At 69.8% G+C, this 83,770-nt stretch carries 78 protein-coding genes (1 of these 78 running past the window's edge); 36 read left to right on the forward strand and 42 right to left on the reverse strand.

Annotation, left to right across the window (positions count from 1 at the left end):
* The 4 genes from J2Y70_RS17280 to J2Y70_RS17295 form a co-directional block, all read right to left on the reverse strand.
* On the reverse strand, window positions 1–1,565 hold the 5' portion of the coding sequence (locus J2Y70_RS17280) for a multidrug efflux RND transporter permease subunit (RefSeq protein ID WP_309920255.1). Its footprint begins 1,609 nt before the window's first position; only the first 1,565 of its 3,174 coding nucleotides appear in the window; the start codon lies at window positions 1,563–1,565; the stop codon falls past the left edge of the window.
* 162 nt (window positions 1,566–1,727) lie between these two features.
* Entirely contained in the window at window positions 1,728–2,921 is a 1,194-nt protein-coding gene (locus tag J2Y70_RS17285) for an efflux RND transporter periplasmic adaptor subunit (protein ID WP_263394797.1), read from the reverse strand.
* Between the two features lie 11 nt (window positions 2,922–2,932).
* Entirely contained in the window at window positions 2,933–3,706 is a 774-nt protein-coding gene (locus tag J2Y70_RS17290; RefSeq protein WP_263394798.1) for an SDR family NAD(P)-dependent oxidoreductase, read from the reverse strand.
* Window positions 3,703–3,927 carry a hypothetical protein gene (locus tag J2Y70_RS17295; protein WP_263394799.1) on the reverse strand — a complete coding sequence of 75 codons (225 nt, stop codon included), beginning with the start codon at window positions 3,925–3,927 and terminating at the stop codon, window positions 3,703–3,705. Before J2Y70_RS17295 ends, J2Y70_RS17290 begins: the two co-directional genes overlap by 4 nt.
* Before the next feature lie 130 nt (window positions 3,928–4,057).
* Between J2Y70_RS17295 and J2Y70_RS17300 the strand changes: the two genes are divergently transcribed.
* Window positions 4,058–5,146, forward strand: coding sequence for a LysR substrate-binding domain-containing protein (locus J2Y70_RS17300; RefSeq protein ID WP_309920261.1), 1,089 nt, complete (start codon window positions 4,058–4,060; stop codon window positions 5,144–5,146).
* A gap of 142 nt (window positions 5,147–5,288) precedes the next feature.
* On the opposite strand, the gene J2Y70_RS17305 is transcribed toward J2Y70_RS17300, so the two are convergent.
* The 13 genes from J2Y70_RS17305 to J2Y70_RS17365 form a co-directional block, all read right to left on the reverse strand.
* Entirely contained in the window at window positions 5,289–5,984 is a 696-nt protein-coding gene (locus J2Y70_RS17305) for an OmpA family protein (protein ID WP_309920264.1), read from the reverse strand.
* Window positions 5,985–6,087: 103 nt separating this feature from the next.
* Window positions 6,088–7,542, reverse strand: a complete 1,455-nt coding sequence (locus tag J2Y70_RS17310) for a wax ester/triacylglycerol synthase family O-acyltransferase (protein WP_309920268.1) — start codon at window positions 7,540–7,542, stop codon at window positions 6,088–6,090.
* A gap of 146 nt (window positions 7,543–7,688) precedes the next feature.
* On the reverse strand, window positions 7,689–9,113 hold the full coding sequence (locus tag J2Y70_RS17315) for a deoxyribodipyrimidine photo-lyase (protein ID WP_309920270.1): 1,425 nt from the start codon (window positions 9,111–9,113) through the stop codon (window positions 7,689–7,691).
* A gap of 94 nt (window positions 9,114–9,207) precedes the next feature.
* Window positions 9,208–10,365: an HD domain-containing phosphohydrolase gene (locus J2Y70_RS17320; protein ID WP_309920273.1), complete on the reverse strand. Its 1,158-nt coding sequence runs from the start codon at window positions 10,363–10,365 to the stop codon at window positions 9,208–9,210.
* Window positions 10,362–11,468, reverse strand: coding sequence for an HDOD domain-containing protein (locus tag J2Y70_RS17325; RefSeq protein WP_309920276.1), 1,107 nt, complete (start codon window positions 11,466–11,468; stop codon window positions 10,362–10,364). Before J2Y70_RS17325 ends, J2Y70_RS17320 begins: the two co-directional genes overlap by 4 nt.
* A 3-nt stretch (window positions 11,469–11,471) precedes the next feature.
* The gene (locus J2Y70_RS17330; RefSeq protein WP_309920278.1) at window positions 11,472–12,605 is read right to left on the reverse strand and encodes an ATP-binding protein; all 1,134 of its coding nucleotides are present in this window, start codon (window positions 12,603–12,605) and stop codon (window positions 11,472–11,474) included.
* A 2-nt stretch (window positions 12,606–12,607) separates the two neighbouring features.
* Complete coding sequence (locus tag J2Y70_RS17335; RefSeq protein WP_309920281.1) at window positions 12,608–13,717, reverse strand: FIST N-terminal domain-containing protein; 1,110 nt, start codon at window positions 13,715–13,717, stop codon at window positions 12,608–12,610.
* Between the two features lie 174 nt (window positions 13,718–13,891).
* Window positions 13,892–15,310, reverse strand: coding sequence for a replicative DNA helicase (locus tag J2Y70_RS17340; protein ID WP_263394808.1), 1,419 nt, complete (start codon window positions 15,308–15,310; stop codon window positions 13,892–13,894).
* Between the two features lie 260 nt (window positions 15,311–15,570).
* Window positions 15,571–16,125 (reverse strand): NADPH-dependent FMN reductase, encoded by a 555-nt coding sequence (locus J2Y70_RS17345; RefSeq protein WP_263394809.1) that lies wholly within the window; start codon window positions 16,123–16,125, stop codon window positions 15,571–15,573.
* A gap of 69 nt (window positions 16,126–16,194) precedes the next feature.
* The gene (locus J2Y70_RS17350; RefSeq protein ID WP_309920287.1) at window positions 16,195–16,857 is read right to left on the reverse strand and encodes a glutathione S-transferase family protein; all 663 of its coding nucleotides are present in this window, start codon (window positions 16,855–16,857) and stop codon (window positions 16,195–16,197) included.
* A gap of 49 nt (window positions 16,858–16,906) precedes the next feature.
* Complete coding sequence (locus tag J2Y70_RS17355) at window positions 16,907–17,446, reverse strand: GNAT family N-acetyltransferase (RefSeq protein ID WP_309920290.1); 540 nt, start codon at window positions 17,444–17,446, stop codon at window positions 16,907–16,909.
* Between the two features lie 57 nt (window positions 17,447–17,503).
* Window positions 17,504–18,667, reverse strand: a complete 1,164-nt coding sequence (locus J2Y70_RS17360) for an acyl-CoA dehydrogenase family protein (RefSeq protein WP_309920293.1) — start codon at window positions 18,665–18,667, stop codon at window positions 17,504–17,506.
* 104 nt (window positions 18,668–18,771) lie between these two features.
* On the reverse strand, window positions 18,772–19,584 hold the full coding sequence (locus J2Y70_RS17365; RefSeq protein WP_309920296.1) for a glycine zipper 2TM domain-containing protein: 813 nt from the start codon (window positions 19,582–19,584) through the stop codon (window positions 18,772–18,774).
* A gap of 176 nt (window positions 19,585–19,760) precedes the next feature.
* Between J2Y70_RS17365 and J2Y70_RS17370 the strand changes: the two genes are divergently transcribed.
* The 5 genes from J2Y70_RS17370 (at window position 19,761) to J2Y70_RS17390 (ending at window position 22,211) form a co-directional block, all read left to right on the forward strand.
* Window positions 19,761–19,994 (forward strand): DUF6116 family protein, encoded by a 234-nt coding sequence (locus tag J2Y70_RS17370; protein ID WP_263394813.1) that lies wholly within the window; start codon window positions 19,761–19,763, stop codon window positions 19,992–19,994.
* A gap of 6 nt (window positions 19,995–20,000) precedes the next feature.
* Window positions 20,001–20,783 (forward strand): TatD family hydrolase, encoded by a 783-nt coding sequence (locus tag J2Y70_RS17375; protein ID WP_309920302.1) that lies wholly within the window; start codon window positions 20,001–20,003, stop codon window positions 20,781–20,783.
* Window positions 20,784–20,831: 48 nt separating this feature from the next.
* Window positions 20,832–21,278, forward strand: a complete 447-nt coding sequence (locus tag J2Y70_RS17380; RefSeq protein ID WP_309920307.1) for a hypothetical protein — start codon at window positions 20,832–20,834, stop codon at window positions 21,276–21,278.
* 160 nt (window positions 21,279–21,438) lie between these two features.
* The gene (locus J2Y70_RS17385) at window positions 21,439–21,873 is read left to right on the forward strand and encodes a hypothetical protein (protein WP_309920310.1); all 435 of its coding nucleotides are present in this window, start codon (window positions 21,439–21,441) and stop codon (window positions 21,871–21,873) included.
* Window positions 21,874–21,902: 29 nt separating this feature from the next.
* Window positions 21,903–22,211 (forward strand): hypothetical protein, encoded by a 309-nt coding sequence (locus J2Y70_RS17390; RefSeq protein WP_309920314.1) that lies wholly within the window; start codon window positions 21,903–21,905, stop codon window positions 22,209–22,211.
* Between the two features lie 36 nt (window positions 22,212–22,247).
* Here the strand turns inward: J2Y70_RS17390 and J2Y70_RS17395 are convergent, their stop codons facing one another.
* Entirely contained in the window at window positions 22,248–23,087 is an 840-nt protein-coding gene (locus J2Y70_RS17395; protein WP_309920317.1) for a tRNA threonylcarbamoyladenosine dehydratase, read from the reverse strand.
* A gap of 98 nt (window positions 23,088–23,185) precedes the next feature.
* Between J2Y70_RS17395 and J2Y70_RS17400 the strand changes: the two genes are divergently transcribed.
* Both J2Y70_RS17400 and J2Y70_RS17405 read left to right on the forward strand, forming a co-directional pair.
* A complete protein-coding gene (locus J2Y70_RS17400) occupies window positions 23,186–23,611 on the forward strand; it encodes a hypothetical protein (RefSeq protein WP_309920322.1) in 426 nt (141 codons plus the stop codon).
* 147 nt (window positions 23,612–23,758) lie between these two features.
* Window positions 23,759–24,232 carry a glycine zipper 2TM domain-containing protein gene (locus J2Y70_RS17405; protein WP_309920325.1) on the forward strand — a complete coding sequence of 158 codons (474 nt, stop codon included), beginning with the start codon at window positions 23,759–23,761 and terminating at the stop codon, window positions 24,230–24,232.
* Window positions 24,233–24,338: 106 nt separating this feature from the next.
* Here J2Y70_RS17405 and J2Y70_RS17410 read toward each other — a convergent pair whose 3' ends face one another.
* Window positions 24,339–24,554: a cold-shock protein gene (locus J2Y70_RS17410; protein ID WP_046979462.1), complete on the reverse strand. Its 216-nt coding sequence runs from the start codon at window positions 24,552–24,554 to the stop codon at window positions 24,339–24,341.
* Window positions 24,555–24,789: 235 nt separating this feature from the next.
* Between J2Y70_RS17410 and J2Y70_RS17415 the strand changes: the two genes are divergently transcribed.
* On the forward strand, window positions 24,790–25,275 hold the full coding sequence (locus tag J2Y70_RS17415) for a DUF456 domain-containing protein (protein WP_263394821.1): 486 nt from the start codon (window positions 24,790–24,792) through the stop codon (window positions 25,273–25,275).
* Between the two features lie 132 nt (window positions 25,276–25,407).
* Window positions 25,408–26,559, forward strand: a complete 1,152-nt coding sequence (locus tag J2Y70_RS17420) for a phospholipase A (protein WP_263394822.1) — start codon at window positions 25,408–25,410, stop codon at window positions 26,557–26,559.
* Between the two features lie 51 nt (window positions 26,560–26,610).
* Here the strand turns inward: J2Y70_RS17420 and J2Y70_RS17425 are convergent, their stop codons facing one another.
* Entirely contained in the window at window positions 26,611–27,246 is a 636-nt protein-coding gene (locus J2Y70_RS17425) for a glutathione S-transferase family protein (protein ID WP_309920332.1), read from the reverse strand.
* A 106-nt stretch (window positions 27,247–27,352) separates the two neighbouring features.
* The gene (locus J2Y70_RS17430; RefSeq protein WP_263394824.1) at window positions 27,353–28,876 is read right to left on the reverse strand and encodes a fumarate hydratase; all 1,524 of its coding nucleotides are present in this window, start codon (window positions 28,874–28,876) and stop codon (window positions 27,353–27,355) included.
* A 102-nt stretch (window positions 28,877–28,978) separates the two neighbouring features.
* On the opposite strand from J2Y70_RS17430, the gene J2Y70_RS17435 reads away from it, so the two are divergent.
* The 6 genes from J2Y70_RS17435 (at window position 28,979) to J2Y70_RS17460 (ending at window position 35,083) form a co-directional block, all read left to right on the forward strand.
* Window positions 28,979–29,845 (forward strand): RNA polymerase sigma-70 factor, encoded by an 867-nt coding sequence (locus J2Y70_RS17435; protein ID WP_309920336.1) that lies wholly within the window; start codon window positions 28,979–28,981, stop codon window positions 29,843–29,845.
* Between the two features lie 182 nt (window positions 29,846–30,027).
* Window positions 30,028–30,468, forward strand: coding sequence for a carboxymuconolactone decarboxylase family protein (locus J2Y70_RS17440; protein ID WP_309920338.1), 441 nt, complete (start codon window positions 30,028–30,030; stop codon window positions 30,466–30,468).
* 159 nt (window positions 30,469–30,627) lie between these two features.
* Window positions 30,628–31,533 carry an arginine deiminase-related protein gene (locus tag J2Y70_RS17445; RefSeq protein ID WP_309920341.1) on the forward strand — a complete coding sequence of 302 codons (906 nt, stop codon included), beginning with the start codon at window positions 30,628–30,630 and terminating at the stop codon, window positions 31,531–31,533.
* Between the two features lie 367 nt (window positions 31,534–31,900).
* Entirely contained in the window at window positions 31,901–33,784 is a 1,884-nt protein-coding gene (locus J2Y70_RS17450) for an ABC transporter ATP-binding protein (RefSeq protein ID WP_309920344.1), read from the forward strand.
* 26 nt (window positions 33,785–33,810) lie between these two features.
* On the forward strand, window positions 33,811–34,206 hold the full coding sequence (locus tag J2Y70_RS17455; protein WP_309920346.1) for a hypothetical protein: 396 nt from the start codon (window positions 33,811–33,813) through the stop codon (window positions 34,204–34,206).
* Between the two features lie 97 nt (window positions 34,207–34,303).
* Window positions 34,304–35,083: a ferredoxin--NADP reductase gene (locus J2Y70_RS17460; RefSeq protein ID WP_263394830.1), complete on the forward strand. Its 780-nt coding sequence runs from the start codon at window positions 34,304–34,306 to the stop codon at window positions 35,081–35,083.
* Between the two features lie 140 nt (window positions 35,084–35,223).
* Here the strand turns inward: J2Y70_RS17460 and J2Y70_RS17465 are convergent, their stop codons facing one another.
* Window positions 35,224–35,715, reverse strand: coding sequence for a glutathione peroxidase (locus J2Y70_RS17465; protein WP_309920352.1), 492 nt, complete (start codon window positions 35,713–35,715; stop codon window positions 35,224–35,226).
* A 4-nt stretch (window positions 35,716–35,719) separates the two neighbouring features.
* Window positions 35,720–37,762 carry an amidohydrolase family protein gene (locus J2Y70_RS17470; protein ID WP_309920355.1) on the reverse strand — a complete coding sequence of 681 codons (2,043 nt, stop codon included), beginning with the start codon at window positions 37,760–37,762 and terminating at the stop codon, window positions 35,720–35,722.
* 208 nt (window positions 37,763–37,970) lie between these two features.
* Here J2Y70_RS17470 and J2Y70_RS17475 point away from each other — a divergent pair, with 208 nt between their 5' ends.
* Window positions 37,971–40,172: a M3 family metallopeptidase gene (locus J2Y70_RS17475; RefSeq protein WP_309920358.1), complete on the forward strand. Its 2,202-nt coding sequence runs from the start codon at window positions 37,971–37,973 to the stop codon at window positions 40,170–40,172.
* A gap of 84 nt (window positions 40,173–40,256) precedes the next feature.
* On the opposite strand, the gene J2Y70_RS17480 is transcribed toward J2Y70_RS17475, so the two are convergent.
* The 4 genes from J2Y70_RS17480 to J2Y70_RS17495 form a co-directional block, all read right to left on the reverse strand.
* Window positions 40,257–40,754, reverse strand: coding sequence for a MarR family winged helix-turn-helix transcriptional regulator (locus J2Y70_RS17480; protein WP_263394834.1), 498 nt, complete (start codon window positions 40,752–40,754; stop codon window positions 40,257–40,259).
* A 75-nt stretch (window positions 40,755–40,829) separates the two neighbouring features.
* Window positions 40,830–41,948 (reverse strand): cyclopropane fatty acyl phospholipid synthase, encoded by a 1,119-nt coding sequence (gene cfa, locus J2Y70_RS17485; RefSeq protein ID WP_309920362.1) that lies wholly within the window; start codon window positions 41,946–41,948, stop codon window positions 40,830–40,832.
* A gap of 15 nt (window positions 41,949–41,963) precedes the next feature.
* Window positions 41,964–42,770: a DUF3298 domain-containing protein gene (locus J2Y70_RS17490; RefSeq protein ID WP_309920366.1), complete on the reverse strand. Its 807-nt coding sequence runs from the start codon at window positions 42,768–42,770 to the stop codon at window positions 41,964–41,966.
* A gap of 119 nt (window positions 42,771–42,889) precedes the next feature.
* Entirely contained in the window at window positions 42,890–43,177 is a 288-nt protein-coding gene (locus J2Y70_RS17495) for a GNAT family N-acetyltransferase (RefSeq protein WP_263394837.1), read from the reverse strand.
* A 299-nt stretch (window positions 43,178–43,476) separates the two neighbouring features.
* On the opposite strand from J2Y70_RS17495, the gene J2Y70_RS17500 reads away from it, so the two are divergent.
* Window positions 43,477–43,677 (forward strand): hypothetical protein, encoded by a 201-nt coding sequence (locus J2Y70_RS17500; RefSeq protein WP_263394838.1) that lies wholly within the window; start codon window positions 43,477–43,479, stop codon window positions 43,675–43,677.
* Between the two features lie 183 nt (window positions 43,678–43,860).
* Here the strand turns inward: J2Y70_RS17500 and J2Y70_RS17505 are convergent, their stop codons facing one another.
* Together J2Y70_RS17505 and J2Y70_RS17510 are read right to left on the reverse strand one after the other, a co-directional pair.
* Window positions 43,861–44,496 carry a rhomboid family intramembrane serine protease gene (locus J2Y70_RS17505; RefSeq protein WP_309920370.1) on the reverse strand — a complete coding sequence of 212 codons (636 nt, stop codon included), beginning with the start codon at window positions 44,494–44,496 and terminating at the stop codon, window positions 43,861–43,863.
* Window positions 44,497–44,504: 8 nt separating this feature from the next.
* Complete coding sequence (locus tag J2Y70_RS17510) at window positions 44,505–46,061, reverse strand: oligopeptide:H+ symporter (RefSeq protein ID WP_263394840.1); 1,557 nt, start codon at window positions 46,059–46,061, stop codon at window positions 44,505–44,507.
* Between the two features lie 179 nt (window positions 46,062–46,240).
* Between J2Y70_RS17510 and J2Y70_RS17515 the strand changes: the two genes are divergently transcribed.
* From J2Y70_RS17515 to J2Y70_RS17525, 3 genes are all read left to right on the forward strand, one after another.
* Window positions 46,241–48,013, forward strand: a complete 1,773-nt coding sequence (locus J2Y70_RS17515; protein WP_309920375.1) for a M14 family metallopeptidase — start codon at window positions 46,241–46,243, stop codon at window positions 48,011–48,013.
* Between the two features lie 79 nt (window positions 48,014–48,092).
* Complete coding sequence (locus tag J2Y70_RS17520) at window positions 48,093–51,074, forward strand: glycoside hydrolase family 3 C-terminal domain-containing protein (RefSeq protein WP_309920377.1); 2,982 nt, start codon at window positions 48,093–48,095, stop codon at window positions 51,072–51,074.
* Window positions 51,075–51,298: 224 nt separating this feature from the next.
* On the forward strand, window positions 51,299–52,201 hold the full coding sequence (locus J2Y70_RS17525; RefSeq protein WP_309920379.1) for an endonuclease/exonuclease/phosphatase family protein: 903 nt from the start codon (window positions 51,299–51,301) through the stop codon (window positions 52,199–52,201).
* Window positions 52,202–52,222: 21 nt separating this feature from the next.
* Here the strand turns inward: J2Y70_RS17525 and J2Y70_RS17530 are convergent, their stop codons facing one another.
* Both J2Y70_RS17530 and J2Y70_RS17535 read right to left on the reverse strand, forming a co-directional pair.
* Window positions 52,223–52,828, reverse strand: coding sequence for a response regulator transcription factor (locus J2Y70_RS17530; RefSeq protein WP_286038034.1), 606 nt, complete (start codon window positions 52,826–52,828; stop codon window positions 52,223–52,225).
* A gap of 31 nt (window positions 52,829–52,859) precedes the next feature.
* Window positions 52,860–55,862, reverse strand: a complete 3,003-nt coding sequence (locus tag J2Y70_RS17535; RefSeq protein ID WP_309920383.1) for a triple tyrosine motif-containing protein — start codon at window positions 55,860–55,862, stop codon at window positions 52,860–52,862.
* Between the two features lie 184 nt (window positions 55,863–56,046).
* Here J2Y70_RS17535 and J2Y70_RS17540 point away from each other — a divergent pair, with 184 nt between their 5' ends.
* Both J2Y70_RS17540 and J2Y70_RS17545 read left to right on the forward strand, forming a co-directional pair.
* Entirely contained in the window at window positions 56,047–56,445 is a 399-nt protein-coding gene (locus J2Y70_RS17540; RefSeq protein ID WP_309920386.1) for a hypothetical protein, read from the forward strand.
* 145 nt (window positions 56,446–56,590) lie between these two features.
* A complete protein-coding gene (locus J2Y70_RS17545; RefSeq protein ID WP_263394844.1) occupies window positions 56,591–57,091 on the forward strand; it encodes a helix-turn-helix domain-containing protein in 501 nt (166 codons plus the stop codon).
* Between the two features lie 69 nt (window positions 57,092–57,160).
* Here J2Y70_RS17545 and J2Y70_RS17550 read toward each other — a convergent pair whose 3' ends face one another.
* On the reverse strand, window positions 57,161–57,772 hold the full coding sequence (locus J2Y70_RS17550) for a superoxide dismutase (RefSeq protein WP_263113224.1): 612 nt from the start codon (window positions 57,770–57,772) through the stop codon (window positions 57,161–57,163).
* A gap of 584 nt (window positions 57,773–58,356) precedes the next feature.
* Between J2Y70_RS17550 and J2Y70_RS17555 the strand changes: the two genes are divergently transcribed.
* Both J2Y70_RS17555 and J2Y70_RS17560 read left to right on the forward strand, forming a co-directional pair.
* A complete protein-coding gene (locus J2Y70_RS17555) occupies window positions 58,357–58,821 on the forward strand; it encodes a ribonuclease domain-containing protein (RefSeq protein WP_309920392.1) in 465 nt (154 codons plus the stop codon).
* Window positions 58,818–59,318 (forward strand): barstar family protein, encoded by a 501-nt coding sequence (locus J2Y70_RS17560; protein ID WP_309920395.1) that lies wholly within the window; start codon window positions 58,818–58,820, stop codon window positions 59,316–59,318. Before J2Y70_RS17555 ends, J2Y70_RS17560 begins: the two co-directional genes overlap by 4 nt.
* Window positions 59,319–59,967: 649 nt before the next feature.
* Here the strand turns inward: J2Y70_RS17560 and J2Y70_RS17565 are convergent.
* Window positions 59,968–61,863, reverse strand: coding sequence for an ATP-binding cassette domain-containing protein (locus J2Y70_RS17565; RefSeq protein WP_309920398.1), 1,896 nt, complete (start codon window positions 61,861–61,863; stop codon window positions 59,968–59,970).
* A 16-nt stretch (window positions 61,864–61,879) separates the two neighbouring features.
* Here J2Y70_RS17565 and J2Y70_RS17570 point away from each other — a divergent pair, with 16 nt between their 5' ends.
* The 3 genes from J2Y70_RS17570 (at window position 61,880) to J2Y70_RS17580 (ending at window position 64,045) form a co-directional block, all read left to right on the forward strand.
* Window positions 61,880–62,257 (forward strand): hypothetical protein, encoded by a 378-nt coding sequence (locus tag J2Y70_RS17570; protein ID WP_309920401.1) that lies wholly within the window; start codon window positions 61,880–61,882, stop codon window positions 62,255–62,257.
* Between the two features lie 97 nt (window positions 62,258–62,354).
* A complete protein-coding gene (dbpA, locus tag J2Y70_RS17575) occupies window positions 62,355–63,731 on the forward strand; it encodes an ATP-dependent RNA helicase DbpA (protein WP_309920403.1) in 1,377 nt (458 codons plus the stop codon).
* Window positions 63,728–64,045 (forward strand): hypothetical protein, encoded by a 318-nt coding sequence (locus J2Y70_RS17580; protein ID WP_309920406.1) that lies wholly within the window; start codon window positions 63,728–63,730, stop codon window positions 64,043–64,045. Before dbpA ends, J2Y70_RS17580 begins: the two co-directional genes overlap by 4 nt.
* Window positions 64,046–64,277: 232 nt before the next feature.
* Here the strand turns inward: J2Y70_RS17580 and J2Y70_RS17585 are convergent, their stop codons facing one another.
* From J2Y70_RS17585 to J2Y70_RS17600, 4 genes are all read right to left on the reverse strand, one after another.
* Window positions 64,278–64,556, reverse strand: a complete 279-nt coding sequence (locus J2Y70_RS17585) for a hypothetical protein (RefSeq protein ID WP_309920408.1) — start codon at window positions 64,554–64,556, stop codon at window positions 64,278–64,280.
* A 63-nt stretch (window positions 64,557–64,619) separates the two neighbouring features.
* Entirely contained in the window at window positions 64,620–65,177 is a 558-nt protein-coding gene (locus J2Y70_RS17590) for an adenine phosphoribosyltransferase (RefSeq protein ID WP_309920411.1), read from the reverse strand.
* An 84-nt stretch (window positions 65,178–65,261) separates the two neighbouring features.
* Window positions 65,262–68,384 (reverse strand): efflux RND transporter permease subunit, encoded by a 3,123-nt coding sequence (locus J2Y70_RS17595; RefSeq protein ID WP_309920414.1) that lies wholly within the window; start codon window positions 68,382–68,384, stop codon window positions 65,262–65,264.
* A 6-nt stretch (window positions 68,385–68,390) separates the two neighbouring features.
* Window positions 68,391–69,545, reverse strand: coding sequence for an efflux RND transporter periplasmic adaptor subunit (locus tag J2Y70_RS17600; protein ID WP_309920417.1), 1,155 nt, complete (start codon window positions 69,543–69,545; stop codon window positions 68,391–68,393).
* Between the two features lie 62 nt (window positions 69,546–69,607).
* On the opposite strand from J2Y70_RS17600, the gene J2Y70_RS17605 reads away from it, so the two are divergent.
* Window positions 69,608–70,312, forward strand: coding sequence for a TetR/AcrR family transcriptional regulator (locus tag J2Y70_RS17605; protein ID WP_309920420.1), 705 nt, complete (start codon window positions 69,608–69,610; stop codon window positions 70,310–70,312).
* A 95-nt stretch (window positions 70,313–70,407) separates the two neighbouring features.
* Here J2Y70_RS17605 and J2Y70_RS17610 read toward each other — a convergent pair whose 3' ends face one another.
* On the reverse strand, window positions 70,408–71,961 hold the full coding sequence (locus J2Y70_RS17610; RefSeq protein ID WP_263394855.1) for a YdiU family protein: 1,554 nt from the start codon (window positions 71,959–71,961) through the stop codon (window positions 70,408–70,410).
* Between the two features lie 389 nt (window positions 71,962–72,350).
* Between J2Y70_RS17610 and J2Y70_RS17615 the strand changes: the two genes are divergently transcribed.
* Window positions 72,351–73,247, forward strand: a complete 897-nt coding sequence (locus J2Y70_RS17615; RefSeq protein ID WP_309920424.1) for an alpha/beta hydrolase — start codon at window positions 72,351–72,353, stop codon at window positions 73,245–73,247.
* Between the two features lie 58 nt (window positions 73,248–73,305).
* On the opposite strand, the gene J2Y70_RS17620 is transcribed toward J2Y70_RS17615, so the two are convergent.
* From J2Y70_RS17620 to J2Y70_RS17630, 3 genes are all read right to left on the reverse strand, one after another.
* Window positions 73,306–74,001, reverse strand: a complete 696-nt coding sequence (locus tag J2Y70_RS17620; protein ID WP_309920428.1) for a glutathione S-transferase — start codon at window positions 73,999–74,001, stop codon at window positions 73,306–73,308.
* Window positions 74,002–74,251: 250 nt separating this feature from the next.
* Window positions 74,252–74,461, reverse strand: coding sequence for a cold-shock protein (locus tag J2Y70_RS17625; protein ID WP_006451993.1), 210 nt, complete (start codon window positions 74,459–74,461; stop codon window positions 74,252–74,254).
* 619 nt (window positions 74,462–75,080) lie between these two features.
* Window positions 75,081–75,986 (reverse strand): pseudouridine synthase, encoded by a 906-nt coding sequence (locus J2Y70_RS17630; protein WP_309920435.1) that lies wholly within the window; start codon window positions 75,984–75,986, stop codon window positions 75,081–75,083.
* A gap of 42 nt (window positions 75,987–76,028) precedes the next feature.
* Between J2Y70_RS17630 and J2Y70_RS17635 the strand changes: the two genes are divergently transcribed.
* The 3 genes from J2Y70_RS17635 (at window position 76,029) to J2Y70_RS17645 (ending at window position 80,039) form a co-directional block, all read left to right on the forward strand.
* On the forward strand, window positions 76,029–76,574 hold the full coding sequence (locus J2Y70_RS17635; protein ID WP_309920438.1) for a YaeQ family protein: 546 nt from the start codon (window positions 76,029–76,031) through the stop codon (window positions 76,572–76,574).
* Window positions 76,571–77,767 carry an NAD(P)/FAD-dependent oxidoreductase gene (locus tag J2Y70_RS17640; protein WP_309920440.1) on the forward strand — a complete coding sequence of 399 codons (1,197 nt, stop codon included), beginning with the start codon at window positions 76,571–76,573 and terminating at the stop codon, window positions 77,765–77,767. The genes J2Y70_RS17635 and J2Y70_RS17640 overlap by 4 nt, the downstream gene beginning before the upstream one ends.
* A 199-nt stretch (window positions 77,768–77,966) precedes the next feature.
* Window positions 77,967–80,039 (forward strand): EAL domain-containing protein, encoded by a 2,073-nt coding sequence (locus J2Y70_RS17645; RefSeq protein WP_309920444.1) that lies wholly within the window; start codon window positions 77,967–77,969, stop codon window positions 80,037–80,039.
* 116 nt (window positions 80,040–80,155) lie between these two features.
* On the opposite strand, the gene htpX is transcribed toward J2Y70_RS17645, so the two are convergent.
* The gene (gene htpX / locus J2Y70_RS17650) at window positions 80,156–81,043 is read right to left on the reverse strand and encodes a protease HtpX (RefSeq protein ID WP_263394862.1); all 888 of its coding nucleotides are present in this window, start codon (window positions 81,041–81,043) and stop codon (window positions 80,156–80,158) included.
* A gap of 102 nt (window positions 81,044–81,145) precedes the next feature.
* On the opposite strand from htpX, the gene gluQRS reads away from it, so the two are divergent.
* The 3 genes from gluQRS (at window position 81,146) to phaR (ending at window position 83,582) form a co-directional block, all read left to right on the forward strand.
* Complete coding sequence (gene gluQRS, locus J2Y70_RS17655) at window positions 81,146–82,054, forward strand: tRNA glutamyl-Q(34) synthetase GluQRS (RefSeq protein WP_309920447.1); 909 nt, start codon at window positions 81,146–81,148, stop codon at window positions 82,052–82,054.
* A 58-nt stretch (window positions 82,055–82,112) separates the two neighbouring features.
* On the forward strand, window positions 82,113–82,853 hold the full coding sequence (locus J2Y70_RS17660) for a beta-ketoacyl-ACP reductase (protein ID WP_309920450.1): 741 nt from the start codon (window positions 82,113–82,115) through the stop codon (window positions 82,851–82,853).
* Window positions 82,854–83,066: 213 nt separating this feature from the next.
* Complete coding sequence (phaR, locus tag J2Y70_RS17665; protein ID WP_263394866.1) at window positions 83,067–83,582, forward strand: polyhydroxyalkanoate synthesis repressor PhaR; 516 nt, start codon at window positions 83,067–83,069, stop codon at window positions 83,580–83,582.
* Window positions 83,583–83,770 lie beyond the last annotated feature (188 nt).

Consider the following 83,770-nt stretch of genomic DNA (forward strand, 5'->3'; position numbering starts at 1 on the left):
CGGAACAGCCAGCCGCCGAACAGGCGGTCCATCAGCCGCGACGGAGCGTCCTTGGGCGCGTCGTGCGCCTTCAGCAGGCGCGCGGCCAGCGCCGGCGACAGGGTCAGCGAGTTGATCGCCGAGATCACCGTGGAAATGGCGATGGTCACCGCGAACTGCTTGTAGAACTGGCCGGTCACGCCGGACAGGAACGCCATCGGCACGAACACCGCGCACAGCACCAGCGCGATCGCGACGATCGGACCGGACACCTCGCGCATCGCCTGGTGCGCCGCGGCCAGCGGCGCCAGCCCTTCCTCGATGTTGCGCTCGACGTTCTCCACCACCACGATCGCGTCATCGACCACGATGCCGATCGCCAGCACCAGCCCGAACAGGGTCAGCGTGTTGATCGAGAAGCCCAGCACGTACAGCGCGGCGAAGGTACCCACGATCGACACCGGCACCGCGATCAGCGGAATGATCGAGGCGCGCCAGGTCTGCAGGAACAGGATCACCACCAGCACCACCAGCAGCACCGCTTCCAGCAAGGTATGCACCACGGCGGTGATCGAGTCGCGCACGAAGATCGTGGTGTCGTACACCGCCTCGTACTTGACGTCGGCCGGGAACTGCTTGGTGAGCTCGTCCATCGACGCGATCACCTGGTCGCGGATCTCCAGCGCGTTGGCGCCCGGCGCCTGGAAGATGCCGATGCCGACCGCGTTCTTGCCGTCCAGCTGCGAGCGCAGCGTGTAGTCGCCGGCGCCCAGCTCCAGGCGCGCGACGTCGGCCAGGCGCACGCTCTCGCCCTCGACCCCGGTCTTGAGCACGATGTCGCCGAACTCCCGCTCGCTGCGCAGGCGGCCCTGCGCGTTGATCAGGGTCAGGAACTTGCTGTCGGGCATCGGCTCGGCGCCGAGCTGGCCGGCCGAGACCTGCACGTTCTGCTCGCGCATCGCGGTGACCACGTCGCTGGCGGTGAGGCCGCGCGCGGCGATGCGTTCCGGGTCGAGCCAGGCGCGCATCGCGTAGTCGCCGCCGCCGAACACCTGCGCGTCGCCCACGCCCTGGATTCGCGCCAGCGCGTCCTTGACGTGCAGCCGCGCGTAGTTGCGCAGGTACAGCGTGTCGTACTTGCCCTTCGGCGAGGTCAGGTGCACGACCATCAGGAAGGTCGGCGACTGCTTCTGCGTGGTCACGCCCTGCCGGCGCACGTCCTCGGGCAGGCGCGCCTGCGCCTGGGCCACGCGGTTCTGTACCTTGACCGCGGCATCGTCGGCGTCGATGCCCGGGCGGAAGGTGATGGTCATCTGCAGCACGCCGTCGGAGCCGGCCACCGACTTGAGGTACATCATGCCCTCGACGCCGTTGATCGCCTCTTCCAGCGGGGTGGCGACGGTCTCGGCGATGACCTTGGGGTTGGCGCCCGGATACACCGTGCGCACCACCACCGAAGGCGGTACCACGTCGGGGTATTCGCCGATGGGCAGCATCGGGATCGCGATCAGTCCCGCGGCGAAGATGACGATCGACAGCACGGCCGCGAAGATCGGCCGGTCGATGAAGAATCTGGAAAAGTCCATGGGTGGTGGTCCTGGAAACTAAGGTGAAACGGATGGCCGAACAGGAATGCGGGCAAAGCGGCGGCGACGCCGGGCCACAACGGTGGCCCGGCCGGTAAGCACCGGCCGCCAGCGCGACCGGTCTACGACGCTGCGCGCGCCCCTGGCGTCAGTCGGGGCGACTCAGTCGAGGGCGACGGCCTTGCGTGCGGCAGCCGGCGTCGCCGTGGCCAGGGCCACGGTCTTGGCCTGCACCGGCATGCCCGGCATGAACACTTTCTGCACCCCGTCGACGATGACCCGGTCGCCGGGGTTGAGTCCGCTCAGCACGATGCGCAGGCCTTCGGCATCGCGCCCGAGCTGCACGTCGCGGCGCTGCGCCTTGCCGTCCTTGTCGACCACGTAGACGTACTTGCGGTCCTGGTCGGTCAGCACCGACCGGTCGTCGATCAGCAGCGCATTGAAGCGGCCGCTGCCGAGCAGGCGCACGCGCGCGAACAGGCCCGGGGTGAAGCTGCGGTCGGCGTTGTCGAGCAGGGCGCGGACGCGGATGGTGCCGGTGCTGCGGGTGATCTGGTTGTCGAGGAAATCGACCTTGCCGGCATGCGGGAACCCGTCCTCGCCGACCAAGCCGACCTGCACCGGCAGCTGCCCGTCGCGCTCGCTCGGCCGTTCGCCCTTGCGCGCCATCTGCGCGTAGCGCAGGAAGGTGCCTTCGTCGGCGTCGAAGTACACGTGCACCTTGTCCAGCGATACCAGCGTGGTCAGCACGCTGGCGCTGTCGCCAGCGCTGACCAGGTTGCCGGCGGTGACCTGGGCGCGGCCGGCATGGCCGTCGATCGGCGCGCGCACCTGGGTCCATTCCAGGTTCAGGCGCGCGGTGTCGACCGCGGCCTGCGCGGCGAGCACGTCGGCCTGGGCCTGTTCGGAGGCGGCGTGGCGCTGCTCCCAGCTCTCGGTGGAGATCGCCTGCTGGTCGGACAGCTTCTTGGCACGGGCCGCTTCGCTGCCGCTGAGCTTGGCCTGGGTCCGCGCCCGCGCCAGTTCGGCGTTGGCGCGCGCCAGCTCGGCGCGGTAGCTGCGCGCGTCGATGGTGAACAGCACGTCGCCCTTCTTCACTTCCTGGCCTTCGACATAGTTGACCTTGTCGATGTAGCCGGACACGCGCGGGCGCAGGTCGACGTGCTCGACCGCCTCGACGCGGCCGCTGAACTCGTCCCACTGGCTGATTTCTTTCTGCAGGGCGGGCGCGACGCTGACCGACGGCGGCGGCGGCGCGCCCTGCCCGTCGGCCTTGCTGCCGCAGGCAGCCAGGGCCACGGCCAGCAGCGCGATCGCCAGCGGGCGCAGGGCGCGCGATGGGGAATGGAGGGACATCGGAATCGGGTTCATGGAGAGACCTCGTGAGTGGAGGGAGAAAAATGCGATGCGGTCATCAACGAGGTGCGTGGATGCGCGTACTGGTGTTTGTCGATATCGACCACGGCCTGGCCGGGCGTGCCGCCGTCGGCGAGCAGCGACACCGCGGCGCGGCCCACGCTGAGCGTGGTGAACCACTCCGGGCAGTCGTCGGCGCCGGATTCGCTGCGGCAGACCGGATGGGTCAGCGACAGCAATTGCACGCGCACGCCCAGCGGCTTGGCCTCTTCGTGCAGGACCTGGGCGAGCATGCGGATCGCCGCCGACGCCACCGAACTGTCGCCATGCCCGGCCCAGGCGCGCAGCGCGCACGGACTGCCGAGCAGGATGTAGCGGCCGCCGCGCTCGGCCTGCGCCAGCAACGGCAGCAGGTGCCGGGCCGCGGCCAGGTGCGGCAGCAGGTCGCTGTCCAGGCGCCGGCGCAGCGCGGTCAGCGGCTGGTCCAGCAGGCGCCCGCAGCGCAGCGGGCTGCCGAGGCTGGCGACCACGCCGGCCAGCGGCCGCGGCCGTTGCGCCACCGCCGCGGCCAGGGTCGCGGCGCCGGCATCGTTGGCGACCGAGCCCTGCAGCACGTCCAGCGCCGGTTCGTCGCTGTAGCGGTCGCGCAGCGCGCGCAGGCGGCCACGGTCGCGCGCCACCGCCAGCACCGGGCTACCGGCCTCGAGCAGTGCGCGGACCACGCCGAGGCCGACGGTGCCGGTGCCGCCGAGGACCAGGACCTCCGGGTCCAACGTCCCGCTCACGGGACTTTTACTCCCGTTGACGGGATAATCCCAATACGGCCCAGCCGGCCGCTGCCGCGCTGACCCAACTGCATCGAGCTGCCGCTCTGGCTGCGCGGCGGCGGGGTGAATTCGCGAAATGCCTTGAGATAACCGGTTTCCAGCGCGTCGATGGGCGTACCATCGAGGCTATCCGGACGACGGGCGCCCACGAAAAACTGGAACAGAGTGCGCAACAGCATGAGCAAATGGCCTGGGTGGCGGCGAATGCGTACAAATTAGGCGTCAAAGCCGCACTTGATTAGTCCGAATTAAGGGGAATAATCGTCCCGTCACCGGTCCAATCGTCTCCACCCCTCCAGGAACTCCGCCATGACCCACGATCTGAACGACACCCTGATCTTCGTCAAGGTGGTCGAGCAAGGCAGCTTCATCGCCGCGGCCAATGCGCTCGGCCTGCCCAAGACCACCGTCAGCCGCAAGGTGCAGGACCTGGAGGCGCGGCTGGGCGCGCGCCTGCTGCACCGGACCACGCGCCGCCTCGGACTGACCGAGGCCGGCGCGGTCTATCACGAACATTGCCAGCGTATCGCCCGCGAACTGGAGGAAGCCGAGAGCGCGGTCGGGCAGCTGCAGGCCGGCCCGCGCGGCTGGCTGCGTTTCAGCGTGCCCTACTCCGCCGGCATTTCCTGGGTCGCGCCGATCCTGGGCGAATTCCACAAGCAGCACCCGGAAGTGCGCCTGGAAATGGTCATGACCAGCGACAAGGTCGATCCGATCGCCGAGGGCGTGGACGTGGCCCTGCACATGGGCGCGCTGCTGGATTCGACCATGGTCGCGCGCAAGCTGGCCACCTTCCGCACCCAGGTGTTCGCCAGTCCGTACTACATCGAGCGCCACGGCGAGCCGCTGCACCCGGACGACCTGCAGCATCACCGCACGCTGGCGCTGAGCAACGGCCGCAACGGCAACAACCGGCTCAGCTGGCCGCTGCGCAACGGCAAGCAGAGCGGCGAGTTCGCGATCCAGCCGATCCTGGTCGCCAACGATTCGGCCGCGCTGATCGGCGGGCTGGTCTGCGGCGAAGGCCTGGTGCTGGCCAGCGATGCGACGATCAAGCCGCTGATCGAGGCCGGCAAAGCACGGCGCGTGCTCGGCGGCTGGGTCGGCCCGGACCTGGATTTCAACGCGGTGTTCCCGGGCGGGCGCATGCTGTCGCCGAAGGTGCGCGCCTTCGTCGATTTCCTGGTCGACAAGCTCAACTTCGACGTCAACTACATGCTGGCGCAGTGCCCGGCCAAGCTGGCCACGCAACAGGCCGACAGCGGCGCCGAGTTCACCCTGTGCAGCGGCGTGGCGATGAACACCCAGTCGCTGCCGCTGCCGCAAGTGACCACCGTGCCGGTGCCGGTGCCGGACACCGAACCGGCGCCGGAACTGGAAGAAGAAGCGCTGGTCTGACGCTGGCGCTGCGCAGCGGCCTTGCGCCGCCGCAGCCGCTTGCAACGATCAATCCTCGCCCGCTGCTCTGCGCGGGCCGAGCCAGAAACGCGAACGGGCCGCTGCATGCGGCCCGTTCGCGTTTTACCGGGTGTGGCCGTGCTCAGGAACGCAGCGGCACCACGCGGATCTCGACCCGGCGGTTCTGCGCGCGCCCGGCCTCGGTGCTGTTGTCGGCGATCGGGTACTTCTTGCCCGCGCCCAGCGTCTCGATGCGCTCGCGCTGCACGCCCTGCGCGGTCAGGTAGGCGGCCACCGAGGCGGCGCGCTGCTCGGACAGGCGCTGGTTGACCGCATCGCTGCCGATGCTGTCGGTATGCCCGACCACTTCGATCATGGTCTGGTTGTATTCGCCCAGGGTCGAGGCCACGCCATTGAGCGCCGAATAGAACTGCGGCTTGAGCGTGGACTGGTTGAAGTCGAAGGTGATGCCGTCGGGCAGGTTCAAGGTGATGTTGTCGCCGTCGCGGCGCACGTCGATGCCGGTGTTGGCGGTGCGCTCGCGCAGCGCGCGCTCCTGGCGGTCCTGGTAGTTGCCGATCGCCGCGCCGCTGAGTGCGCCGATGCCGGCGCCGATCATCGCGTGCTGGCGGCGCTCGGTGGCGCTGTTGCCGCTGAGCAGGCCGGCGGCGACGCCGACCGCGGTGCCGATCAGCGCGCCGCGGCCGGTGCGGTTCTGCTGCTCGGTCTGGTTGCCATACTGGTCGCGCTGCACGTAGGAGCCGCCGGTGGCGCAGGCGGACAACACCAGTGCGCTGGCCAGCGCCACGGAAATGCCTTGGATGACGGTGCGTTTCATCGCTCTCTCCCGAACCTGAATTGAAGTGGGAGCAAGCATAAACAGCGGCCTGCGAGACCAGCATGAACGAAGCGGCCCGCGCAGCGCGCGGATGCGCCCCCGTTCAGGAAAGCGGCAGCAACGCGTCGGCGTCCGCCGCGCGCAGCGGATGTTCCCAGTCGCCCATCAGCGCCAGGTACAGCAGCTTCTCGAATTCGGCGCCGATGCGGCGCATCACCGCATCCGGATCCGGAATCAGCCGCGCATCGCCGATCAGACCGAAATGCACGCGGTGGTTGTAGCTCATGATCGACACGCCGACCCCGATCGAGCCGGTCTGCGGCACCCAGAACATCATCTCGCGCACGCCGCTGCCGGCCAGGTACAGCGGCTGCTGCGGCCCCGGCACGTTGGTGGCCACGGTGGTCGCCTTGCGGCTGAACAGGTCCAGCGCCAGCGACTGCAGCGCCGCCGGCGCCATGCCCACCGCGGCCAGCAGTCCGAACACCACCATCGCCTGGCGCGACTGCTTGAGCTGCTGCATCGATTCGGCGACGCGCTGCAGGCGCCGCACCGGATTGGCCTCGCCGACCGGCAGGTCCAGGAACACCAGCCCGAAATGGTTGCCGAGCTTGCGCGCATGCTCCAGCGGCCGCAGGTTGACCGGCACCGTGGCGCGCAGGGTCACCCCGTCCAGTTGTTCGCCGCGCTCGAGCATGTAGTCGCGCAGGGCGCCGGCCATCGTCGCCATCAGCACGTCGTTGACCGTGCAGTCGCAGGCGCGTCCGACCGCCTTCACTTCGTCCAGGTCCAGCGGCTCGGCCCAGGCCACCCGCTTGCTGACGCCCAGGCGCCCGCGCAGCAGCGTCGGCGGATCGTCGGACAGCAGCAGCGCATTGGCCAGTTCGCGACCGATCAGGCCGCCTTCCTTGGCCAGCATCTGCGCCAGGTTCGGGTCCTGGTACATCTCCCGGCCCTTGTCGAGCATGCGCCCGCCCAGTTTCAGGTAGCGGTCGATGGCGCCGACCCGGCGCACCACTTCCTTGCCGTCGTCCTTGAGCCAGGCGCGGCCCAGCTGCGCGGCCGGCTCCGGCACGCGCTGCGTATCGGTCAGCGACAGCAGCACCTGCACCAGCGCGATGCCGTCGGCATAGCTGTGGTGGATGCGCGCCACCAGCGCCGAGCCGCCTTCGTAGCGTTCGATCAGATGGAACTGCCACAGCGGCTTGGTCTTGTCCAAGGGCGTGGACGCCATCTGCCCGGCGAAGCGCTCCAGCGCCTTCTTGCCGCCGCGCCCCGGCAAGGCGGTCAGGCGCACGTGCCAGTCCAGGTCGAAGTCGTCGTCGTGCTGCCAGTAGGCGCCGGTCGCGGTGTCCACCGGCTTGTCCTGGAAGCGCGGGAACGACAGGAAACGCTTGCGCACCAGCTGCTTGAACTGCGGCAGCGACAGGGGCTCGTCGAGCATCAGCACGCCGGTGATCATCATCGGATTGGTCGGCCGCTCCATCCGCAACCAGGCGGTATCCACACGCGACATCGGTTCGCGCCGCGGCTTGCGGCGGGCTGTGCTGGTGGCCATGCATGCTCCCTGTGCGTGGCCGGAGTGAATCATGGCGCGGCGAAGGGCGTCAATCGCGGCGCCTGTGCCGCGCTGCCGCGGTTCACCCCGCGGCGCGGCGCCCGCCGAAGCGACGACGATGCGCGCGAGCCGCGCTCAGGCCCCGCTCAGGCCCCGCTGCCGGTCGCGCGATACGCGGCCAGCGCCGCGTCGCGCCCGGCGGCCAGGTCCACGATCGGCTGCCGCGGATAGCGCGGCGCGCTGGCGGCCAGGCGCTGCGGCGACAGCCACGGCGCGAAACGCTCGGCCGCCGGCAGCGCCGCCAGCTCCGGCACCCAGCGCGCGATGTAGCGGCCCTGCGGATCGAACTTCTGCGCCTGCGTCACCGGATTGAACACGCGGAAATACGGCGCGGCGTCGGCACCGGTCCCGGCCACCCACTGCCAGCCGAGCGTGTTGTTGGCCAGGTCGGCATCGACCAGCGTGTCCCAGAACCAGCGCGCGCCTTCGGACCAGTGCACGCGCAGGTGCTTGCACAGGTAGCTGGCGACGATCATCCGCACCCGGTTGTGCATCCAGCCGGTATGCCACAGCTCGCGCAGCCCGGCATCGACGATCGGCACGCCGGTACGGCCGCGCTGCCAGGCGTGCAGCTGCGCCGGATCCGGCGTGGCCCAGCGGAACCGGGCGAAACGCGGATTGAGGTTGTGCTCGGGCGTGGTCGGGAAATGGTGCAGCAGGTGATGGGCGAAGTCGCGCCAGCCGAGCTGGCGGATGTAACCGTCGATCGCCGCGCCGGTGGCGGCGCGGCGCTGCCGCTCCAGTTCGGCGACGATCCGCCACGGTGCGATCTCGCCGAAATGCAGGTGCGGCGATAGGCGCGAGGTGCCGACCTGGTCGGGACGGTCGCGGCCTTCGATGTAGCCGCGCAGGGCGCCGTCGAGGAACACCTCCAGGGCGTCGTGCGCGCCCGCTTCGCCCGGTTGCCACACGTCCCAGAAGCCGCGGTCCCAGTCGCGCGCCGGCGCCAGGCCGAGCCGCTGCAGCGGCTCGCTGCGCAGCGCCTGCGGCGGTGGCGGCAGGGTCGTCGGTGCGGGCAGCAGCGCCGGCAGCTGCCATTGGCGCAGGGCGCTGCGCCAGAACGGCGTGAACACCTTGTACGGCCCGCCCTGCTGGGTCGCCAGCTGCCACGGCTCGAACAGCAGCGCGCCATTGTGGCTGTGCACCTCCAGGCCCTGCTCGCGCAGCTCGCGCTTGAGCCGGGCGTCGCGCGGCTGCGTGGCCGGCTCGTAGCGGCGGTTCCAGTACACCGCGACCGCGCCGCATTCGGCGACCAGTTCGCGCAGCACGCGCTCGGCCGGGCCCTGGCGCAGTACCAGCCGCGATCCCAGCGCGCGCAGTTGCGCATCGAGCGCGGCCAGCGAGCGCTGCAGCCAGCTCAGCGAGGCCGCGCCGGCCGCCCAGGCGCCCTCGTCGCCGGGACTGTGCAGGTACACCGGCACGGGCGTGTGTCCGGCGGCCAGCGCCGCGTGCAGCGCGGGCTGGTCTTGCAGGCGCAGGTCGCGCCGGAACCAGACGATGGCGTAGCTCATGCGCAAGACAGGCCGGAAAAAGGACGCGCAAGGATACGCGGGGCCGCCGCGCAGCCGGCGTGAGCGCGCGGCGCGGCCAGAGCGTCCCCGCCGGCTAGGCGGCGACCGGTGCGCCGGTCTGTTCCGCGCTGCCGTAGCTGATCAGCAGCGGCTCGACGATGGCTCCGGCCGCCTGCAGGTTGCGCAAGGCCAGGATCGAGGTGAGGCTCAGTTCGGTGCCGTGCGCCAGCAGCATCATGCCGCGCTTGGACACCACGTCCTGTTCCAGACGCCAGCCCGGCACCAGATCGCAGACCTTGGCCTTGCGGATGCCGCTGCTGGTATTGAGCTGCAGGTCGGCGAACGCGTCGATCAATCCGCGCGGCAGCGGCGGCTCGGCCTTGCGCAGCTCCTGCACCGCGTGCGCCAGCGGCAGCTTGCGCGCCAGCCCGCGCACCAGCAGCAGCGAGGCGCGCAGCAGCTGCGCGCCGCGGACTACGTCCGGCGCGGCGTCGGCCGGCGGCGGCAGCGCCTGGTAGCGCACGATCTCGGCCACCGCCTGCATGCGCGGGATCGCCGTCAGCAAGCGGTGCGCGACCAGCGGGTGGCCGTCGATCAGCTTCTGTTCTTCCTCGGACAATGCGTCGCCGGCGATCTCGCGCTGCACGATGTCGCCGGGCACGCTGACGCAGCCGATGTGGCTCAGCGCCGCGGCCACTTCCACCATCCAGCGGTTCGGCCACGGCAGCTTGTCGGTGACGTGGCGCACGCAGGCCTGCAGCTGCGCCGAGCGCTGGAACGCCCAGGGCGCGACCATCGACAGCACCTCGGTGAGCATGCGCGTGGTGCCGGCCAGCGTGGTTTCCAGCAGTTCGCGCTCCAGCAGCGTGGCCCGGTGCAGCGCCACCGCCTGCTCCAGCGCGGCGACCAGTTCCTCGGTCGGGCACGGCTTGCACAGGAAACGGAAGATCGCCCCCTGGTTGATCGCGGCGATCGCCGAGGTCGCATCGGCCTGTCCGGTCAGCAGCAGGCGCACGCTGTCCGGCGCGCGGGCGCGCGCAGCGGCCAGGAACGCGGCGCCGTCCATGCCGGGCATGCGCATGTCCGACACGATCGCCGCAAATGGCGGACCTGCGGCGATCGCGGCCAGCCCGGCCTCGCCGCCGTCGGCGGTAACCACGTCGAACTGGCCGAACAGATTGCGCTCCAGCGCGGCCAGCAGGTTGGGTTCGTCGTCCACGCACAGGATGCGCGGCAGCTCCGATTCGCTCATGACACGCACTCCGCTTCGCGAATCTCCACGCACGCCGCCTGCCACTGCGGCAGCTGCGCGACCACGCCCATCGACCGCAGATATTCTGCGTCCGGCTCCGCGCCATGCGCCAGCGCCACCGCCACGTGCACCACGCCGACCGCGTCGAACTGGCGGTGCTCGACCCGGCCCGGCGTGCGGTGATGGGCGACCGCCTCGACGATCGCCCCGGGCAGCCCCCATACGCCGAGCAGGTAGGCGCCGATTTCCGCATGCGACGGGAAACCGCGACCCTGCGGATCGGCGTCGCGGCACAGCTGCGCGATGTCCGGCAGCAGCGCGCCGATGTTGGCCAGCAGCGCCGCGGTGGTCACCACGTCCGCGGCGGCATGGCCCTTGCCGACCACTGCCGCCAATCGCGAGGCGCGCACCGCATCGGCGCGCAGCGCGTCGGCCGAATCGCCGGCACCGCTGTGGAACACTTCGCTGGCCAACACCAGCGTGCGCAGCAGGCCGATGCCGATGCGGTTGACCGCGTCCTTGATCTCGGAGACCCGATGGCCGTTGCCGAAGAACGCGCAATTGGCCAGCTGCAGCACCTTGGCCGCCAGCGCCGGATCGCCTTCCACCACCGCCGCCACCTGCGCCACGCCGGCGGCGGGGTCGCCGAGCAGGCGGTTGAGCTGGGCGAACATGCGCGGCGCCGACGGCAGCCCGCCGATGCGCCCGGCCACCGCCTGCACCGCCGGATCGTCCAGCAGCAGCTGCAGCGCCACCGCGCGATCGATCGCCTCGATCAGCGCGTCGCCCTCGCACGGCTTGGCCAGGAACTGATGGGCCACGTCCAGCGAACGCAGCGCAGCTTCCTGCTCGGTATGCCCGGACAGGATGATGCGGATGGTGCGCGGGCAGCTGTCGCGCACCCGGCGCAGCAGTTCGGCACCGTCCATCATCGGCATGCGCATGTCCGAGACCACCACGTCGGCCGGTTGCGCCTGCAGCGTGACCAGCGCCTCGGCGCCGCTGCCGGCGAAGGCCACGTCCCAGTCGCGGTCGGCCATGAACATGGTGCGTTCCAGCCCGGCCAGGACCTGTTTCTCGTCGTCCACGAACAGCACGCGCATCGCTCAGCCCGCCACTGCGTTCAACGGCAGCCGCACCACGAACGTGGTGCCGCGCTGGTCCGCCGAGGGTTCGAAGAAGATCCGGCCCTGGTGCTTTTCCACCACCGTCGAATAGGCGATCGCCAGGCCCTGGCCGGTGCCCTTGCCGACCGGCTTGGTGGTGAAGAACGGATCGAACACCTTGGTACGGATCGCTTCGGGAATGCCTGGGCCGTCGTCGCCGACGCACAGATCCACGTGGCTGTCGCCGGCACGGCGCAGGACGATGCGGATCCGGCCCTGCTCGCGCTCGCCCGGCACCAGCGTGTCGCCGATCGCATGCGCCGCGTTGACCACCAGGTTCAACAGCACTTGGCCGATCTCATCGCGCAGGCACGGCACCAGCGGCACGTCGTCGGCGAAATCGGTCTCGATCTCGGCCACGTACTTCCATTCGTTGCGGGCGACGGTGATGGTGGTGGCGACCAGTTCGCGCAGGTCCACCGGTTCCTTCTCGCCGGCCGACGGATGCGAGAAGCGCTTCATCGCGCCGACGATCTTGGTGATGCGCTCCACCCCCTCCAGCGACTGCTGCAGCGCCTCGGGCGTCTGCTTGCGCAGGTACTGGAACTTGGACGATTTGACCTGCGCGTCGAGCGCGGCGACCAGCTCCGGCGCCACGCCCTGCGCACGCGCCGCATCGACGATGCCGAAGGTCATGTCGAACACATGGTCGAGAACCTGCTTGGCCTTGCACACGAACGCCAGGTTGTCGCTCACGTACTGCGCCGGCGTGTTGATCTCGTGGGCGATGCCGGCGGCGAGCTGGCCGATCGACTCCATCTTCTGCGCCTGCAGCAGCGCCACCTGCGCCTTGCCCAGGTCGGCCAGCGCCTGTTCCAGTTCCTGGCGCTCGCGGTTCAGTTCATGGGTCTTCAGCGCCACCACCTTGCCCAGCGCGATGTTCTGCTGCAGCGTCGCCAGCGGCGAGGCCACCGCATCGTCGCGCGCGGCGACGCGTTTCTTCAGCACCGCGATCACCTTGTCGCGCGCGGCCAGTTGCCGGCGCAGTTCGGCCACCAGCACCGCATCGCCGCTCTCGAAGCCGGTGGCCGAGGCGCCCACCGTGGCCGCCACCGTCGCTGCGTCTGCGCTCATGCTCATCTCCCGATCGCCACGCCGGTGAAGGTCTGGTTGACGTGCAGCCCGTTGAACTGTTCGCCGTAGGTGGAAAAACCGAACACGCGCTGCTGCGCCATGAACGCGCCGACCTGCGGCTGCATCTGCGACTGGCCGAATTCCAGGCGGCGCAGGATGCAGTCGCAGCCGATCACCAACGCCGGATCGGGCACCGCCTCGTGCACCTCGGCAAACGCCTGCTGCAGCGTCTCCATCACATCCACGGCCTTGCCGACCGCGACCACCATGCCCTCCTCCACCGCGCAGTAGCAGGTCAGCGACAGGTCCTCGTTGACGCGCAGGATCGAGCGCACGTAGGGCTCGCCGCTCAGCGTCAGCAGCAGCGGATAGGTGGAGAACACGTGCGGGTCCAGCGCCTCCAGCGGCACCCCGATCGCCTCGGCGTAGGCCAGCGCCGCCGGCTCGCCGTTGATCTCGCAGATCAGCCGCCGCTCCGGGTCGGCCTCGGTGACCACCAGCTCGATCTCGCTGGCGACGAAATGCTGCAGCTTGAACACCACGAACGGGTGCTTCGAGTGGAACAGGGTCAGCACAGCCGCATCGGTCAGGAAGCAGCCGTCGTAGTAGACCTGGGTGCGCTCGAAACGCAGGTTGTCGCCGGCCGAGCCGCCGAGCAGCGGCACGTTGCCGATCATCCGGTACAGCGCCGCGGCCAGGTATTCCTCGCAGGTGGACAGGCCATCGACCAGCAGCAGCGAGAAGCACTGCCCGGCCTTGTCCACGGTCGCCGCCTGCACCGTCTCGGCGACCACCGCCACCTGCGCCTGCAGGTCGCTCAGCGGCGCGATCAGCAACGGCTGCGCCTGCAGCACGCCGCCGCGCAGCCCGGCGACCAGGATGCCGTCGCTCTGGAAGCCGCGCGCGCCGACCTGGCCGGCGGCCGTGCACCCGATCACCGGGCAGTCGAAACCGGCCTTGATCGCCGGGCCCAGCGCCTCCAGGTCGTATTCGGCATCGCAGAACAGCAGCACGGCGTCCAGCGGCGCGGCGCCGAGCTGCGCGCGCAAGGACGCGACCGCGGCGACGGCGTCGCGTTCGGAGGTTTCCGCTTGGGTGACGACCAACGACATGGCGTGGGATCTCCGGATGGGTCCTTCCGGTATCGACCATCACGCATGGCTGTTGAGCGCGGTCGTGGCGCTCTGTGACAGAGGTATCGCTACGCTTGGATGAACACGTACATCGCCGCAGGATCTACCGCAATGCAGCAATCGCGACCGGCATGGCGGTGGCGCCGGTGGCGCTTATTCGAACGCGCCCACCGAGTCGTGCGCCAGATTGTCGAAGCGGGTGTATTCGCCGAAGAACTTGAGCTTGCACGACCCGGTGGGGCCGCCGCGGTGCTTGCCGATGATGATCTCGGCCAGGCCCTTGTCCGGCGAATTTTCCTTGTTGTAGTAGTCGTCGCGGTAGATGAACACGATCATGTCCGCGTCCTGCTCGATCGCGCCGGACTCGCGCAGGTCGGCCATCACCGGGCGCTTGTCGGTACGCGTTTCCAACGAGCGGTTGAGCTGCGACAGCGCGATCACCGGCACGCCCAGTTCCTTGGCCAGGCCCTTGAGCGAACGCGAGATCTCGGAGATCTCGGTGGCGCGGTTCTCGCTGTTGCCGGGCACCGACATCAGCTGCAGGTAGTCGATCACGATCAGCCCCAAATCGTGCTCGCGCTTGAGCCGCCGCGCCTTGGAGCGCAGCACCTCCGGCGACACGCCCGGCGTGTCGTCGATGAAGATCTTGGTCTCCTTCAGCATCTTGATCGCGCCGGTGACCCGCGCCCAGTCCTCGTCCTCGAGCTGGCCGGTGCGCAGGCGCTGCGCGTTGATGCGGCCGTTGGAGGAGATCAGGCGCATCGCCAGCTGCGAGGCCGACATTTCCATCGAGAACACCGCCACCGCCTTCTTCGACTTGATCGCCGCGTACTCGGCGATGTTCAGCGCCAGGGTGGTCTTGCCCATCGCCGGACGCGCGGCGAGGATGATCAGATCGGTCGGCTGCAGGCCGGCGGTCATCGCGTCGAAATCGGTGTAGCCGGTCGGCAGGCCGGTGATGTTGCCGCCGTTCTCGAAACGGCTGCGCAACTCCTCGAACGCGTCCTTCAACGCGCCGGGCATGGCCACGAAGTCGCTGCGCCCGCGCGCGCCGGCCTCGGCGATCTTGAACACCGCCTTCTCGGCGGTGGCCAGCAGTTCCGCGCTCTCGCGCCCTTCCGGCTGGAAGCCGTCGTTGACGATGTTGGTGCCGACCTCGATCAGCTGCCGCAGCACCGCCTTGTCGCGCACGATCTCGGCGTAGGCAGCGATGTTGGCCGCCGACGGCGTGGTGCTGGCCAGCTCGATCAGGTAGGCGCCGTCGCCGACCATCTCCAGCTTGCCCTGCGATTCGAACCATTCGCCCAGCGTCACCGCATCGAACGGGCGGCCCTTCTCGGCCAGCTCGCGGATCGCGCGGTAGATCAGCTGGTGGTCGCGCCGATAGAAATCGTTGTCGGTGAGCTGGTCGTTGACCCGGTCGTAGGCGTCGGGCGCCAGCATCAGGCCGCCGAGCACGGCCTGTTCGGCCTCGATCGAATGCGGCGGCACGCGCAACTGGTCGATGCGCGGTTCGCTGCGTTCGCCACGCTCGCTTTTGCGGTCGCCGCGGTAGCCGGGACGGGCGGACATGGGCTGGATATCTCTGTTGGGGGACGCGGTCGGCGGGCGGCACCGACGGCGCGACCCGGTCGGGCATCTTAGTCAGCGCGGCGCGGCGCGGCTAGGGACAAGTCTGTGGACAACCCGTTGAGAACTGCGCCCGAACCCCGCCGCGCAACGCTTCGCCGACTGCCGGGGCGACAGTGTCGCCGCGCCGCGTCGCGCCGGCTGCGACCGCCGCGGCAGCCAGCGCCTGCGCCCTCGCACGGCGCCAGCGCCTGAGCCGGCGATCAGGCCTGCAGTTCGTCGATCCAGGCGATGAACTTGTCGACGAAGCCCTGCAGGAACTTGCGCGTATCTTCGTTGCCGATGCTGCCGTCGGCCTCGATCAGCCCCTCCTGGAACTGCACGAACACCTCCGGCTGGCCCAGCACCGGCATGTCCAGGTAGGCCAGCACGTTGCGCAGGTGCTGCTGCGCCAGCGCGGTGCCGAGCGTGCCGGGCGACACCCCGCACACCGCCGCCGGCTTGCCGGAGAAGGCGTTTTCGCCGTAGGGCCGCGAGCCCAGGTCGATCGCGTTCTTGAGCACGCCGGGGATCGAGCGGTTGTACTCGGGAGTGACGAACAGCACCGCGTCGGCATCGTTGACCTGGGTCTTGAGCCGCTTGCCCTGCTCCGGGTAGTCGTGGTCCTGGTCCTGGTCGTACAGCGGCAGGTTGCCGATCTCCACGTACTCGAAGCGCGCCCGGTCGCCGGCGAGTTTCTCCAGCGCCAGGGCCAGGCGCCGGTTGAACGACTCCTTGCGCAGGCTGCCGACGAAGACGGCGATACGGTACTGGCTCATGGCGTGCTCCTGACGATTCCGGGCTTGCAGCCTAGCCGCCCGCGCGGCGCGGCCAGGTGAACGCGGCCCTCACGCGTCGCGGTGCGCCAGCCGAGCCAGCACCTCGGCCGGCAGCGGCGGCAAGGCGACGAAGCCTGGCGTGTCGCGCACCCGCTGCAGCCAGTCGCACAGGCGCGGATAGGCGTCCAGCGCGATGCCGCCGTCCTCGGCGCAATGGGTATAGGCGAACAGCGCGATATCGGCGACGCCGTAGTCGGGGCCGGTGAACCAGGCCTGCGCCTGCAGGTGCCGCTCCATCACCGCCAGCGCCTGCGCCGCGGCCGCATGCAGCCGCGGCAGCTCGGCGCGGCGCGGCGAATCCGCGGCAGTCCAGCCGCGCACGAAGCGCGCCACCGCCACATACGGCTCGTGGCTGTATTGCTCGAAGAACAGCCAGCTCAGCGCCTGCGCGCGCTGCCAGGCATCGCGCGGCAGGTAGGCCGTGCCTTCGGCGAGCCAGCACAGGATCGCGTTGGACTCGGCCAGCACGCGCCCGTCCTCGCGCTCGAGCAGCGGCACCTTGCCGTTGGGATTCTTGGCCAGGTACTGCGGCGTGCGGGTTTCGCCATTGGCGCTGTCGACCTCGACCCAGCGATAGCCGCAGCCGAGCTGGTCCAGCAACAACCGCACCTTGTAGCAGTTGCCGGACAGCGCCATGCCGTACACGGTCAGCGGAAAACGTTCGAAGGCCATCATCGGTTCCTGCTGCCGGTCGCAATGTCCAGAACGCCGCGCATGCCGCTCAGCGCCGCGCCTGCCAGTCCGCGCGCGACTGTCCCCAGACCTCCACCTCGTGCGCCTGCAACGGCTCGGGCAGGCGATCCTGGCGCAGGTAGCGCGAGCCGAGCTTGGCCGCCACCGCCTTGGAATTGGCGTTGTCGGCGGCGATGGTGTGGATCACCTCGGTCCAGCCCAACTGCGCGAACGCCCAGTCGATCGCCGCGCGCGCCGCCTCCGGCGCATAGCCATGGCCCCAATGCGAACGCGCGATCGACCAGCCCACCTCCGTGCCCGGCCAGCCATGCGGCTGCCACGGCCCGACCCGGCCGATCCACTGCCCACTGCGCTTCTCGATCACCGAGAACATCGAGAACCCCTGCAGCTGCCAGCTGCCGACCAGGGCCGCCAGGCTGCGCCAGGCCACCGGCGGCGATTGCACGCCGCCCAGATGCTGCATCGCCTCGGCATCGGCGGTGAAACGCGCGAAGTCCTCGAAATCCGCCGCGCTCGGCGGGCGCAGCAACAAGCGCTCGGTTTCCACTCGCAGATCGAAAATGCTCATGCCCTCGCCTCCTCTCGCTTGGTCGCTGCGGCCGCGCCACGGCGCCGGCGCGGCCGCTCAGAACGCATTGATGCCGGTCAGCTCGCGGCCGACCACCAGTTGGTGCACGGTCTCGGTGCCTTCGTAGGTGATCACCGATTCCAGATTCAAGGCATGGCGGATGGCGCCGTACTCGGTGGTGATGCCGGCGGCGCCGAGCAGGTCGCGGCATTCGCGGGCGATGTCCAGCGCCATGCGCACGTTGTTCCACTTGGCCAGCGACACCTGCGCCGGCTGCAGCGCGCCGGCATCCTTGAGCCGGCCCAGCTGCAGCGCCAGCAATTGCGCGGCGGCGATGCGCCGGGCCATGTCGGCCAGCTTGATCTGCGCGCTCTGCGTGGCCGCCAGCGGCCGCCCGAACAGGACGCGCTCGCCGGCATAGGCCAGCGCCTCGCGCAGGCAGGCGATGGCCGCGCCGATCGCGCCCCAGCTGATGCCGTAGCGGGCCTGGGTCAGGCAGCCCAGCGGCCCCTTCAACCCGCGCGCGCACGGCAGCCGCTGCGCATCGGACAGGCGCACGTCGTCCAGGAACAGCGCCGAGGTCACCGAGGCGCGCAGGCTCATCTTGTGCGCGATGTCCTGCACGCCGAAGCCGGGGGTGCCGGCCTCGACCAGGAAACCCTGCACGCCGTCCTCGGTCTGCGCCCACACGACAGCCACGTCGGCCAGGCTGCCGTTGGTGATCCACATCTTGCTGCCGCTCAGGCGCCAACCGTCGCCATCGCGCACCGCGCGGGTCTGCATCGCCGCCGGATCGGAACCGCCCTGCGCCTCGGTCAGGCCGAAGCAGCCGATCGCGGTGCCGGCGGCCATCGCCGGCAGCCAGCGTTGCCGCTGCGCCTGGCTGCCGTAGGCGTGGATCGGATACATGCACAGCGAGGACTGCACGCTGACGAAGCTGCGCAGGCCGCTGTCGCCGCGTTCCAGTTCCTGGCATATCAGGCCATAGCAGACCGCATTGAGTCCGGCGCCGCCGTCGGCCGGCGGCAGCGTGGCGCCGAGCAGGCCCAGCTGCGCCAGTTCCGGCACCAGCTCGGTCGGAAACCGCGCCTGGTCGAACGCCGCGCCGATGATCGGCAGCACCCTGGCGTCGACGAAGCGTGCCACCGCCTGCTGGATCGCGCGCTCCTCTTCGCTGAGCAGCGAAGCCACGTTGAACAGATCGTCGCAAGGCAACGGCATGGCGGGACTCGGGCGGGTAGAAGCCGCATTGTATCGGCGTCCACGCCGCCCGGAAAAAGCGAAGGCCGGCACAGGGCCGGCCTTCGCTCGTTGTCGCGTGGCGCTCAGCGCTGGCTGATCACGTCGCTGGCCGACGCGGTCTGCGTGACCAGGCGCCCGTCGAGCACCGGCAGGCGGTCGCTGCTGGGCTTGTCGTCCATGCGCACGGTCTTTTCCTGGCCGTCGTAGCGATAGGTGACTTCGTAGCCCTTGACCACGTCATCCTTGCCCATGGCGATGCGGCTGCCCGGCTTGCTGTCCATGCGCATGGTGCCGGTGGTGCCGTCGTCGTTGCGGTAGGTCACGTTGTAGCCGGTGATCCGCGACGACTGGGCGGTGCTGTTCTCGGTGTGGCACTGGCGCTCGGTGCGATCGACCACGCGGCCGCCGACATGGTTGCGGTCGACCCGGTTGCCGATGAAGCCGCCGGCCACCGCGCCGGCCGCGGTGGCGGCCTTGCGCCCGTTGCCGCCGCCGACCTGGTTGCCGAGCAGGCCGCCGACCACCGCACCGACCACGGTGCCGCCGACGTTGCCGTCGCGCTCGGGCAGGCGCTCCTGCACCACCACGTCGTTGCAGACCTCGCGCGGCGTGGTGGTGGTGGAGGTCTCGCGCAGCGGCTCGGTGCCGACCACCTCGGCGTAGCGCTGCTCCTTCTGCGTGATCGGATCGACCCGGACCACGTCCGCATATTCCAGCTTGCCGCCGACGCCGTTGCCGGCGACCGCGTCACCGGCGGTGCTGTCCGCCGCCGGACGCACGTCGCCGCTGCCGGCGAATTCCTGCTTGTCGCGGTTGTTCATGAACGCCGCGGTGGCCACGCCGCCGGCCAGCAATGCACCCGCCGCGACCAGAATGGTTGTCGTATTGCTCTTCATCGTTGCTCTCCTGCGGTTCTGGGCCGCGTTGTCTACGCTGCTGTGATTACCATGCCGAAGCTGAACCGATCCGTTCCCTATTCAGCAAAAATCCGCGGCACGATCTGGTGCGGCGCCCGGGAAGGCGCCATATCAAGGCGTGTTAGCGTTTTCACCCACCGGCCGGAGAAGTGTCCATGCCCAACCCGATCATGCTGCCGTTGCTGCGCTGGGCCGGCAAACTGCGCTACCCGACGTTGTTCAAGGTGACCGCCGGCCTGTTCGCGGTGAGCCTCCTGCTGCCGGACCCGATTCCGTTCCTCGACGAGATCGTGTTCGGCCTGGGCGCCTTGCTGCTGGCCAACTGGAAGACCCGCACGCCCGCCGAGCCGGCGCCGATCGCGTCCAGCGCGCGGCGCATGCGGCGCTGACCGCCGATGCGTCTGATCGACAGCCACTGCCATCTCGACGCGGACGAATTCGATGGCGACCGCGCCGAAGTGATCGCCCGCGCGCAGGCCGCGGGCGTCGCCGTGCAGATCGTGCCCGCGGTGACCGCGGCAGCCTGGCCGAAACTGCGCGATGTCTGCGCGGCGGCCGCAGGCCTGTATCCGGCCTATGGCCTGCATCCGCTGTTCCTGGACCAGCACCGGCCCGAGCACCTGCCATTGCTCAGCGAATGGATCGCGCGCGAGCGCCCATGCGCGATCGGCGAATGCGGCCTGGACTTCTTCGTCGAGGGGCTGGACGAAGCCGAGCAGCAGCGCTATTTCGTCGGCCAGCTGCAACTGGCGCGCGAATTCGACCTGCCGGTGATCGTGCACGCGCGGCGCGCGGTGGACGCGGTGATCCTGGCGATCCGCAAGGTCGGGCGCCTGCGCGGTGTGGTGCACAGCTTCGCCGGCAGCCCGGAACAGGCGCGGCAACTGCAGTCGCTGGATTTCCTGATCGGCCTCGGCGGCCCGGTGACCTACGACCGCGCGCAGCGCCTGCGCCGGTTGGCGGCCGGGATGCCGTTGCAGCAGTTGCTGCTGGAAACCGATGCACCGGATCAGCCCGATGCCTCCATCCGCGGCGAGCGCAACGAGCCGGCGCGGCTGCGTACGGTCCTGGACACGATCGCCGCGCTGCGTGGCCAGCCCGCCGCCGAGATCGCCGAACAGACCACGCGCAATGCGCAGCAGCTGTTCGGGCTGGATGCGAGTGCCGTGCCGGCGTGACGGCTCGGAAGTGGGCGGCGTGCGACAGGCGCCTGCAGGGAAACAGATATGAAATCCACAGCGAAAGCGCAGTGCCAACTGTGCAAGGCGCACTTCGACCTAGACGCGCAGCAGCATGCTTTCGTCCTGCCGTTGCTGGCGAGAGGCCAGGCCTTCATCATGATCGAGTGTCCGCGCTGCGGCGCTTCCACGCAGTACGTCATGGCGGCCGAAGGCATCAAACCGCATGAGCACGAGGCGAGCTATCGCTGCCCGCTTCCCCGATGCACAGGATGGGTCGACTGGATCGAGACCGAGTCGCCGCCGTTCTGGGGCTGCGGCAAATGTGGCAGCACCTGGCAGGAGGAGCGCGATTTGCAGAAGGAAATTTCCGCAATCGTCGCGCGCCACCCGCACAGGGCACGCAGCTACAACAGAAGCAATGGCAAGTGGCTGCCCGCCGCACTCGATGCAGAACCCGCGGACTACGAAGAGCGTGTCGACAGGGAACCGTAGTGAGCACGACACAGGCAGGGATCGCATCCCTTGCCATTCGCGTCATGCGTTCTGCGATCAAATATCAGACCTGCACACGCGCGTCACCAGCCAAGGCCATGGACATCTACAGTCCATATACTGACGCCTCAACCTCGACGGCTCGATACACGGGTAATGCATGAAAGACCTGGCAGACGGCAACCCCGAGCTGGCAAAAGACATAATGGGCATCATGGAGTCCGGCAACGCGCTGGACGAGCGCGGCGACACGGACGCCGCCCGATCCGCTTACCAGCAGGCCTGGGACCTGCTGCCTGAGCCGAAGCTGGAATGGGCGCCGTTGTCGGCGTGGATCACCGGCTCCTTCTGCAACCTGCATTTCGACAGCGCCGACTTCGCTGCCGCCAAGCAGTGGGCGCAGAAGTCGCTGCATGCCCGCGAATCGGAAATTGACACCGGCCCATTGATCGCCATGGGAATGGCGCACTTCGAGCTGGAAGAATATGCGCAAGCACGCGCGTACTTCGACGAAGCCTACCGATATGGCAAGGCAAGAGCCTTCCAGGAAAGGCCTAGGAAGTACCTCGCGTTCTACTTGGAAAAGCAAGCCTGAAAAGCGGCCACTCCATGTCATCAGAGTTCATGCTGCTTTTCAAAGACGACAACTGGCGCGCCGCCAACCTGGACGCGCTACGGCAGCGGATCGCCGGCCTGGAGACGTTTTGCGAGTGCCGCGACGACATCCAGTTTCTATTGCTGGGCACGGAACCCAGAGATCCGGGAAGCTGGAACCACGACGTGCGCCTGTTCCTTGAAAAGGAGCACATCTTCCTGGAAATCACCGCCCATCCGCCCAGCATCGAAGCCGATCTGTCCGCCCTCTTCGCCTGGATCAGGGCGCGCACCGACATCTCCATCGTCGACGACGACGGCCTCCCGTCAGGCTGGTAACGGCGAACCGGTCGCCAGGCCCATGGGCCAAGCACCTCAATCCGAGCGCTGCTCTGTTTCCAGCGCCGTCGCCAGCGCCGGCTGCTCGCGCTTGGGCTTCAGCAGCATTTCCAGCGCCTTGCCGGCCGCGGCGAAGGCGAACGTTCCGGTGATGTGGGTGGCCGCGCCCAGCCCGGCGCCGCAGTCCAGGTTCAACGCCGCGTCCGGCCCCAGCTGCGGCCGCAGCCCGCAGACGCTGCCGTCGGCCTGCGGGTAGCGCACGTTCTCCAGCGAGTACACCGCCGGCACACCGAAGTAGCGCTGCGGGTTCTTGGGGAAGTTGAACTCGCTGCGCAGCTTCTTGCGGATCAGCGCCAGCATCGCGTCATGCTCGGTGCGCGACACGTCGCGGATGCGCACCAGGGTCGGGTCGGTGCGCCCGCCGGCCGAGCCCACGGTCAGCAGCGGCAGCTTGCGCCGGCGGCACCAGGCGATGGTCTCGACCTTGACCCGGAAGCTGTCGCAGGCGTCGATGACCAGGTCGAAGCCGCTGCCGAGCAGTTCGGCGATGTTGAACGGGGTCAGGAACGCCTCGACGGCGGTCGCCTCGATCGCCGGATTGATCGCCACGCAGCGCTCGGCCATGGCCCGCGCCTTGTTGCGCCCGTACTGCCCTTCCAGCGCCGGCAGCTGGCGGTTGGTGTTGGAGACGCAGATGTCGTCGGCGTCGATCAGGGTCAGATGCCCGACCGCCGAGCGCGCCAGGGCCTCCACCACCCACGAGCCGACCCCGCCCATGCCCACCACCGCCACCCGGCACTGCGCAAGGCGCTCGATGGTCCCGCGCCCGTACAGCCGGTCGATGCCGGCGAAGCGCTCACGCAATTGTTCGTTCATCCGCGCAGTTTATTTCATCGGCGGCGACACGGCGGCGGCGACACGCGGTGGCGGCGCGCGCGGCGTACTATCGCGCTTTCGCCTCGCACGCCCGCCGCATGGCCAGCCCGCCCGCCTCCACCGCCTCCCGTTACCTGTTCGTGCTGATCGCCGGCGTGCTGATCGGCCTGGTCGCCACGGTGATGGCGATGCGCGCCGTGCAGGCGCGACAGGATCCATTCCCGCGCGCGCTGATGCAGGTGATGGACAGGCAGCTGGCGCTGCTGCAGCGCAGCCATGCGCAGCACCGCTGCAGTGCCGCCGAGCTGCAGGCGCGCGTGCATACGCTGCGCCTGCTCGGCGACGACCTGGGCACCGCATTTCCCGCCCTCGCCGACGACAGCCGCTTCCAGGAGCACGCCAGCGCGCTGCGGGCCACCCTGGACGCGGCGCAGGCCGCGATGCCCGACAACTGCGCCGCGCTCGACCGGCTCAGCCAGCGCCTCGACGACGGCTGCGACGCCTGCCATCGCGATTTCCGCTGACCCGCCATCGGGCTTCTCGATGAATTCCCCCTGACCCCACACTTGCGCGACAGGGCGCGTACGGCCTCGATTGGCGTTGCATTCACACGGTGGCGGACAGGATGCGTAACGAACGCGGCCCTGCCGCCCATTCACCGGAGAGCACCCATGAAGATCCATCTGTTGGCCACCGGCGCCGTCGCCGTCCTGGCATTGGCCGGTTGCGCCACGTCCCCCGGCTATGGCGGTGGCGGCGGCTACAGCCAGCCGTCGCGCGGCTATTCGGACAACCGCTGCGCCGACTGCGGCATCGTCACCCGCATCGACACGGTCGCCTCCGGCCGCACCGCGCCCACCGCCACCGGTGCCATCCTCGGCGGCATCGTCGGCGCCGTTGCCGGCCATGAGATTTCCGACCATACCGGCGGCAGCAAGGGCAACCAGAACGTGTCGGCCGTCGCCGGCGCCGCGGCCGGCGCCCTGGCCGGCAACCAGATCCAGAAGAACGTCACCAGCGACACCTACGATGTGCACGTGAAGATGGACGACGGCCGGGTGATCGTGGTCAATCAGCGCGACCTCGCCGGGGTGCGCGAGAACACCTACGTACGGGTGGTCAACGGCCGCGTGGTGCCGCGCTAAGCGCCGCGCTGTCGCGCTGCGCCACAATGCAAAAAGGCCCGCAGTGCGGGCCTTTTTGCTGGGCGCGGCAACGGCGCCTGGATCGCGCCGGAGCGCCGCGCCTGATTCAGACCGGCTGCACCGCGTCGGCCTGCAGGCCCTTCTGGCCCTGCACCACGGTGAAGCTGACCTTCTGCCCTTCCTTCAGGCTCTTGAAGCCTTGGGTCTGGATGGCGCGGAAGTGCACGAACACGTCCTCGCCGTTCTCGCGGCTGATGAAACCGAAGCCCTTGGCATCGTTGAACCACTTCACGGTGCCGTTTTCGCGATTGCCGTCAGTCATGGACTTACTCCTTGGAACACGTCTCAGGGGTGGGTACGCCGGGGGTTGGCGGCTGGTTGCAAGGAGGAAGCGAGGTATAACGCTGTAGCGGATCGTTGGATCTACCGCATCGGGCCACGATTCACGGTGACCTTTGCAAACGCAGCGGCTGAAAACTTACCCCGGCCAAAATGAAAATGCAATCAGCAAAAACGACCCGCCTGTCAACCCCCAAATTACCCCCGGAGTGAGCCGCGTGGATCCTACGTTCATCTACTACATGATCGCCGGGCTGCTGGTGTTCCTGGGGCTGGCGGGGGTGGTGCTGCCGGCCCTGCCGGGGATGCCGCTGCTGTTCGCCGGATTGCTGCTGGCGGCCTGGGCCGACGGCTTCCAGCGCGTGGGCTGGCTGATGCTGACGGTGCTCGGAGTGCTGACCCTGCTGTCGTTCCTGGTCGATTTCCTGGCCACCGTGTTCGGCGCCAAGCGCGTCGGCGCCAGCCGCAAGGCGCTGTGGGGCTCGGTGCTGGGCAGCGTGGCGGGGCTGTTCTTCATGCCGATCGGCCTGTTCGTCGGTCCCTTCGTCGGCGCGCTGGCCGGCGAGTATTGGCACGGCCGCCAGCTGCAGCAGGCGACCAAGGTCGGTCTGGGCACCTGGCTGGGGATCGTCCTGGGTACTGCCGCCAAGCTCGCCCTGGCGCTGGCGATGGTCGGCCTGTTCGCCGCGGCCTGGCTGTTCTGACGCCGTGCCGTTCGCGGCGCGCGATGAACGTGTGACGACGCCGTTGCGGCGGCTTCCTGTATTTTCGCACCCGGCCATTCCCATCGGCAGCGCACCATCCGCCCGCGCCGCCCGTTTCCGAGAGAACCCTGCATGTCCCATCGCCCGGCCCGTCCCCTGTTGCTGCTGTCCCTGGCGGCCATGCCGCTGGCCCACGCCCAGGAAGTGATGCCCACTCCCGCCTCGCCGGAAGCGTGCGTGGCCATTTCCAGCGACGCCGCGCGCCTGTCCTGCTACGACCAGGCGCTGTCGCGCCGGGTCGCCGATCCGCAGGCCGCCGACGCGGCGGCGAAGATGGCCAGCGAAACCCAGAAGCAGCAGCTGGATGCGTCGATCCCGCAGGACGCCGGCCTGGCCGAGCGCACCCGCCAGCGCACTGCCTCGCTGTTCAAGGACGACCGCTACGACGCCACCATCGCCAACGCCGGCAAGGGTTCGCTGCTGGACAGCCGCTGGGAGCTGGCCAAGGATTCCAAGCTCGGCAACTTCCAGCTGCGCGCCTACAAGCCGGTGTACCTGCTGCCGGCGTTCTGGACCAGCAAGAAGAACGAGATGCCGTCCTCGCCGAACCCGAACAACACGGTGACGACCGCCGAGCCGCTGGACAGCCTCGAGGCCAAGTTCCAGCTCAGCTTCAAGACCAAGATCGTGGAGAACATCTTCGGCGACAACGGCGACCTGTGGGGCGCCTATACCCAGAGTTCGCGCTGGCAGGTCTACAACAGCGAGCAGTCGCGGCCGTTCCGCGAGACCAACTACGAGCCGGAGCTGGCGCTGGTGTTCCGCAACAACTACAGCCTGTTCGGCTGGAAGGGACGGATGACCGGGATCCAGCTCAACCACCAGTCCAACGGCCGCAGCGATCCGTTCTCGCGCAGCTGGAACCGGGCGATCCTCAACGTCGGCCTGGACCGCGAGAACTGGGCGCTGGTGCTGCGCCCGTGGTACCGGCTCCCGGAAAGCGACCGCCAGGACAACAACCCGGACATCGAGGACTACATGGGCCGCGGCGACGCGACCCTGACCTACAACCGCGGCGGCCACGAAATCTCGCTGATGGCGCGGCATTCGTTGCGCGGCGGCGATCGCTCGCACGGCGCGGTGCAGCTGGACTGGGGCTTCCCGATCAGCAACCTGCTGCGCGGCCATGTGCAGGTGTTCGACGGCTACGGCGAGAGCATGATCGACTACAACCATCGCGCCACCTACGTGGGCCTGGGCGTGTCGCTGCTGGAGTGGTACTGAGCCGTTGACAGCGCGGCGGCGCTCGGCCGCCGCGCGCGACTGCCGCCGCGCTCAGGTCCAGTCGGTCAGGCCTTCGCGGCGGTAGGTTTCCTGGAACGCGGGGCGCGCCTTCATCCGCTGCGCATGCGCCTGCAGCGCCGGCCAGGTATCGCTGGGCCGCGGCATGTTGCGCGACCAGCGCATCAGCATGGTCAGCACAAAATCGGCGGCGCTGCAGTGTTCGCCCAGCAGGTACGGCCCGTGTTGCTGCAGATGTGCCGCGACCTCGTCCCACGCGTGTTCCAGGGACGCACGGGCGCTGACGCGCACGCGTTCGGCATTGTCGGCACCGGCCGGTTCGTCGGGATAGAACCAGTCGCGATAGGCCGGCATCAGGGTGTAGGCGCAGAACAGCATCCAGCGGTAGTACGACGCGCGCTCTGGGGTCCCCGTCGGCGGCACCAGACCGGCGTGCGGATACAGGTCGGCCAGGTGCATGGCGATGGCGACCGATTCGGTCAGCACCTGCCCATCCAGCACCAATGTCGGCACCCGCCCCTGCGGGTTGAGCGCCAGATACTCGGGGCTTTTCTGTTCCCGGCGGTCGAAATCGAGCATGCGCAGCTCGAAATCGACCTGCAGCTCGATCAGCAACCAGTGGACGACGAAGGAGGCGGTGCTCGGCGAGCCGTACAGGACGATGGACACGGCGCTTTCCCCAAGAATGCGAAGCCAGCGCCGATTATCGACGCGCCGCCGGCGCAAGGCCAGCGCGCGGACGCCGGCGTTGCGCCGACGTCCATCTGGCGCCGGCTCAGGCCGGTTCGACCACCACCGGAATCTTGCCGATGCGCGACTGCCATTCGCGCGGGCCGGTCTTGTGCACCGACTCGCCGCTGGAATCCACCGCCACCGTCACCGGCATGTCCTTGACCTCGAACTCGTAGATCGCCTCCATGCCCAGGTCCTCGAACGCCAGCACGCGCGAGGCCTTGATCGCCTTGGACACCAGGTAGGCCGAGCCGCCGACCGCCATCAGGTAAACGGCCTTGTTGTCGCGAATCGCGTCGATCGCCGCATCGCCGCGCTCGGACTTGCCGACCATGCCCAGCAGGCCGGTCTGCTCCAGCATCTGCCGGGTGAACTTGTCCATGCGCGTGGCGGTGGTCGGGCCGGCCGGGCCCACCACTTCGTCGCGCACCGGGTCGACCGGGCCGACGTAATAGATGAAGCGGTTGGTGAAATCGACCGGGAGTTTCTCGCCGCGGTTGAGCATGTCGATCATGCGCTTGTGCGCGGCATCGCGGCCGGTCAGCAGCTTGCCGTTGAGCAGGACCACCTCGCCCGGCTTGAAGCTGGCGACTTCTTCGCGGGTGATGGTGTCCAGGTTGACCCGGCGCGCGTTGCTCGGGTTGTAGGTGAGCTTGGGCCAGTCTTCCAGCGACGGCGGCTCCAGCATCACCGGGCCGCTGCCGTCCAGGGTGAAGTGGGCGTGGCGGGTGGCGGCGCAATTGGGGATCAGCGCCACCGGCAGGTTGGCGGCGTGGGTCGGGTAGTCCTTGACCTTGATGTCCAGCACCGTGGTCAGGCCACCCAGGCCCTGCGCGCCGATGCCCAGCGCGTTGACCTTCTCGTACAGCTCCAGGCGCAGTTCCTCGGCGCGATTGGACGCGCCGCGCGCCTGCAGGTCGACGATGTCGATCGGCTCCATCAGCGCTTCCTTGGCCAGCAGCATCGCCTTCTCGGCGGTGCCGCCGATGCCGATGCCGAGCATGCCCGGCGGGCACCAGCCGGCGCCCATGGTCGGCACGGTCTTGAGCACCCAGTCGACGATGGAATCGGACGGATTGAGCATGGCGAACTTGCTCTTGGCCTCCGAACCGCCGCCCTTGGCCGCGACGATCACCTCGAGATGGTCGCCCGGCACGATCTTGGTGTTGACCACCGCCGGGGTGTTGTCCTTGGTGTTGGCGCGCTTGCCGGCCGGATCGGCCAGCACGCTGGCGCGCAGCTTGTTGTCCGGATGGTTGTAGGCGCGGCGCACGCCCTCGTTGACCATGTCCTCCACGCCCATCGTGGCGTCGTCCCAGCGCACGTTCATGCCGATCTCGAGGAACACGGTGACGATGCCGGTGTCCTGGCAGATCGGGCGGTGACCTTCGGCGCACATGCGCGAGTTGATCAGGATCTGCGCGATCGCGTCCTTGGCCGCGGGCGACTGCTCGCGCTCGTAGGCGGCGGCCAGGTTCTTGATGTAGTCGACCGGGTGGTAGTAGCTGATGTACTGCAGCGCGTCGGCGACGGACTGGATGAGGTCTTCCTGCTTGATCGAGGTCACGGCTGGCTCTACGGCTGGCGAGGGGGAAACCGGTCCATTTTAGGGCAAAGTGGCCGCCTCGCCCGCTGTCACGCCGGCACGCCCTGTTCCGTCCTGGTCGCCATGAGCCCCGATCCGACCTTCGAATCCCAGCGTCCCAGGCTGTTCGGCCTGGCCTATCGCCTGCTCGGCAGCCGCCAGGACGCCGAGGACGTGCTGCAGGACGCCTGGCTGCGCTGGCAGTCCAGCGACCGTGCCGCGATCCGCGATCCCGAGGCCTGGCTGGTGACCGCCACCACCCGGCTCGGGCTGGACCGGCTGCGCGCCGCGCGCAGCGCGCGCGTCCACTACACCGGCCCGTGGCTGCCCGAGCCGCTGGAGATCGCCGAGGGCACCGATCCGGCCGAGCGCCATGCGCGCGCCGAGCAGGTATCGGTGGCGTTCCTGGCGCTGCTGGAACGGCTGGGCCCGGACGAGCGCGCCGCGTATCTGCTGAAGGAGGCGTTCGACTACGACTACGCGCAGATCGGGCAACTGCTCGGGCATGCCGAAGCCAACTGCCGGCAGCTGGTGCACCGCGCACGCGAACGGCTCGCCGCCGGCCGACCGCGCTTCGCGGTGGCGCCGGAACGCCACCGGCAGCTGCTGGAGCGCTTCATGCACGCCTCGCAGCAGGGCGACCGCGGCGCGATCGTGGCCCTGCTCGACGCCAACGCGCGGATGCTGTCCGACGGCGGCGGCAAGGTCACCGCCACGCTGCGGCCGCTGCTCGGCGCCGAACGCATCGCGCGGCTGTACTGGGCGGTGTCGCGGCGCGGCCTGGACCTGCAGGCGCGGATCGGCACGGTCAACGGCGAGCCGGCGATCCTGCGCTTCAGCGGCACGCGACTGCATTCGGCGGTGCTGGTGGTGATCGAAGGCGAGCGCATCGTTGAGGTGCTGACGCTGATGAATCCGGACAAGCTGCCGGCACTGGCCGCGCGCGACTAAACCGGCCGCGCAGCCGGGCGAGTGGCGGGGCGGTGTCGGCAGGCATGCGGTCGTCAGGGCACGTGGGCTGGCGGCCGCGCCAACACGGACTCGCAGCCCGCACCGGCGCGGTGTCACGACAGCGCACCGCGGCGCGTCCTTGTTGCGAAGGCGGCCATTGCGGCCGTCATGGAGCAACGCACGTGCACTTCCATCGCATCGACTACACCCGCCACGAACCCGTCGCCTTCCGCGCCCTGCTGAGCGCCAGCCAGCAGGTGCACGAGGGCGTGCTCAGCCCCGACCTGGCCGAACTGGTATTCCTGCGCGTCTCCCAGCTCAACGGCTGCAGCTACTGCATCGACATGCACGCCACCGCCTTGCGCAAGGCCGGCGTGGAGCCGCGCAAGCTCGACACCCTGGCCGGCTGGCGCGAGAGCCGCTTCTTCGACGCCCGCGAACGCGCCGCGCTGGCCTGGGCCGAAGCGCTGACCACCCTGCCCAGCGGCGCGCCGGCGGACGCGTGCTACGACGCGCTGGCGGCGCATTTCGATGCGCAGGGCATCAGCGCGCTGACCATGGCGATCGCGCTGATCAATGCCTGGAACCGGCTCGGCGTCGGCCTGCAACCGGCCATGCCGTAAGCGCAACGGCGTACCGGTTCCCGCCGGTACGCCCCGCCGCATCACAGCTGCAGCGCCCCTCCAATCCCGAATCCCGAATTCCCGATCTCGGCCCCAGACATGTCTCCGCAACACGCCATCGCTAGCGTCTGCGCATCACCAGCGCACAGCGAGGCGGGCATGACCGAGAAATTCATGGCGGGGACGGCAGTCGAGGACGAGGCGGACCTGGCCCTGGCCGAACCGGCGCCACAGGCCCCGGCCACCGCCCGCGACGGCCACCGCCTGCTGATGTGCGCGCCGCAGCACTTCGCGGTGGACTACGTGATCAACCCATGGATGGAAGGCAACGTGCACGCGGCCAGCCGCGAACGCGCGCAGGCGCAATGGGACGCGCTGGTCGCCGCGGCCGAAGCGGCCGGTGCCCGGGTCGAGCGCATCGCTCCGGCCGCCGGCCTGCCCGACATGGTGTTCAGCGCCAACGCCGGCCTGGTCCTCGGCGACAGCTTCGTGCCCAGCCGTTTCCGCCATGCCGAGCGCCGCGGCGAGGAGGCGCTGTTCGCCGACTGGTGCCGCCGCGCCGGCTTGCGCATCCGCACGCTGCCCGCGCACCTGCGCTTCGAAGGCGCCGGCGATGCGCTGCTGGACCGGGGCGCACGCCGCTTGTGGATGGGCCACGGCCATCGCAGCGACCTGGCCGCCGCGCACGCACTGGCCGAGCTGCTGGACATCGAGGTGATCCCGCTGCGCCTGGTCGATCCTCGCTTCTATCACCTGGACACCTGCTTCTGCCCGCTGCGCGACGGCTACCTGCTGTACTACCCGGCCGCGTTCGACAACTACGCCCAGGAAGCCATCGCCCGCCGCGTCCCGCCGGCACGGCGCATCGCAGTGAGCGAGGCCGATGCCCTCGCCTTCGCCTGCAACGCGGTGGACCTGGACCAGCGCCTGCTGCTCAACCACGCCTCGCCCGCACTGTGCGCGGCCCTGGCCCGGATCGGCTACCGCGTGGTGCAGACCCCGCTGGACGAATTCCTCAAGGCCGGCGGCGCGGCCAAGTGCCTGACCCTGCGGCTGGACGAGTGAGGCTGGATCGGCGCTTTTTCCGATGAGGGCGGTGCGGGTTGGCCCAGGGCGATCGGTTGCGACTTGGACACGGTTGGCAAGGCCCGTCGCGACTGAAGTCGCTCCCACAGTGAAACCGACAGGCCTGGCAGTGGACCACAGTATTCCGGCACCGCCAGCCGTCGCCGGAGTATCGCGGGTCGCCTGAGTGGGTAGCAGTCGTTCGGCAAGCCCATTGTGGGAGCGACTTCAGTCGCGACAGGCCTTGCCGGTCAAGCCCAATGCAGCGCAGACAGGCGCAACAGCTCTCACTCCCGCGCGCCGACCTTGAGTTCTGCACGCCGCCCAAACACTCCCCGCGCACGCCCGGCCCCGGCACAATGCACCGATGGCCTCTTCTCCTCCTTCCCACGGTGCCGCGCCCGCCGCGTCCCGCACCGGCCCCAGCCTGCGCGAGCGCTTCGACGCGATGCGCAACCTGCCGCCGTTCCTGCGCCAGATCTGGCAGACCAGCCGCTGGCTGACCCTGACCAGCATCGGCCTGCGCGTGCTGCGCGCGCTGATCCCGGTGGCCTCGCTGTACATTGGCAAGCTGATCATCGACGAGGCGATCCATCTGGTCGGGCAGTCGCCCGGCTTCACCTCGTTCGGCGAGGCGCTGGCCAGCGGGCGGCTGCAGCGGCTGCTGGAGCTGCTGGCGCTGGAACTGGCGCTGGCGATCGGCTCGGACCTGCTCGGGCGGCTGGTGAGCTATGCGGACACGCTGCTGTCGGAGCTGTTCAACAACGTCACCAGCGTGCAGCTGATGGAGCATGCCGCGCAGCTGGACCTGGAGGATTTCGAGGACCCGGAGCAGCAGGACAAGCTCGACCGCGCGCGGCGCCAGACCATGGGCCGGATGAACCTGATGAGCCAGCTGTTCGGCCAGGTGCAGGACGCGATCACCGTGGTCAGCTTCGCGATCGGCCTGGTGGTGTATGCGCCGTGGCTGATGCTGCTGCTGGCCGTGGCGCTGATCCCGGCGTTCGTCGGCGAGGCGCATTTCAACGCGCTGGGCTATTCGCTGAACTTCCAGTGGACCGCCGAGCGGCGCCAGCTCGACTACCTGCGCCAGGTCGGCGCCAGCGTCGAGACCGCCAAGGAAGTGAAGATCTTCAACCTGCACAGCTTCCTGATCGGGCGCTACCGCGCGCTGGCCGACCGCTTCTTCCAGGCCAACCGCGCGCTGGCGCGCAAGCGCATGCTGTGGGGCACGCTGCTGGCGGCGCTGGGCACGCTGGGCTACTACGCCGCCTACGGTTACATCGCCTGGCGCACGGTGCGCGGCGATTTCAGCATCGGCGACCTGACCTTCCTGGCCGGCAGCTTCCTGCGCCTGCGCCAGTTGCTGGAGGGGCTGCTGATCGGCTTTTCGCAGGTGGCCGGGCAGGCGCTGTACCTGGACGACCTGTATTCGTTCTTCCGCATCGTGCCGGAGATCCGCACCCGGCCCGGCGCGGTGCCGGTGCCGCGGCCGATCACGCGCGGCTTCGTGTTCGAGAACGTCGGCTTCCGCTATCCGGACGCCGAGCAATGGGCGGTGCGACACCTGGACTTCGCCCTGCACGCCGGCGAAGTGCTGGCGCTGGTCGGCGAGAACGGCGCCGGCAAGACCACCCTGGTCAAGCTGCTGGCGCGGCTGTACGACCCGGACGAGGGCCGCATCCTGCTCGACGGCCGCGACCTGCGCGACTACGACCTGGACGATCTGCGCGCCAACCTGGGGGTGATCTTCCAGGACTTCGTGCGCTACCACCTCAGCGCCGGCGAGAACATCGGCGTCGGCCGGGTCGATTCGATGGCCGATGCCACGCGGATCCGCGCCGCCGCGCAGCGGGCGATGGCCAGCGAACTGATCGAAGGCCTGCCGCACGGCTACGAGCAGCTGATCGGACGCCGCTTCAAGACCGGCGTGGACCTGTCCGGCGGGCAGTGGCAGAAGATCGCGATCGCGCGCGCCTACATGCGCGATGCGCAGGTGATGATCCTCGACGAGCCCACCGCGGCGCTGGATGCGCGCAGCGAATTCGAGGTGTTCCAGCGTTTCAAGGAACTGTCCGACAACCGCACCGCGGTGCTGATCTCGCACCGCTTCTCCAGCGTGCGCATGGCCGACCGCATCCTGGTCCTGGCCGGCGGCCAGATCGAGGCCAGCGGCACCCACGCCGAACTGATGGCGCAGGGCGGGCGCTACGCGGAGCTGTTCGAACTGCAGGCCGCTGGGTATCGTTGAGCCTCGCCTGCCCTTTCGGACCCGCCATGCCGCGACGCCTCCTGCCCTGCCTGCTCGCCGCCGCCATGGCGTTTCCCGCTGCCGCGGCCGACCCGGTCCCCGCGCCCTCGGACTACGCCGCGGCCAAGGCGCTGGCAGACCGCGACGAGGCCGCGCTGCCTAGCGCGTTGGCCGAGCGCCTGCAGGCGCTGCAACGCGCGGCGCTGGACGAGGGCGTGGCCAGTTGCGCCACGCCGCGGCCGGACATCGCGCCGTTCGCCATCGTGGTCCAGCTGCAGGCCGACGGCAGCGTCGCTGCGAGCTGGCGCAACGGCACCACGCCGCTGGCGCTGTGCCTGGAGCGTTTCCTGCGCCAGCGCCCGCTGCTGGCCCCGCCGCAGGCGCCGCTGTACCTGTCCTACGAGCTGTCGTTCACGAAGTGACGCGCGGCGGGATGGACTGGCCCAAATGAGATCGCCTCTCATTTGAGTCAACATGGGGTAGAATGGCCGCAGCTCCTTCCCCATAACGATCAACGGCATGTCCTCTGCTTTTGGCCCCGAAACGGTGCTCGAAGTCCGTCACTGGACGGACGACTACTTCAGCTTCACCACCACCCGCAACGAAGGTTTCCGCTTCGACAACGGCCAGTTCGTGATGATCGGCCTGGAGACCGAGACGCGGCCGCTGCTGCGCGCCTACTCCATCGCCAGCGCCAACTGGGAAGAGCGGCTGGAGTTCTTCAGCATCAAGGTGCCGGACGGCCCGCTGACCTCGCGCCTGCAGCACATCAAGCCGGGCGATTCGGTGCTGGTCGGCAAGAAGCCCACCGGCACGCTGCTGATCAGCGACCTGCACCCGGGCCGGCACCTGTACCTGCTCGGCACCGGCACCGGCCTGGCGCCGTGGCTGTCGGTGATCAAGGATCCCGAAACCTACGAGCGTTTCGACAAGGTGATCCTGACCCACGGCGTGCGCTTCGAAAAAGACCTGGCCTACCGCGACTACTTCGAGAACGAGCTGCCGCAGCACGAGTTCCTCGGCGACACGATCCGCGAGAAGCTGCTGTACTACCCGGCGGTGACCCGCGAGGACTTCCGCAACCGCGGCCGCCTCACCGAGCTGATCGAGAACGGGCAGATGCAGCAGACCCTGGGCCTGCCGCCGCTGGATCCGGAACACGACCGGGCGATGATCTGCGGCAGCCCGCAGATGCTGGCCGACCTGCGCCAGACCCTGGACGCGCGCGGCTTCGTCGCCTCCTCGCGGATCGGCACGCCGGGCCATTACGTGTTCGAGCGGGCCTTCGTCGAGAAGTAGCCGGCGACCGCGATATTTGCGCCGGCCAACCGCGGCGCGCTTTTGTAGGAGCGGCTTCAGCCGCGACAGCTGCTATCCGTAGAGCCTGTCGCGGCTGAAGCCGCTCCTACAGAAAAGCGGGCCGCCTGCGCATCAAGCACTCAACCCAGCGCGCGCTCGATGTCCGCGGCCAGCGCTTCGGGCTTGTCGGTCGGCGCATAGCGCGCCAGCACCTGCCCGTCGCGGCCGACCAGGAACTTGCTGAAGTTCCACTTGATCGCGGCGATGCCGAGCAGCCCCGATTTCTGCTGCTTGAGCCATTGCCACAGTGGATGCGCCGCGTCGCCGTTGACCTGCACCTTGGCGAACATCGGGAAGTCGACCTCGTAGGTCAGCGCGCAGAACTGCTTGATCTCCTCGGCGTCGCCGGGTTCCTGTTGGCCGAACTGGTCGCACGGGAAGCCGAGCACCACCAGCCCGCGTTCGCGGTACTGCCGCCACAGCGCTTCCAGCCCGGCGTACTGCGGGGTGAAGCCACACTTGGAGGCGACGTTGACGATCAGCAGCACCTTGCCCGCGTAATCGGCCAAGGGTTGCGGGCGGCCGTCGATGTCGTCGGCGGTGAAGGCGTAGGCGGTGGTCGGCGTGTCCATGCACTCAATCCTCGACGGTGGCGATGCGCGCGGGCGCGGCGAACGGTTCGATGCCCAGCGCGGCATGCACTTCGCTGGGGTAATAGGCGGTGCCCTGCTTGACCACCAGCGCGACCTTGCGCAGGTCGGCGATGTCGCGGGTCGGGTCGCCGTCGACCAGGATCAGGTCGGCGCGCTTGCCCGGAGTGATCGAGCCGCGGCTGTCCAGCGTGCGCGAGTACTTGGCGCCGTTCCAGGTCGCCACCTGCAGCGCCTGCGCCGGAGTCAGCCCGGCCTGCACGTACAGTTCGATCTCGCGCTGCAGGGTGAACCCGGGCGTGGCGTCGGTGCCGGCCACCAGCGGCACGCCGGCCCGGTACAGGCGCCCGACGAAGGCCACCATCTTGTCGTAGGACCGGGTGTACAGCGCCGCGGTGGCGTCGTCGGGAATGTCGAACTCGGCGCTGCGCAGCCCGCGCTGCACGTCCGGCGGCAGGTGCTCAGCGACCGCGGCGTAGGCCTGCGACAGTTCGCCCGGGCGCTGGCGGATGAAGTCGAAGGTGGCCACGGTCGCATCGATCACGGTCTGCCGCTTGGCCAGCTCCTGCACGAAGGCCTGCACCGGCGCAGAGTCGAAATCCAGGTCGGCGGTGCGCTTGGCCGGCAGGTAGAAGCGCTCCAGCGTGCGCGTATCGGTGTCGTGGGTGGCGTAGAAGTTCAGCAGCACCTGGTTGATGTGCTGGATCTCGTCGTAGCCCTGCTCCACCGCCTCGTGCGCGAGCATGTGCACGGGGATGTGCCCGCTGACGCGCAGGCCCTTGGCGTGCGCGTAGGCCGCGGTGTCGCGCACCAGCGCCTGCGGGAACGAGTTGTAGATCTTGATGCCGACGTAGCCGTGCGCCGCGTACCAGTCGACAGCCTCGTTGGCCTGCGCCTGGGTGCTGATCACGAAGCCGTTGCGCGCCGACATCGGGCTCTCGCCCTCCAGGAACCCGCAGGCGACCAGGCTCGGCATCAGCAGCTGGCCGGCGCGTTCTTCCTGCATCACCTGCTGCAGCGTGGCGTTGTCGTTGCCCATGTCGCGCACCGTGGTGACGCCGGCAGCCAGGTGCAGGCCGCCGTCCCAGCGGCCGACATGCCCGTGCATGTCGAACAGGCCCGGCAGCAGCACCCGCCCCTGCGCGTCGATCACCTGCTGCGCCTTCGCCGGCGCGGCGCCGGTGGCGGCCACCGAGACGATCTTGCCGTCGCGCAGCAGCACGTCGGAGGCGGCGCCGAGCGTGGCGTGCTCGCTGTCGAACACGCGCGCGTTGCGGATCAGCGTGGTGCCGGGCAAGGGATGCGCCAGGCGCTGCTGCAGGTCGACCAGGGCGGTGGCCTCGGCCTGCTTCTGCGCCGCTTCCAGCGCGTCGGCGTCCTTCTCGTAGCCGGTCTCGATCAGTTGCATCCAGCCGGGCGCGATGAACGCGAACAGGCGCGGCGCGGCGCCGGTGGTGAGCCAGGCGAAGGTGGGCGTGAAGCCGACCCCGGTCAGCGCCACCAGCTGCACCTCGCGCGCGCTGTTGCCGCGGCCGACCTGCGCCTGCACCAGCTTGCGCAGGGTCAGGCTGCCGCTGGGGATCAGCGGCAGCTTGCCGTCGCTGCGGCGGACCAGCGCGCTCACCGCCGCCGAGGTCGCCGCCGGCGTGCCGCCGAGCGGCCAGTATTGGGCGCTGCCGGCCACGCGCCGCTCGCCCTGGTCGGACGCGGTCTTCCAGTGCACGCGCTCGCCGTCGCGGCTGAAGCGCTCATCCACCGGCGCGCCGAAGGTCGAGGTGCCCTGCACCTGGTAGGTCTTGAAGGTGCCGTCGGCCGCCAGCGTGAACTGCTCCTTCAGTTCCGGGCCGCGGCCGTTGTCCTTGAACACGAAGTCCACGCGGGTGACGCCGTCGTCGCCGACCTCGACGGTCTGCTGCCCGGCCTGCGTGCCGCCGTCCACCAGCGCCACGTAGCGCAACGTCTGCGCCGACCACGCCGGCGCCGCCCATGCCGCGCACGCGGCCACGCACAAGCCGAACATCGCTTTCATCGGTTCTCCCCGCGGCCGTCGGCCGTCTTCACGCAATGGCGGTGGTCTGCATCGGTCTGGCGCTATATGACGCCGCCGCCGCGGCGAAGGCAAGCGCGGGCGCAGCATGCGCCGGGCCTGGCGCGGGGCACCCATGGCTTTAGTCACAGGCCACATGCGCCATGCTGGGGTAGCCTGCATGGTCCGCCTTATCGCTGGATGCCGCTTGATGACCACCCGCCTCGCCCTCGCGCTCGCCGCCACGCTCGGACTCGCCATGCCTGCCTACGCCAACGCCGCCACGCCCGCCGCTTCGCAGGCGGCCACCCAGGGCAACCCGTTCTTCGCCGAAAGCCCGTTGCCGCTGCACTACCCGCAGTTCGACCGGATCAAGGACAGCGACTTCGCCCCGGCCTTCGATTCCGGCATGGCGCAGCAGCTGAAGGAAGTGGAGGCGATCGCCAACCAGAAGGCCAAGCCGACCTTCGACAACACCATCGTGGCGATGGAGAAGAGCGGCCAGGTGCTGGACCGCGCCACCACCGTGTTCTTCAACCTGGTCGGCGCCGACACCAACGACGCGCGCAAGCAGCTGCAGGCCGATTATTCGGGCAAGTTCGCCGCGCACCGCGACACCATCTCGCTCAATCCCAAGCTGTTCGCGCGCATCCAGGCGCTGTACGACACCCGCGACCAGCTCGGCCTGGACGCGCAGGGCGTGCGCCTGGTCGAGAAGTACTACAGCGATTTCGTGCGCGACGGCGCCAAGCTCGGCGATGCCGACAAGACCAAGCTCAAGGCGATGAACGCCGAGCTGGCCAAGCTCGGCACCCAGTTCAGCCAGAACGTGCTGGCCGAAGTGAACGCCGCCGCCGTGGTGGTGGACGACGTCAAGCAGCTCGACGGCCTGTCCGACGAACAGATCGCCGCGGCGGCCGAAGCGGCCAAGGCGCGCAAGCTCGACGGCAAGTACGTGATCGCGCTGCTCAACACCACCGGCCAGCCGCCGCTGACCCAGCTCAAGGACCGCGCGCTGCGGCAGAAGATCTACGAAGCCTCGGTGTCGCGCGGCAGCCACGGCGGCCAGTACGACAACACCGCGCTGGTGTCGCGGATCATGAGCCTGCGCGCCGACCGTGCCAAGCTGCTGGGCTATCCGAACCACGCCACCTATTCGCTGGAAGACCAGACCGCCAAGACGCCCGAGGCGGTCAACGCGATGCTCGGCAAGCTGGCCCCGGCCGCGGTGGCCAACGCCAAGCGCGAGGCCGCCGACCTGCAGGCGATGATCGACAAGGAACAAAAAGCGGCCGGCAAGCCGAGCTTCACCCTCGCCGCCTGGGACTGGGCCTACTACAGCGAGAAGGTGCGCCAGGCCAAGTACGACTTCGACGAGAGCCAGCTCAAGCCGTACTTCGAACTGAAGAACGTGCTGGAGAACGGCGTGTTCTACGCCGCAAACCAGGAGTACGGGCTGACCTTCAAGCAGCGCACCGACCTGCCGACCTACCGCGACGACCTGCTGGTCTACGACGTGTTCGACGCCGACGGCACCCAGTTGGCGATCTTCATCGCCGACATGTACGCGCGCGAATCCAAGCGCGGCGGCGCGTGGATGAACTCCTACGTGTCGCAGTCGGCGCTGACCGGCTACAAGCCGGTGGTCGCCAACCACCTCAACATCCCCAAGCCGCCGGCCGGGCAACCGACCCTGCTGACCTGGGACGAGGTCACCACCGCGTTCCACGAGTTCGGCCATGCGCTGCACGGCATGTTCTCCAACGTGAAGTACCCGTACTTCTCCGGCACCAGCGTGCCGCGCGACTTCGTCGAGTTCCCGTCGCAGGTCAACGAGATGTGGGCCGACGACCCGGCCATCCTCAAGCACTACGCCAAGCACTACCAGACCGGCGCGGCGATGCCGCAGGCTTTGCTGGACAAGGTGGTGGCCGCGGCCAAGTTCAACCAGGGCTTCGCCACCACCGAGTACCTGGGCGCGGCGATGCTGGACCAGCGCTGGCACCAGCTCGGCGCCGGCCAGGTGCCGCCGGCATCGGGGGTGATGGACTTCGAGGCCAAGGCGCTGGCCGCCGACGGCATCGCCTACGCGCCGGTGCCGCCGCGCTACCGCACGCCGTACTTCAGCCACATCATGGGCGGCTACGCGGCCGGCTACTACGCCTACATCTGGTCCGAAGTGCTCGACGCCAACACCCAGCAGTGGTTCAAGCAGCACGGCGGACTCAGCCGCGCCAACGGCGACCGCTTCCGCCAGACCCTGCTCTCGCGCGGCGGCAGCGTCGATGCGATGCAGCTGTTCCAGGACTTCGCCGGGCACGCGCCGAAGATCGAGCCGTTGCTGGAAAAGCGCGGCCTGACCCCGGGCGGCGGCGACGGCGCCCTGCCGCAGACGCCGGCCGGCAAGGACTGAGCCAGCGCGAAATGCGTCCGACGCCGTCCGCTCGCGGGCGGCGTTTTCGTTTACGGCGCCGCCGCGGCAGGCGGACGCCGTGGGTCAGCCGGCGTCGTCGATGCCGGCGAGCATCTTCTTGAGCAGCGTCTCCAGTTGCACCTGCTCGGCCTCGTCGAGGCCGGCGGTCTCCTCTTCCAGGAAGCCGCACACACTCGGCAGCATGCCTTCGATCAGCGCGATCCCGGCCGGCTGCAGGGTCAGGGTGATCTTGCGCCGGTCCTCGGGGCTGGCCGAGCGCAGCAGCAGGTCCTTGGCGCACAGGCTGTCGGTGAGGCGGGTGATGTTGGCCGGCTTCTCGCTCGCCGCCTCGGCCATCTCGGTGGGGGTGATGCTCTGCCCAGGCGTGCCGTACAGCATCATCAGGATCTCGTACTCCGGCGGGCTGATGCCGTGCGCCTTGAGCAGCACGCAGGCATTGGCGTGGACGCGCTTGTACAGGTGCTTGACCAGCCTGACCAGGATGGCCGGTTCGCGGGGAAACGCAGGGTAGCGCTCGCAGGTATGCGCAACGCGGCGCTCGGTCTGATCGAAACTTCCCATGGGGGATCGGGATCGCATGTGGGTCGAAGCTGCCATGCTACCCACTGTCGCGCCGCAGCGGCGGCGGCGCGCAGCTCAACGCGGCACGCGATACCCTCCGCGTACCCCTTCCGGCGACAGCAGCAACTGCCACAGCTGCGCGCGGCGGCAACGGAAGGTGGCCATCGACCCGGCCAGATAGAAGCGCCACATGCGCCGGAAGCGCGCGTCGTAGCGCTGCGCGTCCAGCCGCGGCCAGGCCGCCTCGACGTTGTCGCGCCAGGCCTGCAAGGTGCGGTCGTAGTCGGCGCCGAAGTTGTGCCAGTCCTCGCATACGAAGCGGCCTTCCAGCGCCACCGCGATCTGCGCGGCCGAGGGCAACATCGAATTGGGAAAGATGTAGCGCGCGATCCACGGATCGGTACGGTGCCGCGACACGTTGCTGCCGATGGTATGCAGCAGGAACAGCCCGTCCGGATGCAGGCAGCGCCGCGCCTGGGCGATATAGGTGCGGTAGTTCTTGTCGCCGACGTGCTCGAACATGCCGATCGAGAAGATCGCATCGAAACGTTCGTCCACCGCGCGGTAGTCCTGCAGGCGGATCTCGACCGGCAGGCCGCGGCACAGCTGCCGCGCGTACTCGGCCTGGGCCTGCGACACGGTGACGCCGACGCCGGCCACGCCATAGCGCTCGGCGGCGAACTTCAGCGCCTCGCCCCAGCCGCAGCCGATGTCCAGCACGCGCATGCCCGGGCGCAACCGCAGCTTGCGGCAGACCAGATCCAGCTTGGCCTCCTGCGCCGCATCCAGGTCGTCGGCCGCGGCCCAGTAGCCGCAGCTGTAGACCAGGCGGCGACCGAGCATCGCCTGGTACAGGTCGTTGCCCAGATCGTAGTGGCGGCGTCCGACCTCGTAGCTGCGGCGCCCGCGCTGCAGGTTGAACATGCGTGCGCGCAGCGCATAGGCCAGGTCGGCGATGCCGTGCACGCGCTGGTCCAAGCGGGCACCGATCAGCCGCGCCAGCGTCTCGTCCAGCGCCGGCGCATCCCACCAGCCGTCCATGTAGCTTTCGCCCAGGCCCAGCGACCCCTGCGCCAGCACCCGCGCGTAGAAGCGCGGATCGTGCACGTGGAGGTCGTGCGGTCGCTGGCCGTCGATCCGCACGTCGGCACCGGCGAGCAGATCGACGACACGACGCTGCAGCGGCCCGGCCATGCCCGCAGCACCCCGCTACGCCGCGAACAGCTCCGCGTATTCCGGCGCGACCAGGCCGCGCAGCACGCTCGCCGGGACATCCACCGACTGCGTGCCATCGGAATACGGTCCCACCTGGTAGGGCGGGAACACGAAGCGCAACGCCACGATCTTGCCGGCGGCATCGACCAGCGGCTGGAACTGGCTGAAGTTCTGCGCCTGCGGCTCGGTGCCTTCGGCGATCATCTTGTCGGCGCTGCGCACCTGTTCGTCGTGGTCCTCCGGCGGCAGCTGCTCGGCGTCCACCCGCGCCTGTACCGCCTGGCGCAGTTGCGCGGCGACGTAGTCGGCCACCTGCGTCCAGCCCTTGGGATCGGGGATCAGCGTCTCGGCGGTGAGCATGCGCTGCTGCTGCGGCAGCCATACGAAGCGCGCCACCAGCGGCTCGCCATGGGCGCCGCCGGTATAGCGGCTGCCGTCGGCCGCCACGGCCACCAGCTCGGGCCGCTCCAGCAGCATCTCGAACTGCAGCGACAGTTCGTAGGGCGCGCTGGGACGGTCGTTGCCGAGGCCGCCGACCGCCTGCATCAATTCCTCGCGCGCGGCCTGCGCATAGCGCCCGACCGCCTCGGCCAGGCCCGGATAGCGGTTCAGCGCCGGCGGGAAGGTGATGCCGACGACGTAGCTGGGGCTGTGCTCGATCACGTCCTTCAGCTCCGCCGGCGCGGCCGCGACCGGCGCGGCCGCCGCGACGGGCGCAGCAGCGGCCGGCGCCGGTTCGGCGGCGGGCGTGGCCGTCTCGCGCTTGCACCCCGCCACGGCCAGCGTCGTCGCCAACGCCAACGCCGTCCACCGCCATCGATTGTTCGGTCCTGCCTGTGCCCTGTCCCTCACGTCCACTGCCCCTGTGTCCTGCGTTTGTGTGATGACGGATTATCGCGCCGTCGCCGCGTCGTGCGCACTCAGCCGAGCAAATCGGCGTATTCGGGATGGCGCTGGAAGAACGTCGCCGCATACGAACAGGCCGGGACCACCTTCAGTCCCTGCGCCCGCGCATGCGCCAACGCCGCCGTCACCAACCCCGCCGCCAGCCCGCGGCCGCCGATCGCGGCCGGCACGCCGGTATGGGTGATGACCAGGCGCCCGTCCTGCAGCAGGTAGTCCAGCGCGGCCTCGTGGCCGTCCAGTTGCAGCGCGAAACGCTGCCGCTGCGGGTCGTGCTCGATCGGCGGGAGGGACGCGGCGTTCATGGCCAGATTCGTGCGATGGAACGCGCAGTCTGGTCGGCCGCGCGCCGCGACGATGTGAAGCCGCGCGCCGCGCTGCGTCACCCGCGGCCGACGCATTGCGTCACTTCCGGCCTGGGAGGCGCCTCGCCACGCCCCGGCATGACCCGGCCGGCGCCCGCACCGCCCTTGCGGCTGCCCGCATCTGGGCCTGCGCCCTAAAGTCCCGCCGCGCGCGGCCGCTACCAAGCGTGCAGCAGCGTGGAAACCTGGCATGCGACTTGCGGATTCCATCACGATGTCATCGAACAGGGGCGATACGTATGAGCGACAACGAACAGATCCATGGCGACCACGATGCGTCGTTGCTGGAAGGGCTGTACCAGCTGGTAGTCAGCGGCCACACCCAGGGCTGGGAATTCGACCAGCTCAACAGCGAGGTCTACGACCGGCTGAAGGAAACCTACGCGCACGCCGGCATCGGCAGCGCCCAGGTGCAGTTGCGCGGCCAAGAGGCCGCCTGAGCGACCAAGCGCCCGCTCCGGCCCGCGGCGCGGGCCGGAGGCACCGCCCGCCCGGGCGGTCGATCGCCACCATGGCACGCCGGCCACGCTGGCGGCCCGATTCCCGAAGTCCTCCCGCCCCTCGCACCGCCGCCGTTGGCCGACCGCGACGGGATCCAGCCGCGACAAGTCGCGCGCCGCGTCCTAGCCGCGGCCGAAGCGCGGCTGCGCCAGCTGGTCGAGGAAATGCTGCAGCACCGACGGCTCCATGATCAGCAGGAACATCACCCCGAACGCCGCGCCGGCCAGGTGCGCGCTGTGGTTGACGTTGTCGCCGCCGCGGCGGTCCATCCAGATGCTGTAGCCGACGTAGAACAGCGCGTAGAGGATGGCCGGGATCGGGATCGGGATGAAGAAGAAGTAGATCCCGGTCCACGGCGCCAGCAGGATGTAGGCGAACAGCACCGCCGACACCGCGCCCGAGGCGCCCAGGCTGAAGTAGTTCGGGTTCTTCTGGTTCTTCAGGTAGCTGGGCAGGATCGCCACCACCAGCGCCGCCAGGTAGAACAGCGGATAGGTCAGCACGCTGCCGGTCTGCCGCTCCATCAACGTCTCGATCGGGCCGCCGAAGAAGTACAGCGTGATCATGTTGAACAGCAGGTGCGGGAAATCGGCGTGGATGAAGCCGTGGGTCACCAGGCGGTCGTACTGCCTGTGCCGGTCGATCGCCGGCGGCCACAGGATCAGCCGGTCGAGCAGCTTGCGGTTGTTGAACGCCACCCACGACACCAGCACGGTGAGGGCGATCAGGATCAGGTTGACGGGGGTGACGGACGGCATGGGGGGCCTCAGGCGGGACGGTAGTGGTCGACCATGCGGTAGCGGCGCGCGTACAGGCCGAACAGCAACGCGGCGATCAGGGCGAATGCGGCGAAGAAGAACATCAGGAACGCGGTTTCGCTGAGCCCGGTGCTGCCGATGTGCGCGGTGACGGTGTCGTTGCGCACCGCCGCGTTGGACAGCAGCACCCACAGGTTACCGACCGTGGTGGTCAGGTTCCAGAAGCTCATCACCACGCTCTTCATCGATTGCGGGGCCTGGCTGTAGGCGAACTCCAGGCCGGTCGCCGACACCAGCACCTCGCCGAAGGTCAGCAGCGCGTACGGCAGGATCTGCCAGGCGATGGACAGCGCGTCGCCGCCGTCCATCAGCACCTGCAGGGTACCGACCACGATCCAGGCCAGGCCGCTGAAGACGATGCCGACGGTCATCCGCCGCAGCGCGGTCGGTTCGTAGCCGCGGCGGCGCAGCAGCGGGTACAGCACCAGGTTGTTGAACGGGATCAGCAGCATCACCAGCGCCGGATTCAGCGCCTGCATCTGCGAGGCGCTGAACCAGTCGGGCATCTGCATCCGCTGGCCCTGCAGCACCCAGGTCGAGGCCTTCTGGTCGAACAGCGAGAAGAACGGCGTGACCAGCGCGAACACCACCAGCACCCGCAGCACCGCGCGCACCCCGTCCACCGCCGCGTCCGGATGCACCGCGCGCGCCCGCTCCAGCTGCCACCAGGTGCCACCGCCGATCCCGGCCAGCAGCAGCACCAGCGCCAGGCACAGGCAGATCACGATGCCCAGCGTCGGCAGCAGCGCGAAGCTGCCCAGCGCCAACGCCACCGCGACCACGGCGAGCGCCAGGCCGGGACGTCCCTGCCCCGGCACGCGGCGCAGCAGCGCGCTGCGCACCACCTGGGCGAAGCCGTGCGGATCCTTCGGCGGCAGCGGCACGTGCACGTAGCGGCGGCGTCCGGCCCAGAACACCAGCGTGGCCACGAACATCAGGATCCCGGGGATGCCGAACGCCCACGCCGGGCCGAGGTTCTTCAGCGCCAGCGGGATCAGCAGCGAGGCGAACAGCGAGCCGAAGTTGATGATCCAGTAGAACGCGTCGAACACCACCTTGGCCAGGTGCTTGTTGGACTGGTCGAACTGGTCGCCCATGAACGAGGCCACCAGCGGCTTGATCCCGCCCGCGCCCAGCGCAATCAGGCCCAGGCCGAGGAAGAAGCCGCCGCGGCTGCCTTCGAACAGCGCCAGGCAGGCATGGCCCGCGCAATAGACCAGGCTGAACCACAGGATGGTGTTGTACTTGCCGAAGAAGCGGTCGGCCAGCCAGCCGCCGAGCAGCGGGAAGAAGAACACGCCGATCATGAAGCTGTGCATGATGTGCTTGGCCTCGGCCTCGCGGCCGGGCGCGGTCATCTCCTGCAGCAGCAGCGAGGTGATCAGGAACTGCACCAGGATGTTGCGCATCCCGTAGAAGCTGAAACGCTCGCAGGCCTCGTTGCCGATGATGTAGGGAATCTGCCGCGGCATCTTCGCGCCGGCGTGGCCGTTCGCCGCGCTCATGCGCAGGTCCTCGTCGATGGTTCGCTCGTCACAGGCACCGTCCAGGCAAAATTTTCAGAAGGTTACCCGATCGTTCCAGGCGAATCGAACCGCCCGCAGTGCCCGCAATGACGTGCAGGTGCTTTCGCAAACGGCGCGCTGCACGCATCATGGGGGTCTTGTCCCGAAACGATGCCGCAATGATCCGACCCTGGCTGGCCCCCCTCCTGCTGTCGATGCTGCTGTGCAGCATGCCGTTGCTGGCCAGCGATGCGGGCCTGACCACCGAGGCCGAACGCAGCGGTTTCGCGCGCACCGGGCGCTACGCGGAGACCATCGCGCTGTGCGATGCGTTCGCGCAGCGCTATCCGCAGGCGGTGCGTTGCTTCGACTTCGGCACCACGCCCGAGGGCCGGCCGATGAAGGCGCTGGCGGTGTCCACCTCCGGCGCGCTGGACGCCGCGACGGCGCAGGCGCGCAAGTTGCCGGTGGTGCTGATCCAGGGCGGCATCCACGCCGGCGAGATCGACGGCAAGGACGCCGGCTTCCTGGCGCTGCGCCAGCTGCTCGACGGCCAGGCCGCGCGCGGCGCGCTGGACAAGCAGGTGTGGCTGTTCGTGCCGGTGTTCAACGTCGACGGCCACGAGCGCTTCGGCGCCTGGAACCGCCCCAACCAGCGCGGCCCGGAACAGATGGGCTGGCGCACCACCGCGCAGAACCTCAACCTCAACCGCGACTACGTCAAGGCCGACGCGCCGGAGATGCAGGCGATGCTGCGCCTGGTCGAGCAATGGGACCCGCTGCTGTACGTGGACCTGCACGTCACCGACGGCGCGCAGTTCGAGCACGACGTGTCGGTGCAGGTCGAGCCGCTGCACGCCGGCGACGCCGCGCTGCGCGGCGACGGCCTGCGCCTGCGCGACAACGTACTTGCCGACCTGAAGCGGCAGGGCTCGCTGCCGCTGCCCTACTACCCCTCGTTCGTGGTCAGCGACGACCCCGCCTCCGGCTTCGCCGACGACGTGGCCACGCCGCGCTTCTCGCACGGCTATTTCCAGCTGCGCAACCGCTTCGGCGTGCTGGTCGAAACCCATTCGTGGAAGCCGTATCCGCAGCGCGTGCGCATCACCCGCAACACCATCGTCTCGGTGCTGCAGCAGGTGGCGCGCAACGGCAGCCGCTGGCGCGCCGATGCGCTGGCCGCCGACGCGCGCGCGCAGCGGCTGGGCGGAAAGACGGTGGCGCTGGACTACCGCACCACCGAGCAGTCGCGGCTGGTGGATTTCCGCGGCTATGCCTACACCCGCACGCTGTCGCCGGTGTCCGGCGCGCTGATGACCCGCTACGACGAGCGCACGCCGCAGATCTGGCGGGTACCGTTGCGCGACCAGATCGTGCCCAGCGTCGAAGTGGTCGCGCCGCGCGCCGGCTACCTGGTGCCGGCCGCGCAGGCCGCGCCGGTGGCGGCCAAGCTGCGCCAGCACGGCATCGCCTTCCGCACCCTGGACGCGGGCGCGACGCTGCCGGTGCAGAGCTTCCGTGCCGACGATGCCGGCTTCGCCGCGCGCTCGTCCGAAGGCCACCAGCGGCTCACCGTGAAGGGCGCCTGGCGGCCGGAAACGCGCACGCTCGGCGCAGGCGCGCTGTTCGTGCCGATCGCCCAGCCCAAGGCGCGGCTGCTGATGGCGCTGCTGGAGCCGCAGGCGCCGGACTCGCTGCTGCAATGGGGCGAGTTCAACAGCGCCTTCGAGCGCACCGAATACATGGAAGACTATGTGGCCGAGGACGTGGCGCGGCAGATGCTGGCCAGCGACCCGGCACTGAAGGCCGAATTCGAGAGCAAGCTCGAGCACGACGCCGACTTCGCCAAGGATCCGCATGCGCGGCTGGAGTTCTTCCACCGCCGCCATTCCTCCTGGGATGCGCAGTACCGGCTGTATCCGGTGCTGCGCAGCGACGAAGCGCCGTCCTAGCGCTTCACCGGCTCTCCCCTTCCCCGACTCCCCCCGATGCGCAATCCCTTCAGCTGCTAGAGAGGCCTCACGCCCCGCTATGAAAACGTTTTCAGGACTCCTTTGCCTGGCGCTCGCCTTGGCCTGGCCGGCCTTCGCCGCGCCTGCGCCCGCGACCGACAAGGACGCACCGACGCTCAGCGTGGTCACGCTGAACCTGTACCACGACAAGCTCGACTGGCCGCAGCGGCGCACCCAGATCGTGCAGACCCTGCGCGAACTGCGGCCCGACGCGATCGCGCTGGAAGAAGTGATCCAGCACGACAAGCTGCCCAACCAGGCGCAGTGGCTGGCCGAGCAGCTCGGCTACCAGTGGTACTTCACCAGCGTCGATCCGCCCGGCGCCGCGCAGCGCTACGGCAACGCGCTGCTGACCCGCCGCCCGATCCTGGCGCGCGAGCAGATCCGCCTGAACCCGCTCGACGACAGCCGCACCGCCGGACGCCTGCGCCTGGACGTGGACGGCCGCGTGGTCAATCTCTACGTCACCCACCTGCACTGGACCGAGGCCGGCGGCGCGCTGCGCGAGCGCCAGCTGCAGGACCTGCTGACCTGGGTCGACGCCACCGCCGACGGCGCGCCATCGCTGCTGGCCGGCGACTTCAACGCCAGCGCCGACGCGCCCGAACTGGCCGCGCTGCGCGCCGGTTTCGGCGACAGCTACGGCAGCCTGCACGGCGCCAAGGACGGCCGCGCCGACAGCACCCTGAACCCGAAGTTCAATCCGCCCCGGCGCATCGACCACGTGTTCTTCCAGCGCGAGCGCTTCGAACCGGTGAGCAGCCGCATCCTGTTCCGCAAGCCGGACGCGAACGGCGTCTGGGCCTCGGACCACTTCGGCCTGCTCAGCACCTTCCGCCTGGCGCCCAGCGCCGCGGCCGACGCGCAGCGCCCGTGGACCGATCGCGGCCTGGCGCCGGACCGGCGCGCCGCGCTGCTGGTGCAGGCGATGACCCAGGACGAGAAGTTCCAGATGCTGCACAGCTACTTCGGCCTGGGCAAGGACGGCGGTCCGCGGCCGCCGGGCGCGCTCGGTTCGGCCGGTTTCGTGCCGGCCATCGAGCGCCTGGGCATCGCCGCGCAGCAGCTGGCCGACGCCGGCGTCGGCGTGACCAATCCGGGCAACGTGCGCCCCGGCGACTACGCCACCGCGCTGCCGTCCGGCCCGGCCACCGCCGCCACCTGGAACCGCGCACTGGCCTACGCCGGCGGCGCGACGATGGGCCGCGAATCCTGGCAGCAGGGCTTCAACGTGCTGCTGGCCGGCAGCGTCAACCTACAGCGCGATCCGCGCAACGGCCGCAACTTCGAGTACGCCGGCGAAGATCCGCTGCTGGCCGGGGTCATGGTCGGCGAGTCGATCCGCGGCGTGCAGAGCCAGCGCGTGGTGTCGACGATGAAGCACTTCGCGATGAACGATCTGGAGACCGGGCGCAACACCCACAGCGCCGACATCGGCGAGCAGGCCATGCACGAATCGGACCTGCTGGCGTTCGAGCTGGCGCTGCAGATCGGCGAGCCCGGCTCGGTGATGTGTTCCTACAACCGCATCAACGGCATCTATGGCTGCGAGCACGACTACCTGCTCAACAAGGTGCTCAAGCAGGAATGGAAGTTCCCCGGCTACGTGATGTCCGACTGGGGCGGCGTGCACAGCGGTTCCAAGGCGGCGCTGGCCGGCCTGGACCAGCAATCGGCCGGCGAAGTGTTCGACAAGGCGGTGTACTTCGACGAACCGCTGCGCCTGGCGGTGGCCGGCGGCACGGTGCCGCAGGCGCGTCTCGACGACATGGTGCGGCGCATCCTGCGCGCGTTCATCGCCACCGGCAGCTTCGACCATCCGCCGCAGCGGCAGCCGATCGACGCCGTCGCCGGCGGCGACGCGGTGCAGAAAGTGGTCGAGGAAGGCACGGTGCTGCTGCGCAACGAGAACGACACCCTGCCCCTGCCGCGCACCCTGCGCCGCATCGCGGTGATCGGCGGCCACGCCGACAAGGGCGTGATCGGCGGCGGCGGCTCGTCGATGGTCGGCTTCACCGTCAACGGCGGCAACGCGGTGCCGGGGCTGGCCCCGACCACCTGGCCGGGCCCGGTGATGTTCCATCCGTCCTCGCCGCTGCAGGCGCTGCGCAAGGCGCTGCCGGATGCGCGGATCGACTACGCCAGCGGCGACGACGTGGCCGCGGCGGCCAAGCTCGCGCGCGGCGCCGAGGCGGTGATCGTGTTCGCCACGCAGTGGTCGGCCGAATCGGTGGACCTGCCCGACATCCGCCTGCCCGGCAAGCAGGACGCGCTGATCGCGGCGATGGCCAAGGCCAACCCGCGCACCGTGGTGGTGCTGCAGACCAACGGCCCGGTGGCGATGCCGTGGCTGCAACAGGTGCCGGCGGTACTGGAAGCCTGGTACCCGGGCATCCGCGGCGGCGAAGGGCTGGCGCGCCTGCTGCTCGGCGACGCCAACCCGTCCGGGCGCCTGCCGGTGACCTGGCTGCGCGACGTGGCGCAGTTGCCGCGGCCATCGATCCCGGGGCTGGGCTTCAAGCCGGCGCAACCGGCCGGCAGCAATGTCGACTACGACATCGAGGGCGCCAACGTCGGCTACCGCTGGTTCGCCGCGCGCGGCCTGGATCCGCTGTACGCGTTCGGCCACGGCCTGTCCTACACCCGCTTCGACTACGCCAACCTGAGCGTGCAGGCCGACGGCGCCAACGTGGTCGCCAGCTTCGACGTGCGCAACAGCGGCCAGCGCGAAGGCGCCGACGTGCCGCAGCTGTACCTGCGCCTGCCGCAGGGCCACCACACGCCGATCCGCCTGGTCGGCTGGGACAAGCTCACGCTCAAGCCCGGCGAGACCCGCCGCGTCAGCATCGTCGCCGAACCCAAGACCCTGGCCGACTACGACCCGGTGCAGCGCCAGTGGCGCATCGCCGCCGGCGATTACGAACTGGTGCTGGGCCGCTCGGCGACGCAGGCCGAGGCCACCGCGCCGCTGCGGCTGCAGGACACCGTGCTGCCGCACTGACCGCCGGTGGCTCCCGTGCGCGCGCCGCGGCGGCGCGTGCACGGGCCATTGCAACACCACGAACCTGGAACCGCATCACGCCAGAGCGATGACGCGGTTCGCGAACGAGGCCGGCGCGTTCCCGCATGGGCGCGCCGCAGCGATCCACTCGGCGTTCGACGCCGCATGCAGCGCCGCACGTTCCTACACGCGACGCTGAAGCCGCTGCCTCTAGCATCGTGCGCATGATGGGGACCACACGACGATGGCATCGCCTGGGCTGGCTGCTGCTGGCCCTGGTGGCGACTGCGCGCGCGCAATCGCTGCCCGCCGACCTGCCCGCGGCGCCCGCCACGCCGCCCGGCGCCGCGCTCAGCGTGGTCAGCCTCAATCTCGAACAGGACCGCAACGACTGGCCGGCGCGCCGCGTGCGCATCGTCGATGCGCTGCGCCGCCTGCAGCCCGATGCGATCGCGCTGCAGGAAGTGCTGCAGACTCCCGAATTGCCGAACCAGGCGCACTGGCTGGCCGCGCAGCTCGGCTACCACTGCCATTTCATCAGCGCCGATCCGCCGAGCCGGCCGCAGCGCCGCGGCAACGCCTTGCTGACCCGGTTGCCGGTGCTGGAGGAAGCGGAGACCCTACTGCATCCGTTCGAGGACTACAGCGTGGCCGGGCTGGTGCGCGTGGACCTGCACGGGCAGCCGGTGAACCTGTACTTCACCCGCCTGCATGCCGAGCGCGACGGCGGCGCCAACCGGCGCGAGCAGGCCGACGATCTGATGGCGTGGATCGACGCCACCGCCGAGGGCGTGCCGGCGTTGCTGGCCGGCGGTTTCTTCGCCGCCGCCGATGCGCCGGAACTGGCGCCGCTGGCGGCGCGCTTCGGCGACAGCGACGCGCGCCTGCGCGGCGCCCGCGCCGAGGAGGCGCCGCGCAACGGGCTGGACCCGCGCGTGTTCGCGCTCCCCGCGCAGGCCGACCATGTGTTCTTCGAACGCGGCCGCTTCCGCCCGCTGCGCAGCACGCGGCTGCTGCCGCGTGCGCCGGGCGCTGCGCGCGGCGCCGACCCGCGCGGCCTGCTGGTCGCGCTGCAGCCGCTGGATCCGCCGCCGGAAGACGCCATACCGCCGCTGCCGGGATCCTGAGCCCGCGCCGACCGCAGGGCGCTACAGCTCGATGATGCCGCGCTTGACCGCGATCGCCACCGCATGGGTGCGGTCGCGCGCGCCGAGCTTGCACAGGATGTTCTTCATGTGCGCCTTGACCGTCTCCTCGGCGATCGACAGCAGCGCGGCGATGGCCTTGTTGGAGTTGCCCGCGGCCACGCTCTGCAGCACCTGGATCTCGCGCGCCGACAGGCTGTCGCCGAGCAGGTGCTCGGCGATCTCCGCCGCCACTTCGGCCTGCACCTGGCGCCGGCCCTGCGACACCGCGCGCACCGTGTCGACCAGTTCGCGGCGCAGCCCGCTCTTGAGCAGGTAGCCGCTGGCGCCGGCCTCTAGCGCACGCACCGCCTGCACGTCGCCGCGCGAGGCGGTGACCACCACGATCCGCGCCTGCGGGAATTCCTTGCGCAAGGCGACGATCACCTCGATCCCGCCGAGCCCGGGCAACTGCAGGTCCAGCAGCACCAGGTCCGGGCGCAGCGCGCGATAGGCCTGCAGCGCCTGCAAGCCGTCGGCCGCCTCGCCGACCACGTGCAGGTCCGGCTGCGCGGCCAGCACCGCGGCCATGCCTTCGCGCAGCAACGGATGGTCGTCGACGACGAGGATGCGGATCGGCACGGACGACACTTCGCTCACTTCACTTGGTTCCGGACAGCCACTGGCGCAGGCGGCACCATAGCCGGTTTCGCGCCGGTTCGCGGTAGGCGCGGCGCGCCGGCAGGCGCAGATTGAGTTCGGTGCCCATGCCCGGCCGCGACCACACGTCCAGCCGCGCCTCGATGCGCCGCGCGCGTTCCTGCATGCCGGTCAGCCCCCAATGCCCGGCGCGGCCGCCGGCGGCCAGCACCTGCGGCTCGATGCCGCGGCCGTCGTCGCGAAAGCGCAGCCGCAGCGCATCGCGGCCGTAGGCGATCTCGACCTCGATGCTGCCCGCCTGCGCATGCCGGAACGCGTTGAGCAGCGCCTCGCGGCCGAGCTGGTACAGCTCGTCGTCGACCAGCGGCTGCAGCGCCACCGGCGTGCCTTCGACCAGTACCCGCCGCTGCACCTGCGACTGCGCGCCCAGCTCCTCGAGCATCGCGGCGAAGGCGGCCGGCAGCAGTTCGGTGCGGCCGGCGCTGGCGCGCAAGCCCTCGACCCGGTCGCGGCCCTGCTCCAGCGCCTGTTCGGCGCGATCGAGCACGCCCTCCAGATCGCGCCGCAGCGGCGCCGCCGGCGGCAACGTGCCCAGCGCCGCATGGGTCTGCAGGATCAGCCCCTGGTAACCCTGCAGCAGGGTGTCGTGCAACTCGCGGGCGATGCGTTCGCGCTCGCGGAAGCGCTCCTCCAGCCGCAGCCGCAGCCGCGTGGCCAGCTGGCGCATGCGCAGCAGGTACAGCGCCGACAGCGCCAACAGCAGCGCCAGCACGCACAGCAGCCAGAACGCAGGGGTCTGCACGAAACGCGGCGCGATGCCGAAGCGCAGCGTGGCGCCGCGCGGGTTCCAGACCCCGTCATTGTTGGCCGCGATCACCTGGAAGCGGTACTGCCCCGGGCCCAGATTGGTGTAGAACGCCTCGCGGCGCACGCCGGCGTCGCGCCAGGTCTCGTCCACGCCCTCCAGGCGGAAGCGGAAGCGCACGCGTTCGGGCGCGGTCAGGCTGGTCGCGGTGTAGGCGATCTGCAGCCGCGTGGTGCCCTTGGGCAGCAGCGGCGGCGCGCGCAGCGGCATCGGCTGCTCGTTGGCGAACAGGGCGCGCACGAACACCTGCGGCGGCCATGGGTTGCGCCGCAGGCGCCGGCTGTCGATCCAGGCCAGGCCCTGACTGGTGGCCAGCCATACCACGCCATCGGCGTCGCGCGCCGCGGTACTGTCGAGGTTGGCCTGCACCGCCAGCCCCGGCAGGCCGTCGGCGGCATCGTAGTAGACCGGCTGCAGCGCCACGTCGGCGTCGCCGAACGCCGCATCGAGCCGGCTGCGCGCGATCCGCGCCACGCCCGCGGCACCGTTGAGCCACAGTTCGCCGTCGTCGGTCTGGGCGATGCCGGTGACGCCGCGCAGGCCCGGCGCGCGCGCCGGCGACAGCGTGGCGAAACGTGCGCCGCGCCACTGCGCGATGCCCAGTTCGCCGGCGACCAGCAGCGTCCCGGCGCCGGCATGGATGGTGGTGACCCGGCCGACCTGCAGGCCGTCGCCGGCCGCGAACACGCGCACCCGCTCGCCGTGCAGCTGCCGCACCTGGCCGGACGGATAGCCGAACCAGTAACGGCCCTGCGCGTCCTCTGCGATCGCGGTGCAGGTGTCCGCCGGCAGGCGCGCCTGCCGCGTCCACTGTCCTGCGTGGTAGCGGTACACCCCGTGTTCGGCCACCGCCGCCCAGGCGTCGCCGCCGCGGTCGGACAGGAATGCGCGCACCTGCCGCGCTTGCAGCGCGGCCGGCAGCGCGACCTCGATGCGGCGCCCCTGCTGCATGCGCACCATGCTGGCGTCGCCCAGCACCCAGCCGCTGTCGCGCAGCCGCGCGTATTCCTGTGCCAGCGGTTCGCCGCGCAGCAGCCGCGCGGCGGTGGCGGCATCGGCGCGGAACATCCCCTGGGTATCGGTGACCAGCACGCTGCCGTCGGGTTGCGCATGCACCTCGACCTCGCCGGCCTCGGCGCCGGGCTGACCGGGCAAGGCCATCACGTTGCGGTGGCGGTAGCGGTTGAGGCCGAGCGTGCTGCCGATCCAGACGTTGCCCTCCTTGTCTTCCAGCACCGGCGCGGCGAAGTCCGAAGCCAGGCCGTTGCTGCGGCGGAAATACTCCAGCCGCGGCGCGCGCGGATCGTCCAGGACCACCCGCACCGCGCCGCGCGCCTGGAAGTCGGACAACCACAGGCTGCCGTCGCGGGCGAAGCCCATGCGCCGCGCCGCCAGCGTGCGCAGCGCCGGCGCGGCATGCTGCGCCGCCGGCGGCAGCAGGGTGCCGCCGGCGGCGGCGATGGCGCGGGTGCCGCCGCGCCGGTCCGACAGCCAGATGCGTCCGTCCGGGCTTTCGGCCAGCACCGCGTACAGCGCGGTGGCGATGCCGGTCGGCTCGAAGCGGCGCGCGCCCGGGCGCAGCCGCAGCACGCTGTCGCCGCTGCTCACCCACAGCACGCCGCGGCTGTCGCGCAGCAGCCAGTCGGCGCGCGCGGCGGGATAGTCCCAGTCGGCACCGATCCGCTGCCAACGACGGCCGTCGAACCGCGCCAGGCCCTCCCAGGTCGCGGCCCACAGCGTGCCCTGCGCGTCCGCTTCCAGGCGCGCCACCGGCCCGGCCGGGAAGCCCTCGGCCGCGCCGTACTGCAGCAGCCGGCCGCCTTGCAGCATGCTGGCGCCGCCGTCGAAGTAGCCCAGCCACATGCGTCCGTCCGGCAACACCGTCAGCGCGGTCACGTTCTGCGACAGCAGGCGCGCGCCATGCAGCGGCTCGCGCCGTTCGAAGCGTTCGCCATCGAAGCGGTACAGGCCGAAACCGGTGGCCATCCACAGATAGCCGTCGGCCGACTGCGCCAGCGCCCACACGTCCGCCGGCGCGCCCTGCTCCACCCGCCAGGCGGTGTTGTGCAGCGGCGTCGGCCGCGCCGGCGGCGGCGGCGTGGTGGCGGCAAGCGGTGCCGCGAAGACCAGGCCGAGCACCCACAGAGCGCATGCCCAACGCCGTCTTCGCAGACTTCGCACTGCGCTTCCTCTGCCTCGCAAAAAAGGGAAAAACCGGATTTTCGGCAGCAGCGCGGATACCGCCAACACCCCGATCGAGGGATGTTCCACTGCCTCGTATACGGCTAGGCCGACCTGCCGCGCCGGTCTTAGCCTGAGTGCCATGCAACGACTTTACTCCATGTTTCCCGGCGGCAGCGCGGGACTCGGGCTGCTGGCCCTGCGCCTGTTCCTGGCGCTGAACCTGTGGCCGGCGGCCGCCAGCGGCGCGTGGGCATTGCCGCCGCCGTGGCGGTTGGCGGCGATGGCGCTGGCGCTGCTGGCGGCCGCCGGCGCGCTCACCCCGCTGGTGGCGGTGCTGGCCTGCGCGGTGCCGGGGCTGGCGCTGTGGCACGGCACCGCGGCCGCGGGCAGCGCGCTGCTGGCGGCGCTGCCGGCGCTGGCGCTGGCGCTGCTCGGGCCCGGCGCCTACTCGCTCGACGCGCGCTGTTTCGGCCGGCGCCTGCTGGTGTTGCCGCGCGGCCCGCAGTCGCCGCCGCGGCGGAATCCCCCGAACGAGTGAGCATCCGCTCTGCCGGAATGGGGTGGCCGCTGCACGCGCCCGGCACCAGCATGGACACCGTCCCGGAGACGATGTCCACGCGCATGCCACAGGCGCCAGCGCAGATCCCGCGCGTGCGTTTCCGGCGCTTCCCAGGAGACACGCCATGCCCCGCCCCCACGCACCCGCCTCCCGTTCCACCGCCGCCGAACGCCCCCGCGTCGCCGGCGCAGCCAGCAAGGGCCTGCGTCCGTCCGCGCTGGCCCGTGCCCAGCACTACATCGACCACCATCTCGCCGAGCGTATCGGCCTGGCCGATATCGCCAATGCCGCCTGCGTCAGCCGCTACCACTTCGCGCGCATGTTCCGCCTGAGCACCGGCCACAGCCCGATGCAATACCTGCTGCAGCGGCGGATCGAACGCGCCCGGCAACTGTTGCTGAGCGGACGCCACTCGGTCAGCACCGTGGCTTACGAACTCGGCTTCTTCGACCAGAGCCACTTCGTCAACAGCTTCCGCCGCGTCACCGGCGCCACCCCGGGCTGGTATGCCCGGCACAACCGCGACATCGCCGGGGCCGACGCGCCGGGCGCTGCGCCCGTCGCGGCCGACGGCGGCGCCGAACGCCCGCTCGCCACCGTCACGCTGTGCCTGCCGGCGGTCTAGGCGCCGATCGGCCAAAAGAAAAGGCCGGGCGCGAGCCCGGCCTTTCGATCGACGGCGCGGCTGGCGCGATCAGCCGATCGCGGCGTGGTAGCGACGCTCCACTTCGTTCCAATCGACCACGTTGAAGAACGCGCCGATGTAGTCCGGACGGCGGTTCTGGTACTTCAGGTAGTAGGCGTGTTCCCACACGTCCAGGCCCAGGATCGGGGTGTTGCCCTCGAACAGCGGGCTGTCCTGGTTGGCGGTGCTTTCGACCACGATCTTCTTGTCCGGGGTCACGCTCAGCCACGCCCAGCCGCTGCCGAAACGGGTCAGCGCGGCCTTGGTGAAGGCTTCCTTGAACTTGTCGAAACCGCCCAGTTCGCTGTCGATCGCCTTGGCGACGTCGCCGACCGGGGTGCCGCCGGCGTTGGGCGCCATCACCGTCCAGAACAGCGAGTGGTTGGCGTGGCCGCCGCCGTTGTTGCGCACCGGACCCTGCAGGTTCTCCGGCAGGGACTTCAGCTTGGACACCAGCGCCTCGATCGGCAGATCGGCGTACTCGGTGCCTTCCAGCGCGGCGTTGACGTTGTTGATGTAGGTCTGGTGATGCTTGGTGTGATGGATTTCCATCGTCTGCGCATCGATGTGCGGTTCCAGCGCGTCGTAGGCGTAGGGCAGCTTGGGGAGGGTGTAGGCCATGCGGTTCTCCTGGACTTTCGTCCGCCGGAAGGACGGACGTTGCGTGATGAATGGTAGGGACGACCGGCGTCCTTACCAAGGCCGGCGTGGGGGAAACATCGTCCCATCGTGCGGTGGCGGGGTCGGCCGACGCCGCGGATCCGGCGGCTACGATGCGCCAGCACCCGGTTAGTCGCATGTGAATCGGCCTGGCCGACGCTGCAACGATGCGTGTGGCAATTGCATGACGGAGCGCGCCACGCGGCTTTTTGCGCCGTCGCGCACAGGAACATCCGCTGCGGAGCGTCCATGCGCGATGCCGACGCGCGTCGACCTGTATTGCACCCGCTCGCGCAGGCATGCCTGTGCTCGGCGGCGTGGAGCGCATCGTCCCCATCGCGGCGAGGAGATCCACCCGCCGCCCGAACCGAGTGCCGAATCCGGCTGCCCGACCGCGGTGAGCCGCTTCCAGGACGAGCCGATCCTACGCGGCCCGCCAGGACGGACGACCGATCTTCAGAGCACGAACAGCCAGGCTCGCCCATACTGTGCCGTTGCCGCGTCCGCAAGACGCCGCAGCACCGTCCTCACTGGAGCCGCCGCCGATGCGCAAGCCCGTGTTACTGATCGCCGCGATCGTGCTGCTCGCCGCCGGCCTGTGGGGCATCCGCGCACTGCAGCAACCGCCGCATCCGCAGTTCGCGCCCGCGCTCACCGATCCCGCCGCGCCGCCTGCGCCTGCGCCACGTCCGCCGACGCCGCCGGCCAGCACCGATCCGCTGCCGCCGTTCCTGCCGCCCGAGGCGCGCGCCACCATTGCCCTGATCCAGCGCGGCGGTCCGTTCCCGCATCGCCAGGACGGCAGCGTGTTCGGCAACCGCGAAAACCGGCTGCCGTCACGCCCGCGCGGCTACTATCGCGAATACACCGTCGACACGCCGGGGCTGGAGCACCGCGGGACGCGGCGCATCGTCACCGGCGGCGACCCGCCGGACGTTTGGTATTACAGCGACGACCACTACGCCAGTTTCCGCAGTTTCAGCATCGCCTCCGGGAGGCCGTCGCCATGAACACTTTCAACTTTTCGCTGAACCTGGCCGAGCCGGCCGCATCCGGCGTCTACCGCGTCGCCAACAGCGACCTCGACAGCATCGCCGCGCTAGGCCGCGATGCCGGCCTGCGGCTGTGCCGGATCGACCTGCGCGGCTGCAGCAGCAAGCCGATGCTGCTGATGCGCATGGCCGCGCAACTGGACTTCCCGATCGGCTTCGGCCGCAACTGGGATGCGCTGATGGACGGCCTGCGCGACCTGTCGTGGCTGCCGGCCAAGGGCGGCTACGCGCTGCTGCTGGAAGACGCCGCCGAACTGCAGTCGGTGGCGAAGAAGGATTTCGACGTGCTGCTGGAACTGCTCGACGACGTGGCCAAGGAATGGGCGCAGGACGGCATCGCCTTCGTCGCCTTCGTCGGCCTGCTCGCCGGCGACGAAGCCGAAGACGACGACCACGGCAGCCAGGCCGACGATCTGGATGACGACGACGAAGACGAAGACGCTGCCTCGCGCTGAGCGACCGTCGCCTGCGTGGTCGCACGGCTAGCGCCTTCTCGATCAAACGATGCCGCTTGCTGGGGCGGCTTCAGCCGCGACCAACGAAGCGGCGGAGTCGCCGCAACCGCACAGCGTCGGGACTGAAGTCCCTCCCACAGTGCACCCAGCCAGGTGACCGCAAGTCCTCTGCATCTGTAGGAGCGGCTTCAGCCGCGACGAGCGAAGCCGTGGATTTGCTGCAACCGGAAAGCGGCAGGACTGAAGCCCTCCCACAGCGCACCCAGCGAGTTGGCCGCAAGCCCCTTGTGGGAGCGACTTCAGTCGCGACGAGCGAAGCTGCAGAGTCGCCGCGACCGGACGGTGTCGGGACTGAAGTCCCTCCTACAGTGCACCCAGCCAGTTAGCCGCCGCCGTTGTAGGAGCGGCTTCAGCCGCGACGAGCGAAGCGGTGGAGTCGCCGCGACCGGAAAGCTGTAGGACTGAGGTCCTTCCCACAGCGCACCCTGCCAGTTGCCCGAAAGCCCCTTGTGGGAGCGACTTCAGTCGCGACGAGCGAAGCCGTGGACTCGCCACAACCACACAGCATCGGAACTGAAGCCCTTCCCACAGTGCTCCCTACCAGCCAGCACAAGCGCCTGTAGAGGAGAAAGCGCTTCAGCTTGCGCCGCTACGCGTCCAATTCGCTCCAGCGCGCGTAGGCCGCGTCCAGATCGGCCTGGGCCTGGGTCAGCGCCTGGGTATGCGCGCTCACCGCCGCCGCATCGCGCTGGTAGAACGAGGCCTCGGTCATCGCCGCGGTCAACGCCGCGACCTGCTGCTCCAGCGTCTCGATCCGCGCCGGCAGCTGCTCCAGCTCGCGCGCATCCTTGTAGCTGAGCTTGCGCTTGGCCGCAGGCGCCGCGACGGCCGCCGCTGTCGCGACAGGCGCAGTGGCGGCCGCAGTCGCCGAAGCCTTGGCCACCGCCATCGCGCTGGCCGGCGGCGCGGCGCGCTGGCGCACCCAGTCGCTGTAGCCGCCGACGTATTCGCCGATGCGGCCGTCGCCTTCCATCACCATGGTCGAGGTCACCACGTTGTCGATGAAGTCGCGGTCGTGGCTGACCAGCAGCAAGGTGCCGGTGTAGTCGCCGAGCAGCTCTTCCAACAACTCCAGCGTCTCCACGTCCAGGTCGTTGGTCGGTTCGTCCATCACCAGCAGGTTCGACGGCTGCGCGAACAGCCGCGCCAGCAGCAGGCGGTTGCGCTCGCCGCCGGACAGGCGGGTGATCGGCGCGCGCGCGCGCTCCGGAGTGAACAGGAAATCCTGCAGATAGCCGTGCACGTGCTTGCGCTTGCCGTTGACCTCGATGAAGTCGCGGCCCTCGGCGACGTTCTCGATCGCGCTCCAGTCCTCGCGCAAGGTGGCGCGGTACTGGTCGAAATAGGCCACCTGCAGGTTGGTGCCGGTGCGCACCTCTCCGCCGGCCGGGGTCAGTTCGCCCAGCAGCAGCTTCAGCAGCGTGGTCTTGCCGCTGCCATTGGGGCCGATCAGGCCGATGCGGTCGCCGCGCAGGATGGTGCTGGAGAAATCGCGCACCATGGTCCGCGCACCGAAGGCGAAGCTCAGTTCCTTGGCCTCGATCACCTTCTTGCCCGAGGACTCGCCCTGCGCCGCCTCCATGCGTACGTTGCCGCCGAGCTCGCGGCGCTGGGTGCGTTCGTTGCGCATCGATTCCAGGCGCCGCACGCGGCCTTCGTCGCGGGTACGCCGCGCCTTGATGCCCTGGCGGATCCAGATCTCTTCCTGCGCCAGCATCTTGTCGAAGCGCGCGTTCTCCTGCGCCTGCGCGTTGAGCCGCTCCTCGCGGCGGCGCTCGTAGTTGGCCCAGTCGCCCGGCCAACTGGTGACCTGGCCGCGGTCGATCTCGACGATGCGCGTAGCCAGGGCGCGCAGGAAGCGCCGGTCGTGGGTGACGAACACCACGCTGCCGTTCCAGCCTTTCAGGAACAGTTCCAGCCAGTCGATCGCCTCGATGTCCAGGTGGTTGGTCGGCTCGTCGAGCAGCAGCAGGTCCGGCGCCGACACCAGCGCCCGCGCCAGCAGCACGCGCCGCTTCATGCCGCCGGACAGCCGCGCGAACTCGGCATCGCCGTCCAGATCGAGCCGGGTCAGGGTCTCGTTGACCCGTTGGTCCAGCGCCCAGCCGTTGGCGCCGTCGATCTTGGACTGCACCGCGCCCAGCGCATCGCCGTCGAACTCGGCGGCATGGCTGAGCCGGTGGAACTCGGCCAACCAGTGGCCGAGCTCGCCCAGGCCGTCGGCGACCACGTCGAACACGCTGCCGGCGGCGCCGTGCGGCACCTCCTGCTCCAGCCGCGCGATGCGCACGCCCTGCTGGACGCGGATCTCGCCGTCGTCGGGCTTGAGCTCGCCGGCGATCAATTTCATCAAGGTCGATTTGCCGGCGCCGTTGCGGCCGATCAGGGCGATGCGCTCGCCCGGCTCGATCGTCAGTTCGGTCTTTTCCAGCAACAAGGGGCCGCCGACGCTGTAGTCGACGTTCTGCAAGGTTATGAGAGGCATACGCTATTGTACGTGGATGCGCCCGTCACCGAACCCGAACGCCGCCCCGGCCGTGCGCGACGGCCATCGCCGCCGTTCGCTGCGCATCGCCCCGGACCTTCTCCAGGCACGCTTCGGCGCCGGCAACTTCGACGACGCCCACGACGCACTGATCGACCTGCTGCGCGAATGCTGCGGCGATGGCGGCTACCGGGTGGACGCGGATGTCGACGCCAGCCATCCCAATCCCTGGTTCCATCGCTACGTGCTGCACCTGTACGACGGCCCGGCCGATCTCGGGCCCGAGCAGGCAGGCCTGGCCGCCGGGGTGTCCGAGGTCTGCTTTCGCGAGTTCGTGCGCCGCGTCGCGGCGTTGGGGCTGGACCCGGCGGTCGACGATCGCGGCCCTGCCTGAGCTCCTGCGCGTCAGTCTGCATGGCGCCTGGAGGCCGGCGGAGCCGGGCTTTTCCGGGTCCCCGGTCCCGGGTCCCCGGTCCCGGTTAAAATAGACCATGAACGATTTCGACACCCTGTCCCTCTCCCCGGCGCTGGCGCCGGGCATCGACGCGCTCGGCTACACCACCATGACCCCGGTGCAGGCGCAGAGCCTGCCGCCGATCCTGGCCGGCCACGACGTCATCGTGCAGGCGCCCACCGGCAGCGGCAAGACCGCGGCGTTCGGCCTGGGCCTGCTGCAGAAGCTGGACCCGGCGCTGACCCGCGCGCAGGCACTGGTGCTGTGTCCGACCCGCGAACTGGCCGACCAGGTCGGCAAGCAGCTGCGCAAGCTGGCCACCGGCATTCCCAACATGAAGCTGGTGGTGCTGACCGGCGGCATGCCGCTGGGTCCGCAGCTGGCCTCGCTGGAGGCCCACGACCCGCAGGTGGTGGTGGGCACGCCCGGCCGCATCCAGGAGCTCGCCCGCAAGCGCGCGCTGCACCTGGGCGGGGTGCGCACGCTGGTGCTGGACGAGGCCGACCGCATGCTCGACATGGGCTTCGAGGAGCCGATCCGCGAGATCGCCAGCCGCTGCGACAAGCACCGCCAGAGCCTGCTGTTCTCGGCCACCTTCCCCGACGCGATCCGCACCCTGGCGCGCGAACTGCTGAAGGAACCGGCCGAAATCACCATCGAGGGCGCCGACAGCGCGCCGGAGATCGAGCAGCAGTTCTTCGAAGTGGACCCGACCTACCGGCAGAAGGCGGTGGCCGGGCTGTTGCTGCGCTTCACCCCCGAATCCAGCGTGGTGTTCTGCAATACCCGCAAGGAAGTGGACGAGGTGGCCGGCTCGCTGCAGCAATTCGGCTTTTCGGCGCTGGCGCTGCACGGCGACATGGAACAGCGCGACCGCGACGAGGTGCTGGTGCGCTTCGTCAACCGCAGCTGCAACGTGCTGGTCGCCAGCGACGTGGCCGCGCGCGGGCTGGACGTGGAGGACCTGGCAGCGGTGCTCAACTACGAACTGCCGACCGACACCGAGACCTACCGCCACCGCATCGGCCGCACCGCGCGCGCCGGCAAGCGCGGCCTGGCGCTGAGCCTGGTGGCGCCGCGCGAAGTGGCGCGCGCGCAGGCGCTGGAGGCCGAACAGGGCCAGCCGCTGCGCTGGTCGCGCGCGCCGCTGGCCACCGCGCGCCCGGCGCAGTTGCCGCAGGCGGCGATGGCCACGCTGCGCATCGACGGCGGCAAGACCGACAAGCTGCGCGCCGGCGACATCCTCGGTGCGCTGACCGGCGACGCAGGTCTGTCCGGCGCGGCGATCGGCAAGATCGCGATCTACCCCACCCGCTCCTACGTCGCCGTCGCCCGCGAGCACGCCGGCCGGGCGCTGGGCCAGTTGCAGGCAGGCAAGATCAAGGGCCGCCGGTTCCGGGTCAGCAAGCTGTGAACTTGCTGCAGCGGGTGCTGGAATCGCTGGAGCAGGACGAGGACGGCAGCGCCTGGAGCGCCGAGGTGCCGGTGCGCTGGATGCAGGGCGACTGCAGCTTCGTCCTCGAAGACTATGCCGCCGATCCGGCGCCGGCCGACGTCGGCGCCGCCATCGCCGCGTTCCTGCGCATCGACCAGGCGGTCCTGGATGCCGCCGCGGCGGACGTATTCGCCTACTACCGGCGCATGCATGCCTTGCACGCAACGCACGGCCTGCCCTCGCCGCGCATCCACGGCCCCGCGCAATATGGAAATACGTGCATTTCGGCTTGAAAGCCTACGCCAGCCGCTACCGCGACGGCCGCGTCCGCAGCATCCTGGAATGCAACGGCGATTGGGGTCCCGAGCACGGGCTGCAGCGGGTGTTCGCGCACGACAGCGGATCTGCAGGATCGGCCCGTTCAACGGCAATCCGCACCATACCGACGCCTGCGCCGATTCTGGCCTGGAAGAGGCCGTCTACCCGCACTGAGCCGCGCGCGGCCAGGCCCTGCCGGTTCGCCTCTCAGAATAGAGAGAGGATCATCATACCTGCGAAGACAATGAGCAGCACAATGTACAGCGGGCGGAAAATATAGAAACGTTGCCAGCTTGTAAGGCCAGGATCATAGATAAAAATCCGCTTATCGAGCTTCACGTCATCCATGCCGCTATCAACCGAAAAATCCCCGCCATTCTTCTTATAAAAGCGGCATTCCCTGACCTGTACGACGATCTGATGAACCGCCAGCAGACTGACCGCCAAGAACGCTGCTGAAAAAACCGCAATTTCCAGAATCAGCATATATCTCCCTCGCTTATAGTCCTTGGAAAGATAAGCCTTTCTCGATCCAAAGACCGTTGAGCATCAGTAGCGCAGCGACGCGGTTAGCGGGATGTCCGCCGGCCAGCGCGCACGCGCGCCCAGCGCGGTCAGTTCCACCATCACCGTGGCCGCCACCACCTCGGCGCCGAGCCGCTGCGCCAACGCCAGCGCGGCCAGCAAGGTGCCGCCGGTGGCCAGCACGTCGTCGACGATCAGCACGCGCGCGCCCGGCTGCAGCGCGTCGACATGGATCTCGATGCGGTCGCGGCCGTATTCCAGGCCGTAGTCCTGGCCGATCGTCGCCGTCGGCAGCTTGCCCGGCTTGCGCACCGGCACGAAGCCCACGCGCAGTTCATGCGCCAGCGTCGCACCCAGGATGAAGCCGCGCGATTCGATGCCCAGCACCGCGTCCAGCGGCGTACCGCGCCACGGCTGCACCATCGCGTCGATCGCCGAGGCGTAGTCCGGGCCGTCGGCGAGCAGCGGGGTGATGTCCTTGAACATGATGCCCGGCTTGGGGAAATCGGCGACATCGCGGATGCGGCCGGACCAGTGGGCGGGTGCGTCGGCGGGCGCGTCGCAGCAGGAAGACTCGTTCATCGGGGCATCGAGGCGGAGGAAAGACGCCCATTCTAGGCGCAGGGCGCGGCCATGCAGCGCCGCGCCCTGACCCGTTCACCGCGCTCACGCGGTCGGCATGGCCTGCGCGTTGGCCGCCGGCCCGTGCAGCAGACGCCGCACCAGCACGAAGAACAGCGGCACCAGCAGCACCGCCAGCAGCGTGCCCGAGAGCATGCCGCCGATCACGCTGATGCCGATCTCGCGGCGGCTGGCGGCGCCGGCGCCGGTGGACAGCGCCAGCGGCAGCACGCCGGCGACGAACGCCAGCGAGGTCATCACGATCGGCCGCAGGCGCAGCCGCGCGCCTTCCAGCGCCGCCTCCAGCAGCGGCCGCCCGGCCTTCTGCTGGGCCTCGGCGAACTCCACGATCAGGATCGCGTTCTTCGCCGACAGGCCGATCGTGGTCAGCAGGCCGACCTGGAAGTAGATGTCGTTGACGAAGCCGGCCAGGGTGGTCGCGGTGACCGTGCCGAGCACGCCCAACGGGATCACCAGCAGCACCGCCACCGGAATCGACCAGCTCTCGTACAGCGCCGCCAGGCACAGGAAAATGAACAGGATCGAGGCGGTGTACAGCCACAGCGTCTGGTTGCTCGACAGCTGCTCCTGGTAGGACAGGCCGCTCCATTGCAGGTCGAACCCCTCCTGCTTGGCGACCAGCGCCTGCATCCGCTGCATCGCCTCGCCGGAACTGCCGCCGGCCGCCGCGCCGCCCTGGATCTGCGCCGCCGCCAGGCCGTTGAAGCGCTGCTGCAGCTGCGGACCGCGGGTCCAGCGGGTGCTGGCGAAGCTGGCGAACGGCGCCATCTGCCCGTCCTTGCCGCGCACGTACCACTGGCCGATGTCCTCCGGCAGCGAGCGGTACGGCGCATCGCCCTGCACGTAGACGCGCTTGACCCGGCCGCGGTCGAGGAAATCGTTGACGTAGCTGCCGCCCCACGCGGTGGACAGGGTGGCGTTGATGTCGCTCTGCGCCAGGCCCAGCGCGCTGGCCTGGGCCTGGTCGATGTCGACCTGCAACTGCGCCTTGTCGCCCAGGCCGTTGAGCCGCACCGCGGTCAGCTGCGGATCGTCGCCCGCCTCCTGCAGCACCTGCTGCTGCGCCTTCAGCAGCGCCGCGCGGCCGGCGCCGTCGCTGTCGCGGATCCACAGTTCGAAGCCGCTGGACTGGCCCAGGCCGCGCACCGCCGGCGGCGACAGCACGCTGATCTTGGCGTCGGCGGTGCCGCGAAAATGCGCGTTGGCGCGGTCGATGATCGCCTGCGCGGTGTTGTCGCGATTGCGCTCGCCCCACGGCCGCAGCGCGACGAAGGCCTGGCCGGCGTTCTGCCCGGTGCCGGCGTTGTTGCGCCCGATCACCATGAAGACCGCGGTGACGTTGTTCTTCTCGTGCGCCATGAAGTAATCGTTGATGCGCCGGCCCAGCGCCTCGGTCTTGGCCAGCGGCGTGCCCTCGGGCGTGGTGAACTGGATCTGCACCTGGCCCTGGTCCTCCACCGGCAGGAAGCCGGTCGGCATGCGCGCATAGAGCGCCGCCATCGCCAGCACGATCACCACGTACAGCGCCATCCAGCGCCGCGGCTGCCGCAACAGCGTGCCGAGCCGGCGCTGGTAGGCCTGCTGGCTGCGCTCCACGCCCCGGTTGAACCAGCGGAAGAAGCGCCCCGGCTGGCGTTCCTTTTCCACCGGCTTGAGCAGGGTCGCGCACAGCGCCGGGGTCAGGGTCAGCGCGACCAGCGCCGACAGCGCCATCGCCGAGGCGATGGTGATGGAGAACTGCCGGTAGATGATGCCGGTGGAGCCGCCGAAGAACGCCATCGGCAGGAACACCGCGCCCAGCACCACGGTGATGCCGACCAGCGCGCCGGTGATCTCGCCCATCGATTGCTCGGTGGCCTCGCGCGGCGGCAGGTGCTGCTCGTGCATGATCCGCTCGACGTTCTCCACCACCACGATCGCATCGTCGACCAGCAGGCCGATCGCCAGCACCATCGCGAACAGGGTCAGCGTGTTGATGGTGAAACCGGCCGCGGCGAGGATGCCGAAGGTGCCCAGCAGCACCACCGGCACGGTGATCGCCGGGATCAGCGTGGCGCGGCCGTTCTGCAGGAACAGGAACATCACCACCACCACCAGCACGATCGCCTCGATCAGCGTGTGCACCACGCCCTCGATCGAGATCCGCACGAACGGCGTGCTGTCGCGCGGGTAAGCCACCTCCATGCCCGGCGGGAAGGTCGGCTTGAGCCGCTCGATGGTGGCGCGCACCGCGTCGGAGGTGGCCACCGCGTTGGCGCCGGAGGACAGCGTCACCGAGAAGCCGGACGCCGGATGCCCGTTGAGCGTGGCGCTGTTCTGGTAGTTCTCCGCGCCGATCTCCACCCGCGCCACGTCGCCCAGGTGCACGCTGGAACCGTCGGGCTGGGTGGCCAGGATGATGGCGCGGAACTGCTCGGCAGTCTGCAACCGCGACTGCGCGGTCACCGTGGCGTTGAGCTCCTGGTCGGCACCGGTGGGCAGCGCGCCGAGTTCGCCAGCGGTGACCTGGGTGTTCTGCGCCTCGATCGCGCTGCGCACGTCGCCGGGCATCAGCTTGTAGGCGTTGAGCTTGTGCGGGTCCATCCAGATGCGCATCGCGTACTGCGCGCCGAACACGTTGATCTCGCCGACGCCGTTGATGCGGCTGATCGGGTCCTGCAAGGTGCTGATCAGGTAGTCGGAGATGTCGACGTTGTCCAGCCGGTCGGTGCTGTCGTACAGCGCCACCGCCATCAGGCTGTCGCCCTGCGATTTGGCAACCGTCACGCCCTGCTGCTGCACTTCCTGCGGCAGGCGGTTGAGCGCCTGGTTGACCGCGTTCTGCACCTGCACCTGGGCGATGTCGGGATTGGCGGCCTGGTCGAAGGTGATGCTGATCCGCGCCTGCCCGGACGAGGAACTGGTCGAGGAAAAGTACAGCAGGTGGTCGATGCCCTTGATCTGCTGCTCGATCACCTGGGTGACGCTGTCCTCCACCGTCTGCGCCGAGGCGCCGTTGTAGGTGGCGGTGACGGTGACCCCGGGCGGGGCGATGTCGGGGTACTGCTCCACCGGCAGGGTGAACACGGCGATGGCGCCGGCGGCCATGATGCAGATCGCCAGCACCCAGGCGAAGATCGGGCGGCGGATGAAGAAATGCGCGAGCATGCCGGCTCAGCCCTGGCCGGCGGCGGCCGCAGCCGGCTTGACCGTCACCTTGGCGCCGTCGCTGAGTCCCTGCCGGCCCTCCACCACCACCCGCTCGCCGGGCTTGAGCCCGTCGCCGACCAGCCAGCGATCGCCGACCGCGCGCAGCGTGGTGAACTGGCGCTGGCGCACGATGTTGTCCGCGCCCACCACCCAGGCCTGCGCGTCGCCGCGCGGGGTGCGGTCCACCGCCGCCTGCGGCACCAGCAGCGCCTGCTGGCGGGTGCCCTGGCCGACGATCGCGCGCACGTACATGCCCGGCAGCAACTGCGCGTCGGGGTTGGGGAAGCGCGCGCGCAGGGTCACGCTGCCGGTGGTCTCCTCCACGTCGATGTCGGCGAACTCCAGCGTGCCCGGCAACGGGTAGTCGCTGCCGTCGGACAGCTTCAGGCGCACCTCTGCGGTGGCCGGCTGAACCCCGCCGTCGGCGATCGCGCGGCGCAGCGCCAGGAACTGGCTGCCGGACTGGGTGATGTCCACGTTCATCGGGTCCAGCTGCTGGATCTTGGCGATCGCATCGGCCTGGCTGGCGGTGACCAGTGCGCCCGGGGTGACCCGTGCCCGGCCGATGCGGCCGCTGATCGGCGCCTCCACGGTGGCGAAGCGCAGCTGGGTGCGCGCGGTCTCCACCGCGGCGCGGTTGGCGTCGCGGCTGGCCAGCGCCTGCTTGTAGGTCGCCTGCGCGTCGTCCACGTCCTGCTGCGCGGCCAGCCGGGTCTTGCCCAGTTCGCGATAGCGCTCGGCGCGCAGCTGCGCGGTGGCCAGCGCCGCCTCGGCGGTGGCCAGGTTGGCCTGCGCCTCGTTGGCCGCGGCCTGGTACAGGGTCGGCTCGATCTGGAACAGCGGCTGCCCGGCGCGCACCATCGCGCCCTCCTCGAACAGCCGCTTGCGCAGGATGCCGCCGACCTGCGGCCGCACCTCCGATTCCTCCGACGCGGCAGTGCGCCCGGCCAGCTCGGCACTCAGCGGCACGCTCTGCGGCTGCAGCGTCACCACCCCGACGGTCCTGGGCTGCGCCGCCGGCGCAGCGCGGTCGCCCTTGCAGCCGGCAAGCACGAGCAAGGAAAGGCACAGCAGCAGCGACAGCGTGCGGCGAGAACGCTGGGCGAAGGGCGCGGGCATGCGCTTGATCCTGGAAGCTGGGGGGAGGATCATTTAATTTACTTAAAGACAAATAAATAAGCATGAAGGATCGCACAACCGCCCGCGCCGCGCGGCCCCGCGCCACCCGCCCGACGGCCGAGGCAGGCGCGGTTGCGCCGACCGGCCGCCAGCGCGGGCGGCCGGCGCTGGCGCGGCCGCGGTTGCTGCGCGCCGCCCGCGAGCTGTTGCTGGAGCACGGCCTGGAGGTCTCGCTGGAGCAGATCGCGCTGCATGCGGGGCTGACCCGGCAGAGCCTGTACAACCATTTCTCCAGCAAGGCCGACCTGCTGATGCAGGTGTTCGAGGCGTTGAGCGAGGAACTGCAGGCGCAGTTGGAGAACATCGGCGACGCCGCCCCGCAGGACCTGCCGCGCGCCCTGCAGCAAATCGCACTGACCGTGCAGGCGCACCTGTACGCACCCTCCTCGCTGCGCCTGCACCGCCTGCTGGTACAGGCCAGCGCGCAGATGCCGGACCTGCTGCAGTCGCTGCACCAGCGCCGCACCGGGCGCCTGCGCCAACGCCTGAGCGACCTGCTGCAGAGGCTCGATGCGCGCGGCGACGTGCGCGTGGCCTCCCCGCACCTGGCCGCCACCGCCTTCATCGGCGCGGCGATCGGCTATGCCTATCCCGGCGCGATGCTCAACGGGCAGGCACCGGGCCGCGACACCCAGCAGGCGCTGGCGGCGGAAGTGGTGACGAGCTTCCTGGCCGCCTGGGCCTATCGCGCCGACCCGGCACGCTGACCGCGCATTGCCGGCGCCATCGATGGCCGCCGCGCGCGACACAACGTCCAGCGGTCGCATATTCCGCGATCACCCAGCCGCACACAGCTGAGCCCTCAGGAACTGCACGACAGCATCGAGCACCCGGCGCGCTCGCGCGCCCAGTCCGGGCGCCGCGCCGCGAACGCCTCGCGGCCCGGCTGATCGTCGTAGGGGCGGCGCATCACCTCCAGCAGTTCGGCGACGCCGTCCATGTCGCCCTGCTCGGCGCGGTCGATCGCCTGCTGCGCCAGGTAGTTGCGCAGCACGTAGCGCGGGTTGGCCGCACGCATCTTCGCGGCGCGCTGGGCCGCCGGCAGCGGATCGGCGTCCACCCGCTGCGCATAGCGCGCCAGCCAGGCCTCGAACGCCGGCGCCTGCGCGGCCAGCTTGGCCGGGTCGTAGAACGCCTCGGCCAGATCCGCCAGCGCCGGCACCTGCGGCGCGCTCAATCCGCGGAACCACAGGGTCATGTCCACCTCGCCCTGCTGCAGCAGTTGCAGCAGGTCCTGCATCAGCGCCAGGTCGGCCTCCTCGCATGCCGCCAGGCCGAGCTTGGCGGCCGTGTTGTCGCGCTCGGCCTGCGCAGAGGTTTCGCGAAAGCGCTCCAGGCCGGCGTGCAGCGGCGCGACGTCATCGAACAGCGGCGCCAGCGCCTGCGCCAGCCGCGTGAGATTCCAGTACGCGACCTGCGGCTGGGTGCCGAAGCGATAGCGGCGGCCCTGCGCATCGGTGGTGTTGGGGGTCCAGTCCGGATCGTAGTCGTCGATCCAGCCATACGGGCCGTAGTCGATGGTCAGGCCCAGGATCGACATGTTGTCGGTGTTCATCACCCCGTGCACGAAGCCGACCCGCATCCACTGCGCGACCATCGTCGCGGTGCGCGCGCAGACCTCGCCGAACCAGTCGGCATAGCGCGTCGCGCCGCGCCCGCGCAGCTCGGGGAAATCGCGGTCGATCACGAAGTCGGCCAGGCGCCGCAGCAAGGCGTCGTCGCCGCGCGAGGACGGCAACTCGAAACTGCCGAAGCGCACGAACGACGGCGCTACCCGGCACACCACCGCGCCGGGTTCGGCGCGCGGATGGCCGTCGTAGAACATGTCGCGCACCACGCGCTCGCCGGTGGCCACCAGGCTCAGCGCGCGCGTGGTCGGCACGCCGAGATGATGCATGGCCTCGCTGCACAGGAATTCGCGGATCGACGAGCGCAGCACCGCGCGGCCATCGGCGCCGCGCGAATACGGCGTGCGCCCGGCGCCCTTGAGCTGCAGTTCCCAGCGCCGCCCATCCGCGCCCAGCGCCTCGCCCAGCGCGATCGCGCGGCCGTCGCCGAGCTGCCCGGCCCAGTGGCCAAACTGGTGGCCGCCGTAGTTCATCGCGTACGGCCGCATGCCCGGGTAAAGCGCATTGCCGGCGAAGACCTCGGCGAACTGCGGCGCCAGCACCTCCTGCTCCGAGAGCCCGAGCATGGCTGCGACCTCGCGCGAATGGGCCAGCAGCTGCGGCGCGGCGACCGGGGTCGGCGCGACCTCCGACCACAACGCCCCCAGCACCTCGCGCAGGCGCGGGCCGTGCTCGGGATCGCCGGGCAGTTCGGCGGTGAAACGGTTGTCGAAGCGCAATGGAGGCATGGGCGCCAGCTTAGGACCTGGAGAGAGCGAACATGGTGCCAAACACCTTGTCGACCAAGGGTGCACGACGCTGCGCCCGCACCCGCATCCGCCCCCGCGGCCCGCGTTAGCCCCTCTCCCACCGGGAGAGGGGTTGGGGTGAGGGTCCGGCGCGAAAGCGACTCGCTGGATTTGATGCGCGAGGCTGCGCCCGTACCCTCATCCGCCCCTGCGGGGCACCTTCTCCCAGGGGGAGAAGGAAACAGCCGCGGCCCTGCCTTAGCCCCTCTCCCACCGGGAGAGGGGTTGGGGTGAGGGTACGGCGCGAAGCGCTCGCCGACGCATCATGCACTCGCTGCCGACACAAGCATGCGGCATGCTCCCGCTCCTTATCTTGCAGATAACTCCCCATGTCCGACGCTTCGCCGCTGCCGCCGCGCTGGCCCCGCCACCTGCTGGTCGCGCTGTCCTCGCTGCTGGTCTCCGCCTGCAGCAGCCTGTTCTTCGGCGGCCTCAATGCCGGCTCCGCGCGCCAGGGGCTGAGCGAACAGCGCGGCATCGTGTTCGATGCGGCGCACGGCCTGAAGCTCGACGTCTACCGCCCGGCCGCGGCGCAAGGCGCGCCGGTGGTGGTGTTCTTCCACGGCGGCACCTGGCAGACCGGCAACCGCCAGCAGTACCGCTGGGCCGGCGAAGCGCTGGCGCGGCGTGGCGTGGTCGCGATCGTGCCGGACTACCGCAAATACCCGAATGTGACCCTGGATGGCTTCATGGGCGATGCCGCCACCGCGGTGGCCTGGAGCCAGCGCCATGCCGCCGAGCACGGCGGCGACCCGCGCCGGCTAGTGCTGATGGGCCATTCCGCCGGCGCGCACATGGCCGCGTTGCTGGCCAGCGACGGCCGCTGGCTGCAGGCGCAGGGCATGTCGCCGCGGCAGCTGTGCGGGCTGGTCGGCCTGGCCGGCGCCTACGACTTCCTGCCGCTGACCGAAACCGACCTGATCGGCATATTCGGCCGCGACCCGGCGCAGCAGCGGCGCTCGCAGCCGATCGCCTTCGTCGACGGCGACGAACCGCCGATGCTGCTGTTGCACGGCGGCGCCGACCGGGTCGTCGCGCCGCGCGAAAGCCGATCGCTGCAGGCCGCGCTGCAACGCGCCGGCGTGCCGGTCGAACTGAAGATCTACCCCGACGTCGGCCATCTGCGCCTGGCGCTGGCGCTGCGCAAGGACGATCCGGCGCTGCCGGTGATGGCCGACAGCATCGCCTTCGTGCGGCAGTGCCCGGCGCGCACGCCGTTGCCGTGAACGGGGCGGTGCGCCGCGCTCGCCCGGCGACAGCGAACCGAAGCCGCTCGGACAGACCTCAGTCGGCCTTGCCCCCGCCGAGCAACTCGAACGGCCCGCCCTGCTGCAGCGCGCGCTGGTAGGCCGGGCGCTGCTCGATACGCTGCACGAAGCCGGCCAGGTTCGGATAGGCCTGCAGGCCGGCGCGCGCGGCCGCGGCCTGCACCGGAAAACTCATCTGCACGTCGGCGGCGGTGAAGCGGTCGCCGGCGAACCAGCCGGTCGCGGCCAGCTCGCGCTCCATCCAGTCCAGGTGCAGCTTCAGTTGCGGGCCGATGAAGCTGTGCATCGCCTTGTCGACGATGGCGCGGGCGATCGGCCGCGCGAAGAACGGCATCTTCGCCGAACGGATGCGCCCGAACACCAGGCTCATCAGCAACGGCGGCATCGCCGAGCCCTCCGCGTAATGCATCCAGTAGCGGTAGCGCAGGCGTTCGGGTGCGTCCAGCGGCTGCGGCGACGGCGACAGCGCGCGCTCGGTGTCGTAGCGCTCCACCAGGTAATCGAGGATCGCGCCGGATTCGGCCAGCACGTGACCATCGTCGACCAGCACCGGCGACTTGCCCAGCGGATGGATCGCGCGCAGTTCCGGCGGCGCCAGCATGGTCTGCCTGTCGCGCTGGTACTTGACCACCTGGTACGGCAGCGCCAGTTCCTCCAGCAGCCACAGCACGCGCTGCGAACGGGACTGGTTGAGGTGATGGACGGTGATCATGGCGGCGGTTCCGGAGACGCGGGCCGACCATGGTAGCCGGCCCGGCCGCGACTCCTGCAGCTGACCGTCACCGCCGGCGCGCGCAGCGGCGCCGATCAGGCTGGGCCGACGCTTGCGGCTGCTGCGGACGCCTCTGCAGGTGGCCAGCAACCCGCAGCTGCGGGCGGGCGCAAATAAACGCGCGCAAATAAAAACGCCGGAAGCTTTCGCTTCCGGCGTTCTGGCAACCTTGCGGTGGCTGGCGTCTAAATTAGACGGCCTGCACCTGGTCAGCCTGCATGCCCTTCTGGCCCTGCACGGCGACGAAGGTCACCTTCTGGCCTTCCTGCAGCGACTTGAAGCCGGTGCCCTGGATGGCGCGGAAGTGCACGAACAGGTCCGGGCCGCTTTCCGGGGTGATGAAGCCGAAGCCCTTGGCATCGTTGAACCACTTCACGGTACCGCTCTGACGATCAGACATTTACTAACTCCTGAAACATTGAATTGAAGAAAATCGCAGCCACCGGGTATCGGGGCCGAGACTGAGTTGCAGGCGTTGGTAAAGCGGAACGATGAAGCGGATCGCGAGATCAACTGCACCAGGCCACGATTCACGGTGACCCTAGCAAACACAGTGGGGCCAACCATACGCGGGTCGTCCGCAAAAAGCGACAAGTTTGTGTAGACAAACCGAGATGACCCACAAAGAAGCTGAACCCAGGCCTAAAGTTCACGCCGGCGCGGCCGATACGCCTGCCGTTTTGCGCGAAGTGCGCTGGCTCGCTGCCCTGACCGCGCATTCAGTCGTCTGCGGCGCTGGCGCACCTCGATCGTTGCGCACTATGCCACTAGAGAGAGCCCCTCTCCCACCGGGAGAGGGGTTGGGGTGAGGGTACGGCGCGAAAGCGTCTCGCCGATCTGGATGCACGAGGCTGCGCCCGTACCCTCATCCGCCCCTGCGGGGCACCTTCTCCCGATGGGAGAAGGGAACAGCCTACTCACGATGGGAGAAGGGGAGCAACCTAGCCCCTCTCCCGCCGGGAGAGGGGTTGGGGTGAGGGTCCGGCGCGAAGCGTCTCGCTGACTTAGAGAATGCGGCACTATGTCGACGGCCAGGCCAGGGTCTGCGCGCTGGCGAAGCGGCGTGCCTGCCCGCTGAGCGGGTCGTCGAACTCCAGGCCGCAGGCTAGCAAGTGCAGCGTGTTGGTAGCTGCCCCCTCCCCCTCCGCGCGCAACTGCGGATACAGCGGATCGCCCAGGATCGGCGCGCCCAGCGCGGCCATGTGCACGCGCAGCTGGTGCTTGCGCCCGGTCACTGGCGCCAGCGCATAGCGCCACAGCGGCCCGTCGCGCGCCTCCAGCACGGTGATCCGGGTCAGGCTGTTGGCCTCGCCGGCGGTCTCGGTCATGCGGAAGAACGGCTCGCCGCGCACCACCCGGCTGGCGCGCAGCAGCGGGAACGTGTGCCCCGGCAAGGCCGGTGCCAGCGCCTGGTAGGCCTTGGCGATGCGCCGCTTGCGGAACAACGCCTGGTACGCGGCGCGGCTGCCCGGATCGGCCGAGAACAGCACCAATCCGGCGGTCGCGCGGTCCAGACGATGCAGCGGCACCAGCGCCGGATTGCCCAGCCGCGCCACCAGCCGCGCCAGCAGGGTCTCGCGCACGAAGCGCCCGGACGGGGTCACCGGCAGCCCATGCGGCTTGTCGGCCACCACCAGGTGCGCATCGGCGTGGACGATGCGCTCCACCCCGGCGATCGGCGCTTCGTCGGCGACCTCGCGGAAATAGCGCACCTCCAGCCCGACCCGGTACGGCAGTGCCGCCGGCAACGGCCGGCCCTGCGCATCCTGCACCCGGCCGCGCTCGCAGCGGTCCTGCCACTGCGCCCGCGACACCCGCGGGAAGCGCGCGCACAGCCCGTCCAGCAGGGTCGGCCACGGCCCAGGCGGCAGTTGCCAACGGCTCGGGGCCGGAACGAAGGCGGACGGCGGGCGGGGATCGGACATCGTCACGCATTATCATGGCCGCCCTTTGATCCCGGTAGCCGCATGGCCCTCACCGCCACCCTTCGCAAGGCCGACCTGCAGATTTCCGACATGGACCGCGGCTATTACGCGGCGCATGCGCTGACCCTGGCCCAGCACCCGTCCGAGACCGACCAGCGGCTGATGGCGCGGCTGCTGACCTTCGCCCTGTTCGCCGAGGAACGCCTGCTGTTCGGCAAGGGCCTGAGCAGCGACGACGAGCCGGACCTGTGGCGGATGGACTACACCGGCGCCATCGAGCAGTGGATCGAGGTCGGCCAGCCCGACGAATCGCGCATCCGCAAGGCCTGCGGCCGCGCCCGCGAGGTGGTGGTGGTCAACTACGGTGGCCGCGTCGCCGACATCTGGTGGGAGAAGAACGCCTCCGGCCTGCTCAAGCTCAAGCCGCTGCAGGTCATCGACCTGCCCGGCGACGCGGTCGCCTCGGCGGCCGAACTGATCCAGCGCAGCATGCGCTTCGACGTGGTGATTCAGGACGGCGAAGTGCAGTTGCTCGGCGACGAGGGCAGCGTCACCTTCACCCCGACGGTGCGTAAAGCCGCGGCATGAATGTGCGCGCCGAGCCCATCCGGGTCGACGTCGCGGTCATCGGCGCCGGCGCCGCCGGGCTGATGTGCGCGCTGACCGCCGGCCGCCGCGGGCGCAGCGTGCGGGTGATCGAGCACGCCAACAAGGTCGGCAAGAAGATCCTGATGTCCGGCGGCGGGCGCTGCAACTTCACCAACACCGGCACCGGCCCGGGCAATTTCCTGTCCGCCAATCCGCACTTCTGCAAGTCGGCGCTGGCCCGCTATCGCCCGGCCGACTTCATCGAGATGGTCGAACGCCACGCCATCGCCTACCACGAGAAGGAACTGGGCCAGCTGTTCTGCGACATCTCCTCCAAGCAGATCGTGCGCATGCTGGTGGACGAATGCGACGCGGCCGGGGTGACCATCCGCACCCAGTGCGCGGTGCGCGGCGTGGAGCGCGGCAGCGAGGGGTTCCGCATCGCCACCGACGACGGCCCGGTGCACGCCGCCTCGCTGGTGGTGGCCAGCGGCGGACTGTCCATCCCCAGCCTGGGCGCCACCGGCTTCGGCTACGACCTGGCCCGCCAGTTCGGCCACGGCGTGCTGCCGACCCGCGCCGGGCTGGTGCCGCTGACCCTCAGCGGCAAGCACCAGGAACGCCTGCAGGACCTGTCCGGGCTGGCGCTGCCGGTCGAGGCCAGCTGCAACGGCGCCAGCTTCCGCAACTTCATGCTGATCACCCACCGCGGCGTCAGCGGCCCGGCGATCCTGCAGATCTCCTCGTACTGGCAGCCGGGCGACGACCTGCGCCTGGACCTGCTGCCCGGGCAGGACGCGGCCGCGTGGCTACGCGAGCACAAGCGCCTGCGCGGCGCCGCGGAACTGCGCACGGTGCTGGGCGAGGCGCTGCCGCGCCGCTTCGCGCAGCGGCTGTGCGAGGTCTGGCTGCCGGACAAGCCGGTGCGCCAGCTGGACGAACCGCAGCTGCGCGCGGCGGCGGCGCTGCTCGGCGCCTGGCCGCTGGTGGCCAGCGGCACCGAGGGCTACCGCACCGCCGAGGTCACCCTGGGCGGGGTGGACACCGACCAGGTGTCGTCGGCGACCATGGAATCGCGCCAAGTCCCCGGCCTGTACTTCGTCGGCGAGGTACTGGACGTCAGCGGCTGGCTGGGAGGCTACAACTTCCAGTGGGCCTGGGCCTCGGGCCATGCCGCTGGCGGGGTGGCCTGAAGGCCGGGATTGGGGATTCGGGATTGGGGATTGGCAAAAGCGGCTCACAATGCCTGAGGGTTCGCGGGCTGCGCGAGGCTGGGTGCAACCATCGCAGCCTGCTTTTGCCAATCCCCAATCCCGAATCCCCAATCCCGGCCCCACACACATGGACGCCGCAGCGGGCATCGTGTATTAAACCCCGTCCCCGGGAGGCTCCATGCAGACAGGCAAAGACACCACCCTCCGGCTGATGATCGTCGACGACAGCGGTGAAGACGCCGAGGCGATCGTCAGCAGCCTGCGCAACAGCGGCATCGCGGTGCGGCCGTCGCGGCCGCAGCACGCGGAGGAGCTGGGCGCGATGCTCGCCGCGCAGCCGATCGACCTGGTGCTGAGCGCGCGCTCGCAGGCCATCCCGCTGCCGCAGGTGCTGCAGCGCGTGGGCGCCAGCGGCAAGGACATCCCGGTGATCCTGCTCGCCGACAGCATCGACGAGAACGAATGGATCGAGGCGGTGGCCGGCGGCGCGCGCGCGATCGCGCTGCGCCAACGCCCCGAACACCTGCTGGCGGTGCTGCGCAACACTTGGGCCGACCTGCAGGCGCGCCGCGGGCTGCGCCGGATCGAGGCGCAGATGCGCGAGACCGAGCGCCGCTGCGACGCGCTGATCGCCTCCTCGCGCGATCCGATCGCCTACATCCACGAAGGCATGCACATCCGCGCCAACGAGGCCTACCTGGAGATGTTCGGCTTCGACTCGTTCGACGACGTCGAAGGCATCTCGCTGCTGGACATGGTCGCGCCGCAGCACGTGGAGGAGTTCAAGCAGCTGCTGAAGGCGCTGGGCAAGGGCGAGCCGCCGCCGGCGCAATACCAGGTCGACGCGCGCACGATGGCCGGCGAGAGCTTCCCGGCGACGATGGAGTTCGCCACCGCCAGCTACGAGGGCGAGGCCTGCGTGCAGGTGGTGTTCCGCCGCCGCGAGGAATTCGATCCGGAACTGGCGCGCGAGGTCGAGGACCTGCGCCAGCGCGACCAGGTCACCGGCCTGCTCAACCGCCCGACCTTCATGCTGGCGCTGGAGAACGCGGTGGCCCAGGTCGGCCGCGGCGACGGCCACTACGGCTTCCTGCTGGTCGAGCCCGACCACTACGCGCGGTTGCTGGCCGACATCGGCCTGGACTCGGCCGACGCGCTGGTGGCGGCGCTGGCCCAGCACCTGGCCGCGGCGATCGACGGCGATGTGCAGGCCGCGCGCTTCGGCGAGCACAACTTCGCGCTGCTGCTGCAGGGCGACTACGCGCGCACCGCGGCGCTGGCCGAACGCCTGCTCAATGCCTACGCCGCGCATGTGTTCAGCGTCGGCGAGCGCTCGGCCACGGTCACCGTCAGCATCGGCGGCGTGCAGATCGGCGAGAAGATCGCCACCGTCGGCCAGGTCCTGGCCCGCGCCAGCGAGAACGTGCAGGCCACGATCGAGCTGGGCGGCAACGCCTGCAAGATCTTCGACCCCGGCGCGGCCGACCGGGTCGAGGAAGAGCGCATCCAGCGCTGGGTGCAGCACCTGCGCGAGGCGCTGGCCGGCGACGGCTTCCTGCTGCACTACCAGCCGGTGCTGAACCTGCAGGGCGAGCCGCACGAGCTGTACGAGGCCTACCTGCGCCTGGAACGCAACGACGAGATCATCGGACCGACCACCTTCCTCGGCATCGCCGCCGAGCACGGGCTGATGGCCGACATCGACCGCTGGGTGGTGGCGCGCGCGATCGCGGTGATCGGCGAGCGCCAGCGCGCCGGCCATGCCACCAGCCTGCTGGTCAAGATCAGCCCGGACGCCTTCGCCGATCCGCAGATGGTGGAACTGATCCGGCGCGAGCTGGCCGCGCACGGCGTGCCCGGTGAGCGCCTGTGGCTGCAGACGCCCGAGGCCAAGGTGTTCACCCACCTGCGCAACGCACAGCAGTTCCTGGCCAACGCCACCGGGCTGGGCTGCAAGGTCGGGCTGGAACAGTTCGGCTCGGGCCTGGACTCGTTCCAGCTGCTGGCGCACTTCCAGCCCTCGTTCCTCAAACTGGACCGCGGCTTCACCCAGGACCTGGCGCAGACCCGCGAACACCAGGAAAAGATCCGCGAGATCACCGAGCGCGCGCAATCGGCCGGGATCCGCACCATCGCCGAGTTCGTCGCCGACGCCACCTCGATGAGCCTGCTGTTCAGCGCCGGCGTCGACTACGTGCAGGGCGAGTTCGTGGGCCTGGCGGCGCCTGACATGATCTTCGATTTTGCTTGAGTTCGCGGGACCGGGGACCGGGGACCAGGGACCCGGAAAGCGCATACCGACACCTGATGCTGCGGGGGACGGGATCCCGTAATGGGGTCCCCGCCCCCGGTCGGTTCGACCGGCGCTCAGCTCACCGTCGCGTTGACGTGCGAGGCGCGCAGGGTGGCGATGCGCTCGGACAGCGGCGGGTGGCTCATGAACAGCTTGCGCAGGCCCTGGCCCAGGCCGCCGGCGATGCCGAACGCCTGCACCTGCGACGGCAGCGTGCTCTGCCCGTGGTTGAGTTCCAGCCGCTGCAGCGCCGCGATCATCTTGCCGCGACCGGCCAGGCTGGCACCGCCGGCGTCGGCGCGGAACTCGCGGTAGCGCGAGAACCACATCGCGATCATCGTCGCGAACAGGCCGAATACCATCTCCAGCACCATCACGATCGCGTAGTAGGCCAGACCACGGCGGCCGCCCTCGCGGTTGCCGGACAGATACCCGTCCACGATCCCGCCGACCACCCGCGCCAGCACGATCACGAAGGTGTTCAGTACGCCCTGCAGCAGCGCCATCGTCACCATGTCGCCGTTGGCGACATGGCTGATCTCGTGGGCGAGCACCGCCTCGGCCTCGTCCTCGGTCATGTTCCGCAGCAGGCCGGTGGAGACCGCGACCAGCGCGTTGTTGCGGTTGGCGCCGGTGGCGAAGGCGTTGATCTCCGGCCCGTCGTAGACCGCGACCTCGGGCATGCCGATGCCGGCGGCCTGCGCCTGCCGCCGCACCGTCTCCAGCAGCCAGCGCTCGGTGTGGTTGCGCGGCTCGGTGATCACCTGCGCGCCGGTGGCGCGCTTGGCCATGAACTTGGACAGCAGCAGCGACACCAGCGAGCCGCCGAAGCCGAACAGCGCGGCCATCACCAGCAGCCCGCCCATCTGGTTGGGATTGATGCCGAACACGGACATGACAATGCCGGCCAGCACCAGCACCGCCAGATTGGTGATGAGGAACAGGGCGATTCGATTGAACATGTAGGCGTGGACTCCGCACCGGGAAAATGAAGGACTGGCTCGAATCTGCGGCGCGGACAGCTTGAATTCAAGCGCGCACCTGACCGACGATTCAGCTTGCCCATGCCCTCGCCTCCCTACCGCGGCCGTTTCGCGCCCTCGCCCACCGGCCCACTGCACCTGGGCTCGCTGCTCGCCGCGTTCGGCAGCTGGCTGCTGGCGCGCCATGCCGGCGGCGAGTGGCTGCTGCGCATCGAGGACGTGGACCGGCCGCGCAGCGTGCCCGGCGCGGCCGAGCGCCAGCTCGCCAGCCTGCGCGCCTGCGGCCTGGAAGCGGACGCGCCGATCCTGCGCCAGAGCGAGCGCGGCGCGGTCTACCAGGCCGCGGCGCAGCGCCTGCTGCAGGCCGGCCTGGCCTTCGCGTGCAGCTGCAGCCGCAGCGAGCTGGCCGCGCAGGGCGGCGTGCACCATCGCTGCGTGGCGACGCAGCCGCGGCCGCAGCCGGCGCTGCGCTTGCGGGTGGCGCCGCACAGCGTGGTCGCGTTTCGCGACGGCGTACGCGGCGAGGTCCACCAGGACGTGTACGCCGAGGTCGGCGATTTCGTGCTGCTGCGCGCCGACGGCTGCTGGGCCTACCAGCTGGCGGTGGTGGTCGACGACGCCGCCCAGGGCATCAGCGACGTGGTGCGCGGCGCCGACCTGCTCGATTCCACGCCGCGGCAGATCCTGCTGCAGCGCGCGCTGGGCCTGCCGACGCCGAACTACCTGCACCTGCCGCTGCTGCTCGGCGCCGACGGCCGCAAGCTGTCCAAGTCGCACGCCGCGCTGCCGCTGGACGACGCCGATCCGCTGCCCGCGCTGCGCCTGGCCTGGGCGCAGCTGGGCCAGGTTCCGGCAGCGCTGGCCGGCGCCGGTTCGGTGGCCGCGCTGCTGGCGGCGGCGCTGCGCGGCTTCGACCCGGCGCGGCTGCCGGCGCAGGATCGGACGCCGCGCGACGCGGCCGGTATCCCCAGGGACACCAAGGCTGACTAGAATCGAGGTTTCGGCCGCAACACGGCCCTCTCCCCTCTTCCCTATCCGGAGCGAATCCATGACATCACGCGTTGCGCTGGTCACCGGCGGTACCGGCGGCATCGGCACTGCGATCTGCGAGCGGCTGGCCGCGCAGGGCCACCGCGTGGCCAGCAACTACCGCGACGAGCCCAAGGCGCGCGCCTGGCAACAGCGCATGCGCGACCGCGGCCACGAGATCGCCATCGTCGCCGGCGACGTCGCCTCGCCCGACCACGCGCAGGCGCTGGTGCAGGAGGTGGAGCGGCAGCTCGGTCCGGTCGAGGTGCTGGTCAACAACGCCGGCATCACCCGCGACACCACCTTCCACAAGATGACCGCCGAGCAGTGGCACGAGGTGATCAACACCAACCTCAACTCGGTGTTCAACGTCACCCGCCCGGTGATCGAAGGCATGCGCAAGCAGCGCTGGGGCCGGGTCATCCAGATCAGCTCGATCAACGGCCTGAAGGGCCAGTACGGCCAGGCCAACTACGCCGCGGCCAAGGCCGGCATGCACGGCTTCACCATTTCCCTGGCGCGCGAGAACGCCGGCTACGGCATCACCGTCAACACCGTCTCGCCGGGCTATGTGGCCACCGACATGGTCATGGCGGTGCCGGAGGAAGTGCGCGCCAAGATCATCGCCGACATCCCGACCGGGCGCCTGGGCAAACCGGAAGAGATCGCCTACGCGGTGGCGTTCCTGGTCGCCGAGGAAGCGGCCTGGATCACCGGCTCCAACCTGGACATCAACGGCGGCCACCACATGGGCTGGTAGCGATGGCGACTGAACCGCTCAGGTCGGCAGCGGCGCAGTCGAGGTAACGCTACCGAAAATGCTGCAGCTGGCATCGCGCGTCCCGCATCGGCGCCGCGCGCATGCTGCGCAGCATTTTTTTTGCCGCCAGCCCCGAGTTCAGGGGCTTGCGGCGGTTGCAAGCCCTGCTGCGCTGCGCCATGCTGCGCGCCTACCGTCAAGAGCGACCGCTTCATGGCTGAGATCCGCATCATCAAGAAGTACCCCAATCGCCGCCTCTACGACACCGAGATTTCCAGTTACATCACCATCGAAGACGTCCGCCAGTTGATCATCGACGGCGAGGAATTCGAGGTCCGCGACGCCAAGACCGGCGAAGACCTGAGCCGCGCGGTGTTGCTGCAGATCATCGCCGACCAGGAACAGGACGGCGAACCGATGCTGTCCACCCAGTTGCTCAGCCAGATCATCCGCTTCTACGGCGATTCGCTGCAGGGCTTCATGGGCAACTACCTGGAGCGCAGCATGCAGGTGTTCCTGGACCAGCAGCAGCAGTTCCGCCAGCAGATGGGCAATCTGCTCGGGCAGACGCCGTGGACCATGATGAACCAGCTGACCGAGCGCAACATGGAGCTGTGGCAGGAATTCCAGCGCAACCTCGGCACCGGTTTCGGCCGTCCCGCCGCCGGCGCCGCCAAGCCGAGCGAGCCGCCGGCCGCCGGTGCCGCACCGAAGTCGCGGGCGCGCTGAGGCGTCCCGTAGAGCGCATCGCCGCTCGCACCCTTTGTAGGAGCGGCTTCAGCCGCGACAGGCTTTACTGACAATGCCTGTCGCGGCTGAAGCCGCTTGTGTCTTAGGCAGGTCTATCGTTGAGGTGAGAGCGGAGTGCGGCAGGCCGCTAAGTCGCAGTGCCTCACGAGCACGAGTAGGAGTCAGGG

The sequence above is a fragment of the Xanthomonas sp. 1678 genome (genome assembly GCF_031455575.1).
Taxonomy (GTDB): domain Bacteria; phylum Pseudomonadota; class Gammaproteobacteria; order Xanthomonadales; family Xanthomonadaceae; genus Xanthomonas_A.

Excerpts from the sequence above, each read along its gene's own strand:
- J2Y70_RS17375 (WP_309920302.1), top strand. The coding sequence starts at position 20,001 with ATGCGTCTGATCGACAGCCACTGCCATCTCGACGCGGACGAATTCGAT.
- J2Y70_RS17565 (WP_309920398.1), bottom strand. The coding sequence starts at position 61,863 with ATGCCTCTCATAACCTTGCAGAACGTCGACTACAGCGTCGGCGGCCCC.
- J2Y70_RS17460 (WP_263394830.1), top strand. The coding sequence starts at position 34,304 with ATGTCCTCTGCTTTTGGCCCCGAAACGGTGCTCGAAGTCCGTCACTGG.
- J2Y70_RS17545 (WP_263394844.1), top strand. The coding sequence starts at position 56,591 with ATGCCCCGCCCCCACGCACCCGCCTCCCGTTCCACCGCCGCCGAACGC.
- J2Y70_RS17300 (WP_309920261.1), top strand. The coding sequence starts at position 4,058 with ATGACCCACGATCTGAACGACACCCTGATCTTCGTCAAGGTGGTCGAG.
- J2Y70_RS17360 (WP_309920293.1), bottom strand. The coding sequence starts at position 18,667 with ATGCCGTTGCCTTGCGACGATCTGTTCAACGTGGCTTCGCTGCTCAGC.
- J2Y70_RS17350 (WP_309920287.1), bottom strand. The coding sequence starts at position 16,857 with ATGGCCTTCGAACGTTTTCCGCTGACCGTGTACGGCATGGCGCTGTCC.
- J2Y70_RS17495 (WP_263394837.1), bottom strand. The coding sequence starts at position 43,177 with ATGAACGCCGCGTCCCTCCCGCCGATCGAGCACGACCCGCAGCGGCAG.
- J2Y70_RS17385 (WP_309920310.1), top strand. The coding sequence starts at position 21,439 with ATGAAAGACCTGGCAGACGGCAACCCCGAGCTGGCAAAAGACATAATG.
- J2Y70_RS17605 (WP_309920420.1), top strand. The coding sequence starts at position 69,608 with ATGAAGGATCGCACAACCGCCCGCGCCGCGCGGCCCCGCGCCACCCGC.
- J2Y70_RS17615 (WP_309920424.1), top strand. The coding sequence starts at position 72,351 with ATGTCCGACGCTTCGCCGCTGCCGCCGCGCTGGCCCCGCCACCTGCTG.
- J2Y70_RS17410 (WP_046979462.1), bottom strand. The coding sequence starts at position 24,554 with ATGACTGACGGCAATCGCGAAAACGGCACCGTGAAGTGGTTCAACGAT.
- J2Y70_RS17560 (WP_309920395.1), top strand. The coding sequence starts at position 58,818 with ATGAACACTTTCAACTTTTCGCTGAACCTGGCCGAGCCGGCCGCATCC.
- J2Y70_RS17630 (WP_309920435.1), bottom strand. The coding sequence starts at position 75,986 with ATGTCCGATCCCCGCCCGCCGTCCGCCTTCGTTCCGGCCCCGAGCCGT.
- J2Y70_RS17305 (WP_309920264.1), bottom strand. The coding sequence starts at position 5,984 with ATGAAACGCACCGTCATCCAAGGCATTTCCGTGGCGCTGGCCAGCGCA.
- dbpA (WP_309920403.1), top strand. The coding sequence starts at position 62,355 with ATGAACGATTTCGACACCCTGTCCCTCTCCCCGGCGCTGGCGCCGGGC.
- J2Y70_RS17510 (WP_263394840.1), bottom strand. The coding sequence starts at position 46,061 with ATGAGCGCGGCGAACGGCCACGCCGGCGCGAAGATGCCGCGGCAGATT.
- J2Y70_RS17380 (WP_309920307.1), top strand. The coding sequence starts at position 20,832 with ATGAAATCCACAGCGAAAGCGCAGTGCCAACTGTGCAAGGCGCACTTC.
- J2Y70_RS17435 (WP_309920336.1), top strand. The coding sequence starts at position 28,979 with ATGAGCCCCGATCCGACCTTCGAATCCCAGCGTCCCAGGCTGTTCGGC.
- J2Y70_RS17310 (WP_309920268.1), bottom strand. The coding sequence starts at position 7,542 with ATGGCCACCAGCACAGCCCGCCGCAAGCCGCGGCGCGAACCGATGTCG.
- J2Y70_RS17640 (WP_309920440.1), top strand. The coding sequence starts at position 76,571 with ATGAATGTGCGCGCCGAGCCCATCCGGGTCGACGTCGCGGTCATCGGC.
- J2Y70_RS17335 (WP_309920281.1), bottom strand. The coding sequence starts at position 13,717 with ATGTCGTTGGTCGTCACCCAAGCGGAAACCTCCGAACGCGACGCCGTC.
- J2Y70_RS17445 (WP_309920341.1), top strand. The coding sequence starts at position 30,628 with ATGACCGAGAAATTCATGGCGGGGACGGCAGTCGAGGACGAGGCGGAC.
- J2Y70_RS17645 (WP_309920444.1), top strand. The coding sequence starts at position 77,967 with ATGCAGACAGGCAAAGACACCACCCTCCGGCTGATGATCGTCGACGAC.
- J2Y70_RS17595 (WP_309920414.1), bottom strand. The coding sequence starts at position 68,384 with ATGCTCGCGCATTTCTTCATCCGCCGCCCGATCTTCGCCTGGGTGCTG.
- J2Y70_RS17635 (WP_309920438.1), top strand. The coding sequence starts at position 76,029 with ATGGCCCTCACCGCCACCCTTCGCAAGGCCGACCTGCAGATTTCCGAC.
- J2Y70_RS17315 (WP_309920270.1), bottom strand. The coding sequence starts at position 9,113 with ATGAGCTACGCCATCGTCTGGTTCCGGCGCGACCTGCGCCTGCAAGAC.
- J2Y70_RS17400 (WP_309920322.1), top strand. The coding sequence starts at position 23,186 with ATGGCCAGCCCGCCCGCCTCCACCGCCTCCCGTTACCTGTTCGTGCTG.
- J2Y70_RS17600 (WP_309920417.1), bottom strand. The coding sequence starts at position 69,545 with ATGCCCGCGCCCTTCGCCCAGCGTTCTCGCCGCACGCTGTCGCTGCTG.
- J2Y70_RS17330 (WP_309920278.1), bottom strand. The coding sequence starts at position 12,605 with ATGAGCGCAGACGCAGCGACGGTGGCGGCCACGGTGGGCGCCTCGGCC.
- J2Y70_RS17540 (WP_309920386.1), top strand. The coding sequence starts at position 56,047 with ATGCAACGACTTTACTCCATGTTTCCCGGCGGCAGCGCGGGACTCGGG.
- J2Y70_RS17500 (WP_263394838.1), top strand. The coding sequence starts at position 43,477 with ATGAGCGACAACGAACAGATCCATGGCGACCACGATGCGTCGTTGCTG.
- cfa (WP_309920362.1), bottom strand. The coding sequence starts at position 41,948 with ATGGCCGGGCCGCTGCAGCGTCGTGTCGTCGATCTGCTCGCCGGTGCC.
- J2Y70_RS17450 (WP_309920344.1), top strand. The coding sequence starts at position 31,901 with ATGGCCTCTTCTCCTCCTTCCCACGGTGCCGCGCCCGCCGCGTCCCGC.
- J2Y70_RS17555 (WP_309920392.1), top strand. The coding sequence starts at position 58,357 with ATGCGCAAGCCCGTGTTACTGATCGCCGCGATCGTGCTGCTCGCCGCC.
- J2Y70_RS17370 (WP_263394813.1), top strand. The coding sequence starts at position 19,761 with ATGCCCAACCCGATCATGCTGCCGTTGCTGCGCTGGGCCGGCAAACTG.
- J2Y70_RS17395 (WP_309920317.1), bottom strand. The coding sequence starts at position 23,087 with ATGAACGAACAATTGCGTGAGCGCTTCGCCGGCATCGACCGGCTGTAC.
- gluQRS (WP_309920447.1), top strand. The coding sequence starts at position 81,146 with ATGCCCTCGCCTCCCTACCGCGGCCGTTTCGCGCCCTCGCCCACCGGC.
- J2Y70_RS17345 (WP_263394809.1), bottom strand. The coding sequence starts at position 16,125 with ATGAGCCAGTACCGTATCGCCGTCTTCGTCGGCAGCCTGCGCAAGGAG.
- J2Y70_RS17470 (WP_309920355.1), bottom strand. The coding sequence starts at position 37,762 with ATGAAAGCGATGTTCGGCTTGTGCGTGGCCGCGTGCGCGGCATGGGCG.
- J2Y70_RS17550 (WP_263113224.1), bottom strand. The coding sequence starts at position 57,772 with ATGGCCTACACCCTCCCCAAGCTGCCCTACGCCTACGACGCGCTGGAA.
- J2Y70_RS17620 (WP_309920428.1), bottom strand. The coding sequence starts at position 74,001 with ATGATCACCGTCCATCACCTCAACCAGTCCCGTTCGCAGCGCGTGCTG.
- J2Y70_RS17625 (WP_006451993.1), bottom strand. The coding sequence starts at position 74,461 with ATGTCTGATCGTCAGAGCGGTACCGTGAAGTGGTTCAACGATGCCAAG.
- J2Y70_RS17355 (WP_309920290.1), bottom strand. The coding sequence starts at position 17,446 with ATGAGCATTTTCGATCTGCGAGTGGAAACCGAGCGCTTGTTGCTGCGC.
- phaR (WP_263394866.1), top strand. The coding sequence starts at position 83,067 with ATGGCTGAGATCCGCATCATCAAGAAGTACCCCAATCGCCGCCTCTAC.
- J2Y70_RS17520 (WP_309920377.1), top strand. The coding sequence starts at position 48,093 with ATGAAAACGTTTTCAGGACTCCTTTGCCTGGCGCTCGCCTTGGCCTGG.
- J2Y70_RS17405 (WP_309920325.1), top strand. The coding sequence starts at position 23,759 with ATGAAGATCCATCTGTTGGCCACCGGCGCCGTCGCCGTCCTGGCATTG.
- J2Y70_RS17365 (WP_309920296.1), bottom strand. The coding sequence starts at position 19,584 with ATGAAGAGCAATACGACAACCATTCTGGTCGCGGCGGGTGCATTGCTG.
- J2Y70_RS17505 (WP_309920370.1), bottom strand. The coding sequence starts at position 44,496 with ATGCCGTCCGTCACCCCCGTCAACCTGATCCTGATCGCCCTCACCGTG.
- J2Y70_RS17570 (WP_309920401.1), top strand. The coding sequence starts at position 61,880 with ATGCGCCCGTCACCGAACCCGAACGCCGCCCCGGCCGTGCGCGACGGC.
- J2Y70_RS17340 (WP_263394808.1), bottom strand. The coding sequence starts at position 15,310 with ATGTCCGCCCGTCCCGGCTACCGCGGCGACCGCAAAAGCGAGCGTGGC.
- J2Y70_RS17390 (WP_309920314.1), top strand. The coding sequence starts at position 21,903 with ATGCTGCTTTTCAAAGACGACAACTGGCGCGCCGCCAACCTGGACGCG.
- J2Y70_RS17420 (WP_263394822.1), top strand. The coding sequence starts at position 25,408 with ATGTCCCATCGCCCGGCCCGTCCCCTGTTGCTGCTGTCCCTGGCGGCC.
- J2Y70_RS17475 (WP_309920358.1), top strand. The coding sequence starts at position 37,971 with ATGACCACCCGCCTCGCCCTCGCGCTCGCCGCCACGCTCGGACTCGCC.
- J2Y70_RS17660 (WP_309920450.1), top strand. The coding sequence starts at position 82,113 with ATGACATCACGCGTTGCGCTGGTCACCGGCGGTACCGGCGGCATCGGC.
- J2Y70_RS17590 (WP_309920411.1), bottom strand. The coding sequence starts at position 65,177 with ATGAACGAGTCTTCCTGCTGCGACGCGCCCGCCGACGCACCCGCCCAC.
- J2Y70_RS17295 (WP_263394799.1), bottom strand. The coding sequence starts at position 3,927 with ATGCTGTTGCGCACTCTGTTCCAGTTTTTCGTGGGCGCCCGTCGTCCG.
- htpX (WP_263394862.1), bottom strand. The coding sequence starts at position 81,043 with ATGTTCAATCGAATCGCCCTGTTCCTCATCACCAATCTGGCGGTGCTG.
- J2Y70_RS17610 (WP_263394855.1), bottom strand. The coding sequence starts at position 71,961 with ATGCCTCCATTGCGCTTCGACAACCGTTTCACCGCCGAACTGCCCGGC.
- J2Y70_RS17325 (WP_309920276.1), bottom strand. The coding sequence starts at position 11,468 with ATGCGCGTGCTGTTCGTGGACGACGAGAAACAGGTCCTGGCCGGGCTG.
- J2Y70_RS17525 (WP_309920379.1), top strand. The coding sequence starts at position 51,299 with ATGATGGGGACCACACGACGATGGCATCGCCTGGGCTGGCTGCTGCTG.
- J2Y70_RS17480 (WP_263394834.1), bottom strand. The coding sequence starts at position 40,754 with ATGGGAAGTTTCGATCAGACCGAGCGCCGCGTTGCGCATACCTGCGAG.
- J2Y70_RS17585 (WP_309920408.1), bottom strand. The coding sequence starts at position 64,556 with ATGCTGATTCTGGAAATTGCGGTTTTTTCAGCAGCGTTCTTGGCGGTC.
- J2Y70_RS17515 (WP_309920375.1), top strand. The coding sequence starts at position 46,241 with ATGATCCGACCCTGGCTGGCCCCCCTCCTGCTGTCGATGCTGCTGTGC.
- J2Y70_RS17285 (WP_263394797.1), bottom strand. The coding sequence starts at position 2,921 with ATGTCCCTCCATTCCCCATCGCGCGCCCTGCGCCCGCTGGCGATCGCG.
- J2Y70_RS17320 (WP_309920273.1), bottom strand. The coding sequence starts at position 10,365 with ATGAGCGAATCGGAGCTGCCGCGCATCCTGTGCGTGGACGACGAACCC.
- J2Y70_RS17465 (WP_309920352.1), bottom strand. The coding sequence starts at position 35,715 with ATGGACACGCCGACCACCGCCTACGCCTTCACCGCCGACGACATCGAC.
- J2Y70_RS17455 (WP_309920346.1), top strand. The coding sequence starts at position 33,811 with ATGCCGCGACGCCTCCTGCCCTGCCTGCTCGCCGCCGCCATGGCGTTT.